Below are 114,989 nucleotides of genomic sequence, written 5' to 3' on the forward strand. Positions count from 1 at the left end.
GTGAGTATGGCGACGGTTTATTGCCCCATCGAAACTTCGCAGAAACCGATCCATGAAACGTTGAGGCTCAGCCCGTTCTGCCGCAGTCTGGAATGATTGTTTTTCCTGTATGATGAGGCCCTGCCATGATCCCTCCCTCGCCACGGCGTGTCCCCCATATGATCACGCAGCTCGAACGTGTTCGGCATGACGATTATGCCTGGATGAAGGACGAAAACTGGCAAAAGGTGCTGCGCGATCCGAGCCTGTTGCGCACCGATATTGCCGAGGCCCTGCGTGAGGAAAATACCTATACGGAAGAATGCCTTAGTGGCATGGCAAGCGCGCGCGAAACCTTGTTGAAGGAAATGATCGGACGTATTCCCCCGGCCGAGGATTCCGTGCCATGGCCTGATGGCGCGTGGCTGTATTTCTCGCGCTTTGCCAAGGATGCCCAGCACCCGGTCTATCTGCGCCGCCCCCGCCAGGGCGGGGACGAACAGATGCTGCTCGATGTCGATGCCCTGGCGAAGTCTCACGCCTATTTCGCCCTGGCAGGGACGTGTCATTCCGATGATCACCGCGTCTTCGTCTACGCCGCCGACACGCAGGGATCGGAAGTCTATCGGCTGCACAGCCTCGATCTTGAAACCGGTGCGGCCTTTGCCCCGGATGTCGAAAGCGCCTCGGGCAGCTTCATCATCTCGCCAGACAGTGCCTGGCTGTTCTGGATCTACCGTGACGATCATGGGCGTCCTTCGCGTGTCTATCGTCGTCCTCTGGCGGGCGGCGAGGATGTGCTGGTTTTCGATGAGCCGGATTCCGGATTCTTCCTGAGCCTCTCGGTCACGGCCTCACGACAATGGATCCTGATCGAGCGTGGCGACCACGATACCAACGAGACCCTGCTGATCCCCGCCAACGATCCGACACAGCCCCCCCGCAGTGCCTCACCGCTTGTCCGCGGAGAGCGTTATACCCTCACGCACTGGAATGACCGGTTCATCATCCTCACCAACGCCGAGGGAGCGATCGATTTCCAGTTCAAGCAGGCGCCAGATACCGCCCCGTCGCGCGAAAACTGGTCGGATTTCCTGCCTCATACGCCAGGGCGTTTCCTTCTGGGCGCTGCCGCAAGTCGCACCCATCTGGCCTGGGCGGAACGCGTGAACGGCAATATCGAGATCCATGTTGTCGCAGAAAATGCGACAGGCGATATCCGCACCCAGACGCGCACCATCGGCATGGAAGAAGAGGCCTTCGACCTCACCCTGCTCGGCTTTCTAGAATATGACGCGGCCGTCCTGCGCTACATCTATGAGTCACCGACCACACCGGCCCATTGGTACGATCTCGACATGGTATCGGGCGAGCAGGTTCTCCAGAAAATCCGGGAGATCCCTTCCGGGCATGATCCTGCTCTCTACGAAACGCATCGCATCTTCGCCACGGCCTCGGACGGGGCTGAGGTACCGGTCACCATTCTCAAGAGGCGCGATACGCCTTGCGACGGCACGGCACCGCTCCTGCTCTACGGCTATGGCTCTTATGGCATTTCGATGGATTCGGGGTTCAGCACCTCGATATTCAGCCTGGTCGATCGGGGATGGGTCTATGCCGTGGCCCATATCCGTGGCGGTTCCGAAAAGGGATGGGACTGGTTCCTGAAGGGGCGGGGCAAACACAAGCCCAACAGCTTCACCGATTTCGTGACCTGTGCCCGTAGCCTCGTTCAGCTCGGATATGGGCAGGAAGGACGTATTGTCGCCCATGGAGGGTCGGCAGGCGGGTTGCTGATGGGCGCCGTGGTCAACCTTGCGCCCGAATTATTCGCCGGGATTGCCGCGCAGGTGCCCTTCGTCGATGTGCTGAACACAATGTCCGACGATACGTTGCCGCTCACCCCGCCCGAATGGCCGGAATGGGGTAACCCGCTGGAAGATCGCGACGCCTACGACCTGATCGCCAGCTATTCGCCCTATGACAATATCAGAGCCGTTCCCTACCCGCCGGTTCTGGCCATGGGGGGGCTGTCCGACCCACGGGTGACCTATTGGGAGCCTGCAAAATGGATCGCGAAGCTGCGCGAGGTCGCATCGGGCGGGCCATTCCTGTGCCGGATCAACATGGATGCCGGGCATGGGGGCTCGTCCGGCCGTTTCAAGCGTCTGGAAGAAGTCGCTTATGTCTATGGATTCGCCCTGTGGGCCATGGCACAGCGACCTCTCGCCTGAAGAAACACGGCCCTGAGCTTCTGAGAAGGCTCAGGGTTTCAGGCGAAGGCGCGCAGGGAGGAGTTCAGTCCTCGCCATCGGCCTGAGGGCGGGGGCGTATGGCGGCGCAGAGTGGCGGCAGCTTGGGGTTCGTCTCGGCGCGGGTGCGGCACATGGTGCGCGCATCGGCGCCGCAAACTTCGATCGTTTCCTCGAAATCGGATTCGAGCACATCGCGTGCTACAGCGGCATCCTGATTGGTGCTGTCAGTATCCTGGTCCGCGACGATCTTCTGGGTCTTGTGCAACTCCTTGAGGGCCTCGACGCAGCTGTCACTGGCCGAATCCGGATCGGTTTGCAGCACGGCCAGAATCCGGTTGAGCACCGAGGCCGGGTCGTTTTTCGGGTGGGGCGCCGCTTGCGCCGAGAGGGGCAGACCAGCCAGAAGGACGGCGAGAACAGGCAGAGCTTTCTTCATGGAATCAGGATAATTGGCTTTTCATCCTTTGAAAACGCCCAAATGTCAGGGTTTCCGGGGCAGGAAGCCCAGCTTGGAGTTGACTCCCGGCATGGCGATGAGTATTCCGACGACCACTCACGGGCGCGACGCCCGTTCGTCTTGCATGGCCCGGGAAGCAAATTATCATGAAGATTCGTAACAGCCTCAAATCCGCCAAGATCCGCGACAAGGACTGCCGCGTCGTTCGCCGTCGTGGCCGCGTCTATGTCATCAACAAGAAGAACCCGCGCATGAAGGCTCGCCAGGGCTAATTCCCTGTTGATGCCAAAACGGAGCCTCAGCCCCGTTTTGATGCGTTACACGGCCCGTTTGCGGGCCGTCGTCAGGCCGTGTCTGCTTTTCAGCAGCGCGGCTTTTGTCGTTCTGGCGCCCCTCCCAGCCTTCCCGGCCCCTCCGCCCCATACGACATCGCTGCCCACGCCTCAGCCTCCGGCGGACACACCGCCGCAGGTCGCACCCCCGACCAAGTCGAAGCCCGACCCCCTGATTGAGGCCAGCAAGGCCTTGCGCACCGCCACCAAACCAGCCGAAGCCCGCGCCCTTGAGCGTCAGGTCGAGACGCTGCGCCAGAGGGGCCTGACCGCCAGCACACGTCTGCTGCTCGAGAATGCCGATTCGAGCCTCAAGGACCATGACTACCGCAAGGCGGAGGGCGCGCTTGACAACGCTCTGGTGCTGCAGCCTGACAAGGCGTTCATCCGGCGCGGTCGCGCCCGTGTGCGCTATGCTGCAGGCGATTTCGAGGGGGCCATCAGCGATCTGGGGGTGGCCCTGCATCTGGATCCGGATGATCCCCTCTCCTGGCAGCTTCTGTCGCAGATAGAGGAGGAGCGTCACAACATTCGCGTGGCCCTTCAGGCGGCTCAGCAAGTGCTCGTTGTCGATCCTCTGGCCAGCGGCGCTGCCAAACGTGTGAAGACGCTGCAGGCTTCTCTGGATGGACGCGCGATTTAAAGCGCGTCACGATCTCAACTCTGCCTTGATTGCGCAGTTTGATGAGATGTCGAAGTCAAAGGAGAACATCATGTTCAAGAAGAACAAGGCCAAGGTCACTGAACTGACCGCCCCGGATGCCCCGAAAAAAGGGTGTTGCCTCAGCAAGATGTGCTGCTCGGCCAAGCCGCAGACCAAGGAAGCGATCATGGGCGGCCTGACCTTCCTCAGCATGTTCGGCCCCAGGAAACTGCGCCCACATCTTCAGCATCTGCTCGCCGTGATTGCGATCGTCACCTTCGTGGTCAAGGCCATCAAGCCGAAGCGCGAAGAAAAGACGAACTGAACTTTCCCCTCGGGGCTCTGCTCCAAACCCCGTCAGAGGGCCATCTCCCTCTGAGAACCCCGTTGAGGGGATGAAAGGGGCAAGCCCCTTTCCGGGGCGCGGGGCAGCGCCCCGCACCTTTCTGCCACCGGAAGACCCAACCTCAGAGAAACGAGATCGGATCGATATCGATGTCGATGCGCTCATGAGTCGAAAGCTTCACCCCCTCAAGCCACTGCCGGATGATGGGTTGAACGGCCACGTTGCGCCTTGTGCGCAATAGCAGCCGACGACGATGACGCCCGCGTAGAATGGCCAGCGGGGCTGGCGCAGGGCCAAGCACCTGCACACCGGGCAGATCGGGTGCCCGTGCGCCAAGGAGTCCGGCCACACGATCCGCCGCTTCGGCGGAATCGGCACTGACGATCAGAGCCGCCAGACGGCCGTAAGGCGGCCAGAAGCCGGGTTTCCTCTGAGCCGATTCCTGTTCCATGAAGGCAAGATAATCGTTCGAGACGAGGGCTTTCATCACTGGGTGATCGCCGAGATAGCTTTGCAGCAGGACTGTGCCGGGTTTTTCCGCACGTCCTGCACGACCGGCTACCTGATGCAGCAATTGCACCGTACGTTCGGCAGCACGCAAATCACCACCGCCCAGGCCGAGATCGGCGTCGACCACCCCCACAAGGGTCAGGTCCGGAAAGTGCCAGCCCTTGGCGACGATCTGTGTGCCAATGACCAGATCGATCTCACGCGCGCTGATACGACGCACGGCTTCTGCCGTGGCGGAGGGCGAGCCGAGAGTGTCCGAGGCCATGACCAGAATCCGGGCTTCGGGGAAATGCAGCCGGGCTTCCTCATGAACACGCTCAATACCCGGACCGACTGCGACGAGGCTGGATTCGGCCGCGCAGGAGGGGCAGGTTTCGGGCAGTCCCTCGACATGGCCACAATGATGGCACGTCAGGATCTGGCGCGCGCGATGTTCGACAAGCCAGGACGAGCAATTGGGGCATTCCATGCGATGGCCACAGCTGCGGCACAGGGTCAGGGGAGCGTAGCCACGCCGATTGAGAAACAGCATGGCCTGTTCCTCGCGCTCGAAACTGGCGCGGATGGCGTCCACGAGGACCGGTGACAGAAACTGCCCACGCTCCGGCGGCGCACGGCGCATGTCGATCAGGCGTACATCCGGCAGAGTGGCATTGCCGTGTCGGGCATGGAGCACGACGTGGCGATATCGCCCGTTCTCGACATTGGTCAGGGTTTCAAGACTCGGCGTCGCGGAAACAAGAATGGCTGGCACGTTCGTGAGCCTCGCCCGCACGATGGCCATGTCACGCCCGTGATAGGTCACGCCTTCCTCCTGCTTGAAGGCGCTTTCATGCTCCTCATCCACGATGATCAGACCCAGATCGGGAAAAGGCAGAAACAGAGCTGAGCGTGCCCCGACCACAACCGCTGCCTGACCCTGGGCGATGGCATGCCATGTCTCGCGTCTTTTCTTTCCCCCCAATTCGGAATGCCAGAGCGCAGGCTGAACACCGAATCGCCGGGCAAAACGATCCGTCCATTGGGTGGAGAGAGCGATTTCAGGCAGGAGCACAAGACATTGCCTGCCCTCTGCCAGACAGGCCGCGACGGCCTCGAAATAGACCTCCGTCTTGCCGGAACCGGTCACACCCTCGAGCAGGGTTACGTTGAACGCGCGTGCCCGCACACTATCGGTCAGGGCTTGAGCCGCTTCCTGCTGATCATCGGAAAGACGGGGCGGATGAAAAATGGGATCGGGCAAGGCAAAAAGCGGAGGCGCCAGAAGCGGCGCCTCGCGCAGAAGACCGGCAGCGGCCAATCCACGCACCACACCGGCAGAAACCCCGGTTCTTTCGGTGATCGTGGCTGTGGAGAGAGCGTCCTCTCCCACTGCGTCGAGCACACGCTGACGCGCCTCGGTCATGCGCAACGCTGTCGGATCGCCCCCGCCCCTGACCCAACCGAGCTGGACTCTGGTCGGCTGCGTATGGCGCGCACGAATGGCCATGGCCAGGACCAGACCCGGCGGCGTGAGCGTATAGGCTGCCAGCCAGTCGATGAAGCGCCTGAGGTCACGAGGCAGGGAGGGCATGTCCAGCCGCCCCAGCAGGGGTTTGAGCCGTGCCAGAGGAACAATACGCGCTTCGGCCGGAGCAAAATCGGCAGGAACGTCACTGTCTATGTCCCAGACACAACCGGTTTCCTCGCGTCGCCCCAGAGGCACGCTCACCAGATCGCCGGGGGAGACGCTGTTTTCGGGGGCAAGATAATCGAGCGGCGTGGCGAAGGGCAGAGGCAGCAGAACGCTGACGCGCACCGTTCTCTCGCCATCCGCCGCAAGCTTCAGTAAGCTCGGTTCCGTCATGCTGCCCAAGCGCCCCCTTTTGTCCTGCCCTCTTAAACGAGACGAGGCCCGCCGTCATGCTGATGCATGACCATCTCGAAAACTGGCTGGACTGGCTGGCGCATGAAAAGCGCTCACGCCCCAACACGGTCCTTGCCTATCGCAATGACGTGGCCTGCGCTCTTGCCTTCCTGACAGAGCATCTGGGGCAGGAGCCGGATCTCGATGCCTTCGCAAGACTACGCACGAGCGATTTCCGGGCCTGGCTCGCTTTCGACACCGCCAGATCGGAGAATGGCCGGGGCACGGCCGATGGTCGGGCCCGATCACGCGCAAGACGCGTTTCGGCGCTACGCTCGTTCTCCCACTATCTGGCGACGCGCCATGGTCTGAGCACGAGCACTCTGCGTCAGATGAAGGCCCCGAAGGTACGCAAGCGCCTGCCACGCCCCCTTTCCCGCGACATGGCAATCAGCGCTCCCGCCGAGATCGCGTCTCTGGCCGAACATCCGCTCTGCGCCGCACGGGATGAGGCACTCTTCACTCTGCTCTACGGTGCCGGTCTGCGTATCGGCGAGGCTCTGGCCGTTGATATTCGCGATTGCGATCGCGCCGCCGAGGCCGGATTGCGCGTGACAGGCAAGGGCGGCAAGGAGCGGATCGTGCCTCTCCTGCCCAATGTGCTCAAAGCGCTCATGTTATGGCGCAATCAGCACCCCTGCCCGACCCCGGACGCACCGCTTTTTGTCGGGCTGCGCGGCAAGAGGTTGCAGGCGGCAGTGGCACGCCGGGTCATGCAGGTCTGGCGCGAACAGAGCGGGCTGGATGCCAGTGCGACGCCCCATGCGCTGCGCCATTCCTTTGCAACGCATCTGCTGGAGGGCGGGGCCGATCTGCGTGCGATCCAGGAACTCCTCGGCCATGCCAGCCTTTCTACCACCCAGGCTTACACCCTGGCCGATGAACGCCATCTCCTTGCCGTATGGCAGGCCCATCCACGCGCAAGGAAATAAGAATGCTGCGCCCTGCTCTCGCGGTTTTCGTGGCGCTCGCCACGCTGCTGGCCCCTGCCAGCGTCCGGGCCGTACCCTGTGCTCCCCGGCATATCGCCGACATACCGCTGCATAATGACGGGTTGTTCCTCAATGCCCCGGTCATTCTCGACGGGAGACAGGCCCGGTTCATTCTCGATACCGGGTCGGAGGGCAGTCTCATCACGCCCGAGGCCGCTGGCGCGCTCAGGCTCAGCCCCGACCCGGCACATGCCACCATGATTCAGGGCCCTAATGGAAGGGGACAGCTTGCGCCCAATCTTCTGATACGCGCCCTGTCACTGGGGCTCATCCCTTTCGGCCAAAGATCGATCCCGCTCGGGGCGTTGCCGGGGGTGCCGATGCTGTCACCGCCCATCGCGGGGCTCATGGGTGTCGATCTGCTAGGCTCTTACGATATCGAATTCGATGTCAGGCAGCAGCGCCTGTCACTCTGGCTTCCTTCCCCTGGCTCTCTGGCCAATGGGCATTCCTCTCCCGGGCGTGTTCCGGCGGGAAGCGTCGCCTGTATGCCCGGACCCGCATGGCCGCAAGGTTATACGACCCTGCGTACAAGGCGGGAGGGCGCGAGGCTCGCCGTGTCCTTTTCTCTCGATGGCCATGAGGGAACGGCACTGATCGATAGCGGCGCACGCTCTCACATCCTGTCGCGGCGCTTTGCTCATTCCATGGGCATTACCGACGATATCCTGCGCAGGGATCAGGGGGGCGTGACAAGCGGTGTCGATCTCAATGCGCGCTGGTATCACTGGCATCACTTCCACGCGCTTCATCTGCTGGAAGAGAAACCGGGCACCGGGAATCCGATCTGGAAAGATCCGGTCCTGACTGTTTCGGACATGCGCGATGGAGCTGACATGCTGCTTGGAGCGGACTGGTTCGCCCAGCATAGCATCTGGATTTCGTTCAGCGCCGGCCAGGTATGGGTGCGCTGAATATCGGGCCTTAAAGGAGATCCGTGGTGGAGCTGAGGGGAATCGAACCCCTGACCTCCTCATTGCGAACGAGGCGCTCTCCCATCTGAGCTACAGCCCCACGGAACGGCTCGGAAGCTACACGGTTACGCCGCAAAGTCAAGAATATCACAATGCGCTCTGGCGGGCCGAGTTGTGCGATACCCCGCCCAGGCGCTACAAGAGGCGTCCCGTTTTCATGATGCGAGACGCGACTTGCTGATCATCACCCTCTACAACATCGCCATGATGCTGATACAGCTCTTCACCTGGGCGCTGCTGCTCTATTGCGTGATGAGCATGCTGGTCGGGTTCCGGGTGCTCGATCCCAGCAACCGCTTCGTCTATAATGTCCTGATCTTCCTTGGAAAGATCGTCGAGCCGGTCTTGAACCCGGTCCGTTCCATCCTGCCCCAGTTCGGCGCCATGGATCTCAGCCCGCTGGCTGTTCTGCTGGGCCTCCAGTATCTGGTTGTGCCCGTGCTCAACCGTCTTGTCTCGGCTTCGCTGCACGCAGGTTTTTGACCCAGTTCATCCGACCGCCTCCGGGCCTGTTCTCTGCTCGCGCATGACAAGGGATATGCCCTCATCCTTCGGGGCTGAGGGTCTCCTGACCAGAAAAAACCCTCAGGCCATGCCCGACCCGGTCGAAGAAGGACGTCCCTAGTCGGCGACGTCGCTCAATTCGTGCCAGCCCAGCTTCGCAGACAGCAGCGAGGCCGTCTGACGTACCTGGGGGGCAAGAGCTTTCATGCGTAGAAGCGGCATATCGCTGGCGCGCCCTGTAACACTGATGGAGGCGACGATGCACCCTGTAGCGTCACGGACAGGCGACGCCACACAGTGGATGCCGATCTCGTCATCTTCCAGATCGAACACGCAATCCGTCGAGCGATAGAAGCGCATCCTGTTGATCCAGCTCGACAGGCCGGCGGGCATATGGCGATAGCTGGTCCGGTAGAGGCGGGCCCAGTCGGACTCCGTCTCGTCAAGGATCAGGGCGCGACCGGCACCGGTACGGGCAAGCGGTAAGTGCTGACCGGTACGGTTGCGTATGGTGAGCGGGGCACGCCCATCGAGTCTCATTAGATAGATGACCGCACTGTCCGAACGCACACCGAGATGCACCATCCTGCCCGTGGTGTCGTTCAGGTTCTGCAGGAGCGGCGCGGCAAGCCCCAGAAGCGGCGTTGCTGCCTGGGCCTGCGTGGTGAGGGTGGTCAGCTTTTCGCCGAGGCCATAACGGCCCATGGATTTCAGACGCAGCCAGCCTTGCTGAAGCAGCGCTGCTGTCAGGCGTTGCGTCGTGCTGCGAGTACACCCGATTTCCAGCGCCAATTCGGAAAGCGTATCAACGCCGGCCTTGACGGCCAGAATAATCGACAGGCCACGACCAAGGGTCTGTGTGCCCTGGGGCCAGTCTTTATCCGAATATGCCACATGCCGCTCCATGCTGTTTGAACGGTGCCTTGGACTTCTGAAGGGCTTCTCGTTCGCTGTGAGGTTGTTCTTTGCTCCACTGTGGGTGCGAGAGCATCTCATAGCGTTATTCTCGTGCCGATAAACCATTATCTTCGTTTTACGGTCACATCTATGTAATCAAGACTTTAATAGTTCCGATTTAGTCAAAAATTAGTGCTTATAGTCAGGAATTGTGATCTGGTAAACGATTGGCCAATATTTTCCCGTCACAAATAATCTGTCCCCGACGCTGTCATAGGCAATGCCATTCGGGACGGCATCCGGATCGCTCAGATTGACCTCTTCTTCGAGCGCGGTCAGATCGACCCAGGATTTGACTTGACCCGTTACGGGATCGATTCTGGCGATTTCTGGTGTCATCCAGATATTGGCCCAGATCTCACCATGAATATATTCGAGTTCGTTCAGTCTGTTTACCGGCGTTCCGTCAGCGCTCACACATACTTTGCCAACGACAAAGAGTGTCTCGGGATCGAGACGCTTCAGGCAGGCCGTGCCATCAGACAGAATGAGTGAGTGCGCATCACGGGTGAGCCCCCATCCCTCTCCGTCGTAATGGAAATGGCTCCTGAGTTTGAGGCCGGGCAGACTCCAGACATATCCATTGCCGCTTCGCCACGTGACGCTGATCAGCCTGTCATGCCAGTCGACGATACCTTCGCCGAAATGTCTGTCCGGAATTTCCGACTGCCCCAGCGTCCGGCCTGTTTCGGGTGACACCTTGCGTATGAAGGAATGACCGGACAGGCCGGTGCTTTCATAGAAAACCCCGTCCCTGAACAACAGACCTTCAGTGAACGCCGTCGGATCATGGGGAAGACGCCTGATGACCTGCACCGGAAAAACGGGAATCCCGGTCCCAGGATCAGCTCCGGGTCCCGCGTGTGTACCCCCGGCCTCATTCGCCTGAGCCGGTACAGGAACGCCCCATATTACGGCCATGGTCATAACGGCTTGAAGACGGCGAAGGGGCGTGGACATGGGTTTCTGGCTCGGCGATGCAAACATCGTCAGCCTATACCGGGTCCGCACTGTTTCGGATAATCACCCTCGCTCGACTGATCCCATCAGGACGCCACGCATTCAGCCTTCCGCTGTCTGGGAGCCGGGCTTGTAGATGGCCATGAAGGCATGGCCGATACGACGAGCGACCCAACGTACATGCTCGGGGCTTGAGTCGACAGGAAGTTCGAAGCGTTTGCGCTGTACAATCCTGGTCTGACAGAGCGCCATGAACTGCTCGGCCGCAAATACAGGGTCATCGGTCTCGATGGCGCCCTGCTCGATCCAGTGTTCAATCCATTTTGCGAGCGTGTTGACCGTACGGCCAAAACCATGACGCCAGAATGTGTCCGCCAGATCGGGGAAATGTGGTGCCTCGGACACGACAATACGGTACAGGCGCTGCGGCCCCGGCTGAACCAGAGTTGTGATGAACCGCTCGGCAAGCTGCACAAAGGCCTCTTCGCAGGTGATGGCTGTCACCTGACTCTGGCAAATGAACGGAGCCAGCTTGCCGCGGCTCAGATCCTCGATCACGGCTCCGAATAGCGCGGCCTTGTTTTCGAAGTGGTTATAGAGCGTCCCTTTGGAGACGCCTGCCCGGCAGGCAATCTGGGACATTGAAGCCCCTTCGTAACCGGATTCGAGGAAGATCGCTTCGGCTCCATCAAGGATCTGGCGCCTTTTCGCATTGCTCGCGGCGCTCTCAGGCAGCGAGGCTTCCGTTTCAGTCGGGACGCTTATGTCGTTCTTGTTCAACCGGCTCATCCGTGTGACGCATGGGGCCTCGCTCCTGTCCTGCAGGCCGAGCCCATGTCACCATGGGCTCTCGAGGCGGCTTCCAAAACTGACCGAACGGGTCGATCAGCGCAAGGGCAATCTGGCAGGCATGGCCCAATCCTTCAGTCCTGCAATGAGAATGACTTCAATGTGTCCATGAAAGGTCTAGGCATTCCAGACGTGGATCGCGATAAATTGGACTTGACGACCCGTTATCAGAGACATGAGATCCTTATGACCCCTACAAACCCGAATGCGTCGCGCCCCAGCCGAGCCCTGCCCCCGGGAGTTGTCACAGGTGATGACTATCTCACCCTGATCGAGGCCTGCAAGGAAGGCGGCTATGCGCTCCCCGCCGTCAATGTTGTCGGCACAGACAGCGTCAATGCGGTGCTCGAAGCCGCGGCAAAGAACAATTCAGATGTGATCATCCAGTGCTCCAATGGCGGGGCGCGCTTTTATGCCGGTGAAGGCCTGGCCGACCAGCACCGGGCCCGCGTGCTCGGTGCCGCCGCCATGGCCCGCCATGTGCATCTGCTTGCCAGGGAATACGGCGTTTGCGTCATCCTTCATACCGATCACGCCGATCGCAAGCTTGTGCCCTGGGTCGAGGGTCTGCTTGAGCTGAGCGAGGCAGAAGTCGCGGCAGGTCGTCCGCCGCTCTTCTCGTCGCATATGCTCGATCTCTCGGCTGAACCTCTCGAGGATAATCTGTCTGAGTGCGCGCGCCTGCTGCCCCGCATGGCCAAACTCGGCATCAGCCTCGAGATCGAACTCGGCGTGACCGGCGGCGAGGAAGACGGGATCGGCCATGATCTCGAAGATCACGAGGACAATGCACATCTGTACACCCAGCCCGAGGACGTCCTGACGGCCTGGAACCGTCTCTCGCCGCTCGGTCACGTGACCGTCGCCGCATCGTTCGGCAATGTGCACGGCGTCTACAAGCCAGGGAACGTTCAGCTTCGCCCGGAAATCCTGCTTCATTCGCAGGAGCACGTGGCCGAGAAACTGGGACTCGGGCCCAAGCCTCTTGCCCTCGTGTTCCATGGTGGCTCAGGCTCCGAGAAGGACAAGATCACGGCAGCCGTGTCTTATGGCGTGTTCAAGATGAACATCGATACGGATGTGCAATTCGCCTTCGCCAACGGCGTGGGCCAGTACGTGCTGGAACACCCCAAGGCCTTCCTGCACCAGATCGATCCCGAGACCGACACGCCCTACAAGAAGTTCTACGACCCGCGCAAATGGCTGCGCGTAGGCGAAAAGAGCATCGTGGACCGCATGGAGGAGGCGTTTGCCGATCTCGGCTCCAAGGGCAGATCGATCGCTTCGAAGGGGTGACATTCGTGACCTGCGAGATCGTCCGGGCGTTCAGTGTCATCCCGAGCCAGATCGAGATATTCGAAGCCACCTATGGGCCGGAAGGCCCATGGGCGCGGCTCTACCGCAATGTCCGTGCCTATCTTGGCACACGCCTGATCGCCGATCTCGACAAGCATGGCGACTATATCGCCATCGACGAGTGGAACTCGCATCAGGCCTGGCTGGACTTTCAGAAAGACCATCCAGACGCACTCGCCGCACTAGACGCTGCCTGCTCTCCGCTCTTGCAGGCCACGCATTATATCGGAGCCTTCCGGGTGGTTCTGCCCGCCCGCGCCTGATCCCTGCGTGAGGGGGCGCACAGAGACAGGCCGAAGCCTAGTAACGTTATGAAGAAAATACGATGAATCGGCCAGAAAGTCCTTGCATCCGGGGGGCATGACCTTTAATCGGGCGGCCTTGGCCCAAGGGGGCATGTTGCCCAACAGGCTGTCTACTGGTTTAGAGGTACGTGATGAACGCACTTGCTCAACTGGGGATGGTATCGGGACTCCCGAGAGATAACCAGACTGTCGCATCGAACACATCTCATGAAGAGGTGTGCAAGGATTATTTCATTGAGCGTGATGGTGAACGCTTCGCCGGTCATCACCTGCTGATCGATTTCTGGGACGCCACGAATCTGGACGATCCCGCAGCAATCGACGCCACGCTTTGCGAGGCCGCGGTTACCGCAGGGGCAACGATCCTGCACAGCCACTTCCATCACTTCACGCCCAATGGCGGCGTGTCGGGCGTGATCGTGCTGGCCGAAAGCCATATTTCCATCCACACATGGCCCGAGCGCAATTTTGCCGCCGTTGACGTGTTCATGTGCGGCGCCTGCGACCCGAATCTGACGATTCCGGTCATGCAGCGTCTTTTCCAGGCCGGTCGTGTCGTCTCTGACGAAGTGCGTCGCGGTCGTGAAAAGATCTCGCCTGCAGGCTGAGCGCGTTACGCTGCGCTCAAAAGCAGACAAGGCCGGGCCCGTTGCCCGGCCTTTTTTTTGATAAAATTGGGAGAGACCGCCTCATGTCTGAATCCTGGATCAACGAAACCCTCTACCCCGATTGGGGCCAGCGTTTTCGCGTCACGCGCGAGCTCGCACGCGTCAAGAGCGACTTTCAGGACATTGTCGTCTTCGAAAGCGACTTCCACGGCCGCGTGCTCGTTCTCGATGGCGTCATCCAGATCACCGAGCGCGATGAATTCGTCTATCAGGAAATGCTCACGCATGTCCCACTCCTGACCCATCCCGACGCCAAGCGCGTGCTCATCATCGGCGCTGGCGATGGTGGCGTGCTCCGCCGGGTGCTTCAGCATAAGACCGTTGAAAAGGCCGTCATGGTCGAGATCGACGGCGCGGTGATCGAGCTTTCCAAGCAGCATCTCCCCAACATCGCTGGCGACGCCTGGAATGACCCGCGCGCCGATGTCATCGTCGGCGATGGTATCGACTATGTCGCCAAGGCTGCAGACGGCTCGTTCGATGTCATCATCGTCGACTCGACCGATCCGATCGGCGTGGGCGAAGTGCTCTTCACCGACGCCTTCTACAAGGATTGCGCCCGCATCCTTTCCGCCCAGGGACTAATCGTGAATCAGTGCGGCGTGCCCTTCATGCAGGCGGATGAACTGCGTGAAACCAGTGCTCGCCGCGCCAATTTCTTCCCGCATGTATCTGCTTACGTCGCAGCCGTTCCGACCTATGTCGGTGGTTTCATGACGCTCGGCGTTGCAGCAAAGGGTGTGAACCCCACGAAGCAGACGGTCGAAGACGTCCGTGCGCGCGCCGAGGCCGCCGGTATTCTGGGCACCACACGCTACTGGACGCCGGAAATCCACGTTGGCAGCTTTAACCTGCCGCCTTACATCGCCGAGAACCTGCCTACGGAGGGCTGACCCCTCTCTTCCGTCCAGGGCTCTACCCTGAACCCGCGAAGGGGTTCGCCCCTTCGATCCCCGCCTTGACTCAAACGGGTGTCCAGAGGGCGGCCGTCCTCTGGCAGGGCGGGGGGCGAAGCCCCGCATAAGGCCGACCGTGCAGGGCGCCGCCCTGCACCCGCGAAGGGACAGGCCCCTTCGATCCCCGCTTCACTCAAACAGATATTCAGAAGACGACTGTCCTGTGGCGGAGTGGGGAGCGGATTCCCTAAGACCTAGTACCCTGATCCACTTAGCAGACGAATCACAAGGGTCTGCCACTCCTCCATGATATCGCCATGGCCCATGGCATGCCCGGCACGGCGGTACCAGTACCGGGCGTTATCCTGATCGCCTTCCTTGCGGTGGAGCCAGGCATGAACCCAGTTGCATTCGGCATCACGTTCATTGCTTTGCACGATTTCATGGGCTGCGGCCCAATCGGCGCGGCCGGCCCACCAAAGGGCGAGGAGGGCCGGAGAAAGGCCCTGAGGAGGGATAGTGTCTTCGAGGCTTTCCTTGAAAACAGAGAGGGTCATGCTCATGCGAGAGTCTCCCAATCAAACCGTACACCGGTCATGTTCTCAGAAGCCTGCCAGAGGTTTTGAGAGAGGGAAAGCCCCATGGCGACCGGAGGGAGGATCGCCGGGCCAGGGGGGCCACGCCGTTCCCCCGATCCCTGGGGACCGTAATAACCGCCATCCTGCGCCTGAGGCGACAGCGCCGCATGGAGCAGGGGCTCTGCACCAGCGGTAACGTCCTGCCCCATCAGTCGGAACAACCCGTTTCCGAGACGATCCTGAACGAGTGAAAGGACGCGACCGACGGGTGAACGCGAAAGACCGAGCGCGGCGCTGTTGGTGATGATCGCGCTGGTCGACCACCCGGGATGCGCAGCGCGCACATGCAGAGGGGCGTTCATGGCACGGGCACGGCGGTGCAGCTCAAGGCTGAAAAGCAGATTGGCAAGTTTGCTCTGCCGATAACGGGCAAAGCGTTTATAGCTTTCGGTGGAATTCAGGTCGTCAAGCGGGATCTCACCCTTCCACGCCGCCAGAGACGCCACAGTCACGATATGCGCCTGTCCGGCGATGAGCGAAGGCAGGAGGCGCCCCGTCAGGGCAAAGTGACCAAGATGGTTGGTGCCGAACTGAAGCTCGAATCCATCCTGGGTCGAGCGGCGCTGGGGAGGCGCCATGACCCCGGCATTATTGACCAGAATATGGATGGGCTGCCCCTCCATACGCTCTGTAAAGCGCGCAATCGAGGCGAGAGAAGCCAGATCGAGGCCCTCGAAGCGCAGCCGCGCCTGAGGAACGGCGCGCTCTATGGTGGCAAGAGCCTCACGGCCTTTTTCAGCATTGCGACCCGTCACGATCACCTCGGCGCCATGGCGCGCCAGCCCGAGCGCCGTGGCAAGACCGAGCCCACCGGTGGCGCCCGTGACGACGGCGGTGCGACCTGCGCAGGAAGGATAGCGTATGTCGCTCATGCCTTGTTCTTCCCCGAATGCTCTTCGGACTTGGCCTCCTTCATGGCCTCGTCGGTCAGGCGTTTCTCGTTCTTCTTGAGAAAATAGAGACATACCCCGAGGAAAATCACCACCAGAGAGCCGATGCCTATGGCGAGGGGCCCCGAGAGGCTGAAAATCTCCTTGCCCAGGAAATAGGTGGCCACCGCATAGCCGCCCGCCCAGACCACGCCCCCAAGCGCATTATGCCAGAGGAAGGATTTCCAGGGCATGTGGTTCGCCCCGGCCAGCAAGGCCACGAATACGCGCAGGATGGCAACGAAACGTCCGACAAAGACCACCGTCCCGCCATGACGCTTGAAGAGATAGCGCCCCAGAAGCAGGCGCTCATGAGTCAGCCCCACCTTGCCACCGTGTTTCTGCAGCAGCCTGAACCCTATGGACCGACCGATCAGATAGCCGAAATTATCGCCCATGATGGCGCCGGTCACGGCTGCGACGACCACCCAGCGTATCTCGAGATGATGGGTCGTGGCTGCATAAAGCGCGGCACCGATGATCAGGCTCTCGGCAGGCAGGGGCAGGCCCATGCTTTCGAGCATCACAACCACGCCGACAATGCCGTAGCCATACTCCTTCAGCAGATGTTCCAGAAAATGCAGCAGGGCTCTCATCCTTGGCGAGCTTGGCGATAAAGAGTCCGACTTGATGCCTGAAAGCGCCGCCCAGGAAAACTCGTCAGATGGTTTCAGTCCGATTATCCTGATTCCTATGACGAATCCATCATCGATCCCTTCCGGTTCCTGGCCTTCCTGGGTTTCACCCGAGCTTGTGGCCGGTCGTTCGATCTCCCTTTCCGAGCTGAAGGCTCAGGCAGATCGACTGTACTGGCTCGAAACACGCCCGCAGGAAGGCGGGCGTACCACGCTGGTCAGCATGAAACGCGGCGAAACGCCGGAGGATTTGCTGCCGTCGACAGTCGGTGTCGGCACCCGTGTGCATGAATATGGCGGCGGTGCCTATGACGTATCGTCCTGTCAGCGCGTGGTATTCAGCGATCGTAAATCCGGCGCGGTCCAGTTGCGTGAAAATGACGGCACACTCGTCAGCCTCGCCAGTTCCACGGACTGCGCCTATGCGGATTTCAGCTTTGATGCGACCGGAACTGGCGTCTTTTGTGTCCGGGAAGATCATCGCAGCGGCGGTGAGCCCAGAGCAGCCATCGTCTGGCTCGATCGCGAGCGCGAATGCGTGCTGGTCGAGGGCGACGATTTCTATGCGGCGCCACGTCCCGCTCCCGGCAACGGGCATCTCGCCTGGATCAGCTGGAACCACCCCGACATGCCCTGGGATGCGACGCAACTCACGGTTGCCCCTCTGACATGGGAGGATTTTCGCCCCCGGACCGGAGCATCGCGTATCCTCGCTGGTGAAGCGTCACGATGCAGCAGCGTCGATCCCGTGTGGGAGAGCGCGGACACGCTTCTGGTCAGCCTCGATACGCCGGGTGCCTGGCATCCCTGTCGCTTCACGGTGACGGGAGAGGCCGGGCCTGAATTCCTCCCCGACCCTGAAGGCGAAACCGGATTTCCCCATTGGGTCTTCGGACAGAGCAGTCTGCGTGTCCTGCCCGACGGCCGTATTCTCGCGCAGATCGTGCGTGACGGGCTCAGCCATACCGCCTTGCTGGCGGGCAGGCACTGGCAGATCTGCCCGCAAATCGAAACGGCCCAGGCCCCCGTGCTTTTTGGTGACGCGCTCGCCTGGATCACGGCGGCACCCGATGCCCCGCCTGCCGTCGTCATCGGCAAGAATTCGCGGATCATCCGACAGGCCTTCGATTTCCCCGAAGGAATCACCTCGGAAGATTGCGCCCACCCCGAACCGTTTGCCTATCCCAGTACGGGAGGGGCGATCGCCCATGCGCTCTATTATGCGCCGGTGAATCGCCATCGTACCCTTGGCCCGACCGAAAAGCCCCCTCTGGTGGTCATGGCCCATGGTGGCCCGACCGGTCGTGCCAGCTCGGCATTCTCGTTCAAGGTCCAGTGGTGGACGAGCCGTGGCTTTGCGGTGCTCGACGTGAATTACAGGGGCTCTACCGGATTTGGCCGACGCTATCGCGAGGCCCTGAACGGCGAATGGGGTGTCACAGATGTGGAGGACTGCGTTGCAGGGGTGCATCATGCCGTGGCGCATGGTCTGGCAGATCCGGCGCGTTGCGTCATACGCGGCAGCAGTGCTGGCGGGCTGACAGTCCTGATGGCCCTGGCCACCTCCGACGTCTTCGCCGCCGGATGCTCACTTTACGGCGTGACGGATCTGCGCGCACTGGCCGAGGAGACGCATAAATTCGAATCCCGCTATCTCGACCGCCTGATCGGCCCCTATCCAGAGCAGGAGGCGCTCTATCTCGAACGCTCCCCCCTGACCCATGTGGCCAGGATCACGGCGCCGCTTCTGTTCCTGCATGGCGACCTCGACAAAGTGGTGCCACTCGATCAGGCCAAGGCCATGCATCACGCGCTGCAGGAGCTGGGCCGCGCATCGGCGCTGCATGTCTATGAGGGGGAAAGCCACGGGTTCCGTCAGGAACAGACGCTGCGCGACAGCTTCACGCGTGAACTGGCCTTCTATCAGCAGGTCTTCGGGCAGAACCAGGTCTGAAATCCCGACGCGCGTCCTTCTGGAGGCGCGCCGGATAATGCGTCAGGGCGTTGCAGGCGCCGTGACAGGCGTGGACAGGGCTACATTGAGCACGTCTGCCAGACGCACCCCAGCCTGTTGCAGGCGCGTCTCGATGACCGGGAAGGCGATCGCGGTATAGGCCTCGCCCATATCCTTGCGTTCCTTCCCTGCGGGCAGGGCGCCATAGGCAATCGAGCGCGCCAGACCATGGCTCTCATCGGTCCAGGCCACGACGTGATCATGCATCGTGTCGCCTGAGAGAGCCGCCGACCAGTAGGCAGCCTGTCCGGGGGTGATCTGGGCGTTCAGGCGATCGGCCTCCTCATGGGCCTTGGCGAAGTCGATGGTGTAGTGAGGACCGACAACGAGATGACGTTCGTGATCCATGATGCCCTCATCCCACAGGGAATGCAGGTTTTCGTGCCCGTTCCGATCCTGACCGAAATACGAAACCTTGACCATGTTTCCGCCCTTGTCATGGTCGCGCTCAGCCGCGTGAAGCGGCTGGTGCAGGTCACCTACGAGATGCACCACCCATTTGAGCGCGGCCAGACGGGCCTCAGGCGTGGCTTTCGGATCAGCCAGAATCTTTTCCATTTCCGGCAGCTTCTCGGTCACGCAGATATCGTTGCCGCAATCGCGCGCCTTTTCATAAGTGGGAAAAGCGGCATCGGTATCGACGTAGTGCCAGGGCAGGGTCTGGGGCAGGCCGCCCTTGTCGGCAGGGACATGACCAATCGTATCGGGCCAGGATGCCACCTGATCCAGGGTCTGATGATGTTCAAGCGCCAGAAGTTGCGTGACCGCACTGGCCGCCTCAGGTGTCAGACGGCTCTGGGCAATATCGGCCACGATGGCGTGACCATATGGTCCCCAGGCCTGAGCAGGCTTTGCAGGCATGGCAAGGGCAGCAGCAGAGAGCAGAACAGAAAAGGCGAGAAGCGAGCGACGGGTCATGGAGCCTCGGAAACGGAAACGGGGATCAGTACCGCCACCGTTTCATTCCGCAGGCAGGGATGCAAGGGATGTTATGATGACAGACACCCTCTGTTCTCCCATCCAATGACAACCCGACCATGCAAGAAAGCACTCAGGGGGCAAGCCGTACCGACCAGCCCGCCTCCCAGCATTCACCGGGGTCCAGATGCAAAAGCCCGGGCTTCTGCTCGAATGGGCCTTCGAACGAGGCCGGGCTGGCATATCCCATCCAGGGTTCCAGACAGAGAAAATCCGAGCCCGGCTTCATCCAGATTCCGAGTTGCTCGAAGCCGTACCACGAGAACACCAGTGCCTCGCCGCCTTGCGCATGAAAGCGCAGGGACCGGCTGACAGGATGCATGAAGATGAGGGCATCATGATCGAACAGGCTGTCATCGAGGGCCAGAATACGGCCCTCAACGGGACTCGGTCGGTCGCCATCGACAATCAGCCCTTCCTCGAGCAGGGCCAGATGCCCGGGCTCAGGTGCCTCGAATTCGACGACATGCCCTGCCTTCGGCGCGTCGGGCACCAGCGGCCAGATAAAGGCCGGATGGGCGCCCAGAGACGCATGCAAAACGCTCAGACTATCGGGATTGCCCAGCGTGTAATGAAGATGCAGCCCATCCTCATCGAGACGGTAATGTAGCGCCAGCCTGAACGCGAAAGGGAAGATGGCGCGGCTCGACGGGTCATCTTCCATAACGAGAATGCACCCTGTCTCGCTTCGTTCCACCCAGCGGAAAAGCCGGTCACGTGCGAAGCCGTGCTGGGTGAGTGTATAATCGAGCCCGTCGATAAGGGCATGATTATCGCGCAACCTGCCTATGATCGGGAAGAGTACCGGCGAGTGACGCGGCCATGCCGCTCCGTTCCAGACCAGATCACGGCCCGTCTCGTCGCATAAGGAGCAGAGCTCGGCCCCATGAGCTGCAACACGCGCCGTATACCGCCCGTTGCTGAAGACATGGCTGTCAGACATCACCCATCATGCTCCTCTTGCTGGGCCGACCGGATCAGGCACCTTCAGAAAAGGCGTAAGCCGGAGGGCATACCGACCTTCCCGAAATTTCGTCCCAGATCAAGAGACTGTTTCGTGAGGGCCGGATTGGGTGACAGGTATCGCGCCCTGGCCGCATTCAAGTCCGGCCAGACGTTCCTCGACAGACGATACGAGCGCAGCGTCGGCCGGCGGGTCGAGAAGAGCCAAGCGCGAACGCATGGCCAGGAGAATATCCGATGTCGCTTCCCCAACGGCCTTGCGCCACCATTCCAGTGCCTGCTCCCGCTTGCCCTGGTCACATAAAAGCGTCGCGTAATTGTGTTGCCCACGATAATCGCCTGCCTCAGCCGAGCGACGATACCATTGCGCCGCTTCTTCCCGGTTCTGGGCAATCTCCCATCCCTCTTCCAGAAACCGGGCGTAAAGATTCATCGATTTGGCATGACCGGCTTCGGCTCCAGCCTTGAAAAGGGTCCGGGCGCGCGCAAGGTCCTTTGCCACCCCGATGCCGCGCATGGTGACGATAGCCAGATTATAGCAACCCCAGGCATCCCCCCGCAGCGCGGCCTGTTCGTAACAGGCTGCAGCGCGCGGCAGATCACGGGAACACCCCCAGCCGAACTGATAACACCGCCCCAGCATGTTCAGCCCCGGGCCGTACCCGGCATTGGCTGCCCCTTCAAACCAGCGAAACGCCAGATCGGGGCGGGAAGGCACATAGACACTGTCACGCAGGATCTGCCCCCAGAGCACCTGTTCCAGCACATGGCCCGCGAGTGCCTTGAGCCGGATGGCTTCGATGGCTTCCGGCAATCGGCCATACCGCATGGCAGGCTCCAGACTGGCGATAGCGGCACTCCCGGATCGACGCCGAAAACGGCGGCGCAGGCCTCGGATGACGCTTTTCGCCCAGGTAACGGGTGAAGAGAGGTTCAACATTTCGCAAAAAACTACACATGTTTCGCAACAAATCAATTGAGACTCAGTCGCGCTTTCATTATGGAGTTGCGAAATCCTCGCAACTGAATGGAGCGCCGCGCCTCATGCGTCCCCCCTCGCGCAAATCGCTGTCCCTGCTACCGATGCTTACCGGGATCATTCTCGGAGCGACTCAAACCCATGCGGCAACAGATGCGCCCCTGGATCGCAAGGACAGGAAACCTCAGCGCAAAGTGGAGAAACGTCCAGAGGGCAAGAATACGATCGGTAAAAACGGCACAGAAGCCCATCCGGATGAGCATATCACAGTGCTCGGCAACGGGTTCAACACGCTGAAAGACCCGATCGGCCTGTCGCGCATGCCGCAGGATGCGCTGCATACGCCACAGCAGATCAATATCGTGCCCCAGATGCTGATGAAGCAGCAGAACGTGAAATCGGTGGACGAGGCTCTGCGTAACGTGCCGGGCGTGACTTCTTCCATCGGCGAAGGCGCGGGCGGCATGAATGGCGACCAGTTCCTGATCCGCGGCTTCCAGGCCCAGAACGATATCTACCAGGACGGTTTGCGCGATTTCGGTGTCTACAGCCGCGATGCGTTCAATCTCGAGACGATCTCCGTCATCAAGGGGCCGTCATCCGAAGTGTTCGGCAATGGCACGACGGGGGGCGCCATCAATATGGTGACCAAGAGGCCGACCCTGCGCGATCATTATGCCGCCGAGTTCAATGGCGGGTCGGGCTCCTATTATCGAGGTGTGCTCGACGTGAACAAGAAGCTCGACGATCACACGGCCCTGCGCATTACCGGCATGGGCAACGAGAACAACATCGTCGGGCGCGATTACCTTTATTCGCATCGCTGGGGCATTGCACCCTCCATCGCCTTCGGGCTTGGCAGCAAGGCCACGCTGGTGCTGCAGTACATGCATCAGCAGGAGAATTCGGTCCCCGATTTCGGCGTGCCTGTTGTCACGCCGCCCGGCGCGAAAACTGGCGGCCCGATCACCGAATACGGCATTCGCCGGACGAATTTCTACGGTACGACCAGCGACCAGAACGCCACAAACGACAATATGGAAACGGCGCGCTTCTCGTATAAACTCAACGATCACATCAAGTTCTATGACGATCTGCGCGGCGGCCAGTTCTACCGGACATTCGCGGCCTCCAAGGCCACCTGTGACGCCACCTGCGTGAATAACTACTCCCTCGGACATGCCAGCTCGGCACTTGTCGCGCGCTCGGGACCGAATGGCGCCGGAAACGGCAAGGGGCCAGGCACCACCATGGCACCCCTGCCCTATCAGCAAACAAGCTGGTCGGTGCAGAATGTCGGCTCAATGGTCGCCGATTTCCATACGGGCTTTCTCAGGCATCAGGTCGTGACAGGCTTCGATCTCGAACGCGTCAACGACGTCCGCTCGCAATCGACCTATCTCAAACCCAAGCCCTATGCCTCGCTGGTCAACCCCAATCCCAATGTCGGCAATCTGCTTCTGGTACCCGGCGACCTGAATCCGGCAGGGCTGGTCAGCCTCGGCGCGCTGGGCGCCAAGTCGCACTCGAACGGTTACGGCTTCGATACCGGTTTGTTCTTCTATGATCAGATCTGGTTCACGAACTGGCTGTCAATCAAGGGTGGATTCCGCTGGGATCGCTGGCAGACCAGCTACAACCTCACGGGCGGTAATGTCGCCGCCAATCCTGATATCCACTACCATCAGGTCAGCAGCGTCTTTAATCCGAATGTCAGCCTGGTTGCGACGCCGGATGCCCATCAAACCTATTATTTCACCTGGGCGACGTCGACCACGCCAAGCGGCATGTATGTGACGAATGGCTCCGTGCCCATCCGTCCTGGTACGAACAGCTTTGCCAGCCCCGAAAAGGCCAATCTGTACGAGATCGGCGCGAAGTACAGCGCCTTCCATGACCGCATGGGCTTTACAGCCTCGCTGTTCCGTCTGGAAAAGAACAACGCCATCAACGCCGACCCGGTCACGGGGCAAGTTGAGGGATCGAGCGACAGGCAGCGTAATCAGGGGCTTGAGCTCTCTGTGGGCGGCATGATTACACGCCACTGGAACATCTCTGCCACCTACGCCCTGTATGACAGTGAAACCCTGGCCTCCGATACGGCAGCCTCGGTGGGTAAGCAGGTGCAGTATGTGCCTCACAACCAGGCCACGCTCTGGTCGGTCTATGACGCGTTTTCCAACACGCCCTATAATGTCTCTTTCGGCGGTGGCGTGACCTGGCGCCAGCATGTGTGGCTCAACACCACCAACACGCTCAAGGTCCCGGATAATCTGGATTTCGACGCGGTGATCTCGCATCGCCTCGGTCAGCACTGGAAGATTGCGCTCAATGGCTACAATCTGGCCAATCGCCTGAACTATCAGAGCCTGTTTTCCAACCGTGCCACCCCATCTTCGGGGCGCACCTTCCTCGGGCAGATCAGCCTGAACTATTAGGTCTCCAGACAGACCCGCGCTCAGGGCAGGGATGTTGCCTGGCCCCAAGCGCAGGGTCAGGCAAGCAGCCTGGGAAGTTCTACCGGGCCATCATCACTCCAGAAGGCACCGGGCTCCTCGTTGGAACACACGTGATAGGGCCCTGCAGCTTCCACCTTGACGGCCAGCAGGGCGAGCCCACCGGGGCAACGCTCGGGCAGGTCGAGCTTTGCCCTTCCGCTGGTCCAGCGCCAGCCACCGGGCTCAATGTCGTTCCAGCCCTCCATGGTCTCACGGCCGAGGGCCGCACTCATGTCGAGCGTGCCATAGCTGTCATAAAGAGCGATCTCTCCAACCAGCACGCCAAGCTCGCGGCGATCATCCACAAAGGGTCCGATCACCTCGTTCGGTCGACATGTGTTCGACACGATGAACACAGTCTGAGCATTCGCCGGAACAGGAAAGATGAACTGGCCGTTCTGGACCCTGCGGCTCATCACCCATTCTCCTTCATCGGTGAGAAGTCGCAATGCAGGGTCGTTGCCGATTTCCGGCTCAGGCATTTTATGCCGTGCGAGTGGCAGAAGCGCAGCGCGGTCATCCAGATCCCTGAACAGTTTTTCGACATGGGCACGGTGCGTCATGAGGGGCGCTGCTGCATCCGCCCAGCTCAGTGTTCTTCCGCCAAGCACATGAACACCGCCTGTCTGGCGAAAGCTGCGCCTCTTGCCGGTATCCAGGTAACTCTCGCTCAGCACACCATCTGCCATGATGATGGAATGGCTCGCCGTCTCGATATGATAGTAACGATACGATCCAAGGCTTTTATCGTAGAAAATGCTCCGTCCATTGACGAGCATGCGCACCGGTACAAACCCGCCATCGAGCAGGAAACAATGCTCCGAGGTGACGAGCAGATCCTTGAAAGGCCTGTTCTCGCCAAAGGCATCCCTGAGAATGCGTACGGGATAATTCGACAGATCATCGGGGGCCGATGGATCGGCCTTTATATCTATGCACCCGGCCCAGATGACCTCGCGCGGACCCGGTTCGGAACCATAGGTCATGACGTGATCGCCGATACGGATCTGCTCGACAGGAAGACGCCCCTCGTCTGTTTCCAGAAGCGTTCCGGCCAGAAAGCAGGCTCCTGGGTCAGGGGTCGTCACACTGCCGCCCGACACGACGAGTTGGCCTCCGTTTCTGACCAGTGTGGGATCGCTGATCGAGGCGCCGGACGACACCCACACCGTATAGCCCCCACCGGCGGCAGAGCCGATATAGGGCGTGCTGATGCTTGCCCCGCTATACACATACACATCTGCCAGACCGTCTGTTCCGGCACCGCTATTGATGTAGGTGTCATGAATCGAGCGTGCGCCCGAATACAGATAGACGATATCCGAGTTCAGTACATTCGCCGATAATGTGGCGCCTCCCGCCGCGGAGACATAGCCATTCAGGACCAGCGAATTTTCCATCGTTCCGCCACTCATGACAGACACGGTGGCCACACTGCCGCTTATGATTGCACCCGACACGACAGCGCCGCTGGAAACCGTCAGGGTGGCAATACCCGACAGGATCACAGCTCCCGTCGCAGAGACACTGCCGCTCACATAATAGGTTTTGGTGCCGATCAGCTTCGCCGTCCAGGTTCCCCCTGTCAGGACAACAGGCGATGCAGGCGGCAGGACGATATTGGCACTCCCGCTTCCATAGGCCGTCGCCATGGACAGGTAGCTGCCAGCCCCGCCATTGATGTCGGCCGCTACCGACCCGGATGCCACATAGGCGGCTGCCCCCGAACTGAGGGTCAGACCCGACACGGTGGCTCCCGACGAGACATAGGCACTCAGCCCGGCAGTCGCGCCGCTCGTCATCGTGGCTCCCAGCAAGGAGGCTCCCGACGAAACATACAGAAAGGCGTTGCCATCCGCCGAGGGGCCGTAATTCATGAACACGTCGTTGACCGAGCTCGCCCCGGCTGAAAGCGTGACCTCATCCGAATTGAGCGTATTGCCTGAGACGACCCCGCCACTGGCGACGCGCAGATAACCGTTGATCTCGGTCGAGGAGACCATGGCACCGCCATTGAGCACCGAAACCGTTGGAATGCCCCCAGACAGCGTTGCCCCTGAAACGACCGCACCCTTGGAAATTGTGAGCGTGCCAATGTTCGACAACACCACGGCACCTGTCGCCGAGACAGACCCGCTCACATACCAGGTCACTCCGCCTCTATCGACAGCAGACCAGTCGCCTCCCGTGAAGACCGTCGCCGAACTTGTCGCCATTTACTGAAGTCTCCGCACGATCATCCGGCCCTCTGTTCGGCTGGCGATCACCACGCCGCTTTGATGCCTGTTCAGGACCGCGTGCAAGGAAAAAATCATGCTTCAACATAATTCCTCGCAGCGCCCTGTCGGGCCCATCAATTTCTGGTCAATCATCATCAAGGGCACGTCATGATGTGTTATTTCTCGTCATAGACCCCGTTTCACCTTGTCTGACTGGGGGCCACTCGCCTGTTCGCGATGGCCAGCGGCAGCGCTCCTGCGCTATGGAACCCGAAAACCGGTCAGACTCTGGGAATAGTCACCATGTCGCAGCTCCCCATCTGCATTGCCGCCCTGTATCGCTTCACCCCTTTTGCCGATCCTGACGCCATTCGCGCGCCTTTGCTCGATACCTGTCAGACTCTGGGGATCAGGGGCACGCTGCTTCTGGCACGCGAGGGAATCAATGGCACGATCGCGGGCAGCGACGAGGCCATTACCGCCATCATCGCCCATATCCGCGCCCTGCCCGGCTGCGACGCGCTCGAATGGAAACTCTCCCGTGCGGAGGCCATGCCGTTCAACCGTATGAAGGTTCGCCTCAAGCGGGAGATCGTGACCATGGGCCAGCCGGATATCGACCCCCTTGCCGGTGTCGGGCGCTATGTCTCGGCCATGGACTGGAACGCCCTGATTGCCGACCCGGATACGATCCTGATCGACACGCGCAATGATTACGAAGTCGCTGTCGGCACCTTCAAAGGCGCTATCGACCCCGATATCCAGAGCTTTCGCGAATTTCCCGACTGGTTCCGCGCCCGCCGCGCTGAACTGGAGGCGGAAGGACGCACGCCCAGGATCGCCATGTTTTGCACTGGCGGCATACGCTGCGAAAAATCCACGGCTTTCGCGCTCTCGGAAGGCGTACAGGATGTCTATCACCTCAAGGGTGGAATCCTGAAATATCTGGAAGAGGTTCCAGAGGCGGAAAGCCTGTGGGAGGGCGAATGCTTCGTGTTCGATCAGCGCGTGACCGTGCGCCATGGGCTTGAACCCGGAGCCTATGATCTGTGCCATGCCTGCCGCCGCCCCGTTTCGGTGGAAGACAAGCATTCTCCCCTCTACGTAGAGGGCGTCCAGTGCCCTGCCTGTGCCACTGAACGTACCGACACCCAGCGCGCACGCTACGCCGCCCGTCAGCAACAGGAAGACCTGGCCCGCGCCCGTGGCACACATCATATCGGCGGGGGCGACTGAGCATAAGGTCGCGTGTCATCCCCGGTCAGGAAGCAGCGCGATGACCAGCGAGACCGCAGACGATCACCGGGCTTCGGTCCTATGGTTCACCAGTGCCCTCGATCGTTTGAATGAAGCGCGAGAGGAGGGTGTGACACCCCCTCACCCTCGATCTCGCGGCCATCGAAGCCACGATCTTCAATGGTGACAGCGCCGCCCATCGCCTCATGGCACCCATGGAACGCATCCTGCGCGAAGAAAGCCATGACGGCTTACGGGGCGCTCCGCAGGTTCCGTTGGCCACTCTGTAGCGCCTGAGCGAAATCCGACGTAGCAACGTCTGATCGCTAGAAAGACGGGGCGTCACTTTGCCAAAAACCGCTTCATCGTATCCTGTCTCGCGTCCCGCCACGGGATGGCATGCCCTTGCAAATGCTTATCAAAAACCGGGATGAAAGGGGCTTGCCCCTTTCCGGGGGGCGGGGCAGCGCCCCGCAATGTCGCGTCACAGCAGGAAGAGAATCCGATCAGCAGAGACAAGGCTTGACCTGGCCTGCGCTCTGGCCCCCTTTATCGGATCATCATGAAAAGACGCCTCCCCGATCTGGAAGCCTGGGCCATTTTCGCGCGTGTGGCGCAGTTGGGATCGTTCTCGCGTGCTGCGCGTGAACTCGGACTGTCTGATCCCACGATTTCAAAAGCGATCACCCGGCTTGAGGCGCGGCTGGGGCTGACGCTCATTGCGCGTACATCGCGGCGGATTGCCCTGACCGATGCCGGACATGTCGCGCTCGAGCGGGCCATACGCATTCTGGATGAGGGTGAGGCCGTTGAGGAAGAAGCCGTGGAGCAGGCCTCCACGCCGCGTGGGCGCGTACGGGTCAGCGCGCCTCTCTCTTTCGGTGTGGGGTATCTGGGACCAATCCTGCCGCGCTTTTTCGAAACCTATCCCGAGATCGTTGTCGATCTGGCGCTCAGCGACCGAAAAGTCGATCTCGTGGCTGAGGGGTTCGATCTGGCTCTTCGTATCGCCAGTCTGGACGATTCCTCCATGCTGTCACGTCGGCTCTGCACCATGAGGCTGTTCCTCGTAGCGGCCCCGTCTTATCTCGAACGGCATGGAACGCCGTCTCATCCGGCCGAACTCGTCCGCCATCAGGCGCTGATCTATACTGGCGGGAGCTTGCGGGATACGTGGCGTTTTGCGCATCCCTTCCTTGGCGAAAACACTGTGCAGCCCGCTATCAGAATGTGGAGCGACAATGCCGAGGTCCATAATCCTGCGCTTATTGCCGGGCAGGGTTTGGCCATACAGCCGGAATTCATGATCTGGCGTGAGGTGCAGGCGGGCAAGCTGACTATCGTCCTGCCGGAGTGGAGCATCACACCGCTCAGCCTGCATCTCGTCATGCCTCCCAGCCCGCTGCGCCCGAAACGGGTACAGGTCCTGATCGATTATCTGGCCGCCGAACTCGCCAAGGCCCCCTGGGCCATGGAAAACTGACCCTGGACGGCACAGTTCACGACAAGGGACCGATCACAGCCTGAGAAAATCCAGCAGATCGGCTGTCAGCTGCGCCTGATGAGTTACCGTGAAACCATGCGGTGCCCCGGGGTAGATCCTGAGCCGTGCATCGGGCAGCATCTCTGCCGCAAGCCTGCCAGTTCCCTCAAACGGCACAACCTGATCGTCATCCCCATGAATGACCAGGGCGGGCACGGTGATGGCAGCCATGTCAGGCCGGAAATCGGTTTCCGCAAATGCGGTCGCACTTTCGATCTCGGCCCGCACGCTTCCCATCAGCCCGAGCTGCAGAAACTGCGCCAGCGCGCCATCGGATACGGCCTGACCATGGTTTCTGCCGAAAAAGACCGGGGCGAAATCAACCAGCACCTGCGCCCGGTCTGCCAGAAGCGCCGCCCGCAGCCCGTCGAAAAATGCCTTGTCCGGTCCGAAAGGATGGTCCTCCCGCTGCATGAAAACCGGCGTGACCGCCCCGAGCAAGGCAAGGCTTCGCACCCGCGTGGTTCCATGGCGCGCCACGTAGCGGCTGATATCGCCACCCCCCATCGAAAATCCGACGAGCGTGATATCGCTCAGATCGAGATGGGCGATCAGTTCGGCGATATCATCGGCAAACCGGTCATATGTGTACCCTTCCCAGGGCTGGGACGACCGGCCGAACCCCCGGCGATCGAAGGCGATCACCCGGTACCCCGCCTCGGCCAGCGCAATCATCTGCTCGTCCCACATATCGGCACTGAGCGGCCAGCCATGGCTCATGAGTACAGGGCGACCCTTACCCCAATCCTTATAATAGATTTCGACGTGATCCGACGTGGTGAAGACGGACATCTGAATAACTCCTGTTCTTTGATGGCAGGGAGAATTTGAGGAAAATCAGCGAAGGATGCGTCTGACCGGAACGGCGTAGCGCCCCGCACCGGCTGCGGCCAAAGCCAGCAATCCACCGGCAATCGACAGATTTTTGTAGAAATGGATCGTCATGTCGTATCGCACCGTACCCGGTGCATAGGTCCAGAAATGATGACCGATCAGCCCCGTGACGACCGTATAGGCGGCCAGAAAAAGCGCCACTGGCACCGTCATGACACCAAGCACCAGGGCCAGCCCCGCCCCAAGTTCGATGATCGTGGCTGCCAGAGCTGACAGTGCCGGGAAAGGCGCGCCTGACTGGACCATATAGGCGACGGCTCCGGCAAAATCGGAAACCTTGCCCCAGCCCATGACGAGAAACAGAAGCGAGAGGCCAAAGCGTGCGCCGAACAAGGCCGCATCGCGCAGGAAAAGAGCATTCATGGTGAGTTTCCTTCAGCGTGGTGCGGCACCGAAGTGGCTCGCCGCTGAAAGACCATTACGGTTCTTTATCGTTCACAAAAACAGAAATGAAAGAAAGGTATTCTTTCTTTTTTATAGGGAATGACGAGCGAAGTCTCGCGTGCGAGCGTTACCAAGTCGAACCTTTCCTAATGGGGCTTTGCCCCATTCCCCACCAAAGGACGGTCGTCCTTTGGAAACCTGCTTAATAGAAGCGGGATGAAAGGGGCTTGCTCCTTTCCGGGGGGCGGGGCAGAGCCCCGCAACAAAGGCTCCACGTCGTCAAAGCCTTCTTCTACGAAGCTCCGCTCCATCTCTCACCCAGGAACAGTCGCCCTTCGGAAATCGGTTTGTGTAAAAGGAATGAACGGGGCGCGCCCCTTTCCGGGGATCGGGGCAGAGCCCCGTATACCTCTCAGAGCAAGCGGGCGAGTTTCAGAAATACCCAGGTCAGGATCATGGCGATAAAGCACACTGCGCCGGCTTCAAGCGTACCGTAGGCGCCGCTCGCCAGATACATCCCGCCCGTGTTCATGCCGAAGAACCCGGTCACCAGAGTGGCCGGGAACATGAGAATGGTGGCAGCCGTCAGGATGTAGAGGCGTCGGTTGGTTTCTTCGGCCTGAGACGAGCCGAGCTCGTCCTGAAGGGAGCGGGCGCGATCCAGAAGAGCGATCATGTCGTCGAGCGCAGCATGGACCTGTCGCTCGGTGCGGTCGCGCAACTCGTCCTCGGCCCATTCTGGCAATTCCAGATCCTCGTCGCGCAAAACACGGTCGATAGGGGTCACCACGCGACGCAATTCGGTCGCACGACGTCGGCCCTTGCCCACGATACCGCCAAGATGCCCCAGATCAGTGCGTCGCTCGATCAGCAAAAGGGCATCTTCCGCACGGTCGAGCTCGTCGTCGAGCTTGCCAATCTGGCGGCGCACACTGCCGGTAAATTCGCGCAGGGCACGGTCGATCACCCCGGCGGGGCTGCGGGGAATGGAATCAGCGCGCAGGGTGCGAAACGCAGCGCCCAGAACGGGAATGGGGTTACGGCGCGTCGTGATAAGCAGATCGGGCCGCATGGCGAAACGCCAAGCGCAGATATCGCGATCTTCTTCAGACACGGCATCGTCAAAAGCGGGGAGCGCCCCCCAGACCAGACCCGGCAGGGCCTCCAGCATCACGCCATATTCGGTTTCGGCCAGCATGGCGCTGACATCCTCGGGCAGGCAGGGCAGGGTGGCGACGTGCTGGCGCGCCGAGCTATGCACCGTGTCGAAATGCAGCCAGGCCCAGCTTTCCGAAGGCTTGGGATAATTCGAAGGAGGCGTGCGGTCGTTGAGCAGGCTCTCGATCTCATGCGGTTCGAGCGGTGAGGGGTCTTCACCCGGCCGCGCCCGGATGGCCCAGACCAGCCCGTTGGCAATACCGTGGGGCAGGGCACCGGAAGGCTTCATATCCTGACCGGCAACGACGGAGAACGGCATCTGTGAGCGTGTATTGGACATGCCATCCTCCATCCTGAGGAAATCTCTGTTCTGAGCGAACGCTGCTCGCTGTCTCGCATGGGTGACGGGCCCAGGCAACCGGTTTCAAAGCTTAATATAGCGGCAAGGAAACCGGAACGCCGCCGGTTTGTTACCAGTTCATCAAGATGTCCCGCAAAACGAAAAACCAAGCCTGACATCGTTACCCCGTTTTTCGACAGGAGCCTGTCATGAAACACGCATTCAAAGCCGTTCTGACCGCATCCGCCCTTCTGGCCGCCCCCGCTCTGGTCTCGGGCCCCGCTTTCGCGCAGGCGACGACCGCCACCGATAGCGAGCAGGCCCCCTCCGCCCAGAAGGCAGAGACGCTCAAGAACCAGTCGACCCAGATCCATAACCCCACCGAGCAGAACAAGACGTTCAAGAACCAGATGAACGAACAGCCCGACCCCAAGACGCCGAGTGCGCCCACAGGCACAGCAACGCCCACCGGTCAGACCTCTGAAAAAATGCCGATCTCCTCGCCGCAGCACGAGAAAGCATCGAAGCACAAGCACAGCATGAAGGGCATGAAGATGTCCGACAAATCGGCTCAGCAGTAACAGTCTGATCCCTGAAGCCCCGCTCTCAGGGGCACAGAGAGGCGTCCACCCCGATTGGGGTCGGGCGCCTTTTTCATGCGCGCTGGCCCAAAGCCGGAACTCGCTCTATACAAATGCCCCTCACCAGAGAAACAAGGGTTTCAGAATGACCGATTACAAGGTGCGCGACATCGCCCTGGCCGAATGGGGCCGCAAGGAAATCTCCATTGCCGAGGGCGAAATGCCCGGCCTGATGGCGCTCCGCGAGGAATATGGCGCCAGCCAGCCGCTCAAGGGCGCGCGCATTGCGGGCTGTCTACACATGACCATCCAGACCGCCGTGCTGATCGAGACGCTGACGGCTCTGGGCGCGACCGTGCGCTGGTCGTCCTGCAACATCTTCTCGACCCAGGACCAGGCCGCTGCCGCCATCGCCGCGACCGGCGTGCCGGTTTTCGCCTGGAAGGGTCTGAGCGAGGAAGAATTCTGGTGGTGCATCGAGCAGACCATCAAGGGTCCCGATGGCTGGACACCGAACATGATCCTCGATGACGGCGGCGACCTGACCGTGCTCATGCACGACAAGTACCCCGAGATGCTGAACGACGTACGCGGCCTGTCCGAAGAGACGACCACGGGCGTGCATCGTCTGTGGGAAATGGCAAAGAAGGGCACGCTGAGGGTTCCGGCCATCAACGTGAATGACAGCGTCACCAAGTCGAAATTCGACAATCTCTATGGCTGCCGTGAGAGCCTGGTGGACGCCATCCGCCGTGGCACCGACGTCATGATGGCTGGCAAGGTTGCCGTGGTCGCCGGTTATGGCGACGTGGGCAAGGGCTCTGCCGCCTCGCTGCGCAATGCAGGCTGCCGCGTGCTCGTGACCGAAGTCGATCCGATCTGCGCCCTGCAGGCCGCAATGGAAGGCTATGAGGTCGTGACGATGGAAGCCGCTGCACCGCGTGGCGATATCTTCGTGACCTGCACGGGCAATGTCGACATCATCACCGTCGAGCATATGCGCGAGATGAAGCACCGCGCCATCGTGTGCAATATCGGGCATTTCGACAGCGAAATTCAGGTCGAGGCGCTGCGTAACTACAAGTGGGACAACGTCAAGCCGCAGGTGGACGAGATCGAGTTCCCCGACGGCAAGCGCATCATCCTGCTGTCTGAAGGCCGCCTCGTGAATCTTGGCAACGCGACGGGTCACCCCTCCTTCGTGATGTCGGCGTCCTTCACCAATCAGACCCTGGCGCAGATCGAACTCTGGACGGCCAAGCCGGGCCAGTATGAAACCAAGGTTTACACCCTGCCGAAGAAGCTGGACGAGAAGGTTGCTGCGCTGCATCTCGCCAAGGTCGGCGCCGAGCTGAGCAAGATGAGCACGAAGCAGGCCGATTATATCGGTGTGCCGGTTGCCGGTCCGTTCAAGCACGAAGAATACCGCTACTAAATCCCAGGGGGCGCAGGGTTCATCCCTGCAAACCGCCAGAGGGGCATACTCCTCTGGAAACCCTCTTGCAGGGATGAAAGGGGCTTGCCCCTTTCCGGGGAGCGGGGCAGAGCCCCGCCTCCTCCACGAGGGAGACGCGTATGGCCCGAAACCGCTCCGCCGCCAGACCCACCCGATCGAGACAATCAACATCGCGACGCGCTGCGTTCCGCCTCTGGGCTGTGCCAACGCTTGTCATTGCCAGCCTGTTCGCGGGCGCTGTCGGGTTGCAGACACTACTGGCCCATCGGCATCAGACACCGGTCGGCGGCCCCTACGCCCTGATCGACAGCACGAGCCACCCGACGACCCAGACGCGCTTCGCGGGTCGGCAGACGCTCATCTATTTCGGCTACACCCATTGCCTTGATGTCTGCCCGCTGACGCTCGCAACAGTGGCTCAGGCCTACACCTTGCTTCCCCCCGGGATGCAGCGTCCCGTCCCGCTTTTCATCACGCTCGACCCGGAACGGGATCGGCCTGAGGATGTCGGTCTGTACACGCGACGCTTTTCTCCCGAGATCATCGGCCTGACCGGTACGGTCGCACAGATCGACGCCGTTGCACGGGCATTTCATGTGACGTCCCATGTGACCATGGACGCGATGGCAAACCATGATATGGGTGATGGAAGGAAAGGCGATTACCGGATCGACCATTCCTCCGTACTCTATCTGATGGATGGCCAGAACCACCTTCAGGCCATTCTTCCAGCCGATTCCAGCCCCGCCGCCGTGGCGCGCGCGCTCACCCCCTATCTAGCGAAGCGCTGAAAACCGCCCGCTGAGAAACCGGTTCGCCAGCGCGAGGAGGAGAAGCGACACCCCAAGCTCCGGCAGAAGCACGCCCATAAGGCCCATGACGGCCAGCGCGCCCCAGCCAATACGGCGTGGCGAGGCGCGGGGGGCATCGAGATGTCCGGGCCGACGACGCCTGAGCCACAGGATGAGTGCCGCTATCGAGGCAAGGGTCAATAAGAGCGCGACAATCAGGTTCAGGAGGAGATTCAGAACCCCGAACAGATGCCCCTCATGAAAGGCGACACCATAGCCGATCAACCGGTCGGACAGACCCTTATCGGCAAAACGGGTGATGTGGGTGACCTGTCCCTGCGCCGTCACGCTGGCCTCGATCCGCTTCGGACGGTTCTGGGCATCGGAGCGTAGGCGCCATGGGGCACCGGCCGTTGCGGGCGGCGTGATGAGCGCAGGCGCGGGGAAAGCAAGCCGGCGCGCTGTTTCATAGACAGCGTCCAGTCCCTCGGGAGGGATCGCTGGTTGAGCCGTTGTCGCCTCAGACCTGCTGTCCATGCTCATGCCCGCCATCTCGGAGTCTGACATGCCGGGCATTGTGGCATGGCCCGAAATCGTTGCGGCGATAGGAACCGCCCCGATCTCCCAGTCCTGAACGGATACCAGCCTGCCTATGCGGCTTTCGACCGCTGAGAAGGCCGAACCCCAGACGAAGGACCAGGGCAGACCTGACACCAGAAACAGCACAAGAACGAGCGAGATCCATACTCCCCCTACAGCATGGAGATCGCGCCAGAACACACGACCTTTTGCGCCGAGCCTTGGCAGGACTGTGCCCCCAATACCCGTGCGTCGCGGCCACCAGAGCAGCAGCCCGGTCACGATCAGCACCAGGGTCCACGAGGCCACCATTTCCATGATCACAGAGCCCCAGTTGCCGATCAGCAATTGCCCGTGCAGCCGGAACACCAGCCGTTCGAAACGTGTCTGCTCGTCGCGCTGGGCCAGAACCCTGAGCGAGACGGGGTCGATATACACTCGTGCGACATCTGCCCCATGCTCCACCAGGACACGCGTGGCCTGTCGCGCCCTAGTGGGCATTTCCAGCGCAAGAAAATGCCCGCCGGGTACAGCGGCAAGCGCTGCATCGCGCTGGGCGCTCACACTGCGTGGTGTCCCCTCCGCAACAGCGCGATCGATGTCGCGGTCGAGCCATGTCTCGATCTGCGGTTTGAACAGATAGAGCGAACCGGTCACGCAAAGCATGATGACGAAAGGAAGGCAGAAGAGCCCGGCGAAGAAATGCCAGCGCCACAGCATGGCCCGATCGGGCCAGACCGGACGAGAAAGGGCGGAGCGAGGAGAGCGCGAATTCTGTGTCATGGCCATCCCTCAGAACTTCACCCGCACGCCACCGAAAAAGGCACGTGGGCTGCCCGCGTAGATCGAGCCCGTCTTTGCGGCCAATACCGAGGCGCCTGCCTGCTGACCATTGGCCAGAAGGGTGTCGCTGATGGTTGTCGCCCCTGCGGCATAGACGCTGTCTGCGACATTCTGCACCTCGATATAGCTGTGCAGGCGATGCACCCAACCCAGCCTTGCGGGCGGGTCGTAATGTACCTCCAGATTAAGCAGACCGTATCCGGGGATCTTGAGCAGATTGGCGTTGTCGATGAAGAAGGCGCTGCGCCATGTGACCTCGGCAAATCCGCCCAGTCCCTCGAATAGCCCTGAGGGTTGGTCATAAAGCACGCGCGCATTCAGAAAATGCGGCATGACCCCGGGGATCAGATTGCCCTTGCGCGAGAAGCTGCGAGACATCGTGCTGTTCGACAGGATCTCGGTGTACGTCGTGTAGATCTGGTTGTCATAGGTATAGGACAGACGCAGCTTCGCCCCGGGCAAGGTTCGCGGGAGGGCTTGCCATGTGGCGGCGAGTTCCACGCCACGATGCTGCGAGGCGGGCGCGTTGAAGGTGTAGCTGCCCGCCTGGGTATTCACCCCAGCCGACTGGCTGACCAGCTCGTTTCTGTAGAATTCGTAAAATCCGGTGGCCTGCACATTGACTGACGCCGAAGGGTGCCATTCTGTTCCAAGATCGACGCCAAGACTGCTCTGGCTCTTGAGTTGGGTGTTATTGCCGTAATTACCCTGGGGCGTGACGAAGAAACTGGAATAGCCCGGCGTGGCATAGGCCGTGCCCAGCCGCGCATGCCAGGTCCAGGCCTTGTCGGGCGTGAAGACGACAGAAGCCTCAGGGGCGAGATTGAAAAAGCGCCGATTGGCCGTGATATCCTGCGCTCGCGTGACGGCGGCGCTCCGGCTGTAGACCGTCTGAACCGCCCCGATATCGGATTGCGTGCCGCCCAGCCCGATCACCGCGTGCCATCGCGGCGCAAACTGCCAGTCCTCTTCGAAGCGCAGGCCGATATTCCACTGATGGCCATAAGAGGTCGATGTCTCACTCCCCCGTGTGGCCCCCGCCTGCGGCAGCAGGGCGTAAACCTGATAGCCGTAATCCATGTAGTCAAAATTGGCCCCGACGAAGCTGGTGAGGGGCGTTGTGCCCAACGCGTCATGGCGCGTCAGGTCGGTCTGGACATTATAGGAGTTGAATGGCCCGACGAAGGCCGTCGTCGAGGTTGGCTGCTCGACATGGCGCTGATCATAGGTGAACTGGGTACGCCAGACCATGCGCGGCGTGAAATCGTGCTCCCAGCGCAGCCCGACAATACTGCGCCGGTCGAAGCGGCCCAGATTGGCCTGCTGGGGTGTCACGGCGGTCTGCGCACCATAGGCCCCGTTGCGAAAGAGCGATACCGTACCGCATCCGGCGGCAGCACCGGCAGCTGTGGCACAGCCTTGCTGATAGGGGTTGAGGCGATACTGGTTGAGCGACAGCCTCAGCGGAAGAAAGGCATCGGTCACGTTATTGATGAACTTCAGAACGAGACGGTCCTTGGGCGAAAGAGACACACGCAGGCGCATGTTCTCGGTCGAGGTCGCATACTGGCTGTTGGCGATAAATCCATCGCTGCGTACATCGCTGGCGAAGAGCATGAAATCATAGGCGCGATTGCCTGCACCCAGCGTCATGTAATTGTTGAACATGCCGAAGCTGCCGAAATCCGAGCCGAGTTCCAGCCCGTGAATCGACGCGCCGCTGCGTGTCCGGAAGTTGATCGCACCATTGATGGCGTAATTGCCATAGAGCGTGGACGCCGGGCCCTGAAACACATCGACCCCTTCATAGGCATGAGGGTCGATCAGATCGGCGCGCGCCGTGCCATCGGGCTGGGTGACGGGAAAGCCGTCCTCGGACACCTGCAAATTGCGCAATCCGTAGGATTGACGCGCTCCTGATCCCCGTATCGAAACAACGGTATCGCGCGGACCGTTTCCCTGAAGGAAACTCGCTCCCGGCACGGTAACCAGCATGTCAGCCACGCTCTGGGCGACATGGTTGGCAAAATCCTTGCGCTCGGCGCTGTACGTGGTCTGGCCCACGGGCGAGAGAGTCACGGGGCCGCGTGCCTGGCCCTTCACCAGAATGGACTCGACAGGATGCGCCTTGCGCTTGGGACGTGACGGCGAGGCATGGGATGCACGCGCCGGGTGAGGAAAAGCTGGGGCCGGGGCTTCGGCGGCAACAGCTTGCAGACTGCCCATACTGACAAGGGCAGGAAGCGCGCGACCGCAGAGCCGCGCGATGCAGAAAAAGGATGTCATGAGAAATCGACCTGACGGGGAACAGGGCCATGAATCCGCTGTCACGCTCTGGTGACGCAGGAACTCATGGAGCGAGACGGGTCAGGCGATGAAGGGGGGTCCCCGGGGGGCGTTGCTGTCACGGGCAGAGGCGGGAGGCCCCCGCACGGGCGGGAAACACCAGAAACAGGCCCGCAACGGATGCTGCGTGACTCCGGTTGGCAGAGGGGGGCGGATCAGGAAAAGATTCTGCATGTCCGAGGCCGCGGCCAGCACAATGCCACTATCGGTGAGACCCGTTCCATGATGCCGGTCATCCGGCGCAGAGGGAGAGGATGTCTCGCAGAGGATTGACAGGGCAGCGAGGCTGTCCAGCGCCTCGTCGGAAGAGAGGCCAGTGATGGGCGCCGAACCGCCAAGACGGACCATGAGGGCAAGCACGGTCATCAGCCAGAAGGCCAGACCAAACCCGTGTCGTTGCCGCAAAGAGATCATGTCCCTGACAATTACGCGATCCGGACAGACTTGCCCATAGGGCCGATCCCGATCGGGGCTGCCCCATATGCCTCGACCATCCTCTGTCATGGGGAACTGCAAACCTATCCAGACTGCAGTCGAAAGGAGATCGCTCGCCGGTTTTTTCTTGGCCGATATCCACAATATGTAGAATCGCCAAGCTGTTCGACTGCGAAACCGACGGAAAGGTGACTATTTGCTACAGTATCCCGATATCGTCGACCACCTGTCGCAATCAGTGGCTTTATCTATTTCCAAATATTTCCTCAAGATCTATAAACACATATATTATGAAAGCAGAAATAAAATGATAATATATCCCTTTACTAACCGCTATCTATGAATGGACATGTGGATACAGATGTGAGATAGGTTGCCAAAGCAGTTGTCACAGAAGCGGGAATTCAAGGGCCATGGACAGCAATAATCCTGGATCAGACCCTGCATCGGCAGATATCGACGCATGGGATGAACTCAGGTCCGACGAGACACCTCGTCAGGATGAGGCTGCTCCGTCGCCTGCCGCTGCAGATACGCTCTCCGGACTCGACACGCTCACCGAGCAGGATTTCGCCCATGACGGGCAGGCAATCGAGTTCTATCGCCAGAATGGCTGCAAGACGGTCATGCATGCCTTCACCCTGGCGAACATCATGCATACGAGCTTTCGCGTTCAGGAGGCCTCGCGCTTCTATCGCGTCGCCTTCGATCTGCATTCCAAGAGCCATGGCGAATATCCACTGGCTCAGTCCCTGTTGCAGGCACGCCTTCTCTGTCTGATGAAGGCCGGTCAGGAACTGCCCGCGCATGAAGTCGACGAGCTGCGCGCCCTGTGCATTCCTCATGCCAATTTCATCGAGAGCGTTCACAAGGCCTGGCGTCAGGGCGACCCCACAGGGGCGATGCGTCTGACGGCGAATGCTTTCGAGGAATTCCACACAGGCGAGGAAATCGACTCCCTGTATCTCGGCTTCGCTCTGCAGGCCCATTTCCCGTTCACCAAGGGGTCGGCCGATCATCGGGTGATTCCGAACAAGCTGTTCCTTTACTGGGACAAGAATCCCCCCGAGGAGATCCGCCGGAACTTCGATTATCACCGCCAGATCTCGGGTCTGGACGTCAAGATTTTCGATAAGCCTGAGGCTGAGCAGTGGCTTTATGATGTTTACGGTGTCGAGGCGCGCTCGCTCTTCCTCGGTGCCCGTCATCCCGCCGAAGCCGCCGATATTCTGCGTGTACATGTGATCCAGGCGCTCGGCGGCTGGTGGCTCGATGCCGATATCCAGATCCGTGACCAGCAGGCGATTGACTTCATTCTGGACCGTCATGAACAGAATGTCCTGTTCCTGACCCATAATAACGTGGTCCATAACGATTTCTTCGGATCGGTGCCACAGAGCCCGCTGCTGAGCGAATGCCTGCTCAATATCTATCGCAACTGCTATATCCATCCCGGTCTTTTCATCGCCTACAAGACCGGACCGGGCGTGTTCAATCGTGCGCTCAATCGTCTGATCCATCGCGATGTCTCGGGAATTTCTCCCCTGGCCCCGACCAGCATTCACGATCATCATGTGTTCAGCCGACTGATCGAGGAATTCGATACCCCCTACAAGCATCAGACGCCGCACTGGCAAGCCGTCTGACTGAGCCCCCGTTTCGCCAATGCGAAACGGGCCTCCCATCGCCCAGAGATAGTCGGGCCAAGACCTTTTCCCGTTATGGTCTACCTTGTGATTCCGGAACCGATGCATGGTTCGGGATCGCACCCCAACATCGCCCTTTTCTCTCTCCCGCCTTGGCGTGCTCTTCCTGCGCATGAATCAAGATGTGAGCCTCGTGTTCATGCTGTGGACGCCTGGCAGCGGAAAAGCGGCTTGTGTAATGGGATCGAAAATGAAACGATTGACAGAAGTATTTTTTCCTTCTGTCTCTGAGGCCGCCTGCCCATGCGTTCGTTTTTCCCTTTTCTCGGCCTGGCGTTATGTCTGACGCCGGCTTTTGCAGCGCGACCGGCACCCAGCCAGTCGATGCCCCTTGCCATGAGACCCGTTTTCGACACGCTTGTTCTGCCTGACGCCGCCAATATCTGGCGCAGCGGTTCGGGTCGCCCCGGCCCCGCCTATTGGCAGAATCGCGCTGATTACCGCATCGAGTCCCGCATCGACCCGGACAAGGCGGTACTGAGCGGCACCGAAACCATCACCTATACGAATAACAGCCCCGATGCGCTGGATGTGCTCTGGCTCCAGCTCGACCAGAACATGTACCGCAAGGATTCCCGCTCCTGGATCGCCTATCCCGACTGGCACCCGGCCAGTTCGGAGGGCTTCGTAATCGAGCGCGTGACCCTCGAAGAAGGCGGCAAGGAGCATCCTGTGCCCTTCCGTATCGACGATACCCGTATGCAGGTCAGTCTTCCTTCCCCCCTTGCCGGATCCGGCCATGGGCTGAAACTGCATGTCACCTGGCATCATCAGATCCCGGGGCTATGGGGAGGCCGTACGGCGGTAACGCCGGTCAAGGACGGCAAGATCTACGAGATTGCCCAATGGTATCCGCGCATGAGCGTTTATGACGATCTGCGCGGCTGGGACACGCTGCCGTATCTGGGCCAGGAATTCTATCTGGAATACGGTACGACCGATTACGCCGTGACCGTCCCCTGGAATTTCACGGTCGTGGGCTCAGGCGCTCTCGTCAACCCTCAGGATGTGCTGAGTGCGACAGAACGTGCTCGCCTTGCCGAGGCCTCCAGAAGCGACAAGCGTGTTCTCATCCGGACCCCTGAAGACGTGCTCGATCCGGCCAGCCATCTGGCGCGCTCGGGTGAAAAGACATGGCGCTTTCATATGGAAAACACGCGCGATGTCGCTTTTGCGGCCTCGCCGGTTTTCGTCTGGGATGCGGCCAGGCTCGATCTGCCTGCTCTGCCCGCCGCCAAGGGCCAAAAGCCCCAGCCACGTCTGGCCATGTCGGTCTATCCGCGTGAGGGTGCTGGCCCGCAGGCCTGGGACCGCTCCACCGAGTATGTGAAACACGCCATCGAGTATTTCTCGTCGCAATGGTACCCTTATCCTTGGCCGAACGCCGTCAATCTCGGCGGCCATGGGGCGGGCATGGAATATCCTGGCATTGTCTTCGACGGATGGCAGGACAAGAACGACATGCTGTTCTGGATCACTACCCACGAACTCGGTCATGGGTGGTTCCCCATGATCGTGGGGAGCAATGAGCGTCGTCACGCCTTCATGGATGAGGGGTTCAATACCTTCATCGACGCCTACGCCTCGCAGCATTTCAACCACGGGGAATATGCCCCCAAGAAGGACGCCGAATTCGCCCCCGAGACCGGTGACCCGGCAAAGGATATCGTCCCGGTGCTCACCGCCGCCGATGCCCCGAGCCTGATGATGCCCTCGGAACTCGTACCCGAGAAATATCGTCACAAGGTGACCTATTTCAAAGGCGCCTACGGGCTCATGCTGCTTCGGGAAAAAATTCTCGGGCCTGATCGCTTCGACGCGGCCTTTCGCGCCTATATCCGGGCCTGGGCCTTCAAGCATCCTACCCCGTCCGATTTCTTCCGCTTCATGTCCAGCGAGGCAGGCGAGGATCTGACATGGTTCTGGCGCGGCTGGTATTTCGAGAACTGGTGGCCCCAATACCGTCTGGACGGCATGACCCATAGCGCCCCAAAGCCTGAACAGGGTCAGCCAGCTTCAACGGCCGCCGGGACAGGCGCAGGCAATACCATCGCGATCGGAGTACGCAATGAAGGCAAGCTGCTCCTGCCTGTTGTGCTGCGTGTGACATGGCAGGACGGCACCAAGGCGGAGCGCGTCATTCCAACTGAAGCCTGGGCGCTCCATGATCGTCTGAGCCTGAGCTTTCCTGAGCATGGACCCGTCAAATCGGTCGTGCTCGACCCCGATCAGGGTCTGCCGGTTCCCGATCGCAGTGCGATGACGCTGACTCCACCAGAGCCTGCCCACCCCTGATCGGCGAGACCCTTCATACCCTGCACGGGCGCGTTTTTCGGGCGCCTTGCCCGTGCGCAAACATGGCCGGGAAGAATGGCGCGTCTAGCGCGCCATCCCCTCGCCCGTCTCGCCCCACAGGGCAGTCGATGCAAGAGCCTGGGCCTCGGGACGTTCGGACGTGTCGAACCCGAAAAAGCTTTGTGCCTCGGCCCAGATGGGCGACGGCTGGGTCGCATGGCTTTGGGCAAGAAGGCGAGCGAGATCGGCAGCGCCGGTCGACAGATATCTGATCATGTGGTCTGACCCCTCACGATGGCGCCCTCTGCCACCAGGAGGGGCAGGATCGGGCACCTGAAAACAGCGATCCGGGATCCGACAGGCCCCCCGGAGAGACGCGTCAGCCTACAGGGCAAGCCCCGCACGATGACGACAGGGTCAGCCTATATGATAGTGAGAGTCGTTCTCAACAACTATTTTCATGACGATAGGGCGAGAGTTCTGCCAGCGCGTCCTTCTCTTCGAGAATGGCCGTGCGCTCATGGACGAGATAGGGCTCCACTGCCCTTGCAAGGGCAGGATCACGGATGAAATGCGCCGAATAGGTGAGGCTCGGCAGATAGCCGCGCTGGATCTTGTGCTCCCCCTGCGCCCCAGCCTCCACACGCGACAACCCCTGGGCGATGGCAAAGTCAATGGCCTGATAATAGCAAAGCTCGAAATGCAGGAATGGCCAGTCCCCCTCGCAGCCCCAGTTGCGCCCATAGAGCGTTTCGCGCCCCATCAGATTGAGCGCCGCCGCGACAGGTGCGCCCTCATGGAGCGCCTGCATCAGCACTACGCGATCACCCAGCCTCGTCGAAAGCCCGGTGAAAAAGGCGCGTGTCAGATAAGCCTGCCCCCATTTCCGGTCGATCGTCGCCTGATAGAAATCGTAGAAGCGGTCCCAGTCAAACGTGCTGATTTCGGCCCCGCGCAGCACCCTGAATTCCAGACCGCAGCCCTGAGCGTCACGCCTTTCCCGCCGTATGGCCTTGCGCTTGCGTGACGCCAGCGTGTCGAGAAACTGCTCGAAATTCGCGTAGCCCTGATTATGCCAGTGATATTGCAGCCCGATACGCGGCATCCAGCCATGTCCGGCGAGCGCTTCCTGCTCCTCCCGGGTACAGAAACTCATGTGGATGGAAGACAGGCCGAGTTCATCGCAGGCCTGGCGCAGCGCATCTCCGAAAACACTTCTGAGCCTGTCGGTATCGCCTCGCTCCGGATCGATAAGCAATCGCGACCCGCTGACCGGCGAGAAAGGCACGGCTATCTGGAGCTTCGGATAGTATTGCCCTCCAGCCTGCTCATAGGCGCGTGCCCAGCTCTGGTCGAACACATATTCGCCGTAGGAATGGCCCTTGAGAAAGAGGGGTGCTACAGCCACCAGCGCCTGACCGTCATGAAGCGCGGCATAGCGTGGCAGCCAGCCCGTACGGGCCCCGACCGAGCCACTCTCCTCAAGCACAAGAAAGAAGTCGTGGCTGAGGAACGGATTGTCATCGCCTGCGCAGCGATCCCAGGCGGGGGCGCCAATTTCGGTAATGGAAGCATGAAGCGTCAGGGACCAATCCGTCATGCGCAGCATGTGGTTCGTCCCTGCACCCGGATCAACCGCCTGATCTGCACGGACGGATAAAATAGTCCCAGACCACTCACCAGACTGCGCCATGCTGGGGACTGGAAATCCCGTGGAGCAGAGCGGTCGATAACACCCGGCTTGACCATGCGCTCACCGGGTGTGGAATGATGCTCGTCAGGCGATCTCGACCAGAGCCTCGACCTCGACCGGCGCATCGAGAGGCAGGGAAGGCACGCCGATGGTCGAGCGGGCATGACGACCGGCATCGCCGAAGATCGCCACAGCCAGATCGGAAGCGCCATTCATCACTGTGGCATGCTGCGTGAAATCGGGCACGCAGGCAATAAAGCCGCCCAGCCGGACGATGCGCTTGACCCTGCCCAGATCACCCAGCTCAGCCTGAAGCTGCGCCACCACGTTCAGGAAACACAGCTCGGCGCATTCACGCCCCAGCTCCGGCGTGACATCCTCACCCAGCTTGCCTGTGGCCTTGAGAGTCCCGCCGGAGAGCGGCAACTGCCCGGAAACGACCAGGAGCGAGCCCGTGCGGGCAACCGCCACGTAAGTCGCCACGGGCGCGGCGGCCTTTGGCAGGAAAAGGCCGAGGGCGGCCAGGCGGTCTGTCGGTGTTTCTGACATGGCAGGTTTCCTCCTTGCTGAAGGGCGATCCCCTTCAGCTGACGAGGCGCAGCTTTCCGCGCTCGCGAGGAGGGAGATCACCGGGAATGTCCAGCGGCAGCATCGGATCCTCTTCGATCACGTGAGGATCTTCCGGAGCGCTATCGGGCAGTCTCTTGCCCAGATAGCTATCAGACAGCGCCCTGAAGGCATAATCAAGCAGGGACGAGGCATAAGCCGCTACCGGATCTCCCTCGACCGTACCCGCGGGCCCGAAACGCGTATGGGCAAACTGCTCCACATAGGCAGTCAGGGGCGCACCATGCTGCAAACCGATGGTCACCGCCTGGCCCACACTTTCGAGCAGCCCCCGCACCATGGCGCTCTCGCGCCCCGGCGTGAGCGAGACCTCACCCAGCGAGCCGTCTTCGTACTCGCCGGTCCTCAGATAGAGCCGGTGTCCACCAATCGAGCTGCGCTGCGTGAAACCGCCGTGGCGGGCGGGGAGTGGACGACGCACCCCACGCTCGAGCCGCGCACGCAGTGGCAGGGGCGAGGCCGGATCGGGGCGTGCCGGCATACGGTCCACAAATCCGGTCAGGGCGCGATGCATGAGCAGATGCGCGTCCGGTCCGGGTTGGGGCAGGGGATTTTCGCCCAGAACGGCAGAGGCCAGGGCTGCTTCCAGGCTCAGACCGCGATGCGCCAGTCGCGCCAGAGCACTGGCACGCAGGGTTCCATCGGCCTGGAGAGGCGAGAAGATCGGCGCAAGACCGCAGGCTTCGACGCCCAGCAGCGCATCGACGGGACCGGGAAGGGAAAAACCGGTCTCGACCAGCGCCCTGTTGGGCAGATCGGGAAGAGTGTCTTCCATCTCGTCGCGTATCTGCCGCCCCGTCACTTCCAGCCCGGCAATGGGGCAGGAAACGGGAGGCAATGGCACAGGTCCTGCACCTTGCCGGGCAAGAGAGGTTACGAGCCAGCTGAGATAGCAGGCGGCGTCGCGCCCTGTCTCGCTGTCGTAATCCAGCCCCATCTGCGCCAGACAGCTATCGAGATTGGTCAGGAGAAGCGTGCCCGCCGGACCGCCCTGGTTTTCCTGCTCCTGCGTTGTCGCTGCCGGAGCATCGAAAAGCGGCAACTCGCCATTGAGCATGGGACCATTGATGGCATGAAGACGGCGCAGCGCCGCGCAGGCCAGCCTGACCAGCGCAACGAAGGCCTCGGCATCGAAATCGCCTTCCTGCACAAAGGCCGCCAGATTGAGCACGAACCCGGCCCGGCGATCGACCTGCCCTTGCCAAAGCGCCGCCATGGGAGCGATCCGGCGCGCAAGCAGGGCATCTGCCAGCGCCGGGACCAGAACGGGCTTGCTCCCCCCCTTGCCACTTTCACCCGGCAGAGCCGGAAGATTACCCAGCCGATCGAGCCACCGTGCCGCCTCGGTCGACAGGCGCAGCGCACCGGTCGCCCCCGAGAGCTGCAGGAGCGCAATCGCCGCCTCGTCTTCCCAGCTTGCAGGAAGGGTTACGGTGCGCAGGGCGAGATCGTCCGGATCGGCAGCGACATGCGCAATGCGCATACGCACCCCGTTCCACTGGAGAAGCGTTGTCATACCCTGAATCTAGGCATCGACTCGACGCGCGCAAAGGGTGTTTCCGACCGTCTCACGGGGGATAATGGTCCGCATAATGGGGATATGGTGGATAACATTCCCACACCCGTTTCAGGCGGGGTGATGGACGATGGAAGACGAAGCCTGTAGGACGGAAAACTGAGTATGTGTTCTGGTTCATCCTGTCCGGGGCCAAAGCCTGTGAGTACCCAAAACCCATGACTGCGCTGTCTGGCACGCGACCCCGTCGCGACATTCTCGAGCTGACGACCGGTTTTCTGGTTCTCGCGGCGCTCGCCGCCCTCCTTGCGCTTGCTGTTCTGGGGCGCAGTCATGGCGGTGCCGAGGGCTATACCCTGCGCGCCGTGTTCAGTCAGATCGACGGGCTCTCCGTCGGGTCCGATGTCCGTCTTGCAGGCATCACGGTCGGTCATGTCACTTCCGAAAAAGTGGACCCGAAGAATTTCCGGGCAGAGGTCACGTTCACCGTACGTGACGGGATCGCGCTCCCTACGGACAGCGCTGCCATCGTGACCTCCGACAGCCTTTTGGGCGGCAAGTATATTGCCCTGTCACCGGGCGGCGACGAAAAGAACCTGACCCCCGGTGCAGTCGTAGCGCAGACCCAGGGTGCGATCAGTCTTGAGCAGCTTCTGAGCAAGTTCATCTTCTCGGTCACGGACTCGCTGGACAAGAGCCGCAAGGCCGCCACCCCATGAGCGACCTGACGCGCTGGACCGATCGCAATGGCGAGCCCATCGCCTGTGTCGAGAAGCTCAAAGTGCTTCGCGAAAACGAGGCCGAGCTGCGCCAGACGCTTCAGGACATGTTCGAAGACGCCCTGCTGATGGGCGTGGCCCCTGACTCCATGCGCCATCATCTTGTCGAAATGATCGGCTCGCTGCAGGAGCTGACACCATGATGCGCGCTTTTTCCATTCCCTGCGCGCTGGGCGCCCTGCTGCTCGGCCTCTCCCCTCTTTCCTGTGCCGTTGCGGCAGAGGCGATCGCGCCGCCTGTGATGTATCCGGCCGATCTGTGGCAGGGCCGGGGTGAAGCCGTGATCCGCGTCCTGAACCGCACCGACTCCCATGTCGAGACCATGACCGTGCCGGTCGGCGGGCAGGCCCAGTATCGCAGCCTGCATCTTGGCGTAGCCCGCTGTGTCGAGCGGCCTGAAACCCTGCCTCGCGACGCCGCAGCCCTCATCTCTACGAGCGACGACACCGACCCCGGCGCGCATTATCAGGGATGGATCCTGGCTGAAGAGCCCTCTCTCTCCACCTACAAGAGCGCGCTTTACGATATCGCCATCGTTTCATGCTCTGGACCAAAAGCCGACCCCGCTCTGGCTCCTCTGCCACAGGCGGTCGTGCCGGTTCTCAGCAATGCAACGCCCGAAGGGGCCGATAACCAGCCCGGGGATCTGGATGATCCCTCTCATACGCCTGCATCACCCGGCCGCACCGAGAGCCAATCCGGCACGCTTCCCGCTGTTCCTCCCGGCGCAGGAGCCGCTGCCGGAGGCCCCACGCGTCTGACGCCGCTCGGCGATCCCGGCTATCCGACCCAACCATCCGGCACTGCATCGAGCCAGACCCGGCCCGTCACCCCGTCTTACGGCACACGCTCGACGGCACAGCCCCCGATTGGACAGACCCCGACGGGACAGCCCGCATCTGGCAGCCCCGCAGACACAGGCGGCCCCATGCAACTCGCCCCCCTTTCCGGCGGCGACCCTTCTCAGGCACTGCCCCCGCCGCAGCCCTATAATCACTGAGAAATCACGCAACAGGCATTCCGACCATATTCTGATCAGATTTCCATCCGATAACACGACTGTGCCTGTATTTCGGTGCAACCGCGTATCAATGAGGAAGTTATCAGAACCATGACAACCCCCTCTCCCACGGCTTCGCTGTCATCCGGCCCTGTTGCGCCCCCTGTGGAGCGCGCTGCATTCCTGCTCGATTTCGACGGGACTTTGGTCGATATTGCGCCGACACCTGCCTCCGTCAAACTCGAACCCGGCCTGACCGACACGCTTCTGCGTTTGCGGGACCTTTGTGGCGGGGCGCTGGCCATCGTGACCGGGCGCCCCATCGAGCAGATCGATCATTTCCTGCCAGGCATTCCCACCGCGGTCGCCGGCGAACACGGCCTGACCCTGAGGCGCAGCCTGGATGGCGCGGAAGAGCCCGTGACCGCCGCGCCCCTTCCCCGCGACTGGATCGATGAGGCTCATACCCTGATAGGGCGTCACCCCGACACCTCCGTCGAACACAAGAAAGCCGGTCTGGTGCTGCATTATCGCGCCTGCCCGGAGGCGGAAGAGCCATTCCGGCATGCCATCGAGACCTGGCTCTCAGGACAGGATGTGTTCGAAATCCATCCCTCCAAGATGGCGTGGGAAATCCGTCTGGCGGGTATTCACAAGGGCAAGGCCGTTGAGGCTCTCATGGCTCAGCCTCCTTTTGCCGGTCGTGTGCCCTTTTTTGTCGGTGACGATGTGACCGACCGGGACGGCATCAGCGCTGCCAGGGCGCTTGGCGGAATGGGCTATCTCATCCCCGACGATTTTCCGACTGCTCACGCGTTCCGTTCATGGCTCGCTCATTATGTGGAGACTGCCTGATGGGTCGCCTCGTTGTCGTTTCCAACCGTGTTCCTGCCCCTCGAGAGCGCAGCCAGCCTGCCGGGGGGCTCGCCGTTGGCGTACGAGACGCCGTACGTGGCACAGAGAGCCTGTGGTTCGGCTGGTCCGGCCGCCATACGAGCCAGTCCAAGGAACAGACGCCCAAGCTCGATACGCATGAGAGCTGCACTTACGCCACCATCGACCTGACGCGCAGCGAGTACGAGCATTTCTACGAGAAATTCTCCAATGGCCTGCTGTGGCCGCTCTGCCATTATCGTATCGGGATCATCGATTACAAACGGATCGATTATCAGGTCTATCGCGAGGTCAACGCACTTTTCGCCGACCAGCTTGTTCCACTTCTGCGCGATGATGACACGATCTGGATCCATGATTACCACCTCTTCCCGCTGGGCGCGAAACTGCGCCGCCGGGGGGTGAAGGCCAAGATCGGTTTCTTTCTGCATATTCCCTTTCCGCCCTGGAGCGTCACGCGCGTTCTGCCCTGCGCCGAGGAAATGCTGCGCGAGATGGCAGCCTATGACCTGATTGGCGTCCAGACCGAGGAAGACGCCCGCAACATGGATGGCTGCTTCGAGGCGAATAACCTGCCCAACCGCGCCACCCATTTCCCCATCGGTATCGATCCGGTCGAGTTCGGCGAACAGGCCGTTCGTAACGTCATGGCAGAAGAGGTGCAGCGTCTTCATGCCTCACTTCGCGGACGCAAGCTCATTCTGGGTGTGGATCGTCTCGATTACTCCAAGGGTATTCCAGAGCGTATCCACGGCTACGAAACCTTCCTGAACCGCTATCCCGAGCACAAGGGCGAGACGGTTCTGCTTCAGATCACCCCTGTCTCGCGCGCCGGTGTTGCCAGTTATCGTGCCCTGCGTCGCGAACTCGATGAAATGGCCGGGCACATCAACGCCATGCATGGCAATTTCGACTGGTCGCCCATCCGCTATCTCACGCAGTCCGTCCCACGTGAGGTTCTCGCCGGGTTCCATCGCATCGCCGATGTCGCCCTCGTTACGCCGCTTCGTGACGGGATGAACCTTGTCGCGAAAGAATTCGTCGCGGCCCAGAATGCGGATGATCCCGGGGCTCTGATCCTCTCCTCGCTCGCAGGCGCGGCCCCCGAAATGGAGCAGGCTCTCATGGTCAATCCCTATGACCATGAAGGCATTGCCGATGCGATCCATGCCGGTATCACAATGAGTCTTGAAGAGCGGCAGAGACGCTGGCAGGCTCTGTATCGCGATGTGACCCAGAATACCGCTGCCAACTGGGCCGATCGCTTCTTGGATATGCTCAGAGAGACCGAAAGACAGGGATGATCGCGCGACTGACCGGTGGATTGATGTTTCTTGCCGGTATGGCCGCCATCGGCATCGCCTGGTGGGCGGAACACGTTCTGGGATACGCCCCCTGCGAACTCTGCCTGATCGAGCGCGCGCCCTGGCGGTTCATTGCGTTTCTGGGTGTTCTCGCGCTGCTTATCCCCGGTACAGTGGGCTTCTGGGCTACGGTACTGGCCCTGCCCGCTCTCGCTGCCGCCGTCATGCTGGCGGGCGTGCATAATGGCGTGGAACAGAAATGGTGGGAGAGCCCTCTCCCCGCCTGCCATGCTCCCGTCTTTCGCGCCGGAGCGAGCTTTCATGATCGCATGGCCAGCATGCCTCTTCGTCCCGCAAAACCCTGCGATGACCCGACCTATATTTTCAATCTGCCAGTCTCGATGACTGTGCTCGGTGGCATTGCAGCGGCCATCCTCTTCATCATCGTCAGCTACAGCGTGGTGCTTCAAGCCCGCCAATGGCGCGCTGCCCGCTAAGCGCCCCTGCAGACAGAGTGCATCGGATAGAGAAGGCGCGTCAGAAGCGCTCTTGATACGATGTCTCGCGCTGCGATGCTCGCATTTTTGCGCCAGCTTTCGCCAGCGGACGCATTCATGGGCGCGCCCATAGATTCTCACGTCGCAAACTAACGCCCTGACGTCACGAAAAAGCCGGATCCAGCTTCTTCGCGAGTGAACCTCGCTGCCGATAAATGATCGACATACCCCTGCGTCTGCTGTCGCATGTGAGAGATTTCGCCACATGCGGTGAATTGTCGCCACTTAATGAATTTCATCGCCCATAATTTCTTCGTTGATCAGGAAAAATACGCGAGAAAGCACGCCATTCAGAGTTTGGCACGGCATTTGCAAGAGCATGATCAAGCCACCGGGCAGAGGGTTCGGAGGCAGACAAGGATCTCGATCATGTTCACTTTCGCCAAGTCCATCGCCGCCGCTACCACCGTTATCGCTCTTGCCGCCCAGCCGGCTCTTGCACAGGATCAGGTTGTCGCGACGGCAAGCCCGAACCAGAGCGCCCAGATCGATGTCTCTCACGTCAATCTGAAATCAGACCGCGACTGGAACCGCGTTGCTGACGCCATCCATGCCAAGGCCGCCGATATCTGCGAGCGTGACACGGCTGCAAGCGATCGTCGCGAGGCCGATGTCGAGGATTGCACCCAGGCTGCCTATGAAAACGGCGTCCAGCAGATGCGCAACATCTATGCCCGCCGCATGGTGGCAGACCAGACCCGTCTGGCCCGTTCGTGAGACGATCGGCGCTAGAGCGCGCGAGGCAACAGGACCACGAAGCGGGCGCCAATGATACGACCCGCTTCATCATACCGGTTTTCGGCATGAAGCGTGCCATGAAGGGCCTCGATGATCTGACGGCTTATGGCGAGGCCCAGACCTGAATGCTGACCGAAGTTCTCGGTCTGGGGACGCTCCGAATAGAAGCGGTCGAAAATATCCTCAAGCTTGAGTGGCGGAATACCCGGCCCCTCATCACTCACCGTGATCCGTATCTGACGCTCTTCAGGGCGCATGAACAAGGTAATATGCCCGCGTGGGGGCGAGAACGAAATGGCATTGCCAATCAGGTTGCGCAGCACCTGAACCAGACGGTCTTCCACGGCCAGAACCCGCAGCGGATGCGCTGCATCGTCATGGGAATCGTCGAGGATGAGGATCGCGTCTTCAGGCTTGCGCGTGGTCTGATGCATCTCCGTCAGGATCGAAAGAAGCATACCCACCGCGACCGGCTCTGAACGGGTACGCGAGAGTTCCGCATCGATTCGGCTCGCATCGGCAATGTCGGTGATCAGCCTGTCCAGACGACGCACGTCATTATTGATGATGGCCAGCAGCCGCGTCTGACGTTCACGGTTCTCGATACGCGGCAAGGTCTCGATGGCCGACCGTATGGAGGAAAGCGGATTCTTGATTTCATGGCTGACATCGGCGGCAAAACGCTCGATCGCATCCATGCGCGCCCAGAGTGCCAGCACCGATCCGCGCAGCGCCCGGGCCAGCACGCCGATTTCATCGCGACGCACCAGCAGGGATTCCGGCACGGTATCGGCACGCCCGGCAACATCACGCATGTCATGCGAGGCGACGGCCAGACGCAGCAGCGGACGGGCAATGGTGATCGACAGATACCAGGAGAGCAGAACCGTCACGGCCATGGCCGCCAGAAACAGCGACAGGATGGAAGACCGCACGGCAAAAAGGGAACGATCTACCTCCTGAGCCTGACGGGTGAGCTGGATGACGCCAACAGTCTGCCCGTCATGAATGACCGGCTCGGCCACGGTGATCACCAGCTCATGATCCTGCGTGCGGCGGATATAGGGAGCAGCCTCGGCACCGCGATACTCCCCCGCAGAGCGCAGCGGGGGCGGACTGTCCTGCGCCTCGAGCGTGACGATCCCCTCACGGGAAGAGAGTGGCAGCAGGGAAAGCAGCCACTCATAGGCAATTTCGATTCCGTTATTGCGCGGCGGTTGCCAGCGCGGCGGTGGGGCAGGCTCGCCTGCACCGGATTGTCCCTTGCGGTCGCGGCGCACCAGAGCCGCCTCGTTCAAACTGTCGGCCACGAGTGTCCCGTCCGGCCCCACCAGACGCGCACGCACATTCGGACTCGGCTCGGTCAGACGCAGGAGCAGCGGTCGGGCCTGCACCCCGTCGAGCATGAATTCGGCCCCGGGGAAAGGATGACGGGCCGGATCGCGCACAACGGCAATCTGCCCCATGGCCGCAGCGTAGATATGGGCCTGCTCACGCAGGGCATTCACATCGGTTTCGAGCAGGCTGTTCTGGAAATCGTTCAGAAAAAGCAGCGTGACGGCGAGAATGGCCAGGGGCAGCGTATTGAGCAAGAAGATCCGCCGCATGAGCGGCGAGGCAAAGCGCGGCAGCCTGAACCGGCGTGCCGTTTTCCTGCCGTCGCGTTCGGCCTCGAGCGCCAGCGTATCCCCATGCCGCAGGGAGCGACGGCGCAGACGGCGCATCGCCTGCGTCATCAAGCCGGGAGAGCCGCGTCTCGTCCGACGCCCGAGAGATTCACGCTCCGGCATGACCGATCAGTCTTCCTTGTAGCGATAGCCTATGCCGTACAGCGTTTCGATCTGGTTGAAGTTATCGTCGATCTGCCTGAACTTCTTGCGCACGCGCTTGATATGGCTGTCGATGGTGCGGTCATCGACATAGATGTTTTCGCCATAGGCGGCATCGATCAACTGGTCGCGTGACTTCACCATGCCGGGACGCAGCGCCAGCGCCTTGACCAGAAGGAACTCGGTGACGGTCAGCATGATGTCCTGACCGGCCCACAGGCACTGATGACGCGTCTCATCCAGCGTCAGACTGCCACGAACGATGGCCGCTCCCGCACCCGATGTCCCGCTTCCCTCGGCGCGGCTGGCGTCCTGACGGCGCAGCAGGGCCCGGATACGCTCCAGTAGCAGGCGCTGTGAAAAGGGTTTGGTGATGTAGTCATCGGCTCCGAGGCGCAGCCCCATGAGCTGGTCGAGCTCCTCGTCCTTGGAAGAGAGGAAAATGACGGGCAGGGAAGAGCGGGCGCGCAGGCGCTGCAGCAGCTCCATCCCGTCCATGCGCGGCATCTTGATATCGAGCACCGCAAGACTGACAGGGCGCGCCAGAATACCCTGAAGAGCGGCCTCGCCATCGGTATAGGTGTGCACGACAAACCCTTCGGCTTCGAGAGTCATCTGGACCGAAGTCAGGATATTGCGATCATCATCCACCAGGGCGATCGTGTGCTTTGTCGTCTCCATGCGCGATGCATCCGCCTTCAATTTCTGCCTGTTGCCAATACGAGGGGGGTTGGCATATGGCTTGTCACAGCCACCTATATCTTACCACGCGGCTGCGCCCAAGACGGGGCAGTCGAAAACGGTCGGACATCCCGGGATGGCCGATCGGTGTCTTTCGTGGCTTCCAGCGGTCACGCTCGCCCCGCCAAGGGGGAGTACGCGGGAGCCGACCCTTTGCCGCCCGGTTCGACCGGGCCCGATTTTTCGAGGTTGCGACCACGATGACGACTGAAAACGCGCAGCACGACGCCCAGAACAGCGCGCAAACCGAAACGCCCGACGCGGCAGCGACAGAAGCCGCAACCGGGACCACGACCGAGACCGGTGCCCAGACACCCGAAGCCCGCATTGCCGAGCTCGAGGCCCAGGTCGAGGAATTCCGCGACAAATGGATGCGTTCTGAAGCCGAGATGCAGAACTACCGCACACGCGCCAAGCGTGAGGTGGAAGATGCCCGCCAGTATGCCGTCCAGAAATTCGCCCGTGACGTGGTTGAAGCCGCCGAGAACCTGCAGCGCGGTCTCGCTTCACTGCCGGCAAAGGTTGACGGGGAAGAAGGGCTTGTGGCCAAGCTGCGTGAAGGTTTCGAGAGCACGGAGCGCTCCTTCCTCGGCATCCTCGAGCGTAACGGCATTACCTGCCAGCACCCGGTAGGTGAGGTCTTCGATGCCAACCTGCATCAGGCCATGGCAGAACAGCCGAGCGACGAACATCAGGACGGTACGGTCATGCAGGCCTGGACCCCGACCTGGACCCTTCATGGCCGTCTACTCAAGCCGGCTATGGTCGTCGTCGCCAAGGGCGGCAACAAAGCAGCAGAATGAGGGTTGAAACGCTCGCTGCACGCTCCTAGATTTTATGGGTAACCCGCCCCTGCCGAGGCAGGGAGACGAAAACAAGGGCGTTGCCCGGTGCCTGAATGGGCCGGACGACGCCGCTGAAAGGACTGAGTATGAGCAAAGTCATTGGTATTGACCTTGGCACCACGAACTCTTGCGTCGCGATCCGCGAAGGCGATGAGACCAAGGTTATCGAAAACAGCGAAGGCGCCCGCACCACGCCGTCCATGGTCGCTTTCACCAATAATGGTGAGCGTCTCGTGGGCCAGGCCGCCAAGCGTCAGGCCGTCACCAACCCTTCCGACACGCTTTATGCCGTCAAGCGCCTGATCGGCCGTCGTTTCGACGACCCGACCGTGGCCAAGGACAAGGAAATGGTCCCGTACGAGATCGTACGTGGCGATAACGGCGATGCCTGGGTGCGCGCTCGTGGCGAAAACTACGCCCCGTCGCAGATCTCCGCTTTCGTTCTGGGCAAGATGAAGGAAACCGCCGAGGCCTATCTCGGTGAGACCGTCTCCCAGGCCGTCATCACGGTTCCGGCCTACTTCAATGACGCCCAGCGTCAGGCAACGCGCGATGCAGGTCGTATCGCCGGTCTTGAGGTGCTGCGTATCATCAACGAGCCGACGGCAGCCGCTCTGGCCTATGGCCTTGGCAAGCGCGATTCCGGCACGGTTGCCGTTTACGATCTGGGTGGCGGCACGTTCGACGTGTCGATCCTCGAGATCTCTGACGGCGTGATCGAAGTGAAGTCCACCAATGGTGACACCTTCCTCGGTGGTGAAGACTTCGATAACCGCATCATCGGGTACCTGGCAGACGAGTTCAAGCGCGACCAGGGTATCGACCTGCGTGGCGACAAGCTTGCCCTGCAGCGTCTGAAGGAAGCCGCCGAGAAGGCCAAGATCGAGCTTTCCTCTTCCAAGGAAACCGAAATCAACCTGCCCTTCATCACGGCCGATGCCTCGGGTCCGAAGCATCTCGTGGTCAAGCTGAGCCGTGCCAAGCTGGAAAGCCTGGTGGATGATCTGGTCCAGCGTACGCTTGGCCCGTGCCGTGCGGCTCTCAAGGACGCCTCGGTTACCCCGGCTGAAATCGACGAAGTCATTCTCGTCGGTGGCATGACGCGTATGCCGAAGGTCATCGAGACGGTTAAGCAGTTCTTCGGCAAGGAACCCGCCCGCAACGTCAACCCTGACGAAGTCGTGGCCATTGGTGCCGCTGTTCAGGGCGCCGTGCTCAAGGGCGACGTCAAGGACGTTCTGCTGCTCGACGTGACCCCGCTCTCGCTGGGTATCGAGACGCTGGGCGGTGTCTTCACCCGTCTGATCGATCGCAACACGACGATCCCGACCAAGAAGAGCCAGACCTTCTCGACCGCGGAAGACAACCAGAACGCCGTGACCATCAAGGTTTATCAGGGCGAGCGCGAAATGGCGGCAGACAACAAGCTGCTCGGCAATTTCGACCTCACCGGGATTGCCCCGGCCCCGCGTGGCGTGCCGCAGATCGAGGTCACCTTCGACATCGACGCCAACGGCATCGTCAATGTGTCGGCCAAGGATAAGGCGACCAACAAGGAACAGCAGATCAAGATCCAGGCTTCTGGTGGTCTGAACGATGCCGATATCGACCGCATGGTGAAGGAAGCCGAGGCCAATGCCACGGCGGACAAGGTCAAGCGCGAGCTGGTCGAGCAGCGTAACAACGCCGAGGCCCTGATCCATCAGACCGAGAAGTCGCTGACGGAAGCCGGTGACAAGGTGCCTGCCGCAGACAAGGCCGAAGCCGAGTCCGCTGTGGCTGCCGTGCGCGAGGCCATGAACGGCACGGACGTCGAGGCGCTGAAATCCGCTACCGAGCGTCTGACGCAGTCGGCCATGAAGATCGGTCAGGCTGTCTACGCCGCCGGCCAGGCAGAAGAGGGCGCCGCTGGTGGCGAGGCTCATGCTGCCAAGGATGAAAACGTCGTCGATGCCGATTTCGAGGACGTGGACGACAACAAGAAGCACTGATCACCCGAATGGGAGAGGTAGCACCCTCTCCCTGAAGGCATGTTTCTCGCAGCGCCCGTCCTTCCCTCGGGAGGGCGGGCGTTTCGGCATTCGGGTCATCTTTCGATCCGGATAGCGCGCCCCCCCCGCCTAGATCGCCCCTCTGCCTTGCAGAGCCCTGATCCGCTGCCTCTCGACACCAGGATGGACTCCCATGGCCACCAAGATCGATTTCTACGCCGTTCTCGAAGTCTCCCGCACGGCCTCTGCCGATGAGCTGAAAAAAGCCTATCGCAAGCAGGCCATGCGTTTTCATCCCGATCGTAATCCGGGCGATGAAACCGCCGAGCACAAGTTCAAGGAAATCAACGAAGCCTATGATGTTCTGAAAGACGAACAGAAACGCGCTGCCTATGACCGCTTCGGTCATGCCGCCTTCGAAAACGGGGGCATGGGCGGTATGGGCGGCGGCTTCGGTGGCTTTGGCGGCGGAGGTCTCGACGATATCTTCGAGATGTTCGGCGACATGATGGGCGGTCGTCGCGGCGGGGGCGGTCGCCGCCGCACGGGCAACGACATCCAGGTTCAGGTCGAGATCTCGCTGAGCGAGGCCTATGCGGGGGTCAAGAAGCCAGTTGAAATCCGTACACGCGTGACCTGCGAGAGCTGTCATGGCACGGGTTCGGCCGACAGCAATCCTTCCGACGCCACCTGCCCCACCTGTCACGGCGCAGGCGCTGTGCGGGCACAGCAGGGCTTCTTTCTGGTCGAGCGTCCCTGCCCCACCTGCAAGGGCTCGGGTAAGGTCGTGCGCAATCCATGCCAGAGCTGCAAGGGCGCTGGCACGACAGAGCAGACCCGCTCTCTCGATATCGCCATTCCCGCCGGCGTCGAGGATGGTACGCGCATTCGCCTGACGGGCGAGGGCGAGGCCGGTGGCAGCGGCGTGCAGCCCGGCGATCTCTACGTGCATGTTGCCGTGGGCGTCAGCGACATCTTCCAGCGCGACGGGGCCAATATCTATTGCCGCGTGCCGCTGCGCATGACGCAGGCTGCGCTCGGGACCGAGATCGAGGTCCCTGTCATCGATGGGAGCCGCGCCAAGGTGAAAATCCCTGCCGGGACGCAATCGGGCGAGAATTTCCGACTGCGCGGCAAGGGCTTCTCCGTCCTGCGTTCGAGCGCGCGTGGTGACATGTATATTCAGGTCGCCGTCGAAACCCCGCATCATCTGAGCCCACGCCAGCGCGAATTGCTGGAAGAGTTCGAGGCCGAGGCAGGCGAGACACAGGATCAGGAAAAGGCCAATCCGGAACATACCGGGTTCTTCGCCAAGGTCCGGGACTTCTTCGAAGGAAAGTAACACCCATGCGTATCGGCATCGCGGGCATAACAGGCCGTCTGGGCGCACTCTGCGCCGAGGAAGTCGTGGCTTCCCGCCTCGATCTGGCAGGAGGGTTGTCGCGCCAGGCGGATCCTGCCCGTCATATCGTCACGGATCCCGCGATACTGGCGGATCGATGCGATGTGGTGATCGATGTCAGCAGCCCGGAGGCCACCTGCGCCCATGCCGAGGCCTTTGCCAGAGCGGGATGCGCCTGGGTGATCGGAACAACCGGGTTCGATGCCGCGCAGGAAGCGGCAATCACGCAGGCCGCCCTGACCATTCCGGTGCTCAAGGCCGCCAATTTCGCTCCTGGCCTGACGCTCCTGCTCGATCTGGCGCGTCAGCTGGGCGCCAGGCTGCCTGCCGATGAATATGATGCGGAAATCCTTGAGACCCACCATCGTCAGAAACGCGATGCCCCCTCAGGTACGGCTCTGGCCATTGGCGAGCGTTTTGCAGAGGGGCGCAATGTCGCTCTGGCCAATGTGACCGAGATCGATCGCTCCGGACTGCGCGGCGAAGGGGCAATCGGTTTCGCCTCACTGCGTGCCGGGCAGATCGTGGGGGAGCACAGCCTGATCCTGACGTCGGGCACGGAACAGATCACCCTGTCGCATCGCGCTTTCGACCGTCGCGTGTTTGCACAGGGTGCGGTCAAGGCGGCGCGATGGCTGGCTGGTAAACCGGCAGGGCTCTACACCATGACGGAAATATTCGAAGCCTGATCAGGCTTCACTTCCCGTACTGCAACATAACAAACGCTTGACCCCTGTGGCTCAATGCCTCTAAGGACAGCCCTCTCTTGCGGGTCGAGCGCAGGTTATCGCGCGTCCGCTCTCCTTTCTTTCACTCATTCCCTGCGAGGTCCCTGAGTGCGTAACTACGGCGAATTTCTCTTCACATCGGAATCCGTTTCTGAAGGTCATCCGGACAAGGTCTCCGACCGGATCAGCGACACCGTTCTGGACGCTTATCTCGAGGCCGACCCGGAAGCCCGTGTTGCGTGCGAAACCCTCTGCACGACCAACCGCGTCGTTCTGGCCGGTGAAGTCCGTGGCCCGGCGTCGATCACCAGCGAGCTGCTGATCGAGCGCGCCCGTCACGCCATCAAGGATATTGGCTACGACCAGGAAGGTTTCTCCTGGAAGAACGCTGAAATCACCTCCCTGCTGCACGCGCAGTCCGCCGACATCGCAGTTGGCGTCGATAGCGCCGGCGAGAAGGATGAAGGCGCTGGTGACCAGGGCATCATGTTCGGCTTCGCTACCCGCGAGACCGAGCACCTGATGCCGGCCCCGCTCTATTACGCGCAGTCGATCCTCGAGAAGGTTCGTGACTACCGCAAGAGCGGCCATGCTCTGGGCGTCGGCCTGCTGCCGGATGCCAAGAGCCAGGTCACGCTGCGTTATGTCGATGGCAAGCCCGTTGGCGCGACGTCGGTCGTGATCTCGACGCAGCATATCGAGGGCATGCGCCAGAACACCATTCGCGAAATGCTGCGCGAAGTGGTTCGTGAAGTCCTGCCGGAAGGCTGGATGTGCCCGGAAGAAGAATTCTACGTCAATCCGACGGGTAACTTCGTGATCGGTGGTCCCGATGGCGATGCCGGCCTGACGGGTCGCAAGATCATTGTCGACACCTATGGTGGTGCAGCCCCCCATGGCGGCGGCGCCTTCTCGGGCAAGGACCCCACCAAGGTTGACCGTTCGGCTGCCTATGCCGCGCGCTACCTGGCCAAGAACGTGGTTGCTGCCGGTCTGTCCGATCGCTGCACCATCCAGCTCAGCTACGCCATTGGCGTGTCCAAGCCGCTCTCGGTCTATGTGGATCTCGATGGCACGGGCAAGGATATCGACGAAGCCCGTCTCGGCAAGCTGCTGAACGAAATGGTCGATCTCTCGCCGCGCGGCATCCGCAAGCATCTGCGCCTGAACCGTCCGATCTATGTGCCGACCTCGGCCTATGGCCATTTCGGTCGCGTGCCCGATCCGGTGCTGGACAACTTCACGTGGGAGCAGACCGATCTGGTCAGCTCGCTGCGCGGTGCCCTCAACCGCTGAGGTCCCCAACTGTCTGACACCTCTCTCAAGTCCCAGCCTGAGCGGCTTTATGGCCGCCAGCGCGGGCACCCGCTCCGTGCTCGCCAGCAGCGCCTTCTCGACGAGGCACTGCCCAGGCTCCGTCTGAATCCCGATCAGGCCGCCAACCCGCAGGCGGCCTTCACCGGCGCTCCTGTTCAGGGCGTCTGGCTTGAAATCGGGTTCGGCGGCGGCGAGCACGCGCTCGACCAGGCGCAGCACAACCCGGATGTCGGCTATATTGCCTCCGAGGTTTTCGAGAACGGGCTGTGCTCGCTCATGTCCCGCATCGTGCCGGAAGGCGAAGAGGACACGATCACCCCGCCGGATCATTTCCGTATCTGGCCCGATGATGCGCGTCAGCTTCTGAAATCCCTGCCCGATGGCTGTCTCGACCGCGCCTATCTGATGTTCCCCGATCCGTGGCCCAAGGCACGCCATGCCAAGCGTCGCTTCATCCACCCGGAGAATATTCGCGAACTGGCCCGCCTGTTGAAGCCCGGCGCCGTCTGGCGCGTTGCAAGCGATCATCCCGTCTATCAGGACTGGGTGTTCGAGATCATGGGCGCGCAGGATCTGTTCGATGCGCCCCCGCCTGCCAAAGGCGAGCGCCCCGAAGACTGGTCACCCACACGCTATGAAGCCAAGGCCTACCGCGAAGGCCGCGTGCCGTTCTACTGGACGTTCACGCGCCGCGGTGCCTGATACCGAGTTGGATCGGAACACCGCATGAGCACGCAAATCGAACGCGAGGAAATGGAATTCGACGTGGTGATCGTCGGCGGGGGGCCCGCCGGGCTTTCCGCCGCCATCCGACTGCGTCAGCTCATGCCGGAAGCCACGATCTGCCTCGTTGAAAAAGGCAGCGAAATCGGAGCGCATATCGTCTCCGGTGCGGTGATCGAACCCCGCGCCCTGTCCGAGCTCTTCCCCGACTGGCAGGAACGCGGCGCACCGCTGAAAACCCCGGTGACGGAAGAAAAAGTGCTTTTCCTGACCGAAAAGCGTGGCTTCGCCATACCCTTCATCGACAAGCTCATGCCTGCCATGGCCAATCACGGCAATTATGTCGTGTCCCTGGGCGAGGTCTGCCGCTGGCTCGGCGCACAGGCCGAAGAAATGGGTGTCGAGATCTACCCCGGCTTTGCCGCCGCCGAGCCCTATATCGAGGATGGCCGCCTGTGCGGTGTCATCACCGGCGATATGGGCGTCACGCGTGAAGGCGAGCAGGGGCCGAACTTCGCACCCGGCATGATCCTGCGGGCTAAACAGACCATCCTGACCGAGGGCGTGCGCGGCTCGATCAGCCAGCGCGTGATGAAGCAGTTCAATCTGCGTCAGGGTGTGGACCCTCAGACCTATGGGCTGGGGATCAAGGAAGTCTGGGAAATCCCGGCCGAGAAGCACAAGCCCGGCTTCGTGCAGCACAGCTTCGGCTGGCCGATGGATGACGGCACCTATGGCGGCGCCTGGCTCTATCATTTTGGTGAGAACCTCGTCTCCTATGGTTTTGTCACCGGGCTGGATTACAGCAATACCTGGCTCTCTCCCTTTCAGGAGATGCAGCGCCTCAAGACCCATCCTGAATTTGCGAAGCATCTCGAAGGCGGTCGCCGTCTGATCTATGGCGCGCGCGCGCTGTCAGAGGGTGGCTTCCAGTCTCTGCCGCGTCTGTCTTTTCCGGGTGGCGTTCTGGCGGGTGATTCCGCAGGCTTCCTGAACATGCCCAAGATCAAGGGCACGCATACGGCCATGAAATCCGGCACGCTGGCTGCCGAAGCCGTGGCCGAGGCGCTGGGGGGCGAGGGCCCTTGCGAGGCCACGAGCTATACGCGTCGCTTCAAGAGTTCCTGGCTGTTCAAGGAGCTGTTCGAGGCCCGCAATGTGCGCCCCGCCTTTGCCCGCTGGGGCAATCGCCTTGGCGCGCTCTATGCCGGGATCGACAGCCTGATTTTCCGTGGCCGCGCGCCCTGGACGCTGCATTTCCGTCATACGGATCATGAAGCGCTCAAGCCTGCCGAGCAGTGCAAACCCATTACCTATCCGAAGCCGGATGGCACGCTGACCTTCGATCTCACCTCATCGGTGTTCCTGTCGGGCACCAATCATGAGGAGGACCAGCCGGTCCACCTGAAACTGCGTGACCCGTCGACATGGCTGCCGGTCAACTGGGGCATTTTCCGCTCACCTGAAAGCCGCTACTGCCCGGCCGGTGTGTATGAGGCGCTGGAGGAAAACAGCACCATGCGCCTGCAAATCAACGCGCAGAACTGCGTGCACTGCAAGACCTGCGACATCAAGGATCCGACGCAGAATATCGACTGGTGTGTGCCCGAAGGGGCCGGTGGACCGAATTATCCTGTCGGTATGTGATTTTGAGTCGCAATAAGGTATGAACCCTGACGACAAATTCCAGGATCGGCGAGAAACAGATGAAGATAGTGGTCCCGGTCAAGCGGGTGGTGGATTACAACATCAAGCCCCGCGTCAAGGCCGATAACAGCGGCGTCGACACGCAAGGCGTGAAGATGTCGATGAATCCCTTCGATGAAATTGCTGTCGAAGAAGCCGTCAGGCTTCGCGAAAAAGGCGCTGCCTCCGAAATCGTGGTGGTGACCATCGGCGTGGCCGAGGCCCAGCCCGTTCTGCGTACGGCCATGGCCATGGGTGCCGATCGTGCCATTCTGGTGCAGACCGATGCCGAACTGGAGCCGCTAGCTGTCGCCAAGCTGCTCAAGGCCATTGTAGATCGCGAAAATCCCGGTCTGGTCATCATGGGCAAGCAGGCCATTGATGACGACATGAATGCGACCGGCCAGATCCTGGCGGCACGTCTCAACTGGCCGCAGGGCACGTTTGCCAGCTCGGTTGCCGTCGAAGACGGGCGCATCACCGTGGTCCGTGAAGCCGATGGCGGACTCGAGACCGTGCGTCTGGCACTCCCGGCCGTGGTCACCACCGATCTGCGCCTCAACGAGCCGCGCTATGCCACCATGCCCAACATCATGAAGGCCAAGAAAAAGCCGCTCGAGACCATCGCTGCCGATACGCTGGGCGTGGATATCACGCCGCGTCTGGAGACGATCAAGGTGGTTGAGCCGCCCGTGCGCCAGGCGGGTATCAAGGTGTCGAGCGTTGCCGAACTGGTCGGCAAGCTGCGTGACGAAGCGAAGGTGATCTGATCATGACAACTCTGGCTCTGATCGAAGCCGAAGGCGCCGCCATCAAGAAGGCAAGCCTTTCCGCCGTTGCCGCCGCCCGCCATTTCGGTGCTGTCGATGTGCTGCTGATCGGTGCTGAAGGCGCGCAGGAAGCCGCGAAGATCGAGGGGATCACCCGCGTTCTTCATGCGGACTCCACACCGCATCTGGCCGAGTGCATTGCCGCCCTGATTGCAGATCGCGCCAAGGATTACGATCACATCGTTTCCGCCGCGACCGCCTATGGCAAGAACACCCTGCCCCGCGTGGCTGGTCTGCTGGATGTGCAGCCGATCACCGAGGTGGTCGAGATCATCGATGCCGATACCTTCGTGCGTCCGATCTATGCAGGTAGCGCGCTTTCTACCGTGCGGTCGCGCGATGCAATCAAGGTACTGACCGTGCGTAACGCCAATTTCGAGGCCGCCACGCTGGGCGACGCCTCGGCGCCGATCGAAGCCGTTTCGGCGGCTGTCGAGGTGCCTGACGCCGCGTATGTCGGGATTGAGCTGACCCATTCCGACCGCCCCGAACTGGAATCCGCCCGTGTGGTGATCTCGGGTGGGCGTGGTCTGAAGGACGCGGCCAATTTCAAGCTGCTCGAGCCTGTGGCCGACAAGCTGGGCGCTGCCATCGGCGCGTCGCGCGCAGCGGTGGATGCCGGATTTGCCCCGAACGAGATGCAGGTCGGTCAGACCGGCAAGATCGTGGCACCGGATCTCTATATCGCTGTCGGACTCTCCGGAGCCATCCAGCATCTGGCAGGGATGAAGGACAGCCGCGTGATCGTGGCGATCAACATGGACCCCGAAGCCCCGATCTTCAGCGTGGCCGATTATGGTCTCGTGGGCGATCTGTTCGAAGTTCTGCCGCAACTCAAGGCTGAACTGGGCGCCTGATCGGCCCCCGGAACCTGCCTCACGTTCAACGAGGCAGGTTCGCGTCTCTACGGCCAGATCATCCTGGCAAGCCACCATGCCGAGGCACCACACTTTCCCCTGTCCGCTCGGATGCACCACGCATGAAGAGGGCTTCCCCCCAGTCTCGCCAATTACCAGCCCAGCCACCGCGCCAAGCGGCGACGATTCTTGCCCGCGTCAGCCCTGCCCGGGGATTGGCCGGTCATACCGACGATACGCGGCTTGACGTCGCTTTCCCATGAGACAGTACCGAGCCGATCTGTTTGTGGGCCACCACAATCCATATCGCGAGCAAGCGCACTCATGGCCTCACCATAATCGCCGCGACACCGCATCGCCTTACAAACCCAATCGGCTCTGACAGAACCGAATCTTTCCTGCGGGACAGCTTTCGATTGTTTTTCCGCGCTGCATGGGACATGCTTGTATACATGACCCAGATGATGGACATTCAGGCAGGTGGCGCGCGGGCCCGGGGCCGTTGCGACGAACTCGGCGTTGCTCCCTATAGCGACCAGAGCGACGGGCTTTTCCGCCCCTATCTCGGCCCGGCTCACAGGGCAACGCTCGGTCGTCTGGCCCAGTGGATGGATGAGGCCGGGATGAGCGTCGAGACCGATGCCGCCGGGAACATCATCGGCCATTATGCCGGGGCGCATCCGGATGCGCCTGTGCTGCTGATCGGCTCTCACGTCGACAGCGTGCGCGATGGCGGGCGCTATGACGGCATGCTTGGCGTGACGCTGGGTATCGAGACCGTCGCCTATTTCCATAGTCGGGGGCTGAGGCTTCCCTTTGCGCTCGAGATCATCGGCTTCGGGGATGAGGAGGGCTCGCGCTTTCCCACTTACATGATGGGCTCACGCTCGGCGGCCGGACTGGCTCAGTCTATCGATGACAGCGTGGTTGATCGCGATGGTACGACACTGCGTGCAGCCTTGTCGGACTGGGGTCTCGCCACTTCCCGTTTCGGCACAGCAAAACGAAACAATGTGCTGGCCTATCTGGAAGCCCATATCGAACAGGCCCCGCACCTTGAGCGCGCCGACCTGCCTCTGGGCCTCGTACGTGGCATCGCCTCTCAGTATCGCTATCGCGTCACCCTGACCGGGCAGGCCGATCACGCCGGTACCGCCATGCATGAACGTCGTGACGCCCTTGCCGCCGCGGCCGAGGCCATTGCCGCCATCGAGGCCATCGGCCAGCGGGACCCGGTCGATCTGGTCACCACGGTCGGGTGGCTGAGTGTCGAGAATGGCGCACCCAATATCGTGCCGGGGAGCGTGGGTTTCACTATCGATATCCGTGCCGTCACGCCGGGCGTAAGAGAAAATGCAGCCCAGCAGATCAGCGACATGCTGCAGGCTCTGTCCGTCAGGCGTCAGGTCCGTCTGGACATCGAACGCATCCAGGACCTGACCGGCGCGCTTTGCGATGAGCGCCTGACCGGATTGCTCTGCAAAGCGGTCGAGGAAAGGCTGGGCGTCACTCCGCCCATGTTGCTCAGCCAGGCCGGTCATGACGCGATGATCATGGCTCACCTTGCCCCCATGACCATGCTGTTCATCCGCTGCAAGGGCGGGATCAGTCACAACCCTGCGGAATCCGTCGAAAATGACGATGTCGAGGCCGCTTTTCAGACCATGGTAACTTTCGTGACGCGACTGGGAGACACGATGTGAGCAGTTTTTTCGGTGAAATCGATCCGCCCCAGCGCCTGTTGATGGGGCCTGGCCCCATCAATGTGCATCCGCGCGTATTGCGCGCCATGGGTGCCGATATGCTCGGGCAGTTCGACCCTGAGATGACCGACTACATGAACCAGACGATGGCGCTTTATCGCCAGGTCTTCATGACAGAAAACCGCTGGACCTTCCTGATCGACGGCTCTGCCCGCGCCGGTATCGAGGCCGCCCTGACGTCGCTGATCGAACCGGGAGCCAAGGTGCTGCTCATCCGCTCGGGCCGGTTCGGCATGTTGCTGGGCGAGATTGCAGAGCGTCTGGGCGCCGAGATTGCCACGATCAATCTCGAATGGGGCCAGGTCGCGACCCTGGATCAGATCGAAGCCGCCCTGGCGGAACATCGTCCCGCCGTCTTCGCGGCCATTCACGGCGATACCTCCACCACCACAGCCCAGCCGCTCGAAGGCGTAGGAGCGCTATGCCGTCGATATGGAGCGCTTTCCTATGTCGATGCCACGGCGACCCTTGGCGGTATGCCCGTCCGCACCGATGAATGGCAGATCGATGTGATATCGGCCGGGCTCCAGAAATGCATGGGCGGGCCGCCGGGCAGCGCGCCCATCACCATTTCCGACCGCGCTGCCGAATTCATCTTCTCGCGTCGCAAGGTCGAAAGCGGCATTCGCCGTGACGATATCAGCGACGGCACGCGTCCCTTCATTCGCTCCAACTATTTCGATCTGGCCATGATCATGGATTACTGGTCCGAAAAGCGGCTGAACCATCATACCGAAGCCACCTCCATGCTCTACGCTGCGCGGGAATGCGCCCGTCTGGCGCTGGAAGAGGGGCTGGATAACCGCTTTGCCCGTCATGTTGCGGCAGGCAAGGCCATGGCTGAGGGGCTGCGCGGCCTCGGCCTCACCCTTTACGGGCAGGACGCCTATCGCATGAGCAATGTCACGGGGGTGTATATCCCCAAGGGCGTCGATGGGGAGCGGGTGCGCACCCGTATGCGCGACGAGTATCAGATCGAGATCGGTACCGCCTTCGGCCCCCTCATGGGCAAGATCTGGCGTCTTGGCGCAATGGGATACAACGCCGAGCAGCACAAGGTACGCCTCACCCTCGCCGCTCTCAAAGCCGTTCTGGAAAGCGAGTCCTGACAGGAAATCTGGTCTTTTTGAGAACATGACGAAAGGCCGGTCCCTTCTCAGACCGGCCACCATGTCTCGAGCTCTCTCTGGATGATCCCTCTCATCCACACCACCGCGGTATCGGCGGCAGAGAGGGAAGGAACGAGCAGTCTTATCGTCATCGTCTCCATGATCTCCGGGAGCGGCGCCCTTTGCAGAGCGGACAGGCCGCAAAATACCTGAGCGATATAATGGGGAACGATCGCCACAATACCTGGCTGGTACAGGAAAGGCGGTATGTGACCGAAGCTCGGTACCGTCACGCTTACCCTCCTTTCATGGCCTAGTCCCCTGAGCGCATGATCGAAGCGGCTGAATCGTCGCGCATGTTCGATCAGCACATGATCGAAACTGCATAGTTCGGCGATGCTCATCGTCTTGTCGGATAATCCCGCCAGATCCGAGCCTACACATTCCATGACAAGCGGACCGACCGAAGACGCAATGCAGTCCGGATGTGTACCCTGATGAGCCGTCACGCCCAGATCGATTTCACGTTTATGAAACGCTGTCTCCAGCCCGTCCGGCGGGATTGCGCGGAAACTCAGTGACAGACCAGGCGCCATCTGCCGAAGCTTTTGCGTCAAGGCGGGCGCCAGCCGATAATCGAGCCCGCTGTCGCAGCCGATCACAAAGTGACGCCGAGACAAGGACGGATCGAAGGGATCCGCCTGACCCAGGGCCTCGCGCAGGCGTCTCAGGCTCTCCTCTATGATAGGCGCCATGGCTACAGCGCGTATCGTCGGCTGCATCCCCTGCGGTGTCCTGATGAAAAGCGGGTCATCAGACAGGGCACGGAGCCGTCTCAGGGCCGCACTCACAGCGGGTTGCGTGAGAGACAGACGCAACGCCGCCTTGCTCACACTGCGTTCATGCCACAGGGCGAGAAAGGACTGCGCCAGATTGAAGTCCATGCGAGGCATATTCATGAGAATTATAAGTAAACAAAAATAAGCAAATTTGACAATGCGTTTCCAAACCGAAACGATCATCGGGAAATAAGGCGCCTGAAACCCTGTCCGATGAGGTTCGTCATGATGCCACGCTCAACTGCATTTGCGGGGCTTGCCCTGCTCACGCTCGCGGTAATCCCGGCCATCGCCCATGCTGCACCCGCGAAAGATCATGAGAAGCCCCGCCACAGAAATTCCATCCCGCCTAAGACCATCGCCCCGGTAACGGGACCGGGCGAACCGGAGGAGGTCTCGGTGCGTGGCGGCATACGCAGCGCCAATGGCGTGACCAATACGACACCGGGAGGCGGGCTTATGGCCCGTCAGACGAAAGCTGGAGCGCAAAGTGCCATCACACGCGATTTCATCGCCAAACAGGCGCCCACAAGCAACGCCATCGCTATGATTTCCGCCCTTCCCGGCGTGATCTCCGCAAGCACGGATCCGCTCGGCCAATCGAGCACAGCCATGTCCATACGGGGATTGCAGCAGGCAGAAATCGGCTTCGTGTATGAGGGCATACCGATCAATGACTCGATCAATTATACGCCCTATGTGCAGGCGATGGTGGATACCGACAATATCCAGTCCGTGACCGTGGCGCAGGGAGCACCCGATATTGGCGCACCGGTCTATAACGATGTCGGCGGTCTGGTCACGATCGGCCTGCGTGGCCCGCTGGACAGGAGAGGTGGCACGGCCAGCCTGAGCTACGGCTCCAAATCGCTCGAACGCGAATTCATCCGCTACGATACGGGCGAGATCGGCCATAGCGGTATCAAGGGCTTTGCCTCGTTCTCATCCACGACAAATGACCAGTGGCGCGGATCAGGTGATTTCCGCAAATTCCATGTGGACTCCAAGCTTATCAGGAACTGGGGGGAAGGCAGCAGCGCCGGGCTGACCTTCTCCTACGATAACTGGCAACAGGCCAATTATCGGCCCATGACGCTGGCGCAATGGAAGCAGTACGGCAATTCCTTCAACTACGACAAAACCTACAGCCCTGGAAATACGAACTGGGTTGGGCTGAGGCAGTATCAGCGCCGCTCAACCGTGCTTATTGCGCCAGTGAAGCTCAGGCTCAGTCATGAGCTCACCTTGGATGTGACACCCGCTTACATGAACTACTCGGAGTTCTATTTCGGTGGCGTTTCGATCGCGAACAAGGGCTCCTATTTCGGCAATCAGCCCATCACGAATTTCAATCTGCCCGACCAGATCAATGGACGCACGACTGCGCTCAGCATCAACCCCGTTCCCCAGAAGACGGGATTCCTCAATACCGCACTGAGCTGGCATCGCGGCCATAACACAGCACGTCTGGGCTATATCTATAATTATATAGCCCTAGAGGAACCGATCTATTATGCCCCCGTCGACAGGCAGGGCAATATCGCGAACTACTATAACAAATATACGATCTCTCTGCCTGGCGGCCGGCAATATAGAACCCTCGACATGAATTTCGTTCATCAGATGAACGAGATATTCATCGAGGACACACTCAATCTGCTTGACGACAAACTGGTTCTCGAAGCCGGGCTGCGCTACCTGATGATCACCCGCGCCGCCACAAATCTTATCCCCGGCGTCACGCGCTACCGGGTGGGTGCCAGCTACGCCCAGCCTCTCCCCCAGGTCTCGGCGAGCTATCAGATCACGCCGCATGACCAGATCTATATCGATGGCACGACGGCGTATCGCGCACCGGCTTCCGTGCAGGTCTATGGCGAAGTCTTCTCGACCTCAAGCCCGATCCCGGCATCGCAGCAGCGTTCTCTCAAGGGTGAGTACTCAATTGGTGAGGAGATCGGCTACCGTCACTATAGTCTTGTGAATATCTCGGTTTCCCTGTTCAATTACAACATTACCAATAACCAGATCACCTCGTCACAGTATATCAACGGCATCCCGCTTCCCTCACCCATCGAGGCCGGAGGCAAGACCTCTCGCGGAATACAGGGTGAGATCGGCCTCCGCCCCTGGCATCACTGGAGCCCCTATGTCTCGGCGCAATATCTCCATGCCACGACAGACAACAACATCGCCGTGGCAGGTGATCTTCTACCGACACGCGGCAAGCGTGCTGTTCAAAGTCCGGCATTTTCGGCAGCTCTCGGGCTTTCCTACGATGACGGCACGATATTCGGCAATTTTCTCTTCTCCTATGTCGGCTCCCAATACGCGACGATCATGAATGACGAGAAAATCCCGGCTTACGAAACGGCAAATATCACGCTGGGCTACCGCCTGCGTCAGCTCTGGTTCGCGAATCATCCGCAGCTACAGCTCAATGTCGTGAATCTGGGGGCCAAGAACTATCTCTCCGGATTCCAGAGCATCTCGAACAATGCGAAGCCGACAAAAGGCATCTACGGCACCACGATTGCGGGCTCCTCCCCGCTGTATCTCAGTGCGGGCGGTATTGCCGCTATCGCATCCCTGACCACCGGTTTCTGATTTCAGCCTTTCAGGAGTTTACCTTCCCATGGCCAGACCGTTTTTCGCCCGGCTTGCTGTATCCACCATCCTGTTTCCTGCCATCGTCATCAGCGTGTCGCAGGCTCATGCCGCCTCCTGGCCGAGCGGTCAGGGGAGCGGTCAATGCAAGGTGACCAAACGTAGCGATGTCGCGGCAAAAATGCGCGACGGCACGATCCTGCGCGCCGATATCTACACACCGATGACTGACAAGAAGGTACCGGTCCTCCTCATGCGCACACAATACGGCAAGGAGGCAGCGCAGGTTCAGCCCTCACGATATGAAAGCCCTCAATGGTTCGCCTCTCACTGCTATATCGTGGCTATCCAGGACATACGCGGCCAGGGAAAATCTTCCGGCGTTTTCTATGAATATCGTTACGACCGCGATGACGGCTACGACACCGTGCAATGGGCCTCCACCTTGCCCGGTGCCGATGGCCAGGTCGCGATGTATGGGTCCTCTTATGTAGGGGCCACGCAATGGCTCGCAGCAACCGCAAGCCCTCCGGCACTGAAAGCCATCATCCCGTCCAACACGGGCGATGATTACTATGACGGGTGGAGCTATGAGGACGGTGCTTTCCGTCTCGCCTTCATAGAACCATGGATGCTGGATACGATCGCTTCATCGGCTGCTGCAAACCGGGGTGACATCGCCTTGTCCAAGGCCCTCTACGCCGATGGCAAGAACCCTTCGACCTGGATGACTTTTCTGCCTTATGGACGTTTTCCTCCCCTGCATCCCGACGATCCGAAGGTCGCACCCTATTTTTTCGACACGGTCGCCCATCCTACGCGCGATGCCTACTGGAAGGCATTCGAGATCAGAACCCATTACGACAAGGTCAAGATACCGGTACTCGCGTTCGACGGGTGGTATGACTCGTTCCTGACCGGGGCGATCAACAACTTCAATGGCATGCAGCAATCCGGTGGCTCAGAGCAGGCCCGCCATAACCAGAGGCTTGTGATCGGCCCCTGGGAACACATCGCCTGGGGACGTCCCGAAGCGATCGTGAGCCCGCGGCTCAAGGATATCGGTCCGGTAGCCAATAGTCCCGTCAATGAGCTGACCGTGCAGTTTCTGGACCACGTGCTCAAGGGTCAGGCAAATGGGTATATCGACGGCCCCCATGTCGATTACTTCACCATGGGGGAAAATCGCTGGCATGAGGCTGACAGTTTTCCCGTCAAGGGAACAGCCTACACGACCTGGTATCTGGGAAGTAAGGGGCGCGCCAATGCCTCGATGGGTGATGGAACGCTGACCCTCCAGAAGGAGAGCAAAGCCCCGAACGATCACTTCCTCTATAACCCGGCCAACCCGGTGCCGAGCCTCGGTGGCCATTCCTGCTGCTCGTGGACAGGCGGACCGCAAGGCCAGTTCGACCAGTCTGCAATCGAGCAGAGGCCCGACATCCTTGTCTACACAAGCGCACCTCTGACCGAACCTCTGAATGTCACCGGTCCGATCACTGTCACCCTGTTCGCCGCAACAGACGCCAAGGATACCGATTTCACCGCGAAACTCGTCGATGTGTTCCCGGATGGGCGGGCCATCAATCTGAATAACGGCATTATCAGAGCCGCCTATCGCGTGTCGCTCGAGCATCCAACGCCCATCACGCCTGACGAGATCACTGAATATCACATCAAGATCTGGCCCACTTCCAACCTCTTCAAACCCGGCCACCGTATCCGGCTGGAGATATCGTCCAGCGACTATCCTCAGTTCGCACCTAATCTGAACACGGGTGAACCACTGGCAACTGCCGCCAAAGGCGTGATTGCCAATCAGATCATCTGGCACGACCCGAAACATCTCTCGTCAATCACCCTGCCTGTTCTCCCCACCGCCCTTGCAGGGCCGGGCCTGGATCACGCCCCTCTTCATTAAGATCCTCACAGGACATTTTCGGCAGGCGACGTGCTCGAGTGGCTCGTCGCATCGCAGCCAGGCTGGACCGTGACCTGACAGGTCAGGTCAGGTCAGTCAGCTGGCCGGATCATGCACAACGTTCAGACGAGCAAGGATCTGGGCAATCACGCGTCGGGAAGTCGCGAGATCCTCCTCGGAGATGCCATGCGTGGCATCTTCCTCAATCCCGCGCGACAGACGCAGCACCTCGTCGAGGCGTGCGAGGCCAAGATCGGTGATCTTCACGTAGAAAGCCCGACGGTCCTCCTCATCGGGCTCACGGGTGATGAAAGCCTTCTCCTCCAGCATACGCAGGATACGCACCATCGAGGATTTATCGAGCAGCAGCGCTTCGGCAATCTCCTTGGGATGCATGGGGCGACCATGACGCTGTAATTCGAGCAAAGGCTGCCAGGTCGCATCGGTCAGATCATGGGGCCTCAGCCCGGTATCGAGGATCTGGCGCCAGCGCCTGGCAATCAGCGCCATGAGGCGCCCCATCGTCATGCTCTCGATCTGGTCTGTCATCAGGGAGCCGCCTCCGACAGATCGTCGGGGGCGTCATGGGTCAGATCGAGCTGCCCCGTGGCATGTGCCAGCGCCGCCGCCTTGGTGAAGGCCTGGGCGATGCTGACAGCCAGTGCTGCCTGAGCCTCGAAAAGGGCCGCGGCGGCAGTCGACGCATCGGTCATGGTCCCCACGCCATGGCCGTAGGCCTGGCTCGCCCCCTCATTGGCCGTGCGCGCCGCGTCATTAAGCACCTGCGCCGATTTGACCTGGGCCAGGGCGGTCTCGAGCGCATCCTGGCTATCGGCAACCTGACGCTCGACGCTCAGCCGATCCTTCAGAAGTGTGGCCTTCGCTGCCTCGCGCTGGGATTCGGCCATATGAATGGCATTGGCCCGCAATCCGCCCTGATAGATCGGCCAGCTCACCTGCAGGAAAGCACCCGCCTCAGGCTGGGCGATGGCAGAAGCCGGGGCGGCGCGTCCCGTACCATAGGTCTTGAGCGCCCCCAGATAGCCCGACATCGTCCCGGCGAAGGAAACGCGCGGCATCAGCGCGGCCTTTGAGGCCAGAAGCGCCTCATCGGAAGCCCGCAATCTGGCAATATCGGCCAGCAGATCGGGACGCGAGGCCAGAGCCTGATCGACCAGATGCCTGATCTGCTCCGGTGCGCTATGAGGCAGGCTCTGCGCGGGCATCGGGGCCACGCCAAGCGCCAGCGTGGCGGGCAGGCCTGTCACCTCCAGCAGGGCGTGACGCGCGCCATGCTCTGCATCGATTGCCTTGTCGAGGTCGAAACGCGCCTGGGCCAGGTTACGCTGGGCCGTCGCCACATCCACAATCGTGGCCTCGCCATGGGCGTGACGCGATTGCGCGGCATTCAGGAGCAGCGTCATGTTGTCCACTGCGTGATGCGAAGCCACGACAATGGCCTGTGCGGCCTGCTGGCTGTGATAGGCGCTGATCACATCAAGGATGAGTTGCTGGTGAACGGCCGAGAAACCGAAATTGGCTGCCAGATTCTGGTATTTCGCCTCATCGATCCGGGCGCGTGTCCTGCCGAAATCGAGCAGCAGGTAATCGAGCTCGAGTTTGGGAAAGGCCGCAGCCCCATTCGAGGTCAGGTAACCGCGCTCGGAAAGGTAGTTGGGCAAGGGCAGCGCCATACGCTGGAATCCCCCCATGGCGGAAAAGGTAAGCTGCGGCAGCATGGCCGCGCGTGACATGCCGACCGAGATGGCCGCCTGGCGCGCGGATTCCCAGGCGATGCGTGTGCGCGGGTTGTTGCGCTCCGCCAGATCGATCAGCAAGGGGAGCGACAGCGCGTGATCCTGTGTCTCGGGCAACGCAATACCGACACGACCCGGGGGCGAAGCCGTCCCCTGGGCCTCGGTCCGGGCACCGGCTTCCATCATGGGGTCGCGTATATCGGGGGGCAGGCTCAGCCCCGTCGTGCTGTGTGGATGCCAGGCGCGATCGGCCCGCTCTGGCGCCAGATCACGTGTGTCATTGCACCCTGACAGAATGGCCGCGACCAGAAAGAGAGGGAGAACATGTCGGGTCATCGGAAAGCGCAATCCTGCATATCGGGTCATCATCCCTGCCTCGCAGACAGGGTGGAATCGGGGTCGTAGCTCCGGACAATCTGCCTCAGCCGCTCATCGAGCAGACCGAACCAGACCATGCGCTGCGGATCATGGGCCATCAGGGGCAGGGCAGGCAGGCGCAGTTGCAGATCGAGCCCGTCACGACCGTCTTCGAGCCATTGCGCCAGTTCGTCGAGCCAGAGCCTCAGAGTTTCCATATGGGCGCGCGCTGTCTCATCCGGGTCACGCCGCACATCGGAGATCACCGCAACCGGGATCGACAGGAGCTGGATATCGCCCACCAGAGGCAGGGTGATATCCGGAATGAAGGCATTGCCCTTCAGGCGCTCTTCCTCGAAGGGTGCGTTACGCAGGGCGGTACGCGTCGCGGCGATGGCGCGTCCGAACTTCTCGCGCTCCATCTCCTGAGCAATATCGACCGCCCCGTCGGGATGCGCGCGGCGCAGCACGATCAATTGCCCCAGTTGACGCACTGCCCCAACAAGATGGGCGCGCGCCACATGGGTTGCGCTCACTGGCCACAGGGCGGCTGCCATCAGATAGACAACCACATTACCGATCAGGATGCCCACCACGCGGTTGCGCGCCGTCTCCATATCGAGCGTCGGGCCATATCCCTGCAGAACGGTCATGAAATAGGCCATGGCAATCTGCACCCCGGCATAGGAGATGCGCTCACTGCCGCTCTTGATCCAGCCGGCAAAGGCCGCCACCGGAATCACGACCAGGATCAGATCCAGACAATCGGTCAAGGCAGGCATGAGCAGCAGGATTGTCCCGATGCCGAACACGGCACCGATCATGGCCCCCACAACGCGCAGGAGCATCTTGTGCACGGAGTCACCGACTGTGCCGAGCGAAACGAGAAAGCACGTGACCACGCAGGTCTGTATACCCGGCCAGGACGTGAAGCGGGTGATGGCGTAACAAAGCACCACCGACAAGGCGATGCGAATAGCAGCCTGAGGATAGGCCGGGTTGGTAAAGGCATCAGGTTTAAAGAAGCTGCGCGCCGCCGCCTTCATTTCAGGGGCAAAGCTTGCCGCTGTGGTTTCGGGACGGATCAGCAGGCCATGAATGATGGTGACACTGCGTATGAACTCCTGGGCCAGTGGGTAGAGGCGCGGATTATCGCCAAACTCCAAGGCCAGGGCTTCAAGTTCATTCGGATCGAAATCGATGGCGGGAGCGCGCTCGCGCCCGTGGCGATAGACGAGCCCGCACTGCGCCACGATCTGCCCCATACGATGCAGGAAACGCGCTCCGCCAGCTTCGTCCAGCCCGCTCCAGGCCACGACGATCATGACCAGACGCGCCGTATTGCGGATCATCGCAAGACCCACATGGCGGCTGGTGATCTCGGGATGCAGCTTCACGCCCAGATCATGATACTGACGCAAAAGCGCCACGCCCTGAGCCGCCAGCGCCAGAATGGTCTGCATCGTGGCGCTGCCAGGCAGCGCACCAGCCTCGCAGGCTTCGGAAACCGCATCGAACCGTCTGGCCAGACCCTCACGCAGCATGGTGAGCGGATCATAGCCGGCCAGACGATTGGCCACCACGATGATTCCCAGTGCGATGACAAAGACCGATCCTACCCAGAGCAGCGTATGAAGCATCGCCTCTTCAGGTGGCATGAAGGCGGAATCCGGCACGGCGCTATCAGTCGTATTGCCGATGAACCCGTCGAGCGAGCCGCCGATCGTCTGCAACATATCGGCACTCATGCCCATATAGACGATCCAGAAAAGCAGGATATTGGCGAGTTGCCCCATGGTCATGGCCTGGGACAGAAACCCGGCGGCCAGTGTCATGAGCAGCATGAGCGGCAGGCGTAGCCCCGGCTCCGAGAGACTCAGCATCATCAGGATGATCGTGAGCGCAGTGCCTGCCACGATCATCGCGCCACCCATCAATGCCGTGCTGGTATTAGAGGCCGCGTCGTTGCCCGACAGGAAGAAGCAGATGAAGACGAGCACTGGCAGATCGGGCACGCGAAACGTCTCACCGATCAGAATGGTTACGATCACCTGCGCCACGAGAAGCGCCGTATTACGGGCACGCCCGGGGACAGGGGCCATTTCCTTTTTCAGAAATGCGTAAGTCGAGGGCGGCTGCGTGTGCCATGAGCGCCGCAGCGCGACAACACCCCCCTGTCCGGAGGGGGTCATCGCATCACGACCACAACGACGGTCGCTCCGATACGCATCAGATCGGTTGGCGGGTTGTCCAGACGGATACGTACCGGAAAACGCTGCGCAATCCGCACCCAGTTCAGCGTTCTGGGCACTTTGGGCAGACCATTCGCGCTTGTGCCCTCATCAGGCACCACCCCGGCATTCAGACTTTCAAGCGTGCCCGTAATCGGTGTGCCAGGCTGGCTCATGGCATAGACCCTGACCTTCTGCCCCGCAGCCAGACCCGCCAGCTGTGTTTCGCGAAAATTCGCGATCGCCCACCAGATCTCGGTATCGACCAGGGTAAAGACAGGCTTGCCCGTTGTGGCGTATTCGCCCGCAGCGATATTGAGATCGGTCACGATCCCGTCACAGGGGGCCCGCACCGTGGTCAGACGCAAATCACGTTCGGCTTCGCGCAGTTGCGCCTGGGCTGCCGCCAGATCGGCGCGCAGAGGCGCGACGCTGCGCACGGCCTGCTTCGCAGCCAGAGCCGATTGAAGGGATTGCTGCAAGCTGGCCTCGGCGCTGCGTGTCTCGGTACGCGCCTGGTCGAGGGCTTCACGAGTCACGAAACCCTGTCGCGCCAGAGGGGTGAGCCGTCCTTCAGTAGCCTGGGCGAGGGTGAGGCGCGCGCGCGCGCTCGTGACACCGCTCGCCTCGGCCCCTGCATGGGAGACCTGCGAACTGACTTGGCTGGTCTGTACTTCGATCTGGGCCTGAAGGCCCTCAACCTGCGCCCGGGCGGCCTGAACGCGGTAGGTGTAAGGCTCGGGATCGATCACATACAGGATCTGTCCGCGCCTCACCTTTTCGTTGTCATGGACCGGGAGAAAGACGATACGCCCACTGACCTCTGGCGCCAGATGCACGATATTGGCCGCAACATAGGCATCTTCCGTTCGCGGGCGGCTATGCAAACGATCCAGCACGAGAAAACCCGTGATCACACAGGCTGCGAGCGACAGGATCAGCAGCGCGATTCCGCCGATACGGGAGGGGAGAGAGTTCATGTCAGCGTCGCCTAATGACCGAAAAACAGAAGCCAGACCACGAAGGTGATGGCGACCATGAAGGCAAGATAGGTCAGCATCGGCGCTGGAATGGCCTGCTGCATACCTAAGGCTCCCACCACTGCACGCAGCAGCGCCGCGGCCACCGCGCCGAGTGCGACGCAAAGCATCCAGGATGGAAAGAAGGAGCCCAGTACATCCTGCAAGGGTGCTCTTGTACAACCGCTCAGCCCGATGGCCGGGAGCAGCAATACCCCGCGCATAAGCGGCGGAGTTCGGGAGGCGACAGGGTCGGTCATGGTTCTTCTATCGGGCTTCAGAGAACGGAACTCCACCGAAGCACGGATATGGTTTACATATCAACCATATAATCAGCCAAAATGCTGGTATCTTCTGGCTTGTGATGAAGAACGACGGTTTTTTGCAAGGCTGAGGGGCCGATCGCTCATCGGGCGGACGATATCCAGGGATAGTCACAGCCTGAGAGCAAAGCACTCAGTCGCCCGAAATGTATCGCAGACGGAGCGCGATGCATTTATGGCCTTCAAGGCTCTGACAAACAGGTGTCAGAAGCAACAGACGAGGCGAAAATTTTGAGGATGATGGTGGAGCCAATCGGAATCGAACCGACGACCTCCTGAATGCCATTCAGGCGCTCTCCCAACTGAGCTATGGCCCCGCCGTATCAGAACCGGCCTCTTGGGTCAGGCCAGTGGCGCGGGTATAGCGGGGGGCTTGAACGCTGACAAGCCCCTAAAACAAGATTTTCTTGCTATCCCTCAATCGCACCCAGATCGCGCAGTACTGCCAGAAGAGGGAGCCGTGGCAGACCCAGAATGGCGTCATGATCACCGTCTATCTTCTCGAAAAGCTGTACACCCCGCCCCTCCAGACGATATGCGCCGACGCAGGATAAGAGTGCCTCGCCTTCTTCCTTCAGGTACCGCTCCAGGAATGCGTCGCTGAAGTCGCGCATGGTCAGACGCGGCGCTACAAGATGCTGCCAGAGCTTTTTGCCATCACGGTACAGCACTGTCGCCGTATGGAGATGATGCGTACGCCCTTTCAGCTGCCGGAGTTGACGCCGCGCCTCTTCAGGGTTTTCCGGCTTGTCGAAACCGACGCCATCGCACTCCAGAATCTGATCTGCCGCAATCACGAAATCGGCGCTCATAAATTGCGGATTCCTTGAAAATTCTAGAGACTTGGCATTTGCGAGCGCCAGAGCGATGGTGCCGTGAGCCTCGTTTTTCGCCCTCAATGCGTCACGCAGTACGGCCTCATCAAATCCCACCGGACAGGACAGGACATCGAGCCCTGCTCCACGCAGCAAACCAAGCCGGGCCGTCGATCCGCTGGCCAGTACAAGCCGCGATTGGCCGGGATTCCTGCGTTGCGACTCCATAGGAGACTCCTTCTTTCAGGTCGGTGAATGAGTACCGTCAGTACTGGGGTACATGGGGATTGTACGCGGTTCGTCGGAGAGGCGTACCGAGTACCGTGGATTGTACTTTCTTCCGCAGAACCAGTGGGTTGTACACAACCCTTCTGTGGGTATTTCGGGATAAGCCTCGCAACCGCCTCAAACCAAAGGCTTTATCGTTTGTACACAGTGTTGGTAACTCGGGGTACGTTTTCGGAAAGATGGGTACCCCGTCATCCACAGGGATCAACCTATCCGACAGGATATCTATCTTTTTTCTTTTATGGTTATTGGTCGGTATGGATCGCGAAATCACCCCTCAGCCCAAGCCTGCAAAACCGCTCCTGCGTGTCCTCCAGGGAGAGGCTGTCTGGCCCCCTCCGGTCTGGCTCATGCGCCAGGCCGGACGTTATCTGCCTGAGTTCCGCGCCGAACGTGCCAAGGCCGATTTCCTCACCCGGTGTACCACGCCAGACATCGCGGCCGAGCTGACTCTTCAGCCGATCCGTCGCTATGCGATGGATGGCGCCATCCTGTTCTCCGATATCCTCGTCTTGCCATGGGCCATGGGACAGGATCTGAAATTCATCGAAGGGCGCGGCCCCTTGATGGAACCGATCCGCAACCGGGCGGCGCTTGAGGCCCTGTCTCCCGCCCGCGTAGCCGAAACCGTTGCGCCGATCCAGGAAACATTGCGGATTCTGGCCCGTGAACTGCCTCAGCCCACCACGCTTCTGGGTTTTGCCGGCAGCCCGTTCACTGTTTCCTGCTACATGGTCGATGGTGGTTCCTCGCGGGAATTCGGTGTCACCCGCGCCATGGCGCTTCAGGACCCGGATCTCTATGGCGATCTGATCGCCCTGCTGACCGAGGCCACCACCACGATGCTGATCGGCCAGATCGATGCCGGCGCCGAAGCCGTCATGCTGTTCGACAGCTGGGCCGGTCTGTTGCCCCCCTCTCAGTTCCGCAAGCACGTTATCGCCCCGACCCGTGCCATCGTGCAGGGCATTCGTGCAGCCCGCCCGGGTGTGAAGATCATCGGCTTTCCCCGTCTCGCCGGGCTGATGGCGCTGGAATACGCCCGCGAAACCGGCGTGGATGCCCTGGCCTGCGACACTTCGGTCGATATGGCCCGAATGGCAGCTCTCTGCCCTGACACACTGGCCCTTCAGGGCAATCTCGATCCCATCATTCTGCGCAACGGTGGACAGAGCCTGATCGACGAAGCTCATGCTGTCCGCGATGCGCTGAAGGGACGGCCTCATGTGTTCAATCTCGGTCATGGCGTCATGCCAGACACCCCACCCGAGCATGTCGGGGCGCTGGTCGACGCCGTGCGCGATATCGGCTGATCGGCCATGAGCGCTTTGCCCCCCCACGCCCTCTCTGCCGCGGGCCAGCTGCGTCTCGTGATCTTCGATTGCGATGGCGTGCTGATCGACAGCGAACTGCCTTCATGCTGCCTCGTAGCCCGAGAGGCGCGCGCACGCGGCATCGAACTGAGCGATGAGGACGCACTGGAGCGTTTCGCGGGCAAGGCGCTCGGTCAGGTGAAGCGTGAGTTGGAAGCAGAAACCGGGTGCGATCTGGGTGCCGATTACGTTCAGATCATGCAGGACAAGCTGGTCGATCTGATGCGCGACGAGGCCGCGACGATCGACGGTTCGGAAACCATGCTCACCGGCGTGCAGGCCTTGGGCGTGCCGTTCCGTGTGGGATCGAATTCCTCCTGGCCCGAGATGGAGGTCAAGTTCGCCCGCGTCGGTTTCACCCGCTTTTTTCCACGCGAGCGGATCCATTCGGCGCGCGACATGATGCGGCCTAAACCCGATCCTTACGTCTTTCTTCATGCTGCTGAGCAGGAAGGCGTCGAACCGAACCAGTGCGTCGTGATCGAGGATTCGGACACGGGCGTTCAGGCCGCGCATGATGCGGGGATGGCCTGTATCCTGTTCCGTCCCGAAGGCCCTGCCCCGGCTCTCGACTGGCCGGGACTGGAGCGCATCACGCATCTTGACGCGCTGGTGCCCCGTCTCGCCCGGGCCTTGCAGGAGCAGGCACGATGAACGCTTTCCTGCCCTGGTTTCCGTGGCTGAAAGTCCTGCACATCCTGGCATTCACCTCCTGGATGGCCGGGAATTTCTACCTGCCCCGGTTGTTCGTCTATCACACCCAGGTAGCGCCCGGCTCGCCCGAGAGCGCGCGGTTCCAGATCATGGAGCGCCGCTTGCTGCGCGCCATCATGACGCCCGCCATGATCGTCACCCTGCTTTCGGGCGCGGTACTGGCCTCTCTACCCGGCATGATCGACTGGTCCGCACCCTGGTGGTGGATCAAGCTCTTCACCGTGCTGCTCCTTTGCGGCTTTCACGGCTTCTGCGCCCTCTGGCGTCGCGACTTCGCTGAGGATCGCCGCCCGCATCCGGAACGGTTCTATCGCATCGCCAATGAAGTCCCGACCCTCCTGATGATCGTGATCGTCATCATGATCGTCGCTCGGCCTTTCTCCGGGTGAGATGCAGGGCGCTGCCCTGCACCCGCGAAGGGGCAAGCCCCTTCGATCCCCGCTTTGATCAAATAGGTGTCCAGAGGACGACTATCCTCTGGCGGAGTGGGGGGCATAGCCCCGCATCGAGCCGTTCCCGCAGGGCGCTGCCCTGCACCCGCGAAGGGGCAAGCCCCTTCGATCCCCGCTTTGATCAAACAGGTGTCCAGAGGACGACTATCCTTTGACGGGGTGGGGGGCAGAGCCCCGCATAGGTCCGTTCCCGCAGGGCGCTGCCCTGCACCCGCGAAGGGGCAAGCCCCTTCGATCCCCGCTTGATCAAACAGGTGTCCAGAGGACGACTGTCCTCTGGCGGGGCGGGGGGCAGAGCCCCGCATCGCTCACGCCCTGGCGAACCGCCGGTAAATGAAATCCCCATCATGACCAGCCCGAGCGGCTTCCACCACCAGAACGTGTTGATCCGAGCGGGCGCAGACAGGATCGGTGGCAGCGGCGTCGCCGGTCAAAGCGAGGGCCTGACAGCGGCAACCACCCCAATCCACTTCCTTGAGGCTGCAATTGCGACAGGGTTCGGGCATCCAGTCCGTGCCGCGAAACAGGTTGAAGAGGGGGGAATCCTGCCAGATTGTGCCCAAGGCTTCTGTCGCGACGCTGGGGAAGGTGATGTTTGGGATGGTCTCTGCGGCATGGCAGGGCAACACCTTCCCGGAGGGCGTGATGTTCACGAAGCGCTGGCCCCAGCCGCCCATGCAGGGCTTGGGCTGATCGGCGTGATAATCGGGTGTGACGTAATCAATGGCGAGGCTGTTGCCGAAACGGGCGCGCGCCTTGACGACGGCCTCGGTCGAGGCTTCGAGCTGAGCGGCCGAGGGCATGAGCAGATCGCGGTTCTTCAGGCCCCAGCCATAATACTGGGTATGAGCAATCTCCACGCGACCGGCGCCGAGGTCATGGGCGAGGTCGAGCATGGCAGGCACGCGCGCCACGTTCTCACGATGAACGACGAAATTCAGCGTGAGCGGGATGCCGCGCGCCTTGATAAGTCGGGCGGCGGCAAGTTTCTTTTCCTGAGCGCCGCGCAGACCGCCGATACGTTCCGCGCCTGTCTCGTCGACATCCTGGAAGGAAAGCTGGACATGATCGAGTCCGGCCTCATCGAGGGCGGTAAGCGTGGCCTCGGTGATGAGGACGCCGGAGGTGATGAGATTGGTATAGAGATTGAGCGAACTGGCATGGCGCACCAGCTCTGGCAGATCGTGGCGTGCCATGGGCTCGCCGCCTGAAAAATGCACCTGCAGAACGCCCAGAGCGGCGGCCTCGTCCAGAACACGCAGCCAGTCGCCGGTTTCGAGCTCGGCAGCGCGCCGTTCGAGATCGACGGGGTTGGAACAATAGGGGCAGGCAAGCGGGCAGCGATGGGTCAGTTCGGCCAGCAGACTCATGGGCGGTGGCGCAAAATTCATGCACCCAGCACTTTCTGGTCGAGCAGAGAGGCGAGAAGGGCCTGCACGTCGGTGGCGATAAGGTCACGCGGGGCCTGATAGCTCGCAGCGAGATCGTCGATGATTGCGCTCAGGGGGCACGTGCCATCGACGAGCCGCAGAATGGCGGCTGCGACAGGGTCGGCAATGAAGGCTTTTTCCGGTGCCTGGATCAGCCATACATCGCGGACGCGGTCATGCTGAAGGCGATGACCGCGGGTAAATTTCAGAACGCTGGTTTCGGAAACGCTCACGCGGCGAAGGCCTCTGGGGTATGGGCTCCGGCAAAGGCGCCGGGGGCGGGATGGCCTTCCATATACACATGCTGAAGGGCATCGAGCATGGTCCAGAGCACGTTGCATTTGAAAATCAGCGCATCGACGACTTCCTTCTGCTGTTCGGCAGTGCGGGCATGCTCCTTCACATAGGCAAGGGCGAAATCGGAATCGCGCGGGGCCTGGGTCAGGCGCGGGGCGAAATAGGCCAGGGTCTCTTCGGAAATGAAATCGTAGTGACGCAGCATGCCGGAGACGCGCTCGCTGATGATGGTGGGCGAGAAAAGCTCGGTCAGCGATGAGGCAATGGCGGCCAGAACGGAGCGGTCACGCACGTAATGCACATAGGCTTCGACGGCGAAGCCTGTTGCGGGCAACATGCCTTGCAGGCTCTCGACGTACTCGCGCGACAGACCCAGACCGTCGGTCAGCTTCAGCCAGCGCGCGATGCCACCTGTGCCGGGCTCGTTGCCGTCATGGTCTTCCAGACGGCGGCGCCATTCGCGGCGCAGTTCGGCCGTGGGCAGGCGGGCAAGCAGGGTCGCATCCTTCACGGGGATGGAGGCCTGATAATAGTAGCGATTGAGCGCCCAGGCCTGAACCTGGGTGCGGCTGAGCTTGCCGTCATGCAGGGCGCGATGGAATTCGTGGCGGTTGTGATAACGCGCGGCGCCGATGTCGCGCAGGCGGGTTTCGAGGGCGTCAGGGGTCAGAACCGTCATGAATGTGCTCCCAATGTCAGGTGCAGGCCATCTTCACCGATGGTCCAGCCTGCGTCTTCCGCCATGCGCCGTTCCGGTGAGTCCGGAAGGAGGACGGGGTTCGAGTTGTTGATGTGAATGAAGACGCGATGAGACGGCGCGTCGTGAAGCTGAGCAATGATGCCATCGGGGCCGGACATCGAGATATGCCCCATACGCAGCCCGGTCTTGGGGCTCAGCCCGGCACGGATCATCTCGTCATCGCGCCAGAGCGTGCCTTCCATAAACAGCGCATCGGCCTGACGGATGCGCGCACGGATATCAGGGGTAAGATCGGCGCAGGCAGGCAGAAAGACCATGCTGTGCCGCCCATCGCTGAGCGTGAGGCCGATCGTCTCGCCTTTCTGGCTTGGCAAGTGTTCGGCATAGAGCGGCGCCTTGCCGGGCACGTCGAACGCCGTGAGCGTGAGCCCCGATGGGGTTCCGTCCTTGTTGGGAAGCGCAATAGGGACATCTTCGTCGATCGGCAGACGTGGCACGATTTCCCGGTTCACGGCTTCGAAAATCGGGTTGGCGTCAAGCTGGGAGAGTGTCGCGGGAGTGGCATAAAGCCGGAAGGGCTCGCGCTCGCGCAATGTCAGTAGGCCAGTGATGGAGTCGATTTCACCGTTGGTCAGGACCACGCCTTGTATGGGCGTGGAGCGTACGCCCTCCTGCGCCTGCAACTCGGGTGTCGCAAGGATCTGCGCGCGCAGGTCGGGCGAGGCATTGAGCACGAACCAGCGGCGGCCATCGGCGCTGATCGCGAGAGAGGCCTGGCTGCGCGACGGGATCTTGCCCGCGCGGGCAGCGCGGCAGGCGGGTGCATTGGAATTCCATTGAGGAAAGCCGCCGCCTGCGCCGCTCCCCAGAACGATGATGTGAAGCATGGTCGGACTCAGTCAGATCAGAACAGGCGCAAGCGCTCCGGTTCGGGACGGGTCAGCCTGAAAACAGAGGCCCCAATGGGGCAGGCCAGAAACGACAACAGCCGCACGAGGGGTGCGGCTGTTGCTGATATGCATAGCGGTAAGAAGAACTTACTTCTTCTGGCCGCACACATAGGAGTTGATTTCGGCGCCGAGCGGAATTTCGGTAACCTTCGGGGTGTTCCAGGCCATGACGAGATCCTTGTGACAATCTTGAAAGTGCTTGATCAGCTATACGATAGAACCCGAAAATGGGTTGCAAGCCAAATTGATTCAACCCAATAAAATGTAACATGCTTCACGTTGACGGCAACGTTTGTGATCCCGGGCGGTTGTGCGTCGTTCATCACGGCGCCCTTCTCGTGCTGCAACCCGCCTTTCAGGAAAGAAACGCCCGCCATGTCAGGCCCGTCTCTGGCTTCGGATACGCCCACGCCTGAAGACAGGCAGATGAATGACACAAACGCCGCGTCGCCTCTTATTCCGGCCATGCCCTCAAAGGAGGAAACGGCGGAGAGCGACGCCTATCAGGCAGGGGTCATCCGCAAGGCGATGCTGCGTCACAGCCTGGGGCTGCGGGATGTCGGAATTCTCATCCTGTCGCTGCTCGCCGTGTTCTACACGCTGTATTTTGCCGCCGATATCGTGCTGCCCTTCGTCTTCGCCATGGTCGTCAATCTGCTGATGATCGGGCCTATGCGGTTTCTGCATGGTCGGCTGCGCATCCCAAAGCCGATCTCGGCGCTGCTGCTGATCATCGCGATGTTCCTGCTGGTGGTCTGTATCGGCACGGCCATCTCGGTCCCTGCCGCAGCATGGCTGACCAAGGTCCCACAGAGCCTGCCCGCGCTTCAGCAGAAGCTCGCCTTCCTGCAAGGGCCGATCGACTCCCTGCAACGCGGCTATCTGCGCGTCGTCGCGCTGATGTCGAACGGGGGACATCACCATGTGAATGCCGCAACGGCGGCGGCTCAATCGGCCTCGAACGGTGCCGAAACGCTTCGGGTCTGGGGGTCATCCTTCCTGATCGGCACGCGCGCCTTCATGGGCGAGTTCTTCACGATGCTGCTGATGCTTTTCTTCCTCATGACGGAGGGAGACAGCCTGTTGCGCCGTATCGTCGAAATCATGCCGACCTATTCGGACAAGCGTCGTCTTGTGCAGATTACCACCCAGATCGAGCGCAATGTCTCGCTCTATCTGGCGACCATCACCATCATGAATATCCTGGTAGGCCTGCTCAACCTGCTGCAATGCTGGCTGACGGGCATGCCTAACCCCCTGCTCTGGGGCGTTCTGGCTTTCCTGCTCAATTACGTGCCGATCATCGGCCCTTTGACCGGGGTGGTCGTCTATTTTTGCGTGGCACTTATCAGCTTCCCGTCCTTCCTGATGGCGTTGCTGCCGCCCGCTATCTATCTCTGCATTCATATCCTGGAGGGGGAGACGATTACCCCCATGCTGCTGGCCAAGCGCTTCACGCTTAATCCGGTGCTGGTCATGGCCTCGCTGCTTTTCTGGGACTGGATGTGGGGGATCGGCGGGGCTTTTCTCTCAGTCCCCATGCTCGCCGTGTTCAAGATCTTCTGCGATCATATCGAAGGGCTTTCGCCCATCGGCCATGTGCTCGGCGGGCCGGTGCGGCCGCGCTCCCTGCGCACCCTGGGCCCTGAAGTTACCCCCGGCTCGCCCCCCTGAACGGGGGGCTGGCCCAAGCCTCGGCCACGGCACACATCACATTCTGATCCGGCAACGGGCATGTGACATGAAATTATCATGCGCAATCTGCAGTCATAATCTATTAGAAGGCGGGTTCGGGGCTGAAGGTCGCTTGGCGCGATAGGTCGGACCGGCTATCAACTGCAACAAATCATGTCAAAAATCCTGAGCCGAGGTTTCTATGCGCTCCCTTGACGGCCTTGCCTGACAATGCAGGCACCTTTTATCCGCCGCCTTGGTCTGGCAGCGCTTATCGCCATTATCCTCCTCGGGATTGTCATCACGATCATTCATGAGCATGGAGGCCCCCGTTCGGATGGCCCCCATCCGCAGCTGACGCGCGAGAACGGTCTGGTCATCGTTGCCGATGACTCACCGCTCATGAAGCGTCTTCATGTCGCCTCTGTGAAAACGAGCATTCTCGATCATGGGCTGCGTGTGCCGGGCATGGTGCAAGCCGAGCCCCGGCGCAGCATCAATATCCTGACTCCCGTCACCGGTCATGTGATCAGCACCGATCTTCAGCCCGGACAGATGGTCCATAAGGGCGATGTGCTGGCTGTGCTGGCCTCGGGCGATCTCGATCAGGCTTATGCCGATCTGCTCAAGGCGCGTGCTCAGGAGACCTATCAGGAGCGCGTGGTCAAACGTGCGCAGGACGTGCTGGCCATCGGAGGCAATGCCCGCAAGGATCTGGACTCCGCGAGCAATGATCTCGCCCAGGCCCGTGCCGAGCGCCAGCGTGCCGAGCGTCGTCTGGAATCCCTGAACAGCCGCACCGATCAGGATGGCGAGGGGCTGGTGAGGCTTGTCGCGCCCGTCGATGGGCTGATTGCCAGCACAAACCTCGCTCCGGGGGTGAACATCACCGATGCGACAGCCGTTCAGGCGGTTCTGCTGGATATTGCGCAGCTTCAGATCGATGCTGAAATTCCCGAAGACTCCGTCGGGATCGTGTCGCTGGGACAGCAGGCCGTTGCCCGTATCACGGCCCTGCCCGGACGCCATTGCGATGCGCCCATCCTGTCGATCGACCCGGCCCTGCACAGCGACACGCGCCGCGTGATCGCGCATTTCCTGTGCGACAATCCCGATGGCATGCTTCGCCCCAATATGTTTGCCGATGTCGAGATTGCGGTAAAACAGCCCGAGATGATCATCGTGCCGAAGACTGCCCTTCTCATGAACAACGACCGTCTCACGGTCTTTGTGCAAGACGGCGCTCCCATGCATTTCCGTCGTCGCGCCGTGACGGTGAGCTATGACGAGGGCGAGAACGTGCGCGTTCTGACCGGTCTGCAGGGCGGCGAGACCATCGTCACCCGTGGCGCCATTCTTCTCAATGATAATGACTGAGCGATCAGCGCCGCAGATGAGAGTCTCCTGATCCGTGATTGCGACCCTGATTTCATGGTGCTTTGCGCGCCGTCATATCGTTTTCATATGCGCCGTATTTCTGGCGCTTGCCGGCGGCTATGCCTGGCGCGTTCTGCCTGTCGAGGCCTATCCCGATCTGGGAGCGGTCAACGTCCAGGTCACGACCCAGGTTTCCGGCCTGGCTGCCGAAGAGATGGAACAGCAGATCACGGTGCCGCTCGAGCGCGCCCTTTCTGCCGTGCCCGGTGTGACCGAGAGCCGGTCGAGCAGCACCTTCGGCCTCTCGCTCATCACGCTGATTTTCCATGACGGCGTCGATGTGTTCACCGCCCGACAGCTCGTGCTCGAACTGCTCGGCACGGCCAGCATGCCCGATGGCGTGACCCCTCAGCTCGGCCCCATCACCGGCCCGGCAGGCGAGATTTTCCGCTACACGCTTGAGTCGGATTCGATGGATCTGATGCAGCTTTCGGATGTGCAGCGCTGGATTGTCATCCCCACGCTTCAGCGCGTGCCGGGTATCGTCAACGTCAATAATTTCGGTGGGCTGACGCGTGAGTACCAGCTCGTGCTCAAGCCCGACGCGCTGCTGCGCTACGGGCTGAGCACCGATGACGTTGTGAATGCCATCAAGAACAATAACGCCAATGCCGCAGGCGGGCGCATCACGCGTGGTGAGCAATCCTACATCGTGCGTGGCGTGGGCATGATCCATACGCTGGACGACATGAAGCGCATCGTCGTGGCGCAGCATAACGGCACGCCTGTTCTGCTGAGCGATCTGGGGCAGGTGCAGTTCGGCCATCAGATCCGCGAAGGTATTCTGGGCAAGGACAACAACCCCGATACCATTGAGGGGATCGTGACCATGCTCTCTGGCGCCAATCCCTCTCTGGTTCTGGATAACGTGCATAACGTGGTCGACCAGTTGCAGGAGCGCCTGAAGCCGCTCGATGTGCGGCTGGTGCCCTATATCGACCGCGATAATCTGGTGAAGGCCACCACCCATAAGGTCGGCGAGACCATGGTCGAGGGTATTGGCCTCGTATTGGTCATCCTCACCCTGTTTCTCGGCAGTCCGCGCAGTGCGGTGGTCACGGCCGTGACCATTCCGCTCGCGCTCTCTACCGTCTTCGTGCTCATGCATTTCTTCGGCATGGCGGCCAATCTGTTCTCGCTGGGCGCCATCGATTTCGGCGTGATCGTGGACGGGGCCATCGTCATCACCGAGGCGATCCTGCGCCTGCGCGAGGAATCCCCCAAGGCCACGCTGACCAGCACCGAGGTGCTGAGTGTCGCGCGTATCGCGGGGCGCTCTATCTTTTCCTCCACGCTCATCATCATCGTGGCCTATTCGCCGCTCTTCGCCTTTGAAGGAAGCGAGGGGAAGCTGTTCCGGCCCATGGCCTATACCGTCAGCTTCGCGCTCATGGGGGCGCTGGCATGTGCGCTCTGCCTGATTCCGACACTGAGCTATCTGGCTTTGTACAAGCCTCGGCGTATCTGGCATAACCGCCCGCTCGAAAAGCTTCATCATGCCTATGAGCGCGGGCTCAACCATATGCTCGCCCGCCCTCTGGTCACCTATATCGGTGGGGGGGCAGCGCTGCTCTCCGTCGTCATTCTGGGGGCCACCGTCGGGCGCGAGTTTCTGCCCGATCTGGATGAGGGCGCGCTGTGGCTTCAGGTCCAGTTGCCCACGGGCATCTCACTGGATGAGGGTAGCCGTATTGCCAGCGAGGTACGCTCGGCGGTGCGCGAATTCCCCGAAACCTCCTATGCTATTACCCAGCTCGGCCGTAACGATGACGGAACCGATCCGTGGACCTTCTCGCATATCGAGATGCCCGTCGGGCTCAAGCCCTATGACCAGTGGGCCAGCGGGGAGACCAAGGCGCAATTCATTGCGCGTCTGCGCGACCGTCTCTCCCAGATTCCGGGGATCAGCTTCGGTATCAGCCAGCCGATCCAGGATGGCATGAACGATCTGGTAGGCGGCGCGCATTCACCCCTGGTGCTGCGTGTCTATGGCAATGATTTTCACGAATTGCGCCGTATCGGCCGACAGATCGTGAGCATCCTGCATGACGTACCAGGCACGACCGATGCCTCGATCTTCCAGGAGCCGCAGATCCCGCAGCTCATGATCACGCCCCGTCGCGAGCAGGCGGCGCGCTATGGCATCAACGTGTCCGATATCAGCACTGTCGTGCAGAACGCGATCGGCGATGGCGCGATCACCCAGGTGTATGTGGAAGACCGCGTCTATAACGCGACGCTGCATGTCGGGAACAACGACCTCACCGATCTCGCCTCGATACGTTCTCTGCCGCTGCGCTCCACTGATGGCGCGCCCATTCCCCTGGCTGAAGTAGCCGATGTGGGCCTGCATATGGGTGAGAGCAACATTGCGCACGAAATGGGTGAGCGTCAGATCACCATACGGGTCGATAACGGTCAGCGTCCCCTGTCCCAGTATCTTGAAGATGCCCAGAAGCGCATCGCCTCACAGGTGCATTTCGATCCACGCAAATATCGCCTGCAATGGGCGGGCAGCTTCGAGCAGGAGCAGCGTGCCCAGGCGCGTCTGGGTGTCGCGCTTCTGGTGATGTTCGCGATCATGCTTTTGCTCCTGTTCATGGAATTCGGGACGTTCCGCCACGCCGTCCTGGTGCTCAGTGTCGTGCCGCTTGCGACTTTGGGTGGGCTGATTGCGCTGCATCTGCGTGGCGAGACCCTCAATATCGCCACAGCAGTCGGCTTTATCGCCTTGTTTGGCGTGGCGGTGCAGAACGGCATCATCATGATCGCAGCGATCAACCGTCATCATCGCGCCGGTCTGAGCATTCATGACTCGGTGTTGGCAGGGGCGGCTGAGCGTTTTCGCCCTGTTCTCATGACCGCGACCGTAGCCAGTGCGGGCATGTTGCCTGCCGCCCTTGCCACAGGTGTCGGCACCGACGTGCAACGCGGTCTGGCCACCGTCGTGGTGGGTGGCCTTGGCATCGCAACCCTGCTGACCCTGTTCGTCCTGCCCGTCTTCTTCTTCGAGATGGAGCATTTCATCGAGCGCCGCAGGGCGCGCCGTTCGGGAGGTCTGTCATGAAGCGCCTCACGCTCCTGACCTGCGTCGCGGGTCTTGCCCTTTCGGGCTGTGCCATCGGACCGGATTTTCACCGGCCTGACATGCTCAAGAACGGGGACTATCAGAGCACGGCATTACCCGCTGCCATTCATGGCACGGCCGGGAGTGGCGCTGCCGGAGCGGCCCAGACCCTGACCGTCGGGGCTGATCTCTCTGGCGCTTGGTGGCAGGCCTTGGGTGTGCCGCAACTCGATGCGCTGGTGGCGCGCGCACTGCAAAGCAATCCGTCGCTTAAATCGGCGCAGGCCACGCTCAGGGCCGCCTATGAGCAGACGAAGGTAGCCGGTGCACCCTTGCTGCCGACCATCTCGGCCTCGTTTAACCCGACGCGTAACAAGACCTCGAAAGCGCTGTCACCCGTGCCGGGCAACAACGACTACCTCTACAACCTGCATACGTTGCAGCTGAATATCTCGTATCAGCCCGATCTCTGGGGTGGCTTGCGCCGTCAGGTGGAATCTCAGGCCGCCCAAGCCGAAATGCAGCGTTTCCAGCTGATTGCCACGACCAATACGCTCATCAATACGCTGATTGTCTCGCTGATCACCCAGTCGAGCCTCAACGCCCAGATCGGGGCAGCCAACGACATCATCGCCACACAGCAGAAGCTGCTTGGCATCATGGAAAAGCAGTTCAGGCTGGGTGATATCTCCGAAGCACAGCTTCTGGCGCAGAAAGCGGCACTCACTCAGGCCCAGGCCACCCTGCCGCCCCTGCACCTTCAGGCCGAGCAGGCGCATGACCAGATTGCGGCGCTGGTTGGCACGACGCCGAACGAGACGCTGCCCGAGATCCCGCTGGACGCCTATCATTTGCCCGCCACACTGCCGGTCAGCCTGCCCAGCGCGCTTCTGGCCCAGCGCCCCGACATACGCGCCGCAGAATCGCAGATGCACAGTGCTAGCGCGCAGGTCGGTGTGGCCATTGCCAACCGCCTGCCCAATGTGCAGCTTTCTGCCACGCCGGGTCAGGCCATCAATGCGATGAGCCAGTTCTTCACCCCCGGCTACGGCAACTGGTCGATCGGCGCGATGGTTGCCCAGCCAATCTTCCAGGGCTTCGAACTGATGCATCTGGAGCGTCAGGCGCGCGCCAATCTGCTGGGGGCTACCGAGCAGTACAAGAACACTGTGCTGACCTCGATGCAGAATGTGGCTGACACGCTTCATGCGCTTCAGGATGATTCCGACGCCCTGACGATCAGCGCGGCCAATGAGGATGCTGCGGTGCGCAGTCTGCGCATTTCACAGAGTCAGATGTCCTATGGCGATATCAGCCCCGTTCTGCTCCAGGCCGCCGTGCAGATCGAGCTCCAGGCCCGCCTCACTCTGATTCAGGCCAAGGCCACGCGTTTTACCGATAGCGTGGCCCTTTTCCAGGCGCTCGGTGGCGGGTGGTGGCATCGTAACGATACCGCTATGAAGGTTCCCTCGACAGACTGGCACGCGGCGTTCTGACATGGTTCGGGTCTCCGTGCGTCCATCGCGCATCAGGAGATCCGACGCTTATGAGATTCCCTCGCTCCTCACGCCTCACCCTGATGGGGGTTGGCTGCCTTCTTGCCTCGACAACGGCTCTCGCGGCCCCTGCTGCACCGTCGGACAACAAGGCGGCGGCCGCGTTCGACCGCCTTCTGGACGAGGAATGGCAGTACGAGCTCAAAGACGCACCTGAACTGGCGACGTCGATTGGCGATTACCGTTACAACGACCGCTGGAGCGATCTGTCCCTTACCCATATCAAGGGGTCCGTGCCTGTTCTGACGGGCTTTCTGAAGAAGTTCGAGGCTATCGCGCCAGCGTCACTCGATGACCAGCGACAGATCAGCCGTGCGATGATCATTCAGCAGATTCAGGACACGCTCGAAGGGATCCGTCTCAAGACCTATGAGATGCCGATCGACCAGATGAATGGCGCCCAGCTGGAATATCCAGGTTTCGTTTCGAGCATCCCCTTCGACACCACGAAGCAGTATGAGGATTATCTTGCGCGTCTGCGCGCTATCCCCAAGGCGATCGATCAGGTCATCGCCCTGGCGCGCCTTGGCGAAAAGGACGGGTTGATGCCGCCGCGCTTCCTGTTGGAAAAAGCCGAGCAGCAGGTGGAGCAGATTGCCGCGCCCGCTGGCAAAAAGAGCCCGTTTGGCGAACCCGTCACGAAATTCCCGGCCGCTGTGCCCGCTGCCGATCAGGTGCGACTCCGCAAGGCTATTCTGACGGCTATCGATCATGATGTGCGCCCGGCCTATCAGCGTCTCGCAGCCTTCATGAAGCAGGGCTACACCGCGCATGGCCGCGCGCAGGAAGGTGTGTGGGCGTTGCCGGGTGGCGATGCGCTGTATCGCTACGATATCCGAACCCTGACTACTACGACCATGTCCCCCAAGGAAATCCACCAGCTCGGGCTGGATCAGGTTGCCAAGATCGAGGGAGAAATGGGTGAGATTGCCCACAAGCTCGGCTTCGCCGACCTTGCTGCCCTCCGGGCGTCGGTGGCCAAGGATACGAAGCTCTATGCAACCTCGCGCGAGCAGATCATCGATCTGTATCGCAAATATATCGCGCAGATGGAGCCCGCTCTCACACGCGATTTCGACAAGATCCCGACCACCAAGCTGGAAGTGCGACCCGTCGAGCGCTATCGCGAGGCCGAAGCTGCCGGTGCCGAATACCATCAGGGAACGCCCGATGGCTCACGCCCCGGCATCGTCTTCGTCAATACCGGCGATTTTGCCAAACGCGACCTCTACACGATCGAGGACACCGCCTATCACGAGGGCGTTCCCGGGCATCACTTCCAGATTTCCACCGCCCAGTCACTGCCGCTGCCGCCTTTCCGTCAGCAGGGTTTCTATAACGCTTATATCGAAGGCTGGGCGCTTTATGCCGAGGGGCTTGGCAAGGAGCTGGGCTTCTACAAGGATCTCTACAGCGATTATGGCCGTCTGAACGGTGAGCTCCTGCGCGCCGATCGTCTGGTGCTCGATACCGGGGTGCATGACCTGCACTGGACGCGAGCCCAGATGCTGGAATTCTTCCATGCGCATCCGCCCACCAGCGAGCCGGACATGCAGGCCGAGACCGATCGCTACATCGCCTGGCCCGGACAGGCGCTGGGTTACATGCTGGGCCAGCAGACCATTCTGCGCCTGCGTGAAAAGGCCAGAACGGAGCTGGGCGCAAAATTCGACATCCGTAAATTCCATGACGTCGTGCTTTCAGGAGGCGCCCTGCCGCTGAATCTGCTTGCCGACCGGGTGGATGCCTGGATCAAGGAAATGAAGGCGCAGAACTGAAGCAGCCCGGAACCCTGCCCCTTACCTCGCCAGAGGACACGCGTCCTCTGCACACCTTTTCATCCGCAGCGGGGATCGGAGAGGGTTGTCCCTTCGCAAGGGCAGGGTGGCGCCCTGCGGGATGAGGCTCAACCGGGACTCGAGTGAAGAGCCGATCAAAAAAAGGCAGGTTTCGGAATTTCGGTCGTTCCCAGAGGTGCGGGAAACGGGCAGGATCGGGGAGATATGTCTCTGACTGCTCCCCCCCCTGGCAAGATATCCCCTGAATCATCGACAGCGCAGGATTCCGAACCGGCTGTCGATCTGAAGGCCACGCGCCCGGCGCGTTTCGTTCATGGCAGCATCATGCGCCATGTCGTGGTCATGGCGGGTACGGGGGCGATCGGATTGATGGCCGTGTTCGCGGTCGATCTCCTGAATTTCTGGTATATATCGCATCTCCACGATCCGGCCCTGACCGCGGCGATCGGCTTTGCGGCTGCTCTGGGCTATGTGCAGGTAGCGGTCTCGATTGGCATGACCATTGGGCTCGGGGCTGTCATCGGACGCATGATTGGCGCGCGTCGTATCATCAGGGCGCGGCGTTTTGCTTCTGCCTTCATGGTGGTGATGGTCGGGGTGGCTGCTGTGCTCGGCTGTCTGACGGCGGTACTGGCTTCGTTCCTGCTGGCGCTGCTCGGTGCGAAGGGCGAGGCGCTTCAGCAGGCGGCAGGCTTCCTCCATCTTGTGTCCCCCGCCTTGCCTCTCGTGTGTTACGGCATGGCGCAATCGGCGCTTCTACGTTGTGTGGGGGATGCGCGGCGTTCGATGCAGGTGACGCTGGTCGGTGCGTTTGTCTCGGCCGTGCTCGATCCGATCCTGATCTTCGGGTTTCATATGGGTCTGACGGGTGCGGCGATCAGCACCATCATTTCGCGCGGGACCGTTGTCCTGTTCGGCTTTGTGAGCCTGCGTGATCATCGGATGCTCGAGTGGCCGCGGCTATGGGCCGTTGCGCCAGCCACACGCCAGATCGGCGCTGTGGCCCTGCCGGCGATCGCGACCAATCTGGCCACGCCTGTGGGTGGGTTATTCACGACGCATTTCATGTCGCGCTTCGGGCTGGAGGCGATCTCCGGTCAGGCGACGATCGAGCGTATCGTTCCCGTTGCCTTTGCCTTCGTGTTTGCCCTGACGGGTTCTGTCGGACCGATCATGTCCCAGAATCTTGGAGCGGGCAAAAAGGACCGGGTGCGTGAAACGCTTTATGCCTCACTGAAGCTGACGGCCTTATGCGTGCTGCTGACATGGGCCATTCTGGCTCTGTTTCATGTGCCGATCCTGCATCTGTTCGCATCCAAGGGTGTGGCAATTCATATCGTCACATTGTTCTGCTGCTGGCTGGTGGCGAGCTATTTCTTCGTCGGTCTGCTCTTCGTTTCGAACACGGCATTCAATAATCTCGGTCACCCGCTCTATTCGACGGGTTTCAACTGGGGGAGGGCGACACTCGGGACGATCCCGTTTGTCTGGGTCGGTTCCCATTACGGGCCCATTGGCATTCTTGTGGGACAATCACTGGGTGTGGTGATTTTCGGCAGTTTTGCGGCGCTTACGGCATTCAGGGTAATCAGGCGGATTTGACACCCTCAGGGCACACTCACGGGCATTTTACGTCCGGTTCGCTTCTGGTCTGACAAGGGAACAGATGTATTTGCTCAAGAATAACACATCTTTTTTCATTGTTGGAGAAAGACGAGAACGGAGACGTTGATCGTTTTTTGTGGGCTGGTCGGCCAACAGACAAAGTCGAGACATAGACAGGCATTGTGCCAGTTTTCGCGAACTCGGAGGACGAAATCAGGATAGTCATTGCGTGACTGCCATATCTCTCTCACTTTGCAGCGGAGGACATGAGAGGCGTGTCGGTATACTCGATAGACTCTAAAGAGAGTATTTGTCTTACAAAAGACGAACATGCCGTTATTTTCCATGTCGCAACGAAATGGATGAAAATTTACGGGATGACGGCACTATACCTGTGCAATAAAACGAAATCCAAGCGTATTTTGTTATACATCTCATCTTTCCATCCCACCCCGTGAGACTGTAATCAGAGATCGTTGGCGCAGGGCTCAAGGCCGGACTGCAGCCTTTGTGCAATGCTGTGACTGAGAGTAGCGATGCGAATTTTATTGACAGGTGGTTGCGGTTTTATCGGATCTGCAGTGGTCAGACATCTGATACGCGACACCTCCCATGAAGTCCTGAATGTGGACTGCATGACCTATGCTGCCTCGGAAGAGACCGTAGGTGAGGTTGCGGCCGATCCGCGCTATCGCCACGCCGCCGTCAATATCGTCAATGGTGTCGAACTCTCCAAGCTGTTCGAGGAATATCGTCCCGATGCCGTGATGCATCTGGCCGCAGAAAGCCATGTCGATCGCTCGATCGACGGTCCTGGCGTATTCGTCGAGACCAATGTGACGGGCACCTACGCGCTGCTCGAGGCTGCACGCCGCTACTGGCAGACGCTGGATGCCGAGGCCCAGAAGGCTTTTCGCTTTCATCACATCTCGACAGATGAGGTGTTCGGGCATCTTGAGCTCGACGATCCGCCGTTCACCGAGACCACACCCTATGATCCGCGCAGCCCGTATTCCGCGTCGAAGGCGGCGTCCGACCATCTGGTGCGCGCCTGGTATCATACCTATGGTCTGCCCACGTTCGTGACCAACACCACCAATAATTACGGCGTCTGGCACTTCCCCGAGAAGCTGATCCCTCTGGTCACGATCAACGCGCTCGAGGGCAAGGAATTGCCGGTTTACGGCAAGGGCGAGAACATCCGTGACTGGCTGTTCGTCGAGGATCATGCCGAGGCGCTGGTCAAGGCTGTCGAGAACGGCAAGCCGGGTGAGACCTATGCCATCGGCGCGCGTCAACCGCGCACCAATCTGGATGTCGTCAAGACCATTTGCAGCGTGCTCGACGAGCTCTCACCCGATCCGGCCGGCCCGCGCGAGCGTCTGATCCGTTTCGTGACCGACCGCCCCGGCCATGATTTCCGCTACGAGATCGACCCCAGCCATGCCGAGAAGGCTCTGGACTGGAAAGCGAAGCACGATTTCGAGACGGGCATCCGCCGTACGGTTCAGTGGTATCTCGATAATCGCGGCTGGTGGGAAGGCATCCGCGCCCGCCGCTACACCGGACAGAGACTGGGAACAAAAGCATGAACGCCGTGGCTGCAACCAAACCGATGAAGGGCATTCTTCTAGCCGGTGGGTCGGGCACGCGCCTGCATCCCATGACCCTGGCAACGTCGAAGCAGCTTCTGCCCGTCTATGACAAGCCGATGATCTATTATCCGCTGACCACGCTCATGCTGGCCGGTATTCAGGATATCATGATCATCTCCACGCCTCATGACCTGCCCCAGTTCAAGCGCCTGCTTGGCGATGGATCGCAGTTCGGTGTGCGTTTCGAGTATCGCGAACAGCCCTCGCCGGACGGTCTGGCGCAGGCCTTCCTGATTGCCGAAGACTGGATCGATGGATCGCCATGCGCTCTGGCGCTGGGTGATAACCTGATCTTCGCTGATCATCTGAGCGTGCTTCTGCGCGCAGCCGCCGCGCGTCCCGAAGGCGCTACCGTGTTTGCCTATCAGGTGCGTGACCCCGAACGGTATGGCGTTGTCAGCTTCGACGATAGCGGCCGTGCAGAGCGTATCGTGGAAAAGCCGAGCGAGCCGGAATCCAACTGGGCGGTGACAGGGCTCTATTTCTATGATCACCGCGTGGTCGAATTCGCCAAGCGTGTGAAGCCGAGCCCGCGCGGCGAACTGGAAATTACCGACCTGAACCAGATGTATCTGGAAGAGGGCTCGCTGCAGGTCGACCGTCTGGGCCGCGGTTGTGCGTGGCTCGATGCCGGCATGCCGGACAGCCTGATGCAGGCTGGTCTGTTCGTGCAGACCATCCAGTCGCGTCAGGGCATGCTGGTGGGATCGCCCACCGAAGTGGCCTATCGCATGGGCTTTATCGATCGCGAGCAGCTTATGGTGCAGGGCAAGGCCAAGGCCAAGACTGAGCTCGGTCGCATGCTGCTCGAACTTGCGCATCAGTCCCAGTCCGGCCGTAACTAAGGAGCAACGCCATGAAAGTCGAACGTCTCGCAATTCCTGACGTCATCCTCGTCACGCCGCAGCGCTTCAGCGACTCACGCGGATTCTTTTCCGAGACCTATAATCATCAGAAGATGGTCGAGGCGGGGATCGACCTGACTTTCGTGCAGGACAACCAGAGCCTGTCGGTTCAGAAGGGCGTGGTGCGCGGCCTGCATTGTCAGGTGGCCCCCTATGTGCAGGGCAAGCTCGTGCGTTGCACCAAGGGTGCGATCTGGGATGTGGCGATCGATGCTCGCACCGGGTCACCGACCTATGGGAAATGGGTTGCAGCTGAGCTTTCGGAAGAAAACTGGTCGCAGCTCTGGGTGCCTCCCGGTTTCCTCCATGGCTTCGTGACCCTGCAGGAGAACACCGAGGTCCAGTACAAATGCACCTCGCTTTATGACAAGGCCTCCGAGCGCGCCGTGATCTGGAACTGCCCGCATCTGGCGATTGACTGGCCGATCAGCGCGGATGAGGTCGTTCTCTCCGACAAGGACCAGATCGCACCGCACTTCACGGAAGCCAAGGGCTGGTTTCAGTACTCATGAGCACAGCATCCGATCATCTGATTCTCGTCACGGGCGGTCAGGGCCAGCTGGCCACCTCGCTGAAGACCCTTGGCGGCGCGCGCGTGGTTGTTGTCGGTCGTCCTGAATTCGATCTCGCGGCTCCCGAAACCATTGCCGCCACGCTGGCGCGCCACACACCCTCTCTGGTGGTGAACGCGGCAGCCTGGACCGCAGTGGATCTGGCGGAGAGCGAGGTCGACGGGGCCACGGCGGCCAACGAGACCGGGCCGGCCGAGCTGGCGCGCCTCTGTGCCGCACAGGGCATTCCCCTCATCCACGTTTCGACCGATTACGTCTATGCGGGCGACAAGGGCACAGCCTATGTCGAGACCGACCCGGTGACGCCTCAGACGGTTTACGGCCGCACCAAGGCAGCGGGTGAGCAGGCGGTTCTCAGGGCACAGCCGCATAGCGTGGTCCTGCGTACGGCCTGGGTCTATTCCGGGCACTGCAAGAACTTCGTGCGCACGATGGTCAATGCGGGCGCCAAGAATACCCATCTGAAGGTGGTCGGCGACCAGTATGGCTGCCCCACCAATGCCGACGATCTCGCAAAGGCCATTCTCGGCATTGCCGATCAGATCGAGGCAGGATGGCAGGACCGATTTGCCGGGATCTACCATGCCTGCGGTACAGGCGAGACGAGCTGGCACGGTCTGGCCGTTGCGGCTCTTGAGGAAGCAACGCGCCATGGCCAGACCATGCCGGTCGAGGTTGCGGCAATCCGCACCGAGGACTGGCCGACTCCGGCCAAGCGTCCTCAGGACTCGCGTCTGGACTGCAGCAAGCTCGAGCGCGTGTTCGGTATTCGCCTGCCTGAGTGGCGCGATGGCGTAGCCCGTGCGGTCGATGAGCATTTTGCGAGCAAGCCGGTCTGAGCGTGAGCCGTTCGGAGCAAGATTCTGCTGCTCCGCCGCGTCTTTACGCGGTGGTCGGGCGTGATACGGAGCGGGCGGCCTCGAGGCCGCCCGTTGCGATTCTGCTTTCCGTCTATAATGGCGAGGCGTTTCTCAACCAGCAGCTTGACAGCTTTCTGGCCCAATCAGACGATGACTGGTGTCTGTACTGGCGCGATGACGGTTCGCAGGATGCGTCGCGCGCCATCATGCTCTCGTTTCAGGAGCATCGCGGTCAGGGACGCTGTATCGAAGTCGATGTCGAGCCGGCCAATCTCGGTGTCGCTCTCTCCTATGCTCTGCTGCTTGAGGCCGCCCCACGCGACGCGCTGATTGCCTATGCCGATCAGGATGATGTCTGGGTTCCAACGAAGCTGGCCTGGGCCCGTGAAGCCCTCGACTCAGTCGAGGGGCCTGCCCTTTACTGTGCGCGGCAATATCTGACGGACGAGACTTTGGCCATTCAGGGGCCTTCTCTAGCGCTTCGTCGGCAGCCGGATTTTGCCTCGAGCCTGATCCAGAATCTGGCAACCGGTCATACCATCCTGCTCAATACCGAGGCGGCGACGCTCATTCGTCCGTTCATGTCGCCTGACGGCGTACTGCATGACTGGTGGGCCTATACGCTGGTCCTTGGTGCTGGAGGCACTTTCCATTTCGATGAGCGCTGCGTCAGCCTCTATCGACAGCACAGGCGGAACGCTGTTGGTGTCGAACGCTCCCTGTTCGTGCGCGGTATGCGCGCCCTGCGCCGGGGTCCTGCGGCCTTCATGGCGCTGCATGATGCTCTTGTGACGCGTCTGCTAGAGCCTGATCTTGCAGAATGTCTGACCACGCAGGCGACCGGGTTCCTGCTGAGGCTGAAAAAGGCATCGAGCGGCGGGTTTGGCGCAAGGCTGCGTTTTCTGTTTGCCGAGCGTGATTTCGTAAGACAGCGCTTTGCCGAGACCTGGCTGTTCCGGATGTGGTTCCTGTTTTACGGCCAGACCAGTCCGAAAGACTGACAACTCTGCCGGATGAATGCCGGGGGCTCTGCCTGAGCACGTACCATCTCGCTGGGCAGAGCGGCTTCGAGCGCCCGGCTCATCAGGTGAAGCTGGCCAGCGCCCCCGCCATACCGGGCATCGCCCATGATAGGGCACCCCAGAACCTGACAATGCACGCGTGCCTGATGAGTGCGACCGGTCAGCAAATCGAGTTCCAGCAAGGCCTTATCCCCCTGACGGGACAATACGCGCCATTTCGTGCGCGCGTCCTGTCCATTGGGATGGGCTTCCATGTGCCAGCCCTCTTTCGAGGTCACCTTGCGCAGCGGTGCTTCAATCATCCCCTCGGCATGATCGGGCGCTTTGGTGACTACAGCCCAATAGGTCTTACTGACCTGCCCCGAGGCGAAAAGCGCCTGAGCCTCCACAAGCGCCTGCTTGCGCAGGGCGATCATCAGACAACCCGATGTGTCTGTATCGAGACGATGCACGAGCCATGGGCCATCCTTGCGCCGTGACAGCAGAGGAAACAGGGCCTCGACCGAATGCTGCGCCTTCGGGCCGGGATGCACAGGCAGCCCTGCCGGCTTGTCGATCACGACCAGCCGGGGGCTTTCATAGAGGATGGGATAGGGAAAGGACGTGTTCATCGGGGGAGGGGAGGGGTCAATCCTCTTCGCGCGCACGTCGTGTGAGGACTTCGCGCTTGCCCACATGGTTCGCAGCGCTCACCACGCCTTCCTTCTCCATCTGTTCGATGATCTTGGCCGCGCGATTATAGCCGATCGAGAGGTGGCGCTGGATGAAGGAGGTGGAGGCCTTGCCCTCACGCGTTACCAGATCGACCGCCTGATCGAACAGGCTGGATTCGGCGTCATAATTTCCGCCATTCATGCCGTTCCCGCTCGATGAGGAACTGCCGCCCTCGTCATCGAGGCTCGAGATCACCTCGTCATTATAGACTGGCTCGCCCTTGCTGCGCAGATCGGCGACCACATCCTCGACCTCGCTATCGGCCACGAAGGGCCCATGCACACGGGTGATGCGGGCTGCGCCCTGCATGTAGAGCATGTCGCCCTGGCCCAGAAGCTGCTCGGCACCCTGCTCGCCCAGAATGGTGCGGCTGTCGAACTTGCTGATCACCTGGAAGGAAATGCGTGTCGGGAAATTGGCCTTGATCGTACCGGTGATCACATCCACCGAGGGGCGCTGGGTGGCCATGATCACATGGATACCGGCGGCTCGGGCCTTTTGTGCCAGACGCTGGACGGCGGCCTCGATCTCCTTGCCTGCCACCATCATCAGATCAGCCATTTCGTCGATCACTACCACGATATGCGGCATGGTCTCGAGGGCAAGCTGCTGCTCGTCGAAAACCGGCTGGCCTGTCTCTGGGTCGAAGCCGGTCTGCACGCGACGCGTCACCAGCTCTCCCGTCGAGCGCACCTGACGCACGCGCTGGTTGTAACCCGTAATGTTGCGCACCTGCAGATGCGCCATGGAGCGATAACGCTTGTCCATCTCGCGCACGGTCCATTTGAGCGCCGCCACCGCCTTGTTCGGTTCGGTCACGACCGGCGTCAACAGATGTGGAATCCCGTCATAGATCGACAGTTCCAGAATCTTGGGATCGATCATGATCAGGCGGCATTCTTCCGGCGTCAGCCGGTAGAGCAGCGACAGAATCATGGCGTTCACGCCTACGGATTTACCCGAGCCCGTGGTCCCCGCGATCAGCAGATGCGGCATCTTGGCCAGATCGGCATAGACCGGGTTACCCGCAATGTCCTTGCCCAGTGCCAGACGCAGCTGTGCCCCCGGTTCATGGAACTCCGGCGTATCGAGCAGTTCCGAGAAATACACGGTTTCACGCGACGCATTCGGTACTTCGATACCAATGACATTGCGTCCCGGCACAGTCGCGATACGCACGCTCAGCACCGAGAGCGAACGTGCGATATCGTCTGCCAGACCGATCACGCGCGCCGAGCGAATGCCCGGCGCAGGTTCCAGCTCATAGAGCGTGACCACCGGCCCCGCATGAATATCGCCGATCTGACCCTGCACGCCGTAATCGGAGAGCACCTGTTCCAGGAGACGGGCATTGGCCTGCAGGACCTCGTTCGACGGGCCATTTCCTCCATGAGCGGGCGCCTTGCGCAGCAGACCGAGCGAGGGGGGCTGCCACCCTGCACTCTCCCAGCCCTGGCGGGAAGCAGAATCGGGCTGCGGTGGACTCGGTCGCTCGGCGCGCGCACGCCCGAAACCGAAAAATCCGCGTTTCGGTTCTTCTTCCTGACGGGGGATGGGCGGCGCTTCTTCCGGAAAAGCCGGTGCCTCTTCATGCTCCGTGTAGCGCGTCACGGTGGCGGGACGCATGGCGCTTTCCTGGTCCCGCGCAATCTGGGCGAGCTGGACGCCATAGGGGTTGGATGGCTTGGGCTCGGCCGCTGGGGCTGGTTGCGGGCTCGTCTGCGGGGCGTGAAGGGCGGGCACGGTTTCCTGCGTACGCTCAGGCGGCTGTAGCCAGCCTGTATTGGCCGGAATGAAAGGTGCCCGCGCAGCCTCGCTCTCGCGTCGCGGCGAGGGATAGGGATGCTCGTGTCGATAAGCCTTTGCCTCGACAGGTTCGTAGCTGCTCCAGTCCGGTGGGGTGCTCTGCCGTGCGCGGTTGCCTACACGCCGCGCCAGATGTTCGGACCCGCGACCCACGGAACGTGCGCCCCGGAACAGGGCCCGCCACTCGCTGCGGCGCAAGCCCAGTGCCAGCGGAATGAGCAGGAGCGTGAGCAAAAGCCCGAGCAACGAGAAAACAACGCCTCCCGCCTTGCCCATCGTGGCACGGCCGGTCGAGACCAGATGATCGGCCAGAACCAGACCGAGTTGCCCGCCCAACCCGGCGCGGGAAGGCCAGGTTGTCGTCAGGGCCGGAATCAGTACCTGGACTGTGGCAATCAGCGCAGCGGCGACAGGCAACAGGCAGAAGAAGGCGATAAAACGCAGGATCGGCACGCTGAGCGCATGATGGCGCACGATCTGCCATGCCCAGCACAGCATGACGATAATCGGCAGGGCACTCGCGAGCCCCAGCCACTGCACCAGTGCATCGGCCAATGTGGCACCCGGCTGACCCAGCAGATTGGTCGGGACCGATGTCGTGGCCGTGTCAAAAGACGGGTCCTGCGGGTTGTAGCTCCACAAGGCCACACCCAGTGCCAGGGCGAGGGCGAGCAGAATGAACCCGCCCAGCTCCGTCAGCCGGTCATGAAACTGGCTGCGTATCCGGGGGGAAGCGGTGCCTGATGAAAAGAAGCGGCTGAACGAAGCCAAATTCGCGTCTTCCTGTCTTTGCGCAATACATCTTACCCCGCGCATGGGGCATCGAGCATCGTCTGGATATAACTCTGTCGTGTGGCAGAACTATAGCGGAACGTCGCCCGGAGACGAGAGCAAAAAAGGCTGAAATCTGCCGTTGGAGGGCGCTTATGCGTCTGGTCATCGGACTCTGCCCCATACGCCGCCAAAGGGCGGTCTTCCTCGGGACACCTGTTCAAGTCTAACCGGGGATCGACAAAGCTCGTCCCCCCCAAAGGTACGGGGACTCACCTCCGGAGGGTACACCCCGTCAAAGAACGGTCGTCCCCCGCAAACCTGTGTAAGTCACGGTCGAAATCAAAAAGACAGAACCCTTTGCAGGCCTGGGCAAAGCCCAGATCTCAGGAGGCGCGCCAGATCCTGACCTGTGCCACGCCAAAGCGACGCTCGGTCAGCAGCGGAAGATCGATGGCGAGTTCATCCTTGACGGCAGTCTCTGCCACGATCACGGCCTCGGGGGCGATCCAGCCCGTGCGGGTCAGCGCCTTGAGGGCGGCCGGGACCAGATCCTTGCCATAGGGGGGATCGAGAAACACCAGCGAGCACGGCCTGTCAGCGCGCGGGGCGCGGGTGACGTCGCAGGTCAGCACGGCAAGATCATGAGTGTCGAAGCGGCAGGCGCGAATATTGGCCGAGATCACGGCGCGAGCGCTGCGATCCTGCTCCATGAAGGTGACGGAAGCGGCACCGCGCGACAGGGCTTCAAGCCCGAGCGCGCCCGTGCCGGCAAAGGCATCGAGCACATGGGCGCGGCGCAGGAAGTCCATACCGGCCCAAGGGGCGTGGGCCAGCATGTCGAACACGGCCTGACGCGCGCGATCCGAGGTGGGACGCGTGGTGTCGCCACGCGGGGCCTGCAGGGCAACGCCTTTGCGTTCACCACCGACGATACGCATTACTCGTCTTCGGCTTCCGTGATGGCAGGGGCGGCGTCCTTCACCACGCGTTTGACGCGGCGCGGGGCAGCAGCAAGGCCGGGGATCTGCTCGCGCAGGATCTTGCCCTGAACTTCCTCGATTTCGCGCTTCTGAAGTGTGCCAAGCTGGAAGGGGCCGTAAGAAACGCGGATCAGGCGGCTGACATGCAGGTTGAGCCCCATCATGACGCGACGGATTTCCCGGTTCTTGCCTTCCTGCAGGCTGACAGTCAGCCAGGCATTATCGCCTTTCTGCGAGTCCAGACCCGCTTCGATGGGCCCATAGCGCACGCCGTCGAATTCCGAGCCATGGGCGAGGGCGGCAAGGCGGCGCTCATCCACCACGCCGAACACGCGGACGCGGTAGCGTCGGATCCAGGCATTGGAGGGAAGCTCCAGACGACGGGCGAGCTCGCCGTCATTGGTGAGAAGGAGAAGCCCTTCGGAGTTGATGTCCAGACGCCCGACGCTGACGACGCGCGGCATGCCCTCGGGCAGGGAGTCGAACACGGTAGGGCGGCCCTGCGGGTCACGATGGGTGGTCATCAGCCCGTCCGGCTTGTGATAGCGCCAGACGCGGGTGTGCTCCTTGTTCCCGATCACCTTGCCGTCGAGCTGGATGATATCGCCATCCTGCACGAAGGTGGCGGGATGCTCGACCGAAGCCCCGTTCATGCGGATGCGTCCGGCCTCGATCATGCGCTCGATATCGCGTCGGCTACCAACGCCCGCGCGGGCCATCCATTTGGCGATGCGTTCGCCGCGTTCTTCTTCGGTCATGCTCGTCTGTCCTGTGGTGTCGCGTGTCGGGCCGCGTCGATGAATCCAGCCAATAGACGCGCATCGCCCGGATCGATAGCGAATTCCGGGTGCCACTGCACCCCCAAGGCAAAAATTCCGTCCTGTGCCTCTATCGCCTCGATCACGCCGTCAGGGGCTGAAGCACTCACACGAAGCGCTCCAGGGTCTCGCACGCCCTGATGATGGGAGGAATTCACCTGCATGCTCGCCCGTCCGGTCACCTGGGACAGAAGCGTGCCCGGCAGGATGCTGACTCCGTGGCCCGGCTCGTCGCGGGGATTGGGTTGCTCATGGGCGATAGGCCCGGGCGCATGATCGGGCAGGTGCTGATGAAGTGCTCCGCCCCAGGCGATGGCCATGAGCTGCATGCCCCCGCAAATGCCCAGGATCGGCAGATGTGCCGTACGGGCGGCATGCAGATAGGCCAGTTCAGCGTCGGTACGTCCCGGCTTGAGCGTGGTCATGGGGTGCAATGTCTCGCCATAGAGCGCCGGGTCGGGGTCGAACGCACCCCCTGTGACGACCAGACCGTCGAGGCGCGCCATAAGGGCAGCGGCGAGGGCAGGTTCATGAGGCAGCCCGACGGGCAACCCGCCAGCGGCCGTGATGGCGCTGAAATAGTTTTGTCGCAGGGCGTGATAGGGGAAGCGGGAGAAGGCTCCCGGCCCGCCTGGTTCGATATCGAGGGTCAGGCCAATGAGAGGCGCGCGTGTCATGAGGTGGATGTAAACAGGGTTTTGGGGCAAACAGAAGGCCGATCCATGCCACACCGAACCACGCAAGAGGGAGAAGAGCGTTTCCCATGACCCGCTTTTACACCTCCGAAGCCAGAGTTGGGATCATGGCTGACGCCCTGAACGCTGCGCGCGAGGCTGCAGGCCGGGGCGAGGTGCCGGTGGGCGCGCTGGTATTCGGCCCGGAGGGACAGGTTCTGGCCCGTGCCTCAAATGAGGTCGAAGCACGGCATGATCCAAGTGCCCATGCGGAGATTCTGGCTATGCGCGCGGCGGCGCAAGCGTTGGGGTCGCGCTCGCTTTTGCGCTGCACGCTTGTCGTGACGCTGGAACCCTGCCCGATGTGCGCGGCGGCCATGGTGCATTTCCGGCTCGGTCGGGTGATATACGGGGCCTATGACCCCAAGGGCGGCGGGGTGGACCACGGACCACGGATTTTTGAGCAGGCCGCCTGTTTGCATCGACCGGAAGTGATCGGCGGCGTCTGCGAGCAGGAAAATGCCGCATTGCTGAAGAAGTTTTTCACAACATTGCGGGAATCGGGCGCTTCCTGAAACGGATTACCACGTTTTTACGCGCGGCTATTCTGGACGAACCGAACCCCGCTTCATAAGTTCCTTTCACCACACCGCACCCTGATGGTGCCAAAGCTGGAAAGATCATGACTGACGCCATGAATGTTCGTATGACGCCTTCACGGAAAATCCGTTCTCTGGCACTGGTCGCGGCCACCGCGCTATCGCTGGGCGCTGGCGTGACCTCTCCGGCCTGGGCCGAAGGGCCGATCACCCCCCAGACGCAGCTTCAGACCCTGCCGAATTTCGTCAATCTGGTGAAGCAGGTGAAGCCTGCTGTCGTGTCCATCACCTCCCACATCCGCGCCGATGTGGCCGAGCAGGAAGAAGGCGGCGGCGGTGGCGGCCAGCAGATGCCGCAGGGCATGCCTTTTCCGTTCCCCTTCCCGTTCCAGATGATGCCGCAGCAACAGCAGCAGCATCGCACCGTCGAGGCGCGCGGTTCGGGCTTCATCATCTCCAATGACGGTTATATCGTCACCAATAACCATGTGGTGAATGGCGCGACCAAGGTCTCGGTCACGCTCGACGACGGCACGACACTGCCCGCCAAGATCGTGGGGCGCGACCCCAAGACCGATGTGGCCCTGCTCAAGATCAAGCCCAACGGCAAGCTGCCCTTCATCGAGCTGGGCGATTCAGACAATGTGCAGCCCGGTGAGTGGGTGGTTGCGGTTGGCAATCCGTTCGGTCTGGGCGGCACGGTCACGGCAGGTATCGTCTCGGCGCGCGGGCGTGACCTGAATGCCGGTCCCTATGACGATTTCATCCAGATCGATGCGCCCATCAACCATGGCAATTCCGGCGGTCCGCTTTTCAGCCAGAATGGCAAGGTGATTGGCGTGAATGCCGCCATCATCTCGCCCTCGGGCGGGTCGATCGGCATTGGCTTTGCCATTCCGTCGAACACGGTCAAAAGCGTGGTGGATCAGCTCCGTACCTCGGGTCATGTGACGCGTGGCTATCTGGGTGTGCTGATGCAGCGTATCTCGCCCACGCTGGCCCAGGCGCTGGGTCTGAAGCCGAGCGAACCGGGCGCACCGCCTGAGGGCGCGCTCGTGGCGCAGGTGACCAAGGGCGGCCCCGCCGACAAGGCCGGGCTGAAGAGCGGCGACGTGGTGACGGCGCTCAACGGGTCCAAGATCAAGAGCGTGCATGATCTCGTGGTGCATACGGTCTCGATGAAGCCGGGCACGGATGCAACGCTCACCGTTCTGCGTGATGGCAAGACGCAGACCATCACCGCCAAGATCGGCAACATGCCCAAGGATGGCGAGGGGGCAGATGCCACGTCGAGCGATGACAGCGCACAGTCGGGCAGTGGCAAGATTGGAATCTCGCTTGCTCCGCTGTCGCGTGACATGCGTCAGCAGCTTGGCGTGGATGACACCGTCAAGGGCGCCGTGATCAGCCAGATCGTGCCCGGATCGCCAGCCGAGCAGGCGGGTGTGCGCCCAGGCGATATCATTCAGGCCGTGGGCAATACGGCAGTCGATAATCCCCGTGCGGTGCTGACAGCCGTACGCGGTGTCATGAAGAACAAGCAGCCGGTCCTGTTGCGCGTGCTGCGCGATGGCCAGCAGATCTTCATCGCGATCGCTCCTGCCGGCAGCGATACGGATGATGATGGCAGCGACGACGGTAACTGAGCCAACCCCTCTCCCGGGTTGAGCTTCCGACAGAAGGGCGGGGTTTTCGGACCCCGCCCTTTTGGCGTTTTGTGGCGATTCACAAAACGGACGACAGGCGGAATTTGCGGCACAGCCCCCGCTGCGGCACAGTAGAGCCATGACCCGTATCTTCATTGATTCCGATGCCTGTCCGGTCAAGGACGAGGTCTATCGCGTGGCCGGACGCTATGGACTGCGCAGTTTTGTGGTGGCCAATCGCATGATTGCCCTTCCGGACTCGCCGCTGATCGAACGCGTGGTGGTCGATGCCGGGCCGGATGTGGCCGATGACTGGATCGCTGAACATTCGGTCGAGAATGACATTGTGATCACAGCTGACATCCCGCTGGCCGCCCGCTGTGTCGAAAAAGGCGTGCATGTGATCGAGCCCAAGGGCCGCATCCTCGATGGCGATGCCATTGGTATGGCGCTGGCCATGCGTAATCTCATGACCGATCTGCGTTCGGCAGGAATGATGACGCCGGGAGGCGCCTCATTCGGCAAAGCCGATCGCTCGCGCTTCCTTTCTGCGCTCGACACGCTGGTGAACAAGGCTCGCAAACCCCGTCTGCGCCCGATGACCCTGCCACCCGCATAGATATTGAGCAGATCGGGAATAGCATCGACGCTTTGCTAAGGGGGGCTCCTTCTCGGCTTGCCCTTGGATGTTTTGAAGGTGTGACACTCATCCCCGCATGGCCGGGACAACAGGAAGCAGGAGGTGGAAGAGTGAAGAAACTGTCGTTCTGGCAGGCAGGTCAGTTGATGCAGAAGAGCTTGGACCTCAGCTTTCTCAAGCGAGCCGATGTCGTGATCCTGATTGGCGCTCTGATGGCCGTGGAGTGTCTGATTGAAGGGGCCAGACAGATAAGTTCTCCTGTCACGACGCAAATCGACGGTGCCCTGCGCAATCCAGTTCTGCTCGTCCTGAGCAGCCTCGACATGATAGTAACCTGGTTTCTGGCGCTGAGCGTTACCCGTGCATGGCTTACCTCCTTGCGAGGTGTTGCTCTCTGGCGGCTGGATCGGGGCGCGATGCAGTCCCTGGGTGTCAATGCCATCATACAGGCTTTTCCTGCCGGGCTGACGCTTCTGGCAGCTTCGAGGGTCAGCGATTACCTGAGTGAAAGCACAGCGTTTCCCACGAAAGCAGCAGGGATGAGCCTCCTGTGCGTTCTGGGCGTTTTCTGGATCTGGTTGACCGTACGGTGCTTCGCCATGAGCTACCTCGCCTGGGAGAGCGGAAATGCCGGCTTTCGGATTCGTCGAAGTTATGAGGCGATGAAAGGGCATGTCTGGAGCTACATCTTCTGGAGCGGCGTACTGACTATCCCCTTTGCCCTGATCATTGTTTTCGCGCAGAAGATTGCTGCTTTTGCTGCGCCTGACTCATATCTGATGTGGGGGAACCTTTTCGCGGCATGCCTGGTTGGGGCTGCGAACCATATCGTGTTGCGCAGCTTCGATCTGCGGTTCTTCGAGGCACTGGAACTCGGCCACCGTGCAGGATCGAAGACGGGCAATCTTTTCGGCCCATACTGACAGCCGAAACGAAAGATGGCCAAATTCTTACAGACGTGTCATGTTTTTTCTGACTGATCGGGGTGATTCTGCCCCTGTCTGCCGATATCGCGTGCAGGGCATCCCGATCGAGATTTTTTGCTGACGCTCATTCATCCGGAAATGACCGACACCATGAACGCTTCTCTCTCCCAGACCTCACTCCAAACGGCAACCGAGACCGCCCCCGATGCCCTCCTGGCCTCGATGTTGCTCGAGGCGCGACGGACCAACAAGCCGCTGCATACCGTTCCCGAAACCATCGTCCCGATCAATCCCAAGGCAGCCTATGCGGTGCAGGATGTCGTGGCGCGCGTATTGAGCGAAACGGGCAAGGGCGAGATCGTGGGGTGGAAAGTGGGTGCGGCCACGCCCACGGCCACCCCGGCTTGCGCACCCCTGCACAAGGCTACGGTCTTCGAAAGCGGCCATGATCTGTCTCCCTCGTTCTGCCGTTTTCATGGTGCCGAGGCGGAGATTGCCTATTCCTTTGCAAAGGACCTCCCGGCCCGCAGCACCCCCTGGACGACGGAAGAGGTTGCCGAGGCAATCGGGGCCATTCATGCCGCCATTGAACTGCTCGATACCCGCTTTGTCGCGCCCGATACCCAGCATAACCTGTCGCACCTGGCTGATCAGGGCAGCCATGGTGCGCTGATCGTCGGGCGTGGTGTCACGACCTGGCGTGATTTCACCCCGACCACCCTGCCCATGACCATGCTGGTGAATGGCGAAAAGCGCTACGACCAGTTGGGGGGCAACAAGGCCGGTGATCCGCTGCGTCTGCTTACCTGGCTGGCCAATCACGCGATCGAACGGGGGCGCCCTCTCCGCGCTGGCGACGTGGTGACCACCGGCTCCACTATGGGCACGCTGTTTCTGGAAGACCCCTCCGACATCTGTGTGTCGTTCGAGGGGCTCTTTCCCGTCGAGGCCCGGATTGGCAGGCCGTTCTGCAGTCAGGGAGAATGATCTTGAGTCAGGCGTCCCTGGGCGCCTGTGCCGAACGCCCAGGCTGGAGGTGAACCCCAGGCCGGTCCGCCGTTCTTTGCGCTCTACAGGCGAACGGGAGCGCCCGTCCGGACGTTCTGGTCGCATGGGCCGGAGGGTGTCGCAGATGCCCTGTCGGCCATTATGCCGCATCAGCGCTGCGATGATGATCTTGGGAGAGCCTCCACTGGAGAGCGTTTCAAGGAAAGCTGCGTCACGCCAAGGTGATGAGCCTCCCGGCCCGGATGTTCCTAGGGTTGCCGCGCACGCAACCCGCAATACGGACGGATCATGACCAGAAAAACCGATATTCTGATGATCGACCCGATGTCTGCCGAGTTCAACGAGCAGCTTGGATCACCCTTTCATCTGCACCCGTTCAGCACCATCGAGGCGCTGGGCGCGCTGGCCGGGCGTATCGAGGGCGTCACGACAGGCGGCGGGAGCGGCCTGCCACGACCCATCATGGACGCCCTGCCCAATCTCAAGGTCATTTCCGTCAACGGTGTCGGGTATGACAAGGTCGATCTGGATGAGTGCCGTCGACGTGGCATCAGGCTTGCTACCGCCCAGGGCGTGCTGACCGATGATGTGGCCGACATGGCGATAGGATTGATGCTCGACACGGTGCGCGGCATCACGGCCAGTGACCGCTTTGTCCGTGCCGGGCAATGGGGCAAGGCGCCCGTTCCGAATTCGTGGACGCTCAAAGGCAAGAAGCTTGGCATTGCCGGGTTCGGGGCGATCGGCAAGGCGGTGGCAAAGCGGGCTGCCGCCTTTGACATGACCATCGCCTATTTCAGCTCGCGCGAGCAGCCGGACACGCCGCACTATCCTTTCTATCCGGAACTGAGGGTTCTGGCCGAATGGGCTGATGTGCTCGTGCTTTGTGTGGCCGGGGGCGCGCGTTCCTATCACATGATCGACCACGCCATACTCGAAGCTCTGGGACCGAGCGGCTTTCTGATCAACGTGGCGCGTGGCACGGTGGTGGATGAAGCCGCCCTTCTGAAGGCACTGCAAGACGGTACGATACGCGGTGCGGGGCTCGATGTGTTCGAACAGGAGCCGCATGTGCCCGAGGCATTTTACGGCCTCGATAATGTGGTGCTTCAGGCGCATCGCGCCAGTTCCACTGTTGAGACGCGCCATGCCATGGGGCGTCTGGTGTTCGATAATCTGGCGGCGTTCTTTCAGGGGGAGCCGCTTTTGACCCCGGTTCTCTGACCTGCCAGATGCGCCCTGCCTGAGAGGTCCTTCACGCTCGTTCGACCGGTGCGAAACCGGTCGAAATGCAGATTATTCCCCGGCTTTTGCGGCAGCGGCGCGCTCGGCAGAACATAGAGCCGATCATTGGGCTCGTCGAAAAGCACGATATGGTTCTGGAAGAAATCTGTCCCGAGAAGTCCCATGGCGAGATCGTCCTGAGCGTAGACAGACATAGGGCCGAGTGACAAGTCACCCAGACGCATCGACGTTACGGTCGTGCGCCTGAGACGCGAATGAATGGTGCCGTAAAGCGCAACACCGGAATTTCCTGTCGGGTCGGCAGGATCGTCTTTCACCGGGGCGAGCCATTTAGCCGGTATCGTGGTGACCGGTGCATCGGGATCGAGGGAGAAATCACGCTCGACTCCGTCGATGCTGATCGCGATCAGACCTTTTCCATAGAGGGGCAATGCCTGCGCTCCGGTGCCCATCAGCGCAGCTTGTGCAGAACGACATGCTGCATCATGGCTGAACCGGATCAGGGCAAAGGCGCTGTGGGGCATGTCGATCAGCACAGCGAGATTTGAGAAAGCCTCGCGCCCGATCACCCCGATCAAAGGGCGTGTGCCAATTTTCTGGGTCGGGTAATCCTCGAGCTGAATCATGTCCGGCGTCCCCATATCGAGGGGACCAATCGTCAGGTGTCCCGCCCGGA

General features: G+C 61.0%; 104 protein-coding genes and 2 tRNA genes (1 of these 106 cut by a window edge). 61 read left to right on the plus strand and 45 right to left on the minus strand.

What is annotated here, in order from left to right; translation table 11 throughout:
* The first annotated feature begins 125 nt into the window (after positions 1-125).
* Positions 126-2,213 carry a S9 family peptidase gene (locus AA0535_RS10235; RefSeq protein WP_264815946.1) on the plus strand — a complete coding sequence of 696 codons (2,088 nt, stop codon included), beginning with the start codon at positions 126-128 and terminating at the stop codon, positions 2,211-2,213.
* 64 nt (positions 2,214-2,277) lie between these two features.
* Here AA0535_RS10235 and AA0535_RS10240 read toward each other — a convergent pair whose 3' ends face one another.
* Positions 2,278-2,670: a hypothetical protein gene (locus AA0535_RS10240; RefSeq protein WP_264815949.1), complete on the minus strand. Its 393-nt coding sequence runs from the start codon at positions 2,668-2,670 to the stop codon at positions 2,278-2,280.
* Positions 2,671-2,837: 167 nt separating this feature from the next.
* Here AA0535_RS10240 and ykgO point away from each other — a divergent pair, with 167 nt between their 5' ends.
* The 3 genes from ykgO (at position 2,838) to AA0535_RS10255 (ending at position 3,991) form a co-directional block, all read left to right on the plus strand.
* Complete coding sequence (ykgO, locus tag AA0535_RS10245) at positions 2,838-2,963, plus strand: type B 50S ribosomal protein L36 (protein WP_025886195.1); 126 nt, start codon at positions 2,838-2,840, stop codon at positions 2,961-2,963.
* A 40-nt stretch (positions 2,964-3,003) separates the two neighbouring features.
* On the plus strand, positions 3,004-3,666 hold the full coding sequence (locus AA0535_RS10250; RefSeq protein WP_264816129.1) for a tetratricopeptide repeat protein: 663 nt from the start codon (positions 3,004-3,006) through the stop codon (positions 3,664-3,666).
* A 70-nt stretch (positions 3,667-3,736) separates the two neighbouring features.
* Complete coding sequence (locus AA0535_RS10255; RefSeq protein WP_127099572.1) at positions 3,737-3,991, plus strand: hypothetical protein; 255 nt, start codon at positions 3,737-3,739, stop codon at positions 3,989-3,991.
* A gap of 142 nt (positions 3,992-4,133) precedes the next feature.
* Here the strand turns inward: AA0535_RS10255 and AA0535_RS10260 are convergent, their stop codons facing one another.
* Complete coding sequence (locus tag AA0535_RS10260) at positions 4,134-6,368, minus strand: primosomal protein N' (RefSeq protein WP_264815951.1); 2,235 nt, start codon at positions 6,366-6,368, stop codon at positions 4,134-4,136.
* 56 nt (positions 6,369-6,424) lie between these two features.
* On the opposite strand from AA0535_RS10260, the gene AA0535_RS10265 reads away from it, so the two are divergent.
* Positions 6,425-7,360 carry a tyrosine recombinase XerC gene (locus tag AA0535_RS10265; RefSeq protein ID WP_264815953.1) on the plus strand — a complete coding sequence of 312 codons (936 nt, stop codon included), beginning with the start codon at positions 6,425-6,427 and terminating at the stop codon, positions 7,358-7,360.
* 2 nt (positions 7,361-7,362) lie between these two features.
* Positions 7,363-8,334 carry a retroviral-like aspartic protease family protein gene (locus AA0535_RS10270; protein WP_264815955.1) on the plus strand — a complete coding sequence of 324 codons (972 nt, stop codon included), beginning with the start codon at positions 7,363-7,365 and terminating at the stop codon, positions 8,332-8,334.
* Between the two features lie 24 nt (positions 8,335-8,358).
* On the opposite strand, the gene AA0535_RS10275 is transcribed toward AA0535_RS10270, so the two are convergent.
* Positions 8,359-8,434: transfer RNA gene (locus AA0535_RS10275), tRNA-Ala, on the minus strand.
* Positions 8,435-8,568: 134 nt separating this feature from the next.
* Here AA0535_RS10275 and AA0535_RS10280 point away from each other — a divergent pair.
* A complete protein-coding gene (locus tag AA0535_RS10280; RefSeq protein WP_264815956.1) occupies positions 8,569-8,877 on the plus strand; it encodes a YggT family protein in 309 nt (102 codons plus the stop codon).
* Between the two features lie 138 nt (positions 8,878-9,015).
* Here the strand turns inward: AA0535_RS10280 and AA0535_RS10285 are convergent, their stop codons facing one another.
* From AA0535_RS10285 to AA0535_RS10295, 3 genes are all read right to left on the minus strand, one after another.
* Positions 9,016-9,792, minus strand: coding sequence for an IclR family transcriptional regulator (locus AA0535_RS10285; protein ID WP_264815958.1), 777 nt, complete (start codon positions 9,790-9,792; stop codon positions 9,016-9,018).
* A 192-nt stretch (positions 9,793-9,984) separates the two neighbouring features.
* Positions 9,985-10,815 carry a glutaminyl-peptide cyclotransferase gene (locus AA0535_RS10290; protein ID WP_264815959.1) on the minus strand — a complete coding sequence of 277 codons (831 nt, stop codon included), beginning with the start codon at positions 10,813-10,815 and terminating at the stop codon, positions 9,985-9,987.
* 102 nt (positions 10,816-10,917) lie between these two features.
* Entirely contained in the window at positions 10,918-11,595 is a 678-nt protein-coding gene (locus tag AA0535_RS10295) for a TetR/AcrR family transcriptional regulator (protein WP_264815960.1), read from the minus strand.
* A gap of 255 nt (positions 11,596-11,850) precedes the next feature.
* On the opposite strand from AA0535_RS10295, the gene fbaA reads away from it, so the two are divergent.
* The 4 genes from fbaA (at position 11,851) to speE (ending at position 14,886) form a co-directional block, all read left to right on the plus strand.
* The gene (fbaA, locus tag AA0535_RS10300) at positions 11,851-12,960 is read left to right on the plus strand and encodes a class II fructose-bisphosphate aldolase (protein ID WP_264815961.1); all 1,110 of its coding nucleotides are present in this window, start codon (positions 11,851-11,853) and stop codon (positions 12,958-12,960) included.
* Between the two features lie 5 nt (positions 12,961-12,965).
* The gene (locus tag AA0535_RS10305) at positions 12,966-13,283 is read left to right on the plus strand and encodes a hypothetical protein (protein WP_264815962.1); all 318 of its coding nucleotides are present in this window, start codon (positions 12,966-12,968) and stop codon (positions 13,281-13,283) included.
* 173 nt (positions 13,284-13,456) lie between these two features.
* Entirely contained in the window at positions 13,457-13,933 is a 477-nt protein-coding gene (gene speD / locus AA0535_RS10310; RefSeq protein WP_127099586.1) for an adenosylmethionine decarboxylase, read from the plus strand.
* Between the two features lie 83 nt (positions 13,934-14,016).
* Positions 14,017-14,886: a polyamine aminopropyltransferase gene (gene speE, locus AA0535_RS10315; RefSeq protein ID WP_264815964.1), complete on the plus strand. Its 870-nt coding sequence runs from the start codon at positions 14,017-14,019 to the stop codon at positions 14,884-14,886.
* Positions 14,887-15,143: 257 nt separating this feature from the next.
* On the opposite strand, the gene AA0535_RS10320 is transcribed toward speE, so the two are convergent.
* The 3 genes from AA0535_RS10320 to AA0535_RS10330 are packed head-to-tail and all read right to left on the minus strand — an operon-like array spanning position 15,144 to position 16,980.
* Positions 15,144-15,452, minus strand: coding sequence for a hypothetical protein (locus tag AA0535_RS10320; protein WP_233581830.1), 309 nt, complete (start codon positions 15,450-15,452; stop codon positions 15,144-15,146).
* A complete protein-coding gene (locus AA0535_RS10325) occupies positions 15,449-16,399 on the minus strand; it encodes an SDR family oxidoreductase (RefSeq protein WP_264815968.1) in 951 nt (316 codons plus the stop codon). Before AA0535_RS10325 ends, AA0535_RS10320 begins: the two co-directional genes overlap by 4 nt.
* The gene (locus AA0535_RS10330) at positions 16,396-16,980 is read right to left on the minus strand and encodes a DedA family protein (protein WP_373319317.1); all 585 of its coding nucleotides are present in this window, start codon (positions 16,978-16,980) and stop codon (positions 16,396-16,398) included. Before AA0535_RS10330 ends, AA0535_RS10325 begins: the two co-directional genes overlap by 4 nt.
* A 169-nt stretch (positions 16,981-17,149) precedes the next feature.
* Here AA0535_RS10330 and AA0535_RS10335 point away from each other — a divergent pair, with 169 nt between their 5' ends.
* Positions 17,150-19,045, plus strand: a complete 1,896-nt coding sequence (locus tag AA0535_RS10335; protein ID WP_264815972.1) for an alpha/beta hydrolase family protein — start codon at positions 17,150-17,152, stop codon at positions 19,043-19,045.
* Positions 19,046-19,087: 42 nt separating this feature from the next.
* On the opposite strand, the gene AA0535_RS10340 is transcribed toward AA0535_RS10335, so the two are convergent.
* From AA0535_RS10340 to AA0535_RS10350, 3 genes are all read right to left on the minus strand, one after another.
* Positions 19,088-20,023 (minus strand): S1/P1 nuclease, encoded by a 936-nt coding sequence (locus tag AA0535_RS10340; protein ID WP_264815973.1) that lies wholly within the window; start codon positions 20,021-20,023, stop codon positions 19,088-19,090.
* A 133-nt stretch (positions 20,024-20,156) separates the two neighbouring features.
* Positions 20,157-21,026, minus strand: coding sequence for an aldose 1-epimerase family protein (locus AA0535_RS10345; protein ID WP_264815974.1), 870 nt, complete (start codon positions 21,024-21,026; stop codon positions 20,157-20,159).
* A gap of 99 nt (positions 21,027-21,125) precedes the next feature.
* Positions 21,126-21,875 carry a tetratricopeptide repeat protein gene (locus tag AA0535_RS10350; protein WP_264815976.1) on the minus strand — a complete coding sequence of 250 codons (750 nt, stop codon included), beginning with the start codon at positions 21,873-21,875 and terminating at the stop codon, positions 21,126-21,128.
* A gap of 215 nt (positions 21,876-22,090) precedes the next feature.
* On the opposite strand from AA0535_RS10350, the gene AA0535_RS10355 reads away from it, so the two are divergent.
* Positions 22,091-24,463, plus strand: a complete 2,373-nt coding sequence (locus tag AA0535_RS10355; protein ID WP_264815978.1) for a TonB-dependent receptor — start codon at positions 22,091-22,093, stop codon at positions 24,461-24,463.
* 56 nt (positions 24,464-24,519) lie between these two features.
* On the opposite strand, the gene AA0535_RS10360 is transcribed toward AA0535_RS10355, so the two are convergent.
* Positions 24,520-26,739, minus strand: a complete 2,220-nt coding sequence (locus AA0535_RS10360; protein WP_264815980.1) for a Hint domain-containing protein — start codon at positions 26,737-26,739, stop codon at positions 24,520-24,522.
* Positions 26,740-27,045: 306 nt separating this feature from the next.
* On the opposite strand from AA0535_RS10360, the gene trhO reads away from it, so the two are divergent.
* On the plus strand, positions 27,046-27,978 hold the full coding sequence (trhO, locus tag AA0535_RS10365; RefSeq protein ID WP_264815981.1) for an oxygen-dependent tRNA uridine(34) hydroxylase TrhO: 933 nt from the start codon (positions 27,046-27,048) through the stop codon (positions 27,976-27,978).
* Between the two features lie 86 nt (positions 27,979-28,064).
* Here the strand turns inward: trhO and AA0535_RS10370 are convergent, their stop codons facing one another.
* Positions 28,065-28,223, minus strand: a complete 159-nt coding sequence (locus AA0535_RS10370; RefSeq protein ID WP_264815983.1) for a hypothetical protein — start codon at positions 28,221-28,223, stop codon at positions 28,065-28,067.
* Between the two features lie 317 nt (positions 28,224-28,540).
* Between AA0535_RS10370 and AA0535_RS10375 the strand changes: the two genes are divergently transcribed.
* Complete coding sequence (locus AA0535_RS10375) at positions 28,541-29,461, plus strand: LysR family transcriptional regulator (RefSeq protein WP_264815984.1); 921 nt, start codon at positions 28,541-28,543, stop codon at positions 29,459-29,461.
* A 33-nt stretch (positions 29,462-29,494) separates the two neighbouring features.
* Here the strand turns inward: AA0535_RS10375 and AA0535_RS10380 are convergent, their stop codons facing one another.
* The 3 genes from AA0535_RS10380 to AA0535_RS10390 all read right to left on the minus strand — a co-directional run bounded on the left by AA0535_RS10380 (position 29,495) and on the right by AA0535_RS10390 (position 32,246).
* A complete protein-coding gene (locus AA0535_RS10380; protein WP_264815986.1) occupies positions 29,495-30,313 on the minus strand; it encodes an alpha/beta fold hydrolase in 819 nt (272 codons plus the stop codon).
* 45 nt (positions 30,314-30,358) lie between these two features.
* Entirely contained in the window at positions 30,359-30,778 is a 420-nt protein-coding gene (locus AA0535_RS10385) for a DoxX family protein (RefSeq protein WP_264815987.1), read from the minus strand.
* A gap of 433 nt (positions 30,779-31,211) precedes the next feature.
* Positions 31,212-32,246: a CorA family divalent cation transporter gene (locus AA0535_RS10390; RefSeq protein WP_373319318.1), complete on the minus strand. Its 1,035-nt coding sequence runs from the start codon at positions 32,244-32,246 to the stop codon at positions 31,212-31,214.
* A gap of 260 nt (positions 32,247-32,506) precedes the next feature.
* On the opposite strand from AA0535_RS10390, the gene AA0535_RS10395 reads away from it, so the two are divergent.
* The 3 genes from AA0535_RS10395 to AA0535_RS10405 all read left to right on the plus strand — a co-directional run bounded on the left by AA0535_RS10395 (position 32,507) and on the right by AA0535_RS10405 (position 35,125).
* Positions 32,507-32,878, plus strand: coding sequence for a hypothetical protein (locus AA0535_RS10395; RefSeq protein WP_264815991.1), 372 nt, complete (start codon positions 32,507-32,509; stop codon positions 32,876-32,878).
* Between the two features lie 145 nt (positions 32,879-33,023).
* Entirely contained in the window at positions 33,024-34,313 is a 1,290-nt protein-coding gene (ahcY, locus tag AA0535_RS10400; protein ID WP_264815993.1) for an adenosylhomocysteinase, read from the plus strand.
* Positions 34,314-34,453: 140 nt separating this feature from the next.
* Positions 34,454-35,125, plus strand: coding sequence for an SCO family protein (locus tag AA0535_RS10405; protein ID WP_264815996.1), 672 nt, complete (start codon positions 34,454-34,456; stop codon positions 35,123-35,125).
* On the opposite strand, the gene AA0535_RS10410 is transcribed toward AA0535_RS10405, so the two are convergent.
* From AA0535_RS10410 to AA0535_RS10420, 3 genes are all read right to left on the minus strand, one after another.
* Positions 35,111-36,487 carry a PepSY-associated TM helix domain-containing protein gene (locus tag AA0535_RS10410; RefSeq protein WP_264815998.1) on the minus strand — a complete coding sequence of 459 codons (1,377 nt, stop codon included), beginning with the start codon at positions 36,485-36,487 and terminating at the stop codon, positions 35,111-35,113. The two genes, AA0535_RS10405 and AA0535_RS10410, sit on opposite strands and share 15 nt — an antisense overlap.
* A gap of 9 nt (positions 36,488-36,496) precedes the next feature.
* A complete protein-coding gene (locus AA0535_RS10415; protein ID WP_264816000.1) occupies positions 36,497-38,833 on the minus strand; it encodes a TonB-dependent receptor family protein in 2,337 nt (778 codons plus the stop codon).
* 81 nt (positions 38,834-38,914) lie between these two features.
* Complete coding sequence (locus tag AA0535_RS10420; RefSeq protein WP_264816002.1) at positions 38,915-39,307, minus strand: hypothetical protein; 393 nt, start codon at positions 39,305-39,307, stop codon at positions 38,915-38,917.
* A gap of 434 nt (positions 39,308-39,741) precedes the next feature.
* On the opposite strand from AA0535_RS10420, the gene AA0535_RS10425 reads away from it, so the two are divergent.
* The 3 genes from AA0535_RS10425 to AA0535_RS10435 all read left to right on the plus strand — a co-directional run bounded on the left by AA0535_RS10425 (position 39,742) and on the right by AA0535_RS10435 (position 43,329).
* A complete protein-coding gene (locus AA0535_RS10425) occupies positions 39,742-40,974 on the plus strand; it encodes a glycosyltransferase family 32 protein (RefSeq protein WP_264816005.1) in 1,233 nt (410 codons plus the stop codon).
* Between the two features lie 106 nt (positions 40,975-41,080).
* The gene (locus tag AA0535_RS10430; protein ID WP_264816007.1) at positions 41,081-41,320 is read left to right on the plus strand and encodes a hypothetical protein; all 240 of its coding nucleotides are present in this window, start codon (positions 41,081-41,083) and stop codon (positions 41,318-41,320) included.
* Entirely contained in the window at positions 41,278-43,329 is a 2,052-nt protein-coding gene (locus AA0535_RS10435) for a M1 family metallopeptidase (RefSeq protein ID WP_373319314.1), read from the plus strand. Before AA0535_RS10430 ends, AA0535_RS10435 begins: the two co-directional genes overlap by 43 nt.
* A gap of 84 nt (positions 43,330-43,413) precedes the next feature.
* Here the strand turns inward: AA0535_RS10435 and AA0535_RS10440 are convergent, their stop codons facing one another.
* From AA0535_RS10440 to AA0535_RS10455, 4 genes are all read right to left on the minus strand, one after another.
* Positions 43,414-43,605, minus strand: a complete 192-nt coding sequence (locus tag AA0535_RS10440; protein WP_264816009.1) for a hypothetical protein — start codon at positions 43,603-43,605, stop codon at positions 43,414-43,416.
* Positions 43,606-43,774: 169 nt separating this feature from the next.
* Positions 43,775-44,929, minus strand: a complete 1,155-nt coding sequence (locus AA0535_RS10445; protein WP_264816132.1) for a GNAT family N-acetyltransferase — start codon at positions 44,927-44,929, stop codon at positions 43,775-43,777.
* Positions 44,930-45,106: 177 nt separating this feature from the next.
* Positions 45,107-45,571, minus strand: coding sequence for a RidA family protein (locus AA0535_RS10450; protein ID WP_127099626.1), 465 nt, complete (start codon positions 45,569-45,571; stop codon positions 45,107-45,109).
* A 34-nt stretch (positions 45,572-45,605) separates the two neighbouring features.
* The gene (locus AA0535_RS10455) at positions 45,606-47,165 is read right to left on the minus strand and encodes a TSCPD domain-containing protein (RefSeq protein ID WP_264816011.1); all 1,560 of its coding nucleotides are present in this window, start codon (positions 47,163-47,165) and stop codon (positions 45,606-45,608) included.
* A 218-nt stretch (positions 47,166-47,383) separates the two neighbouring features.
* Here AA0535_RS10455 and mlaD point away from each other — a divergent pair, with 218 nt between their 5' ends.
* From mlaD to AA0535_RS10490, 7 genes are all read left to right on the plus strand, one after another.
* Positions 47,384-47,884: an outer membrane lipid asymmetry maintenance protein MlaD gene (mlaD, locus tag AA0535_RS10460; protein ID WP_264816013.1), complete on the plus strand. Its 501-nt coding sequence runs from the start codon at positions 47,384-47,386 to the stop codon at positions 47,882-47,884.
* On the plus strand, positions 47,881-48,087 hold the full coding sequence (locus AA0535_RS10465) for a hypothetical protein (RefSeq protein WP_264816014.1): 207 nt from the start codon (positions 47,881-47,883) through the stop codon (positions 48,085-48,087). The genes mlaD and AA0535_RS10465 overlap by 4 nt, the downstream gene beginning before the upstream one ends.
* Positions 48,084-48,944, plus strand: a complete 861-nt coding sequence (locus tag AA0535_RS10470; RefSeq protein ID WP_264816016.1) for a DUF2155 domain-containing protein — start codon at positions 48,084-48,086, stop codon at positions 48,942-48,944. The genes AA0535_RS10465 and AA0535_RS10470 overlap by 4 nt, the downstream gene beginning before the upstream one ends.
* 111 nt (positions 48,945-49,055) lie before the next feature.
* Positions 49,056-49,799, plus strand: coding sequence for a trehalose-phosphatase (gene otsB, locus AA0535_RS10475; protein ID WP_264816018.1), 744 nt, complete (start codon positions 49,056-49,058; stop codon positions 49,797-49,799).
* Complete coding sequence (locus tag AA0535_RS10480) at positions 49,799-51,142, plus strand: alpha,alpha-trehalose-phosphate synthase (UDP-forming) (protein WP_264816019.1); 1,344 nt, start codon at positions 49,799-49,801, stop codon at positions 51,140-51,142. The genes otsB and AA0535_RS10480 overlap by 1 nt, the downstream gene beginning before the upstream one ends.
* The gene (locus tag AA0535_RS10485) at positions 51,139-51,639 is read left to right on the plus strand and encodes a disulfide bond formation protein B (protein WP_264816021.1); all 501 of its coding nucleotides are present in this window, start codon (positions 51,139-51,141) and stop codon (positions 51,637-51,639) included. The genes AA0535_RS10480 and AA0535_RS10485 overlap by 4 nt, the downstream gene beginning before the upstream one ends.
* Positions 51,640-52,068: 429 nt before the next feature.
* Positions 52,069-52,416, plus strand: coding sequence for a UrcA family protein (locus AA0535_RS10490; RefSeq protein ID WP_264816023.1), 348 nt, complete (start codon positions 52,069-52,071; stop codon positions 52,414-52,416).
* 11 nt (positions 52,417-52,427) lie between these two features.
* On the opposite strand, the gene AA0535_RS10495 is transcribed toward AA0535_RS10490, so the two are convergent.
* The gene (locus AA0535_RS10495) at positions 52,428-54,227 is read right to left on the minus strand and encodes an ATP-binding protein (protein WP_264816024.1); all 1,800 of its coding nucleotides are present in this window, start codon (positions 54,225-54,227) and stop codon (positions 52,428-52,430) included.
* Between the two features lie 6 nt (positions 54,228-54,233).
* Entirely contained in the window at positions 54,234-54,947 is a 714-nt protein-coding gene (locus AA0535_RS10500) for a response regulator transcription factor (protein WP_127099644.1), read from the minus strand.
* Between the two features lie 260 nt (positions 54,948-55,207).
* On the opposite strand from AA0535_RS10500, the gene AA0535_RS10505 reads away from it, so the two are divergent.
* From AA0535_RS10505 to AA0535_RS10555, 11 genes are all read left to right on the plus strand, one after another.
* Positions 55,208-55,810, plus strand: a complete 603-nt coding sequence (locus AA0535_RS10505; protein ID WP_264816026.1) for a nucleotide exchange factor GrpE — start codon at positions 55,208-55,210, stop codon at positions 55,808-55,810.
* A gap of 128 nt (positions 55,811-55,938) precedes the next feature.
* Positions 55,939-57,843, plus strand: coding sequence for a molecular chaperone DnaK (gene dnaK, locus AA0535_RS10510; protein ID WP_264816028.1), 1,905 nt, complete (start codon positions 55,939-55,941; stop codon positions 57,841-57,843).
* Positions 57,844-58,036: 193 nt separating this feature from the next.
* Positions 58,037-59,185 carry a molecular chaperone DnaJ gene (gene dnaJ / locus AA0535_RS10515; protein WP_264816030.1) on the plus strand — a complete coding sequence of 383 codons (1,149 nt, stop codon included), beginning with the start codon at positions 58,037-58,039 and terminating at the stop codon, positions 59,183-59,185.
* Between the two features lie 5 nt (positions 59,186-59,190).
* Positions 59,191-59,934 (plus strand): 4-hydroxy-tetrahydrodipicolinate reductase, encoded by a 744-nt coding sequence (gene dapB, locus AA0535_RS10520; RefSeq protein WP_264816032.1) that lies wholly within the window; start codon positions 59,191-59,193, stop codon positions 59,932-59,934.
* A 147-nt stretch (positions 59,935-60,081) separates the two neighbouring features.
* Positions 60,082-61,269 carry a methionine adenosyltransferase gene (metK, locus tag AA0535_RS10525; RefSeq protein ID WP_062165570.1) on the plus strand — a complete coding sequence of 396 codons (1,188 nt, stop codon included), beginning with the start codon at positions 60,082-60,084 and terminating at the stop codon, positions 61,267-61,269.
* 9 nt (positions 61,270-61,278) lie between these two features.
* Positions 61,279-61,992, plus strand: coding sequence for a tRNA (guanine(46)-N(7))-methyltransferase TrmB (gene trmB, locus AA0535_RS10530; protein WP_264816134.1), 714 nt, complete (start codon positions 61,279-61,281; stop codon positions 61,990-61,992).
* 24 nt (positions 61,993-62,016) lie between these two features.
* The gene (locus tag AA0535_RS10535) at positions 62,017-63,660 is read left to right on the plus strand and encodes an electron transfer flavoprotein-ubiquinone oxidoreductase (RefSeq protein WP_264816034.1); all 1,644 of its coding nucleotides are present in this window, start codon (positions 62,017-62,019) and stop codon (positions 63,658-63,660) included.
* A 59-nt stretch (positions 63,661-63,719) separates the two neighbouring features.
* Positions 63,720-64,469: an electron transfer flavoprotein subunit beta/FixA family protein gene (locus tag AA0535_RS10540; RefSeq protein WP_264816035.1), complete on the plus strand. Its 750-nt coding sequence runs from the start codon at positions 63,720-63,722 to the stop codon at positions 64,467-64,469.
* Between the two features lie 2 nt (positions 64,470-64,471).
* Complete coding sequence (locus AA0535_RS10545) at positions 64,472-65,386, plus strand: FAD-binding protein (RefSeq protein ID WP_264816037.1); 915 nt, start codon at positions 64,472-64,474, stop codon at positions 65,384-65,386.
* 452 nt (positions 65,387-65,838) lie between these two features.
* The gene (locus AA0535_RS10550) at positions 65,839-67,089 is read left to right on the plus strand and encodes an allantoate amidohydrolase (protein WP_264816039.1); all 1,251 of its coding nucleotides are present in this window, start codon (positions 65,839-65,841) and stop codon (positions 67,087-67,089) included.
* Positions 67,090-67,130: 41 nt separating this feature from the next.
* Entirely contained in the window at positions 67,131-68,258 is a 1,128-nt protein-coding gene (locus AA0535_RS10555; RefSeq protein WP_264816136.1) for a pyridoxal-phosphate-dependent aminotransferase family protein, read from the plus strand.
* Positions 68,259-68,305: 47 nt separating this feature from the next.
* Here the strand turns inward: AA0535_RS10555 and AA0535_RS10560 are convergent, their stop codons facing one another.
* Positions 68,306-69,202 (minus strand): LysR family transcriptional regulator, encoded by an 897-nt coding sequence (locus tag AA0535_RS10560; RefSeq protein WP_264816041.1) that lies wholly within the window; start codon positions 69,200-69,202, stop codon positions 68,306-68,308.
* 120 nt (positions 69,203-69,322) lie between these two features.
* Between AA0535_RS10560 and AA0535_RS10565 the strand changes: the two genes are divergently transcribed.
* Positions 69,323-71,704: a TonB-dependent receptor gene (locus AA0535_RS10565; protein ID WP_264816043.1), complete on the plus strand. Its 2,382-nt coding sequence runs from the start codon at positions 69,323-69,325 to the stop codon at positions 71,702-71,704.
* 28 nt (positions 71,705-71,732) lie between these two features.
* Positions 71,733-73,625: a CocE/NonD family hydrolase gene (locus tag AA0535_RS10570; protein ID WP_264816045.1), complete on the plus strand. Its 1,893-nt coding sequence runs from the start codon at positions 71,733-71,735 to the stop codon at positions 73,623-73,625.
* 96 nt (positions 73,626-73,721) lie between these two features.
* Here the strand turns inward: AA0535_RS10570 and AA0535_RS10575 are convergent, their stop codons facing one another.
* The 7 genes from AA0535_RS10575 to AA0535_RS10605 all read right to left on the minus strand — a co-directional run bounded on the left by AA0535_RS10575 (position 73,722) and on the right by AA0535_RS10605 (position 80,355).
* Positions 73,722-74,174 carry a MarR family winged helix-turn-helix transcriptional regulator gene (locus AA0535_RS10575; RefSeq protein ID WP_264816046.1) on the minus strand — a complete coding sequence of 151 codons (453 nt, stop codon included), beginning with the start codon at positions 74,172-74,174 and terminating at the stop codon, positions 73,722-73,724.
* Entirely contained in the window at positions 74,174-75,718 is a 1,545-nt protein-coding gene (locus AA0535_RS10580) for a TolC family protein (RefSeq protein WP_264816048.1), read from the minus strand. Before AA0535_RS10580 ends, AA0535_RS10575 begins: the two co-directional genes overlap by 1 nt.
* A gap of 29 nt (positions 75,719-75,747) precedes the next feature.
* Complete coding sequence (locus tag AA0535_RS10585; RefSeq protein WP_264816050.1) at positions 75,748-77,841, minus strand: FUSC family protein; 2,094 nt, start codon at positions 77,839-77,841, stop codon at positions 75,748-75,750.
* An 86-nt stretch (positions 77,842-77,927) separates the two neighbouring features.
* Complete coding sequence (locus tag AA0535_RS10590; protein ID WP_264816051.1) at positions 77,928-78,950, minus strand: HlyD family efflux transporter periplasmic adaptor subunit; 1,023 nt, start codon at positions 78,948-78,950, stop codon at positions 77,928-77,930.
* 11 nt (positions 78,951-78,961) lie between these two features.
* Positions 78,962-79,249, minus strand: coding sequence for a YtcA family lipoprotein (locus AA0535_RS10595; protein ID WP_264816053.1), 288 nt, complete (start codon positions 79,247-79,249; stop codon positions 78,962-78,964).
* Positions 79,250-79,553: 304 nt separating this feature from the next.
* A tRNA-Ala gene (locus tag AA0535_RS10600) sits at positions 79,554-79,629 on the minus strand.
* Between the two features lie 93 nt (positions 79,630-79,722).
* Positions 79,723-80,355, minus strand: coding sequence for a Maf family protein (locus AA0535_RS10605; protein WP_264816055.1), 633 nt, complete (start codon positions 80,353-80,355; stop codon positions 79,723-79,725).
* A 317-nt stretch (positions 80,356-80,672) separates the two neighbouring features.
* Between AA0535_RS10605 and hemE the strand changes: the two genes are divergently transcribed.
* Genes hemE through hemJ form a run of 3 tightly spaced genes read left to right on the plus strand, consistent with a single transcriptional unit; the run spans position 80,673 to position 82,891 of the window.
* Entirely contained in the window at positions 80,673-81,728 is a 1,056-nt protein-coding gene (hemE, locus tag AA0535_RS10610; protein WP_264816056.1) for a uroporphyrinogen decarboxylase, read from the plus strand.
* 6 nt (positions 81,729-81,734) lie between these two features.
* The gene (locus AA0535_RS10615) at positions 81,735-82,442 is read left to right on the plus strand and encodes an HAD family hydrolase (RefSeq protein WP_264816058.1); all 708 of its coding nucleotides are present in this window, start codon (positions 81,735-81,737) and stop codon (positions 82,440-82,442) included.
* Positions 82,439-82,891, plus strand: coding sequence for a protoporphyrinogen oxidase HemJ (gene hemJ, locus AA0535_RS10620; RefSeq protein WP_264816060.1), 453 nt, complete (start codon positions 82,439-82,441; stop codon positions 82,889-82,891). The genes AA0535_RS10615 and hemJ overlap by 4 nt, the downstream gene beginning before the upstream one ends.
* Positions 82,892-83,262: 371 nt before the next feature.
* Here the strand turns inward: hemJ and pqqE are convergent, their stop codons facing one another.
* From pqqE to pqqA, 5 genes are all read right to left on the minus strand, one after another.
* Positions 83,263-84,345, minus strand: a complete 1,083-nt coding sequence (gene pqqE, locus AA0535_RS10625) for a pyrroloquinoline quinone biosynthesis protein PqqE (RefSeq protein ID WP_264816062.1) — start codon at positions 84,343-84,345, stop codon at positions 83,263-83,265.
* Positions 84,342-84,617 (minus strand): pyrroloquinoline quinone biosynthesis peptide chaperone PqqD, encoded by a 276-nt coding sequence (pqqD, locus tag AA0535_RS10630; protein WP_264816063.1) that lies wholly within the window; start codon positions 84,615-84,617, stop codon positions 84,342-84,344. Before pqqD ends, pqqE begins: the two co-directional genes overlap by 4 nt.
* Entirely contained in the window at positions 84,614-85,360 is a 747-nt protein-coding gene (pqqC, locus tag AA0535_RS10635; RefSeq protein WP_264816065.1) for a pyrroloquinoline-quinone synthase PqqC, read from the minus strand. The genes pqqD and pqqC overlap by 4 nt, the downstream gene beginning before the upstream one ends.
* On the minus strand, positions 85,357-86,268 hold the full coding sequence (pqqB, locus tag AA0535_RS10640; RefSeq protein ID WP_264816068.1) for a pyrroloquinoline quinone biosynthesis protein PqqB: 912 nt from the start codon (positions 86,266-86,268) through the stop codon (positions 85,357-85,359). The genes pqqC and pqqB overlap by 4 nt, the downstream gene beginning before the upstream one ends.
* A 150-nt stretch (positions 86,269-86,418) precedes the next feature.
* A complete protein-coding gene (pqqA, locus tag AA0535_RS10645; protein ID WP_023978294.1) occupies positions 86,419-86,499 on the minus strand; it encodes a pyrroloquinoline quinone precursor peptide PqqA in 81 nt (26 codons plus the stop codon).
* 360 nt (positions 86,500-86,859) lie between these two features.
* On the opposite strand from pqqA, the gene AA0535_RS10650 reads away from it, so the two are divergent.
* The 11 genes from AA0535_RS10650 to AA0535_RS10700 all read left to right on the plus strand — a co-directional run bounded on the left by AA0535_RS10650 (position 86,860) and on the right by AA0535_RS10700 (position 102,462).
* Positions 86,860-88,005, plus strand: a complete 1,146-nt coding sequence (locus AA0535_RS10650) for an AI-2E family transporter (protein ID WP_264816139.1) — start codon at positions 86,860-86,862, stop codon at positions 88,003-88,005.
* Between the two features lie 231 nt (positions 88,006-88,236).
* Positions 88,237-89,382: an efflux RND transporter periplasmic adaptor subunit gene (locus AA0535_RS10655; protein WP_264816070.1), complete on the plus strand. Its 1,146-nt coding sequence runs from the start codon at positions 88,237-88,239 to the stop codon at positions 89,380-89,382.
* Positions 89,383-89,416: 34 nt separating this feature from the next.
* Positions 89,417-92,509, plus strand: coding sequence for an efflux RND transporter permease subunit (locus AA0535_RS10660; protein WP_264816072.1), 3,093 nt, complete (start codon positions 89,417-89,419; stop codon positions 92,507-92,509).
* The gene (locus AA0535_RS10665) at positions 92,506-94,005 is read left to right on the plus strand and encodes an efflux transporter outer membrane subunit (protein WP_264816074.1); all 1,500 of its coding nucleotides are present in this window, start codon (positions 92,506-92,508) and stop codon (positions 94,003-94,005) included. The genes AA0535_RS10660 and AA0535_RS10665 overlap by 4 nt, the downstream gene beginning before the upstream one ends.
* Before the next feature lie 50 nt (positions 94,006-94,055).
* Complete coding sequence (locus AA0535_RS10670; RefSeq protein WP_264816076.1) at positions 94,056-95,843, plus strand: DUF885 domain-containing protein; 1,788 nt, start codon at positions 94,056-94,058, stop codon at positions 95,841-95,843.
* A gap of 345 nt (positions 95,844-96,188) precedes the next feature.
* A complete protein-coding gene (locus AA0535_RS10675) occupies positions 96,189-97,466 on the plus strand; it encodes an MATE family efflux transporter (protein ID WP_264816141.1) in 1,278 nt (425 codons plus the stop codon).
* Between the two features lie 539 nt (positions 97,467-98,005).
* On the plus strand, positions 98,006-99,061 hold the full coding sequence (rfbB, locus tag AA0535_RS10680; RefSeq protein ID WP_264816077.1) for a dTDP-glucose 4,6-dehydratase: 1,056 nt from the start codon (positions 98,006-98,008) through the stop codon (positions 99,059-99,061).
* Complete coding sequence (rfbA, locus tag AA0535_RS10685) at positions 99,058-99,969, plus strand: glucose-1-phosphate thymidylyltransferase RfbA (protein ID WP_264816079.1); 912 nt, start codon at positions 99,058-99,060, stop codon at positions 99,967-99,969. The genes rfbB and rfbA overlap by 4 nt, the downstream gene beginning before the upstream one ends.
* An 11-nt stretch (positions 99,970-99,980) precedes the next feature.
* Positions 99,981-100,541 (plus strand): dTDP-4-dehydrorhamnose 3,5-epimerase, encoded by a 561-nt coding sequence (gene rfbC / locus AA0535_RS10690; protein WP_264816081.1) that lies wholly within the window; start codon positions 99,981-99,983, stop codon positions 100,539-100,541.
* The gene (gene rfbD / locus AA0535_RS10695) at positions 100,538-101,440 is read left to right on the plus strand and encodes a dTDP-4-dehydrorhamnose reductase (RefSeq protein ID WP_264816083.1); all 903 of its coding nucleotides are present in this window, start codon (positions 100,538-100,540) and stop codon (positions 101,438-101,440) included. The genes rfbC and rfbD overlap by 4 nt, the downstream gene beginning before the upstream one ends.
* Positions 101,441-101,442: 2 nt before the next feature.
* On the plus strand, positions 101,443-102,462 hold the full coding sequence (locus AA0535_RS10700; RefSeq protein ID WP_264816086.1) for a glycosyltransferase: 1,020 nt from the start codon (positions 101,443-101,445) through the stop codon (positions 102,460-102,462).
* Here AA0535_RS10700 and AA0535_RS10705 read toward each other — a convergent pair.
* The 5 genes from AA0535_RS10705 to AA0535_RS10725 form a co-directional block, all read right to left on the minus strand.
* Positions 102,435-103,094 (minus strand): RluA family pseudouridine synthase, encoded by a 660-nt coding sequence (locus tag AA0535_RS10705; RefSeq protein ID WP_264816087.1) that lies wholly within the window; start codon positions 103,092-103,094, stop codon positions 102,435-102,437. The two genes, AA0535_RS10700 and AA0535_RS10705, sit on opposite strands and share 28 nt — an antisense overlap.
* Before the next feature lie 16 nt (positions 103,095-103,110).
* A complete protein-coding gene (locus AA0535_RS10710) occupies positions 103,111-105,774 on the minus strand; it encodes a DNA translocase FtsK (RefSeq protein WP_264816089.1) in 2,664 nt (887 codons plus the stop codon).
* A gap of 386 nt (positions 105,775-106,160) precedes the next feature.
* The gene (rsmD, locus tag AA0535_RS10715) at positions 106,161-106,715 is read right to left on the minus strand and encodes a 16S rRNA (guanine(966)-N(2))-methyltransferase RsmD (RefSeq protein WP_264816090.1); all 555 of its coding nucleotides are present in this window, start codon (positions 106,713-106,715) and stop codon (positions 106,161-106,163) included.
* Positions 106,715-107,515 carry a pseudouridine synthase gene (locus AA0535_RS10720; protein WP_264816093.1) on the minus strand — a complete coding sequence of 267 codons (801 nt, stop codon included), beginning with the start codon at positions 107,513-107,515 and terminating at the stop codon, positions 106,715-106,717. Before AA0535_RS10720 ends, rsmD begins: the two co-directional genes overlap by 1 nt.
* Positions 107,512-108,252: a gamma-glutamyl-gamma-aminobutyrate hydrolase family protein gene (locus tag AA0535_RS10725; protein WP_264816096.1), complete on the minus strand. Its 741-nt coding sequence runs from the start codon at positions 108,250-108,252 to the stop codon at positions 107,512-107,514. Before AA0535_RS10725 ends, AA0535_RS10720 begins: the two co-directional genes overlap by 4 nt.
* Before the next feature lie 86 nt (positions 108,253-108,338).
* Here AA0535_RS10725 and AA0535_RS10730 point away from each other — a divergent pair, with 86 nt between their 5' ends.
* From AA0535_RS10730 to AA0535_RS10755, 6 genes are all read left to right on the plus strand, one after another.
* Positions 108,339-108,824, plus strand: coding sequence for a nucleoside deaminase (locus tag AA0535_RS10730; RefSeq protein WP_264816098.1), 486 nt, complete (start codon positions 108,339-108,341; stop codon positions 108,822-108,824).
* A gap of 107 nt (positions 108,825-108,931) precedes the next feature.
* Positions 108,932-110,494, plus strand: a complete 1,563-nt coding sequence (locus AA0535_RS10735; protein ID WP_373319315.1) for a Do family serine endopeptidase — start codon at positions 108,932-108,934, stop codon at positions 110,492-110,494.
* A gap of 139 nt (positions 110,495-110,633) precedes the next feature.
* A complete protein-coding gene (locus AA0535_RS10740) occupies positions 110,634-111,113 on the plus strand; it encodes a YaiI/YqxD family protein (protein ID WP_127099720.1) in 480 nt (159 codons plus the stop codon).
* Positions 111,114-111,244: 131 nt separating this feature from the next.
* On the plus strand, positions 111,245-112,057 hold the full coding sequence (locus tag AA0535_RS10745; RefSeq protein ID WP_264816101.1) for a hypothetical protein: 813 nt from the start codon (positions 111,245-111,247) through the stop codon (positions 112,055-112,057).
* A gap of 153 nt (positions 112,058-112,210) precedes the next feature.
* On the plus strand, positions 112,211-113,047 hold the full coding sequence (locus tag AA0535_RS10750; RefSeq protein WP_264816104.1) for a 2-keto-4-pentenoate hydratase: 837 nt from the start codon (positions 112,211-112,213) through the stop codon (positions 113,045-113,047).
* Positions 113,048-113,356: 309 nt separating this feature from the next.
* Positions 113,357-114,292: a 2-hydroxyacid dehydrogenase gene (locus AA0535_RS10755; protein WP_264816106.1), complete on the plus strand. Its 936-nt coding sequence runs from the start codon at positions 113,357-113,359 to the stop codon at positions 114,290-114,292.
* On the opposite strand, the gene AA0535_RS10760 is transcribed toward AA0535_RS10755, so the two are convergent.
* Positions 114,259-114,989 carry the 3' portion of a retroviral-like aspartic protease family protein gene (locus tag AA0535_RS10760; protein WP_264816108.1) on the minus strand. 367 nt of this gene lie beyond the right edge of the window, so 731 of the gene's 1,098 nt are visible here — the last part of the coding sequence; its start codon lies beyond the right edge, outside the window; it ends in the stop codon at positions 114,259-114,261. The two genes, AA0535_RS10755 and AA0535_RS10760, sit on opposite strands and share 34 nt — an antisense overlap.

Source organism: Asaia krungthepensis NRIC 0535, assembly GCF_025995175.1.
Classification (GTDB): domain Bacteria; phylum Pseudomonadota; class Alphaproteobacteria; order Acetobacterales; family Acetobacteraceae; genus Asaia; species Asaia krungthepensis.

Excerpts from the sequence above, each read along its gene's own strand:
- AA0535_RS10235 (WP_264815946.1), top strand. The coding sequence starts at position 126 with ATGATCCCTCCCTCGCCACGGCGTGTCCCCCATATGATCACGCAGCTC.
- AA0535_RS10240 (WP_264815949.1), bottom strand. The coding sequence starts at position 2,670 with ATGAAGAAAGCTCTGCCTGTTCTCGCCGTCCTTCTGGCTGGTCTGCCC.
- ykgO (WP_025886195.1), top strand. The coding sequence starts at position 2,838 with ATGAAGATTCGTAACAGCCTCAAATCCGCCAAGATCCGCGACAAGGAC.
- AA0535_RS10250 (WP_264816129.1), top strand. The coding sequence starts at position 3,004 with ATGCGTTACACGGCCCGTTTGCGGGCCGTCGTCAGGCCGTGTCTGCTT.
- AA0535_RS10255 (WP_127099572.1), top strand. The coding sequence starts at position 3,737 with ATGTTCAAGAAGAACAAGGCCAAGGTCACTGAACTGACCGCCCCGGAT.
- AA0535_RS10260 (WP_264815951.1), bottom strand. The coding sequence starts at position 6,368 with ATGACGGAACCGAGCTTACTGAAGCTTGCGGCGGATGGCGAGAGAACG.
- AA0535_RS10265 (WP_264815953.1), top strand. The coding sequence starts at position 6,425 with ATGCTGATGCATGACCATCTCGAAAACTGGCTGGACTGGCTGGCGCAT.
- AA0535_RS10270 (WP_264815955.1), top strand. The coding sequence starts at position 7,363 with ATGCTGCGCCCTGCTCTCGCGGTTTTCGTGGCGCTCGCCACGCTGCTG.
- AA0535_RS10290 (WP_264815959.1), bottom strand. The coding sequence starts at position 10,815 with ATGTCCACGCCCCTTCGCCGTCTTCAAGCCGTTATGACCATGGCCGTA.
- fbaA (WP_264815961.1), top strand. The coding sequence starts at position 11,851 with ATGACCCCTACAAACCCGAATGCGTCGCGCCCCAGCCGAGCCCTGCCC.
- speD (WP_127099586.1), top strand. The coding sequence starts at position 13,457 with ATGAACGCACTTGCTCAACTGGGGATGGTATCGGGACTCCCGAGAGAT.
- speE (WP_264815964.1), top strand. The coding sequence starts at position 14,017 with ATGTCTGAATCCTGGATCAACGAAACCCTCTACCCCGATTGGGGCCAG.
- AA0535_RS10320 (WP_233581830.1), bottom strand. The coding sequence starts at position 15,452 with ATGAGCATGACCCTCTCTGTTTTCAAGGAAAGCCTCGAAGACACTATC.
- AA0535_RS10325 (WP_264815968.1), bottom strand. The coding sequence starts at position 16,399 with ATGAGCGACATACGCTATCCTTCCTGCGCAGGTCGCACCGCCGTCGTC.
- AA0535_RS10330 (WP_373319317.1), bottom strand. The coding sequence starts at position 16,980 with ATGCTCGAAAGCATGGGCCTGCCCCTGCCTGCCGAGAGCCTGATCATC.
- AA0535_RS10335 (WP_264815972.1), top strand. The coding sequence starts at position 17,150 with ATGACGAATCCATCATCGATCCCTTCCGGTTCCTGGCCTTCCTGGGTT.
- AA0535_RS10340 (WP_264815973.1), bottom strand. The coding sequence starts at position 20,023 with ATGACCCGTCGCTCGCTTCTCGCCTTTTCTGTTCTGCTCTCTGCTGCT.
- AA0535_RS10345 (WP_264815974.1), bottom strand. The coding sequence starts at position 21,026 with ATGTCTGACAGCCATGTCTTCAGCAACGGGCGGTATACGGCGCGTGTT.
- AA0535_RS10350 (WP_264815976.1), bottom strand. The coding sequence starts at position 21,875 with ATGCGGTATGGCCGATTGCCGGAAGCCATCGAAGCCATCCGGCTCAAG.
- AA0535_RS10355 (WP_264815978.1), top strand. The coding sequence starts at position 22,091 with ATGCGTCCCCCCTCGCGCAAATCGCTGTCCCTGCTACCGATGCTTACC.
- AA0535_RS10360 (WP_264815980.1), bottom strand. The coding sequence starts at position 26,739 with ATGGCGACAAGTTCGGCGACGGTCTTCACGGGAGGCGACTGGTCTGCT.
- trhO (WP_264815981.1), top strand. The coding sequence starts at position 27,046 with ATGTCGCAGCTCCCCATCTGCATTGCCGCCCTGTATCGCTTCACCCCT.
- AA0535_RS10370 (WP_264815983.1), bottom strand. The coding sequence starts at position 28,223 with ATGGCTTTCTTCGCGCAGGATGCGTTCCATGGGTGCCATGAGGCGATG.
- AA0535_RS10375 (WP_264815984.1), top strand. The coding sequence starts at position 28,541 with ATGAAAAGACGCCTCCCCGATCTGGAAGCCTGGGCCATTTTCGCGCGT.
- AA0535_RS10380 (WP_264815986.1), bottom strand. The coding sequence starts at position 30,313 with ATGTCCGTCTTCACCACGTCGGATCACGTCGAAATCTATTATAAGGAT.
- AA0535_RS10385 (WP_264815987.1), bottom strand. The coding sequence starts at position 30,778 with ATGAATGCTCTTTTCCTGCGCGATGCGGCCTTGTTCGGCGCACGCTTT.
- AA0535_RS10390 (WP_373319318.1), bottom strand. The coding sequence starts at position 32,246 with ATGAAGCCTTCCGGTGCCCTGCCCCACGGTATTGCCAACGGGCTGGTC.
- AA0535_RS10395 (WP_264815991.1), top strand. The coding sequence starts at position 32,507 with ATGAAACACGCATTCAAAGCCGTTCTGACCGCATCCGCCCTTCTGGCC.
- ahcY (WP_264815993.1), top strand. The coding sequence starts at position 33,024 with ATGACCGATTACAAGGTGCGCGACATCGCCCTGGCCGAATGGGGCCGC.
- AA0535_RS10405 (WP_264815996.1), top strand. The coding sequence starts at position 34,454 with ATGGCCCGAAACCGCTCCGCCGCCAGACCCACCCGATCGAGACAATCA.
- AA0535_RS10410 (WP_264815998.1), bottom strand. The coding sequence starts at position 36,487 with ATGACACAGAATTCGCGCTCTCCTCGCTCCGCCCTTTCTCGTCCGGTC.
- AA0535_RS10415 (WP_264816000.1), bottom strand. The coding sequence starts at position 38,833 with ATGACATCCTTTTTCTGCATCGCGCGGCTCTGCGGTCGCGCGCTTCCT.
- AA0535_RS10420 (WP_264816002.1), bottom strand. The coding sequence starts at position 39,307 with ATGATCTCTTTGCGGCAACGACACGGGTTTGGTCTGGCCTTCTGGCTG.
- AA0535_RS10425 (WP_264816005.1), top strand. The coding sequence starts at position 39,742 with ATGGACAGCAATAATCCTGGATCAGACCCTGCATCGGCAGATATCGAC.
- AA0535_RS10430 (WP_264816007.1), top strand. The coding sequence starts at position 41,081 with ATGGTTCGGGATCGCACCCCAACATCGCCCTTTTCTCTCTCCCGCCTT.
- AA0535_RS10435 (WP_373319314.1), top strand. The coding sequence starts at position 41,278 with ATGCGTTCGTTTTTCCCTTTTCTCGGCCTGGCGTTATGTCTGACGCCG.
- AA0535_RS10440 (WP_264816009.1), bottom strand. The coding sequence starts at position 43,605 with ATGATCAGATATCTGTCGACCGGCGCTGCCGATCTCGCTCGCCTTCTT.
- AA0535_RS10445 (WP_264816132.1), bottom strand. The coding sequence starts at position 44,929 with ATGACGGATTGGTCCCTGACGCTTCATGCTTCCATTACCGAAATTGGC.
- AA0535_RS10450 (WP_127099626.1), bottom strand. The coding sequence starts at position 45,571 with ATGTCAGAAACACCGACAGACCGCCTGGCCGCCCTCGGCCTTTTCCTG.
- AA0535_RS10455 (WP_264816011.1), bottom strand. The coding sequence starts at position 47,165 with ATGACAACGCTTCTCCAGTGGAACGGGGTGCGTATGCGCATTGCGCAT.
- mlaD (WP_264816013.1), top strand. The coding sequence starts at position 47,384 with ATGACTGCGCTGTCTGGCACGCGACCCCGTCGCGACATTCTCGAGCTG.
- AA0535_RS10465 (WP_264816014.1), top strand. The coding sequence starts at position 47,881 with ATGAGCGACCTGACGCGCTGGACCGATCGCAATGGCGAGCCCATCGCC.
- AA0535_RS10470 (WP_264816016.1), top strand. The coding sequence starts at position 48,084 with ATGATGCGCGCTTTTTCCATTCCCTGCGCGCTGGGCGCCCTGCTGCTC.
- otsB (WP_264816018.1), top strand. The coding sequence starts at position 49,056 with ATGACAACCCCCTCTCCCACGGCTTCGCTGTCATCCGGCCCTGTTGCG.
- AA0535_RS10480 (WP_264816019.1), top strand. The coding sequence starts at position 49,799 with ATGGGTCGCCTCGTTGTCGTTTCCAACCGTGTTCCTGCCCCTCGAGAG.
- AA0535_RS10485 (WP_264816021.1), top strand. The coding sequence starts at position 51,139 with ATGATCGCGCGACTGACCGGTGGATTGATGTTTCTTGCCGGTATGGCC.
- AA0535_RS10490 (WP_264816023.1), top strand. The coding sequence starts at position 52,069 with ATGTTCACTTTCGCCAAGTCCATCGCCGCCGCTACCACCGTTATCGCT.
- AA0535_RS10495 (WP_264816024.1), bottom strand. The coding sequence starts at position 54,227 with ATGCCGGAGCGTGAATCTCTCGGGCGTCGGACGAGACGCGGCTCTCCC.
- AA0535_RS10500 (WP_127099644.1), bottom strand. The coding sequence starts at position 54,947 with ATGGAGACGACAAAGCACACGATCGCCCTGGTGGATGATGATCGCAAT.
- AA0535_RS10505 (WP_264816026.1), top strand. The coding sequence starts at position 55,208 with ATGACGACTGAAAACGCGCAGCACGACGCCCAGAACAGCGCGCAAACC.
- dnaK (WP_264816028.1), top strand. The coding sequence starts at position 55,939 with ATGAGCAAAGTCATTGGTATTGACCTTGGCACCACGAACTCTTGCGTC.
- dnaJ (WP_264816030.1), top strand. The coding sequence starts at position 58,037 with ATGGCCACCAAGATCGATTTCTACGCCGTTCTCGAAGTCTCCCGCACG.
- dapB (WP_264816032.1), top strand. The coding sequence starts at position 59,191 with ATGCGTATCGGCATCGCGGGCATAACAGGCCGTCTGGGCGCACTCTGC.
- AA0535_RS10535 (WP_264816034.1), top strand. The coding sequence starts at position 62,017 with ATGAGCACGCAAATCGAACGCGAGGAAATGGAATTCGACGTGGTGATC.
- AA0535_RS10540 (WP_264816035.1), top strand. The coding sequence starts at position 63,720 with ATGAAGATAGTGGTCCCGGTCAAGCGGGTGGTGGATTACAACATCAAG.
- AA0535_RS10545 (WP_264816037.1), top strand. The coding sequence starts at position 64,472 with ATGACAACTCTGGCTCTGATCGAAGCCGAAGGCGCCGCCATCAAGAAG.
- AA0535_RS10550 (WP_264816039.1), top strand. The coding sequence starts at position 65,839 with ATGACCCAGATGATGGACATTCAGGCAGGTGGCGCGCGGGCCCGGGGC.
- AA0535_RS10555 (WP_264816136.1), top strand. The coding sequence starts at position 67,131 with ATGGGGCCTGGCCCCATCAATGTGCATCCGCGCGTATTGCGCGCCATG.
- AA0535_RS10560 (WP_264816041.1), bottom strand. The coding sequence starts at position 69,202 with ATGGACTTCAATCTGGCGCAGTCCTTTCTCGCCCTGTGGCATGAACGC.
- AA0535_RS10565 (WP_264816043.1), top strand. The coding sequence starts at position 69,323 with ATGATGCCACGCTCAACTGCATTTGCGGGGCTTGCCCTGCTCACGCTC.
- AA0535_RS10570 (WP_264816045.1), top strand. The coding sequence starts at position 71,733 with ATGGCCAGACCGTTTTTCGCCCGGCTTGCTGTATCCACCATCCTGTTT.
- AA0535_RS10575 (WP_264816046.1), bottom strand. The coding sequence starts at position 74,174 with ATGACAGACCAGATCGAGAGCATGACGATGGGGCGCCTCATGGCGCTG.
- AA0535_RS10580 (WP_264816048.1), bottom strand. The coding sequence starts at position 75,718 with ATGACCCGACATGTTCTCCCTCTCTTTCTGGTCGCGGCCATTCTGTCA.
- AA0535_RS10585 (WP_264816050.1), bottom strand. The coding sequence starts at position 77,841 with ATGGCCCCTGTCCCCGGGCGTGCCCGTAATACGGCGCTTCTCGTGGCG.
- AA0535_RS10590 (WP_264816051.1), bottom strand. The coding sequence starts at position 78,950 with ATGAACTCTCTCCCCTCCCGTATCGGCGGAATCGCGCTGCTGATCCTG.
- AA0535_RS10595 (WP_264816053.1), bottom strand. The coding sequence starts at position 79,249 with ATGACCGACCCTGTCGCCTCCCGAACTCCGCCGCTTATGCGCGGGGTA.
- AA0535_RS10605 (WP_264816055.1), bottom strand. The coding sequence starts at position 80,355 with ATGGAGTCGCAACGCAGGAATCCCGGCCAATCGCGGCTTGTACTGGCC.
- hemE (WP_264816056.1), top strand. The coding sequence starts at position 80,673 with ATGGATCGCGAAATCACCCCTCAGCCCAAGCCTGCAAAACCGCTCCTG.
- AA0535_RS10615 (WP_264816058.1), top strand. The coding sequence starts at position 81,735 with ATGAGCGCTTTGCCCCCCCACGCCCTCTCTGCCGCGGGCCAGCTGCGT.
- hemJ (WP_264816060.1), top strand. The coding sequence starts at position 82,439 with ATGAACGCTTTCCTGCCCTGGTTTCCGTGGCTGAAAGTCCTGCACATC.
- pqqE (WP_264816062.1), bottom strand. The coding sequence starts at position 84,345 with ATGAATTTTGCGCCACCGCCCATGAGTCTGCTGGCCGAACTGACCCAT.
- pqqC (WP_264816065.1), bottom strand. The coding sequence starts at position 85,360 with ATGACGGTTCTGACCCCTGACGCCCTCGAAACCCGCCTGCGCGACATC.
- pqqB (WP_264816068.1), bottom strand. The coding sequence starts at position 86,268 with ATGCTTCACATCATCGTTCTGGGGAGCGGCGCAGGCGGCGGCTTTCCT.
- pqqA (WP_023978294.1), bottom strand. The coding sequence starts at position 86,499 with ATGGCCTGGAACACCCCGAAGGTTACCGAAATTCCGCTCGGCGCCGAA.
- AA0535_RS10650 (WP_264816139.1), top strand. The coding sequence starts at position 86,860 with ATGCTGCGTCACAGCCTGGGGCTGCGGGATGTCGGAATTCTCATCCTG.
- AA0535_RS10655 (WP_264816070.1), top strand. The coding sequence starts at position 88,237 with ATGCAGGCACCTTTTATCCGCCGCCTTGGTCTGGCAGCGCTTATCGCC.
- AA0535_RS10665 (WP_264816074.1), top strand. The coding sequence starts at position 92,506 with ATGAAGCGCCTCACGCTCCTGACCTGCGTCGCGGGTCTTGCCCTTTCG.
- AA0535_RS10670 (WP_264816076.1), top strand. The coding sequence starts at position 94,056 with ATGAGATTCCCTCGCTCCTCACGCCTCACCCTGATGGGGGTTGGCTGC.
- AA0535_RS10675 (WP_264816141.1), top strand. The coding sequence starts at position 96,189 with ATGCGCCATGTCGTGGTCATGGCGGGTACGGGGGCGATCGGATTGATG.
- rfbB (WP_264816077.1), top strand. The coding sequence starts at position 98,006 with ATGCGAATTTTATTGACAGGTGGTTGCGGTTTTATCGGATCTGCAGTG.
- rfbA (WP_264816079.1), top strand. The coding sequence starts at position 99,058 with ATGAACGCCGTGGCTGCAACCAAACCGATGAAGGGCATTCTTCTAGCC.
- rfbC (WP_264816081.1), top strand. The coding sequence starts at position 99,981 with ATGAAAGTCGAACGTCTCGCAATTCCTGACGTCATCCTCGTCACGCCG.
- rfbD (WP_264816083.1), top strand. The coding sequence starts at position 100,538 with ATGAGCACAGCATCCGATCATCTGATTCTCGTCACGGGCGGTCAGGGC.
- AA0535_RS10705 (WP_264816087.1), bottom strand. The coding sequence starts at position 103,094 with ATGAACACGTCCTTTCCCTATCCCATCCTCTATGAAAGCCCCCGGCTG.
- rsmD (WP_264816090.1), bottom strand. The coding sequence starts at position 106,715 with ATGCGTATCGTCGGTGGTGAACGCAAAGGCGTTGCCCTGCAGGCCCCG.
- AA0535_RS10720 (WP_264816093.1), bottom strand. The coding sequence starts at position 107,515 with ATGACCGAAGAAGAACGCGGCGAACGCATCGCCAAATGGATGGCCCGC.
- AA0535_RS10725 (WP_264816096.1), bottom strand. The coding sequence starts at position 108,252 with ATGACACGCGCGCCTCTCATTGGCCTGACCCTCGATATCGAACCAGGC.
- AA0535_RS10730 (WP_264816098.1), top strand. The coding sequence starts at position 108,339 with ATGACCCGCTTTTACACCTCCGAAGCCAGAGTTGGGATCATGGCTGAC.
- AA0535_RS10735 (WP_373319315.1), top strand. The coding sequence starts at position 108,932 with ATGACTGACGCCATGAATGTTCGTATGACGCCTTCACGGAAAATCCGT.
- AA0535_RS10740 (WP_127099720.1), top strand. The coding sequence starts at position 110,634 with ATGACCCGTATCTTCATTGATTCCGATGCCTGTCCGGTCAAGGACGAG.
- AA0535_RS10750 (WP_264816104.1), top strand. The coding sequence starts at position 112,211 with ATGAACGCTTCTCTCTCCCAGACCTCACTCCAAACGGCAACCGAGACC.
- AA0535_RS10755 (WP_264816106.1), top strand. The coding sequence starts at position 113,357 with ATGACCAGAAAAACCGATATTCTGATGATCGACCCGATGTCTGCCGAG.